Origin of the sequence: Vibrio nomapromontoriensis, from assembly GCF_050337205.1 — a bacterium.
GTDB lineage: Bacteria > Pseudomonadota > Gammaproteobacteria > Enterobacterales > Vibrionaceae > Vibrio > Vibrio nomapromontoriensis.
On sequence record NZ_JAKJSS010000020.1, the window covers coordinates 1 to 88161 of the forward strand.

At 44.7% G+C, this 88161-nt stretch carries 70 protein-coding genes, 1 tRNA gene, 3 pseudogenes and 1 riboswitch; of the genes and pseudogenes, 50 read left to right on the top strand and 24 right to left on the bottom strand.

Going from position 1 to position 88161, the window contains the following annotated elements:
• The 3 genes from L4D05_RS21565 to hisIE form a co-directional block, all read left to right on the top strand.
• Positions 1 to 243: IS3 family transposase (locus L4D05_RS21565; RefSeq protein ID WP_428795251.1), on the top strand; the 243-nt coding region annotated here is incomplete at its 5' end.
• Between the two features lie 324 nt (positions 244 to 567).
• Positions 568 to 1341: an imidazole glycerol phosphate synthase subunit HisF gene (gene hisF / locus L4D05_RS21570; protein ID WP_428795252.1), complete on the top strand. Its 774-nt coding sequence runs from the start codon at positions 568 to 570 to the stop codon at positions 1339 to 1341.
• Positions 1338 to 1964: a bifunctional phosphoribosyl-AMP cyclohydrolase/phosphoribosyl-ATP diphosphatase HisIE gene (hisIE, locus tag L4D05_RS21575; RefSeq protein WP_428795253.1), complete on the top strand. Its 627-nt coding sequence runs from the start codon at positions 1338 to 1340 to the stop codon at positions 1962 to 1964. Before hisF ends, hisIE begins: the two co-directional genes overlap by 4 nt.
• 217 nt (positions 1965 to 2181) lie before the next feature.
• Here the strand turns inward: hisIE and cspD are convergent, their stop codons facing one another.
• Positions 2182 to 2403 (bottom strand): cold shock domain-containing protein CspD, encoded by a 222-nt coding sequence (cspD, locus tag L4D05_RS21580; protein ID WP_428753666.1) that lies wholly within the window; start codon positions 2401 to 2403, stop codon positions 2182 to 2184.
• A 536-nt stretch (positions 2404 to 2939) separates the two neighbouring features.
• On the opposite strand from cspD, the gene clpS reads away from it, so the two are divergent.
• From clpS to L4D05_RS21595, 3 genes are all read left to right on the top strand, one after another.
• Positions 2940 to 3260, top strand: a complete 321-nt coding sequence (gene clpS / locus L4D05_RS21585) for an ATP-dependent Clp protease adapter ClpS (protein WP_265675054.1) — start codon at positions 2940 to 2942, stop codon at positions 3258 to 3260.
• Positions 3261 to 3301: 41 nt separating this feature from the next.
• Positions 3302 to 5578 carry an ATP-dependent Clp protease ATP-binding subunit ClpA gene (clpA, locus tag L4D05_RS21590; protein ID WP_428753667.1) on the top strand — a complete coding sequence of 759 codons (2277 nt, stop codon included), beginning with the start codon at positions 3302 to 3304 and terminating at the stop codon, positions 5576 to 5578.
• Positions 5579 to 5726: 148 nt separating this feature from the next.
• The gene (locus tag L4D05_RS21595) at positions 5727 to 6803 is read left to right on the top strand and encodes a serine hydrolase domain-containing protein (protein ID WP_428795254.1); all 1077 of its coding nucleotides are present in this window, start codon (positions 5727 to 5729) and stop codon (positions 6801 to 6803) included.
• A gap of 116 nt (positions 6804 to 6919) precedes the next feature.
• Here L4D05_RS21595 and infA read toward each other — a convergent pair whose 3' ends face one another.
• The 3 genes from infA to aat all read right to left on the bottom strand — a co-directional run bounded on the left by infA (position 6920) and on the right by aat (position 8643).
• On the bottom strand, positions 6920 to 7138 hold the full coding sequence (infA, locus tag L4D05_RS21600) for a translation initiation factor IF-1 (protein WP_005600159.1): 219 nt from the start codon (positions 7136 to 7138) through the stop codon (positions 6920 to 6922).
• A gap of 81 nt (positions 7139 to 7219) precedes the next feature.
• Positions 7220 to 7918 (bottom strand): arginyltransferase, encoded by a 699-nt coding sequence (locus tag L4D05_RS21605; RefSeq protein WP_428753670.1) that lies wholly within the window; start codon positions 7916 to 7918, stop codon positions 7220 to 7222.
• Positions 7915 to 8643 (bottom strand): leucyl/phenylalanyl-tRNA--protein transferase, encoded by a 729-nt coding sequence (gene aat, locus L4D05_RS21610; protein ID WP_428795255.1) that lies wholly within the window; start codon positions 8641 to 8643, stop codon positions 7915 to 7917. Before aat ends, L4D05_RS21605 begins: the two co-directional genes overlap by 4 nt.
• A 223-nt stretch (positions 8644 to 8866) precedes the next feature.
• Between aat and aroA the strand changes: the two genes are divergently transcribed.
• Positions 8867 to 10147 (top strand): 3-phosphoshikimate 1-carboxyvinyltransferase, encoded by a 1281-nt coding sequence (gene aroA / locus L4D05_RS21615; protein ID WP_428795256.1) that lies wholly within the window; start codon positions 8867 to 8869, stop codon positions 10145 to 10147.
• A gap of 77 nt (positions 10148 to 10224) precedes the next feature.
• On the opposite strand, the gene L4D05_RS21620 is transcribed toward aroA, so the two are convergent.
• A complete protein-coding gene (locus L4D05_RS21620; protein ID WP_428753674.1) occupies positions 10225 to 10470 on the bottom strand; it encodes a YciN family protein in 246 nt (81 codons plus the stop codon).
• A 333-nt stretch (positions 10471 to 10803) separates the two neighbouring features.
• On the opposite strand from L4D05_RS21620, the gene topA reads away from it, so the two are divergent.
• The 4 genes from topA (at position 10804) to L4D05_RS21640 (ending at position 17607) form a co-directional block, all read left to right on the top strand.
• The gene (gene topA, locus L4D05_RS21625; protein WP_428795257.1) at positions 10804 to 13431 is read left to right on the top strand and encodes a type I DNA topoisomerase; all 2628 of its coding nucleotides are present in this window, start codon (positions 10804 to 10806) and stop codon (positions 13429 to 13431) included.
• Between the two features lie 478 nt (positions 13432 to 13909).
• Positions 13910 to 15178: a glucose-1-phosphate adenylyltransferase gene (glgC, locus tag L4D05_RS21630; protein ID WP_428795286.1), complete on the top strand. Its 1269-nt coding sequence runs from the start codon at positions 13910 to 13912 to the stop codon at positions 15176 to 15178.
• A 1-nt stretch (position 15179) separates the two neighbouring features.
• Complete coding sequence (gene glgA / locus L4D05_RS21635; protein ID WP_428795258.1) at positions 15180 to 16637, top strand: glycogen synthase GlgA; 1458 nt, start codon at positions 15180 to 15182, stop codon at positions 16635 to 16637.
• Positions 16638 to 16812: 175 nt separating this feature from the next.
• Positions 16813 to 17607, top strand: coding sequence for an alpha/beta fold hydrolase (locus L4D05_RS21640; RefSeq protein ID WP_265675061.1), 795 nt, complete (start codon positions 16813 to 16815; stop codon positions 17605 to 17607).
• A gap of 26 nt (positions 17608 to 17633) precedes the next feature.
• On the opposite strand, the gene L4D05_RS21645 is transcribed toward L4D05_RS21640, so the two are convergent.
• The 5 genes from L4D05_RS21645 to torD all read right to left on the bottom strand — a co-directional run bounded on the left by L4D05_RS21645 (position 17634) and on the right by torD (position 21701).
• Positions 17634 to 17954, bottom strand: coding sequence for a putative signal transducing protein (locus L4D05_RS21645; RefSeq protein ID WP_428753680.1), 321 nt, complete (start codon positions 17952 to 17954; stop codon positions 17634 to 17636).
• Positions 17951 to 18637: a TVP38/TMEM64 family protein gene (locus tag L4D05_RS21650; RefSeq protein WP_428795259.1), complete on the bottom strand. Its 687-nt coding sequence runs from the start codon at positions 18635 to 18637 to the stop codon at positions 17951 to 17953. Before L4D05_RS21650 ends, L4D05_RS21645 begins: the two co-directional genes overlap by 4 nt.
• Positions 18638 to 18755: 118 nt before the next feature.
• Positions 18756 to 19346, bottom strand: a complete 591-nt coding sequence (locus L4D05_RS21655; protein WP_428795260.1) for a TfoX/Sxy family DNA transformation protein — start codon at positions 19344 to 19346, stop codon at positions 18756 to 18758.
• A gap of 110 nt (positions 19347 to 19456) precedes the next feature.
• Positions 19457 to 19540, bottom strand: a riboswitch (cyclic di-GMP riboswitch).
• 175 nt (positions 19541 to 19715) lie between these two features.
• Positions 19716 to 20723 carry an HTH-type transcriptional repressor PurR gene (gene purR / locus L4D05_RS21660; RefSeq protein ID WP_428753685.1) on the bottom strand — a complete coding sequence of 336 codons (1008 nt, stop codon included), beginning with the start codon at positions 20721 to 20723 and terminating at the stop codon, positions 19716 to 19718.
• 330 nt (positions 20724 to 21053) lie between these two features.
• Positions 21054 to 21701, bottom strand: coding sequence for a molecular chaperone TorD (torD, locus tag L4D05_RS21665; RefSeq protein ID WP_428753686.1), 648 nt, complete (start codon positions 21699 to 21701; stop codon positions 21054 to 21056).
• Between the two features lie 302 nt (positions 21702 to 22003).
• Here torD and torR point away from each other — a divergent pair, with 302 nt between their 5' ends.
• Positions 22004 to 22714 (top strand): two-component system response regulator TorR, encoded by a 711-nt coding sequence (gene torR, locus L4D05_RS21670; RefSeq protein ID WP_428753687.1) that lies wholly within the window; start codon positions 22004 to 22006, stop codon positions 22712 to 22714.
• A 326-nt stretch (positions 22715 to 23040) separates the two neighbouring features.
• Positions 23041 to 25629, top strand: coding sequence for an Ig-like domain-containing protein (locus tag L4D05_RS21675; protein ID WP_428795261.1), 2589 nt, complete (start codon positions 23041 to 23043; stop codon positions 25627 to 25629).
• A gap of 64 nt (positions 25630 to 25693) precedes the next feature.
• Here the strand turns inward: L4D05_RS21675 and elyC are convergent, their stop codons facing one another.
• Positions 25694 to 26584, bottom strand: coding sequence for an envelope biogenesis factor ElyC (elyC, locus tag L4D05_RS21680; RefSeq protein ID WP_428795262.1), 891 nt, complete (start codon positions 26582 to 26584; stop codon positions 25694 to 25696).
• Between the two features lie 114 nt (positions 26585 to 26698).
• Between elyC and cmoM the strand changes: the two genes are divergently transcribed.
• The 4 genes from cmoM to mukB are packed head-to-tail and all read left to right on the top strand — an operon-like array spanning position 26699 to position 34002.
• Complete coding sequence (cmoM, locus tag L4D05_RS21685; protein WP_428753692.1) at positions 26699 to 27493, top strand: tRNA uridine 5-oxyacetic acid(34) methyltransferase CmoM; 795 nt, start codon at positions 26699 to 26701, stop codon at positions 27491 to 27493.
• Entirely contained in the window at positions 27493 to 28830 is a 1338-nt protein-coding gene (gene mukF / locus L4D05_RS21690) for a chromosome partition protein MukF (RefSeq protein ID WP_428753694.1), read from the top strand. The genes cmoM and mukF overlap by 1 nt, the downstream gene beginning before the upstream one ends.
• A complete protein-coding gene (mukE, locus tag L4D05_RS21695; protein ID WP_428753695.1) occupies positions 28811 to 29557 on the top strand; it encodes a chromosome partition protein MukE in 747 nt (248 codons plus the stop codon). The genes mukF and mukE overlap by 20 nt, the downstream gene beginning before the upstream one ends.
• Complete coding sequence (gene mukB, locus L4D05_RS21700; protein WP_428795263.1) at positions 29554 to 34002, top strand: chromosome partition protein MukB; 4449 nt, start codon at positions 29554 to 29556, stop codon at positions 34000 to 34002. Before mukE ends, mukB begins: the two co-directional genes overlap by 4 nt.
• A gap of 145 nt (positions 34003 to 34147) precedes the next feature.
• On the opposite strand, the gene L4D05_RS21705 is transcribed toward mukB, so the two are convergent.
• The 9 genes from L4D05_RS21705 to L4D05_RS21745 form a co-directional block, all read right to left on the bottom strand.
• Positions 34148 to 34633 (bottom strand): VOC family protein, encoded by a 486-nt coding sequence (locus tag L4D05_RS21705; RefSeq protein WP_428753698.1) that lies wholly within the window; start codon positions 34631 to 34633, stop codon positions 34148 to 34150.
• A gap of 247 nt (positions 34634 to 34880) precedes the next feature.
• Entirely contained in the window at positions 34881 to 38027 is a 3147-nt protein-coding gene (locus L4D05_RS21710) for an efflux RND transporter permease subunit (RefSeq protein WP_428795264.1), read from the bottom strand.
• A 5-nt stretch (positions 38028 to 38032) separates the two neighbouring features.
• A complete protein-coding gene (locus L4D05_RS21715; protein WP_428795265.1) occupies positions 38033 to 39151 on the bottom strand; it encodes an efflux RND transporter periplasmic adaptor subunit in 1119 nt (372 codons plus the stop codon).
• 589 nt (positions 39152 to 39740) lie between these two features.
• Entirely contained in the window at positions 39741 to 40712 is a 972-nt protein-coding gene (locus L4D05_RS21720) for an alpha-L-glutamate ligase-like protein (protein WP_265675077.1), read from the bottom strand.
• A gap of 3 nt (positions 40713 to 40715) precedes the next feature.
• Positions 40716 to 42221 (bottom strand): inactive transglutaminase family protein, encoded by a 1506-nt coding sequence (locus tag L4D05_RS21725; protein ID WP_428795266.1) that lies wholly within the window; start codon positions 42219 to 42221, stop codon positions 40716 to 40718.
• 54 nt (positions 42222 to 42275) lie between these two features.
• Positions 42276 to 43010, bottom strand: a complete 735-nt coding sequence (locus L4D05_RS21730) for an ATP-dependent zinc protease family protein (RefSeq protein WP_428753706.1) — start codon at positions 43008 to 43010, stop codon at positions 42276 to 42278.
• A 149-nt stretch (positions 43011 to 43159) separates the two neighbouring features.
• Positions 43160 to 44137 (bottom strand): tRNA 5-methoxyuridine(34)/uridine 5-oxyacetic acid(34) synthase CmoB, encoded by a 978-nt coding sequence (gene cmoB, locus L4D05_RS21735; protein ID WP_428795267.1) that lies wholly within the window; start codon positions 44135 to 44137, stop codon positions 43160 to 43162.
• Between the two features lie 20 nt (positions 44138 to 44157).
• The gene (gene cmoA / locus L4D05_RS21740) at positions 44158 to 44886 is read right to left on the bottom strand and encodes a carboxy-S-adenosyl-L-methionine synthase CmoA (RefSeq protein WP_428795268.1); all 729 of its coding nucleotides are present in this window, start codon (positions 44884 to 44886) and stop codon (positions 44158 to 44160) included.
• A 144-nt stretch (positions 44887 to 45030) separates the two neighbouring features.
• Entirely contained in the window at positions 45031 to 45951 is a 921-nt protein-coding gene (locus tag L4D05_RS21745; protein ID WP_428795269.1) for a DUF72 domain-containing protein, read from the bottom strand.
• 222 nt (positions 45952 to 46173) lie between these two features.
• On the opposite strand from L4D05_RS21745, the gene aspS reads away from it, so the two are divergent.
• From aspS to L4D05_RS21840, 19 genes and pseudogenes are all read left to right on the top strand, one after another.
• A complete protein-coding gene (gene aspS, locus L4D05_RS21750) occupies positions 46174 to 47949 on the top strand; it encodes an aspartate--tRNA ligase (RefSeq protein ID WP_428753709.1) in 1776 nt (591 codons plus the stop codon).
• Positions 47950 to 48145: 196 nt separating this feature from the next.
• Positions 48146 to 48889 (top strand): YebC/PmpR family DNA-binding transcriptional regulator, encoded by a 744-nt coding sequence (locus L4D05_RS21755; RefSeq protein WP_428753711.1) that lies wholly within the window; start codon positions 48146 to 48148, stop codon positions 48887 to 48889.
• 3 nt (positions 48890 to 48892) lie between these two features.
• Positions 48893 to 49414: a crossover junction endodeoxyribonuclease RuvC gene (ruvC, locus tag L4D05_RS21760; RefSeq protein ID WP_250617064.1), complete on the top strand. Its 522-nt coding sequence runs from the start codon at positions 48893 to 48895 to the stop codon at positions 49412 to 49414.
• Positions 49415 to 49544: 130 nt separating this feature from the next.
• Positions 49545 to 50987, top strand: a complete 1443-nt coding sequence (locus L4D05_RS21765; protein ID WP_428753713.1) for a methyl-accepting chemotaxis protein — start codon at positions 49545 to 49547, stop codon at positions 50985 to 50987.
• Positions 50988 to 51097: 110 nt separating this feature from the next.
• On the top strand, positions 51098 to 51718 hold the full coding sequence (gene ruvA, locus L4D05_RS21770) for a Holliday junction branch migration protein RuvA (RefSeq protein WP_265675085.1): 621 nt from the start codon (positions 51098 to 51100) through the stop codon (positions 51716 to 51718).
• 30 nt (positions 51719 to 51748) lie between these two features.
• Positions 51749 to 52756, top strand: a complete 1008-nt coding sequence (gene ruvB / locus L4D05_RS21775; protein ID WP_428753715.1) for a Holliday junction branch migration DNA helicase RuvB — start codon at positions 51749 to 51751, stop codon at positions 52754 to 52756.
• A gap of 519 nt (positions 52757 to 53275) precedes the next feature.
• Complete coding sequence (cydA, locus tag L4D05_RS21780) at positions 53276 to 54862, top strand: cytochrome ubiquinol oxidase subunit I (RefSeq protein ID WP_428753717.1); 1587 nt, start codon at positions 53276 to 53278, stop codon at positions 54860 to 54862.
• 15 nt (positions 54863 to 54877) lie between these two features.
• Positions 54878 to 56014: a cytochrome d ubiquinol oxidase subunit II gene (gene cydB, locus L4D05_RS21785; RefSeq protein ID WP_428753718.1), complete on the top strand. Its 1137-nt coding sequence runs from the start codon at positions 54878 to 54880 to the stop codon at positions 56012 to 56014.
• A gap of 12 nt (positions 56015 to 56026) precedes the next feature.
• Positions 56027 to 56125, top strand: a pseudogene (gene cydX, locus L4D05_RS21790) (cytochrome bd-I oxidase subunit CydX); the annotation flags it as partial.
• A gap of 52 nt (positions 56126 to 56177) precedes the next feature.
• Positions 56178 to 56480, top strand: coding sequence for a cyd operon protein YbgE (gene ybgE / locus L4D05_RS21795; RefSeq protein WP_428795270.1), 303 nt, complete (start codon positions 56178 to 56180; stop codon positions 56478 to 56480).
• Between the two features lie 277 nt (positions 56481 to 56757).
• Entirely contained in the window at positions 56758 to 57174 is a 417-nt protein-coding gene (gene ybgC / locus L4D05_RS21800) for a tol-pal system-associated acyl-CoA thioesterase (protein ID WP_428753720.1), read from the top strand.
• A complete protein-coding gene (gene tolQ / locus L4D05_RS21805) occupies positions 57164 to 57850 on the top strand; it encodes a protein TolQ (RefSeq protein ID WP_428753721.1) in 687 nt (228 codons plus the stop codon). The genes ybgC and tolQ overlap by 11 nt, the downstream gene beginning before the upstream one ends.
• Positions 57850 to 58293 carry a protein TolR gene (gene tolR / locus L4D05_RS21810; RefSeq protein ID WP_250617072.1) on the top strand — a complete coding sequence of 148 codons (444 nt, stop codon included), beginning with the start codon at positions 57850 to 57852 and terminating at the stop codon, positions 58291 to 58293. The genes tolQ and tolR overlap by 1 nt, the downstream gene beginning before the upstream one ends.
• A gap of 13 nt (positions 58294 to 58306) precedes the next feature.
• Complete coding sequence (tolA, locus tag L4D05_RS21815) at positions 58307 to 59332, top strand: cell envelope integrity protein TolA (protein ID WP_428753723.1); 1026 nt, start codon at positions 58307 to 58309, stop codon at positions 59330 to 59332.
• A gap of 36 nt (positions 59333 to 59368) precedes the next feature.
• Positions 59369 to 60697 (top strand): Tol-Pal system beta propeller repeat protein TolB, encoded by a 1329-nt coding sequence (tolB, locus tag L4D05_RS21820; RefSeq protein ID WP_428795287.1) that lies wholly within the window; start codon positions 59369 to 59371, stop codon positions 60695 to 60697.
• A 30-nt stretch (positions 60698 to 60727) separates the two neighbouring features.
• The gene (gene pal, locus L4D05_RS21825; RefSeq protein ID WP_265675093.1) at positions 60728 to 61249 is read left to right on the top strand and encodes a peptidoglycan-associated lipoprotein Pal; all 522 of its coding nucleotides are present in this window, start codon (positions 60728 to 60730) and stop codon (positions 61247 to 61249) included.
• Between the two features lie 29 nt (positions 61250 to 61278).
• On the top strand, positions 61279 to 62064 hold the full coding sequence (ybgF, locus tag L4D05_RS21830) for a tol-pal system protein YbgF (RefSeq protein ID WP_428795271.1): 786 nt from the start codon (positions 61279 to 61281) through the stop codon (positions 62062 to 62064).
• A gap of 251 nt (positions 62065 to 62315) precedes the next feature.
• On the top strand, positions 62316 to 63377 hold the full coding sequence (nadA, locus tag L4D05_RS21835; RefSeq protein ID WP_428753727.1) for a quinolinate synthase NadA: 1062 nt from the start codon (positions 62316 to 62318) through the stop codon (positions 63375 to 63377).
• 101 nt (positions 63378 to 63478) lie between these two features.
• Entirely contained in the window at positions 63479 to 64525 is a 1047-nt protein-coding gene (locus tag L4D05_RS21840; RefSeq protein WP_428795272.1) for a potassium channel family protein, read from the top strand.
• Here L4D05_RS21840 and L4D05_RS21845 read toward each other — a convergent pair.
• Entirely contained in the window at positions 64522 to 66693 is a 2172-nt protein-coding gene (locus L4D05_RS21845; protein WP_428795273.1) for an EAL domain-containing protein, read from the bottom strand. The two genes, L4D05_RS21840 and L4D05_RS21845, sit on opposite strands and share 4 nt — an antisense overlap.
• A 375-nt stretch (positions 66694 to 67068) precedes the next feature.
• On the opposite strand from L4D05_RS21845, the gene L4D05_RS21850 reads away from it, so the two are divergent.
• On the top strand, positions 67069 to 68370 hold the full coding sequence (locus L4D05_RS21850) for a BamA/TamA family outer membrane protein (RefSeq protein ID WP_428795274.1): 1302 nt from the start codon (positions 67069 to 67071) through the stop codon (positions 68368 to 68370).
• A 263-nt stretch (positions 68371 to 68633) separates the two neighbouring features.
• On the top strand, positions 68634 to 69578 hold the full coding sequence (locus L4D05_RS21855) for a hypothetical protein (protein ID WP_428795275.1): 945 nt from the start codon (positions 68634 to 68636) through the stop codon (positions 69576 to 69578).
• 109 nt (positions 69579 to 69687) lie between these two features.
• Here the strand turns inward: L4D05_RS21855 and L4D05_RS21860 are convergent, their stop codons facing one another.
• Positions 69688 to 70257, bottom strand: coding sequence for a UPF0149 family protein (locus L4D05_RS21860; RefSeq protein WP_428795276.1), 570 nt, complete (start codon positions 70255 to 70257; stop codon positions 69688 to 69690).
• Between the two features lie 155 nt (positions 70258 to 70412).
• On the opposite strand from L4D05_RS21860, the gene L4D05_RS21865 reads away from it, so the two are divergent.
• Complete coding sequence (locus L4D05_RS21865) at positions 70413 to 72620, top strand: hybrid sensor histidine kinase/response regulator (RefSeq protein WP_428795277.1); 2208 nt, start codon at positions 70413 to 70415, stop codon at positions 72618 to 72620.
• A gap of 375 nt (positions 72621 to 72995) precedes the next feature.
• On the opposite strand, the gene L4D05_RS21870 is transcribed toward L4D05_RS21865, so the two are convergent.
• On the bottom strand, positions 72996 to 73886 hold the full coding sequence (locus L4D05_RS21870) for a helix-turn-helix domain-containing protein (protein ID WP_428795278.1): 891 nt from the start codon (positions 73884 to 73886) through the stop codon (positions 72996 to 72998).
• Between the two features lie 301 nt (positions 73887 to 74187).
• On the opposite strand from L4D05_RS21870, the gene L4D05_RS21875 reads away from it, so the two are divergent.
• The 11 genes and pseudogenes from L4D05_RS21875 to L4D05_RS21925 all read left to right on the top strand — a co-directional run bounded on the left by L4D05_RS21875 (position 74188) and on the right by L4D05_RS21925 (position 87429).
• A complete protein-coding gene (locus L4D05_RS21875) occupies positions 74188 to 76233 on the top strand; it encodes an ABC transporter substrate-binding protein (RefSeq protein WP_428795279.1) in 2046 nt (681 codons plus the stop codon).
• A gap of 21 nt (positions 76234 to 76254) precedes the next feature.
• Entirely contained in the window at positions 76255 to 77253 is a 999-nt protein-coding gene (locus tag L4D05_RS21880; protein ID WP_428795280.1) for an ABC transporter permease, read from the top strand.
• A gap of 8 nt (positions 77254 to 77261) precedes the next feature.
• Entirely contained in the window at positions 77262 to 78341 is a 1080-nt protein-coding gene (locus tag L4D05_RS21885; RefSeq protein ID WP_428795281.1) for an ABC transporter permease, read from the top strand.
• 8 nt (positions 78342 to 78349) lie between these two features.
• Positions 78350 to 79972 carry an ABC transporter ATP-binding protein gene (locus L4D05_RS21890; protein ID WP_428795282.1) on the top strand — a complete coding sequence of 541 codons (1623 nt, stop codon included), beginning with the start codon at positions 78350 to 78352 and terminating at the stop codon, positions 79970 to 79972.
• Positions 79973 to 79988: 16 nt separating this feature from the next.
• Positions 79989 to 81338, top strand: a complete 1350-nt coding sequence (locus tag L4D05_RS21895) for an alpha-glucosidase/alpha-galactosidase (protein WP_428795283.1) — start codon at positions 79989 to 79991, stop codon at positions 81336 to 81338.
• 81 nt (positions 81339 to 81419) lie between these two features.
• Positions 81420 to 83204 (top strand): glycoside hydrolase family 5 protein, encoded by a 1785-nt coding sequence (locus L4D05_RS21900; RefSeq protein ID WP_428795284.1) that lies wholly within the window; start codon positions 81420 to 81422, stop codon positions 83202 to 83204.
• Between the two features lie 917 nt (positions 83205 to 84121).
• Positions 84122 to 84571 (top strand): L-alanine exporter AlaE, encoded by a 450-nt coding sequence (locus tag L4D05_RS21905; protein ID WP_265675100.1) that lies wholly within the window; start codon positions 84122 to 84124, stop codon positions 84569 to 84571.
• A 139-nt stretch (positions 84572 to 84710) separates the two neighbouring features.
• Positions 84711 to 84798 (top strand) — tRNA-Ser (locus L4D05_RS21910).
• Positions 84799 to 84963: 165 nt separating this feature from the next.
• Positions 84964 to 85209, top strand: a complete 246-nt coding sequence (locus L4D05_RS21915) for a hypothetical protein (protein WP_265676915.1) — start codon at positions 84964 to 84966, stop codon at positions 85207 to 85209.
• Complete coding sequence (locus tag L4D05_RS21920; protein ID WP_428795285.1) at positions 85206 to 85637, top strand: hypothetical protein; 432 nt, start codon at positions 85206 to 85208, stop codon at positions 85635 to 85637. The genes L4D05_RS21915 and L4D05_RS21920 overlap by 4 nt, the downstream gene beginning before the upstream one ends.
• An 88-nt stretch (positions 85638 to 85725) precedes the next feature.
• Positions 85726 to 87429: pseudogene (locus L4D05_RS21925) on the top strand (class I SAM-dependent methyltransferase).
• A gap of 184 nt (positions 87430 to 87613) precedes the next feature.
• Here the strand turns inward: L4D05_RS21925 and L4D05_RS21930 are convergent.
• Positions 87614 to 88161: pseudogene (locus L4D05_RS21930) on the bottom strand (diaminopimelate decarboxylase family protein); the annotation flags it as partial.

An 88161-nucleotide genomic window follows, 5' to 3' on the forward strand; every position in this document is an offset into this window, starting at 1 on the left:
AAGGTAGCGGAGAGTGGTTTAACGCAAAGCATGTCGAGAAAAGGTAACTGCTTGGATAATGCTGTTGCTGAAAACTTTTTTGCTTTGCTCAAAACCGAGATGTATCACAACCAAAGCTTTGAAGATGCTCTGATAGAGCAAATCAAAGAGTACATCGAGTACTACAATACCAAGCGTATAAAAGTGAAACTGAAAGGCCTGACTCCGATAGAATATCGAACTCAGGCCTTAAAAGCCGCTTAACAGAAATGTCCAACTTTACGGGGTCACTTCAATTATGAGGCTTTTCTGTTTTGTTGTGAAAGAGCAAACTCGGTGGTATTACGATTAGTATCCGTTGTTCCCGACTTGTTGATTCCAATAGGTCATCTTTTCAATGAAATGTAAAAAAGGTTGTTATATAGTGTTTCGATGTAGGATTGAGTGACACAGCTGTGGTGGAAGGATACACCCGCATTAGAGCGAGCTCTAGTCGGTGTGAAGCGACGGTGTTAAATCACATGAAGGTGAAGTTTTGAAGGTTAGAAAGGGAATAACAACTCCGTTTTATGCCGTAGGGAGTAAGTGGTGCTAGCAAAAAGAATAATTCCTTGTTTGGATGTCCGAGATGGTCAGGTGGTAAAGGGCGTTCAGTTCCGTAACCATGAAGTCATAGGCGATATTGTTCCTCTGGCAGCGCGGTACGCTGAAGAGGGCGCTGATGAGTTGGTTTTTTATGATATTACGGCGTCAAGCGATGGTCGTGTTGTTGATAAAAGCTGGGTAGCTCGGGTCGCAGAAGTGATTGATATTCCGTTTTGCGTCGCGGGCGGTATTAAGTCAGCAGAAGATGCGGCGCGTATTTTGGAGTTTGGGGCGGATAAAGTATCAATTAACTCCCCTGCGCTAGCAAATCCAGAGCTGATTACTGAACTCGCCGATAAGTTCGGTGTGCAGTGTATTGTTGTGGGTATTGATTCGTATTTTGATAAAGAGACCGGGAAATATCAGGTCTACCAGTTTACGGGTGACGAGTCTCGCATTAAAGCAACTCAGTGGGAAACACGTGATTGGGTGCAAGAAGTTCAGAAACGTGGTGCCGGTGAAATTGTTCTCAATATGATGAACCAAGACGGGGTTCGTAGCGGCTATGATATTACGCAACTCAATATGGTCCGTGAAGTATGTAAGGTGCCATTAATCGCTTCGGGCGGTGCGGGTGCAATGGAGCACTTTGCTGAAGTTTACAAGCAAACTAACGTGGATGGTGCGCTTGCCGCTTCCGTTTTCCACAAACAAATAATTAATATTGGTGAGCTAAAACAGTATTTAGCTGGCCAAGGTGTGGAGATCCGATTATGAGCGAAACAACAGCCACGCTAAACGAGCGTATTGACTGGGAAAAAATCGATGGAATGCTGCCTGCGATTGTACAGGACTTCCAATCGAGTCAGGTATTGATGATGGGTTACATGAACCCAGAGGCACTAGACAAAACGCTACAAACGCAACAGGTGACTTTTTTCTCGCGCACTAAGTCTCGTCTTTGGACGAAAGGTGAAACATCGGGTAACGTATTGCAGCTTAAATCGATAGCATTAGACTGTGACAATGACACCCTATTGGTGAAGGTTGACCCTATTGGCCCCACCTGTCACACGGGAACCACAACCTGTTTCGATGCTGATCAGCAAGAAGAGTCACAAATGGTGTGGCTTCATCAGCTTGAGCAATTGCTCGCTGCTCGAAAACATGCCGATCCGGACTCATCTTATACCGCAAGCTTGTATGCTAGTGGCACCAAACGCATTTCGCAGAAAGTTGGCGAAGAAGGCGTTGAAGTCGCGCTTGCGGCAACGTCGGGTGACAAAGCGGAGTTAGTTTGTGAGTCTGCTGATCTGATCTATCACCTTATGGTTTTGCTTCAAGACCAAGGCTTATCGATGAATGATGTTATTAATAAGTTGAAAGAACGACATAAGTAGCAGGTGTGATGTTTTTCAATTAGCAGTGATAGGCGTGTGATTATTACTTACTAGCACTAGCTCACTAAAAAAGCCCTCGTAAGAGGGCTTTTTTAGTGAGCTGTTTTACGCCTTGCACTGCTCCATCCTCATGGAAGAACAACAGCAACTAAGCATCGTATATAAGGGGAGTGGTGAGTATGTGTCTTCGATAAATATTGTTGGCGCGTGCGGTGCGCTACTTTGCTATGTCACCGTCCACTGGAGTAACGGAGCTGGCGTGATAGCCCTTAGGGCCTTCTTCTACTTCGTAGGTGACTTGTTGTCCTGCTTTAAGGGTTCGGTACCCGTCCATGTGAATCGTTGAATAGTGTGCAAATATATCGTTGTCGCCGCCTTCTGGACAAATAAATCCAAATCCCTTGGCATTGTTAAACCATTTTACTGTACCTGTAGCCATGCTATACATCCCTCATGCATTTTACTGAAGTCGTTCGAAGACACGGTTCACCACTTCACCGTCGACGCTTCTTTGTATGTGACCTCAATTCTTTCTCATCCACAAATCTTGCTCTAGGCGGTTATAAAACAATGTAAGCCTTTTCCTATGAGCGAAGTCGAGGCGAGATAAACTTGTTAAATTTTAGTCACTAATTAACCACTTTAGTCAATCATTAAACTTAGTCAATAAGAATGTCGCATAAATAACCACATATTCTAAACATATGCGCTTTGGTTTTAACAATCTCGCAAACTGGCGCTTCTGTTTGGATTCTGATGCTGTATTCTTAGTAGAGGAGGAAATGTTTTTGCTACTTGGCTCATATGTGACACACACTAATAGCATTGTTTTGTTTGCAGCGATACAATTGGTGCATTAGTCTCTAATATAGAGATGCTTTTCGAGTGTAAGCATAAAACGCCTTAGCGACATTGGGTAATTTTGGGTTTATACAGTCTTTTGAATATTAACGAAAACTCTCAAACATTCTGGCCATGAGTAAAAATTTTGAATGGGTGACTCCAGACTCAGACTTACTGGAGAAAGAAAAAACTAAGGTTAAGCCACCGGGTATGTACCATGTTGTATTAAACAATGATGATTACACGCCGATGGACTTTGTTGTAGAAATCTTGGAACGCTTTTTTTCACTCAACGAAGATAAAGCGACACAGGTGATGTTACAGGTACATTATGACGGGAAAGCCGTATGTGGAACGTATACATCTGAAGTCGCCGAAACGAAAGTTGCTCAAGTGACCATGTATTCAAGGGAAAATGAACATCCACTTTTGTGTACCATGGAAAAAGCCTAATTTTCGAATGAATGGCAACTGTCATTCCTTAGGAGGTACTTATGCTTAACAAAGAATTAGAATCGAGTCTCAACGGCGCATTTGCTCGTGCCCGTGATAAAAGACATGAATTCATGACCGTAGAGCATCTCCTTTTAGCTTTGTTGGAAAATGACTCGGCTAAAGAGGCTTTAACGGCTTGCAGCGCAAATCTTGATACCTTGCGTGAAGAGCTTGACGCATTCATTGACCAAACAACGCCACTCATCCCTGACAACGACGATACTCGTGAAACCCAACCAACGTTGAGTTTCCAGAGGGTATTGCAGCGCGCAGTCTTTCACGTACAGTCTTCTGGACGTAGTGAAGTGACTGGGGCTAATGTTTTAGTCGCCATATTTAGTGAGCAAGAATCTCATGCCGCCTATCTATTGAAGAAAAATGATATTAGCCGCCTAGATATCGTTAACTTCATTTCTCATGGTATTACTAAAAATTCTGGCGCTTCAGACAGTGAACCATCAAGCGGTTCACTAGGTGGTGGAAGTGAGCCTGTTGAAGACGCAAATGGCGAAGATCGCCTAGAAAATTTTGCGACTAATTTGAATCAAGTTGCCAAAGACGGCAACATCGATCCTCTTATTGGTCGTGATAAAGAGCTAGAACGTACCGTTCAAGTACTTTGCCGTCGTCGTAAGAACAACCCATTACTTGTGGGTGAGGCCGGAGTAGGTAAAACCGCTATTGCAGAAGGCCTCGCATGGCGCATTGTTGAAGGTCTTGTGCCGGATGTCATTGAAAACTGTGTGATTTATTCGCTTGATATCGGTTCATTACTGGCAGGTACAAAATATCGTGGTGACTTTGAAAAGCGTTTTAAAGCCATTTTGAAACAGCTTGAAAAAGAAGACGACGCCATTCTCTTTATCGATGAAATTCATACTATCATTGGTGCTGGCGCTGCATCGGGTGGTCAAGTTGACGCGGCGAACCTGATTAAGCCGTTGCTGAGCAGCGGTAAATTGCGCTGTATTGGATCGACAACATACCAAGAGTACAGCAATATTTTTGATAAAGAACGTGCCTTGTCGCGTCGTTTCCAAAAAATTGATGTGGTTGAACCTTCGTTAGATGATACAACCAAAATCCTTATCGGATTGAAGCCTAAGTATGAGGCGCACCACGAAGTTCGTTATACAAACAAGGCGCTTCGTGCGGCTGTAGAGCTTTCGGCGAAATACATTAACGAACGTCACTTACCAGATAAAGCTATTGATGTTATTGATGAGGCTGGTGCCCGTAGCAGACTTGTCCCTGCGAGCCGCCGTAAGAAAACGGTTGGCGTTGCTGATATTGAGTCTATGGTTGCCAAAATGGCGCGTATTCCGGAAAAATCCGTGTCATCGTCAGACAAAGATATACTGCAAAATCTTGATGAAAAAATGAAGATGCTGGTATTTGGTCAAGATAAAGCCATCGATGTGTTGTCAGAAGCCATTAAGATGACGCGTGCTGGATTGGGGAACGATGAACGACCGGTTGGTTCTTTCTTGTTTGCTGGTCCAACAGGGGTCGGTAAAACAGAAGTCACGGTGCAATTGTCTAAACTTCTGGGCATTGAATTACTTAGATTTGACATGTCAGAATACGGCGAGCGCCATTCTGTGAGTCGTCTAATTGGTGCGCCACCGGGTTACGTCGGCTATGACCAAGGCGGACTATTGACGGATGCAGTGATTAAGCACCCACACTCAGTGGTTTTACTTGATGAGATTGAAAAAGCCCACCCAGATATCTTTAATTTGCTATTGCAGGTTATGGATAACGGTACGCTGACGGATAACAACGGTCGTAAAGCCGATTTCCGTAATGTGATCTTGGTCATGACTAGTAACGCTGGTGTCTCTGAAACTGAGAAAAAATCCATTGGTTTGATACAGCAAGATCACAAACCAGATGCGATGGGCGCAATCAAGCGTGTCTTTACACCTGAATTCCGAAATCGTCTTGATGGAATCATTTGGTTCAATAGTTTAGATGATACGGTTATTCACCAAGTAGTAGACAAGTTTATTGTTGAACTTCAGGCACAGCTTGATTCCCGTGGCGTATCGTTAGAAGTCTCCGCTGAGGCTCGTGATTGGCTTGCGCTGAAAGGTTACGACAAGACAATGGGCGCACGTCCAATGGGCCGTGTTGTTCAAGACAAGCTGAAGAAACCGCTAGCAAATGAATTGCTCTTTGGTTCACTGGTTGATGGTGGCACGGTTAAGGTTGGCTTGAAAGATGACGACCTAACGTTCGAGTATATTGGCTCTAAGGAAGAAGTGCTTCATTAGCCATAAGGTACTGATTCTTCCTGATATAGGATGAAACGGTGACGATAAAGCGTGCGATTTCTCGCACGCTTTTTTATTGCCTATAGATAGCGGTTAGTGATCATTTAAAGTGGCCTAATGGAGATAACCTTACCTGTTGAGCCTTAAGATGTACAAATTATACTGTAACCTTCATTTCCTCATTAAGTTCACACTCATTGTTCTATTGTGTTTTGCTAGTACTGGCTGTCAAGAATCACCAGTATTGGTTAAGTCTGGAGCTGACCACTTTCAGCCCATTATTGAGCGCGTAGAGCAGGGTAAAGCATCAAATATCCATAGTTTACTAGCTTGGCAAAACGGACAACTTTTGTTGGAACTCTATCGTCAAGGTGGCGGTCTTGACGGTAACTATCAGACTTCTCGTTTACCCATCGGGCCAGATGAGCTGCATAATATTCATTCGGTGACCAAGTCATTTGTCGCGACATTAATTTTTATCGCCATTGATGAAGGGAAAATTTCTAGCTTAGAGGCTCAGATATTTGATTTCTTCCCTGAATACAAAGGGGGAGATAGAAAGCAAAAAGAGAAAATACGCCTTCGCGACGTACTAAATATGTCGACGGGCTATGCGTTAGATGAGCTAAGCGTACCTTATAGTGATGGGGTCGCAAATGTATTTTCAAGGCATTACCACGCTAAAGACGTGTACCAGCAGTTTGTCGAGACTGAAGTAGCATTTGAACCGGGTACGCGTTTCTCATACAGCGGGCTATCGACGATAGGGCTATCTAAAGTGATTGAGCGAGCCTATGGCAAGCCGTTCACTCAGGTCATGAAAGAGAAGCTATTTGAGCCGCTATCTATTACCAATTACCAATGGTTGGCGCACTTTGGTAGCGGAGAAGCTGGAGCAGATTGGGGGCTACGACTTACTTCTAGGGATATGGGGAAGTTTGGTTTAATGTGGCTCGATGGGGGTGTTTACGGTGGGCGTCAAATAGTCGCGAAGCATTGGTTAGGACAGTTGAAAACGAGCCGTTTTAGTGGCTACAAAATGGGTTATGGATTGCACTTTTGGCAAGTGCCGTCTGCTGATGCAGTCATGGCCGTGGGTTATGGTGAGCAATATATTGCAATAATACCGAGCAAAAAAGCGGTAGTAGTGACAACAGCAGGAAATTATAAGCTAACTTTTCAGCCAGTATTAGGGCTTATTCAGCAGCTAGTGGGTGAGCTATAATGTAAGTGACTTATAATGTGGATGAAATGTTTGTATTAATGTCACTATTGGCGAGAAAATAGCCACAAAAAACGGAGCCTAAGCTCCGTTTTTTTGTGTTCTGTTAAACGTAGAGATTAACGAGCACGGAAGACGATGCGACCTTTAGATAGGTCGTATGGAGTCATCTCTACAGTTACTTTGTCACCAGTAAGGATACGGATGTAGTTTTTACGCATCTTACCAGAGATGTGGGCTGTAACTACGTGACCGTTTTCTAGTTCAACACGGAACATTGTGTTTGGTAGAGTATCAAGAACAGTGCCTTGTAGCTCAATTACGTCTTCTTTAGCCATTGAATCCTCTTTCGAAATGTGGCGCTTTTAACGGTCTGCATTGTGCCGTTAAAATCTTTATAAGTAAAGTTGTCGCGTATTCTACCCTTGCCACCGCTGATTTACTAGCCTTTGATGACGTTGGAAGCGTGTTTTATAGTTCATGGCGGAGCATTGGTCGATTTGATAGCCTAAATATAGCCACTGTTTGTTGTAAAGTTGGCAGTATTGCACTTGAAAAAGCACGGCGAGCGTTCCCAGAGATAGTGGTACGTCTGGGTCAAAAAAAGTGTAAAACGCACTGGCGCTATTTTCCAAAATGTCTGTAATTGCAATACCAACGAGCGTCTCTCCTTCATAAATATGGAGAAAGTGCATAGTCATCCAGCCACATTTAGCAAAATCAAAGAACTGCTCTTTTTTAGGAGGATACATACTGCCACTGGTATGACGTGCGTTGATATACTTAGCGTAGAGTTCAAACCACCCTTCATCGAGTTCGGTTTTTATGGTCCAGGAAAGGTGCGTAGATTTGGATAGAAGGCGCTTTTGGCTGCGACTGGCTTCAAATTCGGGAATCGCGACTCTTAATGCTTGGCATGACTGGCAATGGTCGCATTGTGGTTTATAAATAACGTCGCCGCTACGGCGAAACCCGTTAGCAAGTAGCATCTCAAAGTGCTCTTCATCATGGCAGTACTTTTCTAAGACGATGGCCACACGCTCTTCTTGTTCTTTGATGTAGCTGCATGGTTGGTTTGTGGTTAAACCAATCCGAATTTGTTGTGAGGCCATGTTCATTCGTTGTTCACCTTGGGTAGAGTTACCGTAATATCCTGTTGTGTGTAACAATCCTTAAGCATGGACGCTTCTCTACGTTGATGCAAACTATCGATAAATACCTCGCGGGTTAATTCTATCGCGCCTAGTGATTCCAAGTGTGGGTTCATGACCTGACAATCGATAAGTGTCCCACCGTGTTTGACAAAGTGCTGGCAAAAATACCATAACGCGACTTTTGAAGCGTTGGGTTGCAGCGAAAACATGGACTCACCACAAAATACCGTTCCAACAGACAGCCCATACAGTCCCCCAACTAAGGTATCGTCTTGCCATACTTCGACAGATTGGCAGTGTCCTTGTTCGGCCAAAGCAATGTAGGCATCGCACATATCTTGATTTAGCCAGGTTTCTTGAGCGGGTCGGGTACTAGAGCAATATTTGATGACTTGCTCTGTCGCCATGTTGATCGTCACACGATATTGCATTTTTTTTTGGTATTTTCTCAAACTACGCGAAGGCTTGAAGAGATCAGGAATGAAGACCGCTCTAGGGGCGGGGCTCCACCACAGTAGCGGCTCATTAGGACCAAACCAAGGAAAGACCCCATGATGGTAACCGTTCAAGATCCTTTCGGGGTTAAGATCGCCACCAAAAGCGAGCAACCCATTAGGATCCTCCAATGCCTCGAAAGGAGAGGGAAAATCAAAATCAGTGTTACTGAGTTCAGGTAAATAAATAGTCATGATAATTAGCTTAGCCGTTCATGAAGTAATTATACGCTATTTAGGCGTGAATATACCGATTGAATCAGTACTAGCTAGCTAGTACTGATTGCGTAAAAGGTAGACAAAAGTCGCGGATAAAAGCTGGTGTTTGATGCGTAATTTGGTTAGGCTGCTTTTACGAAGAATAGTAATGGTATTCGTTGTAGGACAGTGGATGCCAGTAAAGGATTAGATTCAATTAATGGAAAGCTTAACACTCCAACCCATCAAAAAAGTCTCCGGAACGGTTAACCTTCCAGGTTCTAAAAGTGTCTCAAATCGCGCGTTACTTTTAGCGGCTTTGGCGGAAGGGACGACAACACTGACCAACCTTCTTGATAGTGACGATATTAAACATATGCTTAACGCCTTAACCGCGCTAGGTGTAAGCTATGAACTGTCAGAAAACAAAAAACAGTGCGTTGTGCAAGGACTGGGTCGCCCTTTTTCGGTTGACCAAATGACAGAGCTATTCTTGGGTAATGCGGGAACAGCAATGCGCCCGTTGGCGGCAGCACTATGCCTCGGCCAAGGTACCTATGTGCTAACTGGTGAGCCAAGAATGAAAGAGCGTCCGATTGGGCATCTTGTCGATGCATTAGCACAAGCAGGCGCAAAAGTGGAATATCTTGAAAATGATAATTATCCACCACTCAAAATATACGGCACAGGCCTAAAAGGTGGAAAAGTTACCATCGACGGGTCTATCTCAAGCCAGTTTTTGACTGCGTTTTTAATGTCCGCCCCTTTTGCTGAATCTGACGTGACCATTGAGATTGTTGGTGATTTGGTGTCAAAACCTTATATTGATATTACTCTTCACATCATGAAGCAGTTTGGTGTAGTTGTTGAAAACTCAAACTATCAGAGCTTTGTGATTCGTAGTGGGCAGCAATATCGCTCACCGGGTCAATTCTTAGTTGAGGGAGATGCCTCATCTGCTTCATATTTCCTTGCCGCTGCCGCGATTAAGGGCGGAGAAATCAAGGTCACGGGAATTGGCAAGGATAGTATTCAAGGTGACATACATTTTGCTGATGCGTTAGAGAAAATGGGCGCAGAAATTGAATGGGGCGAGGATTATATCACGTGCCGAAAAGGCCAATTGGTTGGCATTGATATGGACTATAATCATATTCCAGATGCTGCGATGACCATTGCGACAACCGCATTATTTGCGACGGGAAAAACCGTGATACGTAATGTTTATAACTGGCGCGTCAAAGAAACCGATCGTCTAGCGGCCATGGCAACAGAGCTTAAAAAAGTAGGCGCAAGAGTAGAAGAAGGTGAAGACTATATTATTGTTGAGCCTGTCTCTCAATTAACCCACGCTGCGATTGATACTTATGATGATCACAGAATGGCAATGTGTTTCTCACTTGTTGCGCTGAGCGATACTCCAGTGACCATTAATGATCCCAAATGTACGTCAAAAACATTCCCTGATTATTTTGACAAACTGGCAGAACTAAGCCAATAGTAGGTTGATGAAGTAATAAAGCGCCCAGCAAAAGGGCGCTTTATTTTTTCCGTGTTAACGACGGCCTGTGTTAATGATTACTTTAAAGTAAATTCTTTAGAAAGATGATGGGCAAGGTACTTAAACATGTTAAATACAGCCGTAGTATTGGCAGTGGGTAGGCCTTGTTCGTCGAGAAAATAATTTCCTTTAAAAACGAGCACTTCCTCTTTTTCATCTACACTGTCTGCACGCATACCCTCTAAATAGTCGTCATGCTCTTGAATTATTTGGTTTGCAATTAGCAATAAATCAAACTCGGAAATACGTTGTTTTTCTGACATATAAACGCTCTCAATCATTAGGCAATTTCCGATAGTGTATGGACGCGCTGCGGGTTTGCAAGTGCTAAGTTGTTGCCTACAATGGCGGATGTTTTGTGATAAGAAACAAATTTTGATTATCAAAGCTAGGCACAATAAGGGTTTGACGTTTACTATGGCGCCTTCGTTTCAATGGGTAGACGAAGTGAGATCGGACATTTGTCGAGCGATTAGAATGTAATTGCAAAAAACAGGTTGATCTTCTTTTGTTCTCGCTCAATAGTAAAAAGAAGCATAAATTTCGAACATCGTGCGATTAACACTCGCAATGTGATATAGGACGTTAGTGTCATTATGGGAAAGTCACTGGTTATAGTGGAGTCACCCGCTAAGGCTAAAACCATCAACAAATACCTGGGTAAAGACTTCGTCGTGAAGTCGAGTGTGGGTCACGTACGTGATTTACCAACTGCAGGTCAAAGTACTGGTAAAAAAGCAGCGGCAGTCTCGACCAAAGGTTTAAGTGTTGAAGAAAAAGCACGAATTAAAAAAGCAAAAGACCAAAAAGCACTGATTAAAAAGATGGGCATCGACCCATACAGCGACTGGGATGCTAATTATCAGATCCTACCTGGAAAAGAAAAGGTCGTTGCAGAACTACAGAAATTAGCGAAAGACGCCGATTACGTCTACCTCGCAACCGATTTGGACCGCGAGGGAGAGGCTATCGCATGGCACCTTCGTGAGATCATCGGTGGCGATGAAGAGCGATATAAACGAGTCGTCTTTAACGAGATTACTAAAAATGCTATCCAGCAGGCCTTTGAGGCACCTGGAGAGCTGAACATGGATGGTGTTAATGCACAACAGGCGCGTCGCTTCCTCGACCGTGTTGTTGGCTTTATGGTATCGCCATTACTGTGGAAGAAAGTCGCACGTGGCTTGTCTGCAGGCCGTGTACAGTCGGTTGCGGTTAAGTTATTGGTAGAAAGAGAGCGTGAAATCAACGCGTTTATCCCAGAAGAGTTCTGGGACATTCATGCCGATACTAAAACCGTCAATAAAACAGATTTCAGATTGCTTGTTGCTCAAAAGGGCGGTAAGGCATTCAAACCAACTAATGAAACAGAAGCAAGCTCAGCTACAGCGGTTTTAGCCAACGCCACGTATGAAGTGTGCAAGCGTGAAGACAGACCGACGCAGAGCAAGCCATCGGCGCCTTATATCACATCAACATTGCAACAAGCTGCGAGTACTCGCCTTGGTTACGGTGTTAAAAAGACCATGATGTTAGCGCAGCGTCTTTATGAAGGCGGCTACATTACCTATATGCGTACCGATTCTACGAACTTAAGCTCGGAAGCGGTAGAGACGGTTCGAAGCTATATCGATAGTGAGTTTGGCGGTGAGTATTTGCCAGAGAACCCATTGCGTTACGGTAGCAAAGAGGGTGCACAAGAAGCGCACGAAGCGATTCGACCTTCTGACGTTACGGTTAAAGTTGATGACTTACAGGGCATGGAAGCCGATGCTCATAAACTGTATTCATTGATTTGGAATCAATTTGTTGCGTGTCAAATGATGCCAGCTAAATACGATTCAACAACGGTGAGTGTCAAAGCTGATGACTTCACGCTAAAAGCGAAAGGGCGTATTCTTAAGTTTGATGGTTGGACTCGTGTTCAACGTCCTATGGGTAAAAACGAAGATGCGATTCTGCCTGCGGTACAAGTTGGCGACAAACTGGATTTAGTGGCACTGGATCCCAAGCAGCACTTCACTAAACCGCCAGCACGTTTTACAGAAGCGGCACTGGTTAAGGAACTTGAGAAGAAGGGTATCGGTCGACCATCGACGTATGCTTCTATTATTTCGACAATCCAAGACCGTGGCTACGTAAAAGTAGAACAGCGTCGTTTCTATGCTGAGAAAATGGGCGAGATCGTTACTGACCGTCTCAATTACAGCTTTGACGACCTAATGAACTATGACTTTACCGCTCGTATGGAGCAAAAGCTCGATCAAATCGCGGAAGGTGAAACGAACTGGAAAGGGGTGCTTAACGACTTCTTCAACGAATTTACAACGGATCTTGAAAAAGCCGAACTCGATGAAGAAACCGGAGGCATGAAGCCTAATCATATCGTTGAGACGAATATCGAATGTCCGACCTGTTCTCGAACGATGGGTATTCGTACCGCATCAACGGGTGTGTTCTTAGGCTGTTCAGGTTATGCATTACCACCGAAAGAGCGCTGTAAAACCACCATTAACCTTGGTGATGAAGAAGGCATTATCAACGTCTTAGAAGAGGATGTTGAAACGGCTGCGCTACGTGCTAAAAAACGCTGTCCTATTTGTGAAACGGCAATGGACGCGTATCTAATCGACGATAAGCGCAAACTTCACGTATGTGGTAATAACCCGAACTGTGAAGGCTATGTTGTAGAGCACGGCGAGTTTAAAGTTAAAGGCTACGACGGCCCAACGGTTGAATGTGATAAGTGTAGCGCTGAAATGGTACTGAAGAATGGCCGTTTTGGTAAGTACATGGGTTGTACTAACGAGGAATGTAAAAATACTCGTAAGATTCTTAAAAATGGTGAAATTGCACCGCCTAAAGAAGACCCGGTTCACTTCCCTGAACTGCCTTGCGAAAATTCAGACGCTTACTTTGTCCTTCGTGATGGCGCATCAGGTCTGTTTATGGCAGCAAGTAACTTCCCTAAGTCGCGCGAAACTCGCGCACCATTGGTGAGTGAACTTGCTAAATATAAAGAGCGAATTTCACCTAAGTTCCATTACTTAGCTGATGCACCCGTAGAAGACCCAGATGGTCGTCCGACGGTGGTTCGCTTTAGCCGTAAAACCAAAGAAAACTATGTTCGTTCAGAAGTAGAAGGTAAACCTTCTGGTTGGACAGGTTTGTTTGTCGATGGTAAATGGGAAATTACCGATAAGCGTAAAAAGCCTAAGAAATAATTCCTACTTTTCCTATTAAAAACAGCACCTATTGGGTGCTGTTTTTTTTGTCTCGTAAATGTGCAATTACGATAATGGTCATGTTTTTATACGTATGTAACGCAACTATGTAAAAAGTGTTAACGCGCTTGAGATCACAATTGGTTGGTGTGTGAGTAGGCAAAATGTTAATGCGGTGTGTGCTTTATGTGCTTTTTACTAGTTAAATTGTGACATACGCCACGAGTTGCAATGCAATACCGAACAATGGACTATATTGCGATCTTACTAGTTGTAATCTTTTTTCAACACGATAATTTAGATGAAAACCATACGAAGACTATGGTCGAAAAGTGCGCAGTTCGTAGGGCTAGTAGAGCACGAATGAATTATTTATAAACAATGATTAAATTTATATACGATATTCAACGTTTGATTGTCTGATGCCAACATCGACATCGACATCGTCATCCGTTAATAATGATGTCAGGCCCCCCTCATAAATGACAAGCCTGATAATAATGACAAAGCTGTAAAAACGGAGAATATAATGGCTGGTGTATTAGGAATGATTCTTGCTGGTGGCGAAGGATCTCGCCTTCGTCCTTTAACTGAGTCTCGCAGCAAGCCTGCAGTGCCTTTTGGCGGAAGTTATCGTCTTATCGATTTCGCCCTCAACAATTTTATTAATGCAGACTTAATGCGTGTCTATGTACTGACACAGTTTAAATCTCAATCACTGTATCAACACATGAGAAAGGGCTGGAACCTTACCGGCATTACCGACCGATTTATTGACCCTATCCCAGCGCAAATGCGTGATGGTAAGCGTTGGTATGAAGGCACAGCGGATGCTATTTATCAAAATGTTCGCTTCATTGAGTTAGCAAACCCTGAGCACGTCTGTATTTTTGGTTCTGACCATATTTACAAAATGGACATTCGCCAGATGTTGGACTTCCACAAACGCGTTGAAGCCAAATTGACGGTATCTGCTTTGCGCATGCCATTAGCTGAAGCTTCAGAGTTTGGTGTAATTGAAGTGGATGAAAACGGTAAAATGATTGGCTTTGAAGAGAAGCCACAAAATCCTAAATCGATCCCAGGTCACCCCGATATGGCACTTGTATCAATGGGTAACTACATTTTTGAAGCTGAGAGCCTATACCATGAGCTACGTGTTGATGCGGAAAATGACGCATCAAGCCATGACTTTGGTAAAGATATCATCCCTAAAATGTTCCCGGAAGGGGACGTGTATGTCTACGACTTTTCAACCAACAAAATCACAGGTGAAAAAGACACCACGTATTGGCGTGATGTGGGTACGATTGATTCTTATTGGGCAGCACACATGGACTTGCTACAAGAAGACGCTCAGTTTTCGTTGTACAACCGCACATGGCCTCTACACACGTACTATCCACCTCTACCACCGGCGACGTTTGTGGATGCCGAGCATCAAAAAATTAAAATTACAGACAGCCTAGTTGCTGGTGGCAGTTACGTTCGCGGCTCATCCATTTACCGCTCGGTCCTAGGTTTCAGAAGTAATATTGCTGCTGGTTCTATTGTCAGCGAATCTGTTATCCTAGGTGACGTCAAAATTGGCGCGGGCTGTACTATCAAGCGCACAATTATTGATAAAAATGTAGAAATTGCCCCTGGAACAGTGATTGGTGAAGATTTAGAGTTGGACGCGAAGCGTTTTCATGTTTCTCCAGGTGGCGTAGTAGTCATCAAAAAAGGGACAAAAGTTGGATTCTAAAATGAGAAACATAGATGTATGGTTTCCAGTTTCAGAAGCTCAAGGACTTGTAAAAAGTGGAGGCTTGGCAGATGTTGCCAAGGCTCTGCCTAAAGCATTGCAAGAGCTCGGGAAATCGGTAGCGATTACATTACCTGGCTACCAAACCTTACCGAATAAACACGATTACGAGTGTGTTCTTGCCACAGAGCTAGAACATTGGCCGCATACGGCATATCAAGTAAAAAAAACCGAGCTTGATGGTGTGGATGTTTACGTTATCGAGTGTGATAAATACTTCGACCGACCTGAACTGTATGCTGAGCACAACCGCGCTTATGCTGACAACGGCGAGCGATTTGGTTTTTTTGCTGCTGCTAGCTTAGATGTATTACCGAAACTTGGTATCAAACCTGCCGTTGTTCATGCGAACGATTGGCATACCAGTTTAGTGCCATTTTTGCTTAAAACTCGCTACGGTGATGATGAGCGTTTTCGTGACGTAAAATCTGTCCTAACGGTACACAACGCTATCTTTAAGGGTATTTTTTCTTATAGTCAGCTTGAAATCATTCCAGAACTGAACTTGTCTGGGATGGAGTTCTTACAGTACGGCGAAGGTTGGGTGAGCATGTTGCGAGCGGGTATCGCTTTTGCTGACAAGATCAATGCGGTCAGTCCGAACTATGCCGCGGAGTTGGTAACGCCGTTAGGCTCGCATGGATTAGTAGATGACTTTGTGCACCGCGCGAAAGATCTACATGGTATCGTTAACGGTTGTGATTACTCTGAGTGGGATCCACGAAACGACGAATTCTTGCCTGAGCGTTATGAAGCTAAGCTTTCTAGTATGTTACAAGGAAAGTTAGCCTCAAAAAGGTTGCTGCAGCAAGAACTCAACTTACCTCAAGTTGACACGCCAATGGTCGGGATGGTTTGTCGTTTGACCCACCAGAAAGGCTTTCATTACATTCTGCCAATTTTAGAGAAGTTTCTTAAAAATGATGTGCAGATGGTCATTATCGGAACGGGTGAATCTCAAATTGCTGCTCATCTGCGTGATATCGCATTAGCGCATCCAGATAAACTGGCATTTGTTGAGGCCTACAGCAACCGTTTTGCTCACTTGGTAGAAGCGGGCTCAGAGTTCTTTTTGATGCCATCAGAGTTCGAAGCTTGTGGTCTTAACCAACTGTACAGCATGGCTTATGGAACGCTACCGATTATTCGTAAAGTGGGTGGACTAAAAGACACGGTTATTGATTTTGATGATAACCCGTCAGAAGCCACAGGGTTTGGTTTCGATGAACCTTGCCACGATGCGTTGCTGATTACTCTGCAAAGGGCGCTGTTGTTCTATTTGCAGCAACCAGAAGAGATGCATAAGATGCAGCTTCGTGCAATGGGGCGTGATTTTAGTTGGCTTGAGTCTGCAAAGGATTACAGTAAAATGTATGATATTGCGTTGAATCAAGGCTAATTATTAGCATTGCTTAAATGTAAAAGGCGACGTTATGTCGCCTTTTTTAATGATAAAAATCGATGATAAGTTAACACTTAGAAATGATTTTGAATGAAAAAGTGCGGACTTTTTACCTGCATTTACAAGAATTGTGGTAACGTAACGCACACTGATATCACCCTCTTAAGAGCCTATGTCTGAGAATCTACTTTTTCATAAAACGTATCCGCATCCCACCAGTAAAGAGTGGGTCGTGTTTGTGCATGGCGCAGGGGGAAGCTCGTCCATTTGGTTTAAACAAATTCGAGCTTACAAAGAACATTTCAACTTACTATTTGTCGACTTACGTGGTCATGGTAAATCGAATCAATTGATCAAAGGGATCATGGCAAGCGGTTATACGTTTAAAAGCGTAACGGTTGATATACTAAAAGTACTCGATCATCTCAAAATCCAATCTGCGCATTTTGTCGGTATGTCCCTGGGTACAATTATTGTTCGCAATATCGCGGAGTTATCGGCCCATCGAGTTCGTTCTATGGTGTTAGGAGGCGCTGTAACGCGTTTTAACACACGTTCTCAGTTATTGGTCAATATAGGCAACTGGAGCAAGCACATCATCCCATATATGTGGTTATATCGCTTGTTTGCTTATATCGTGATGCCACAACGTGGTCAAAAAGAGTCCCGTCACTTGTTTGTCCGTGAAGCGAAAAAATTATGCCAGAAGGAATTTAAACGCTGGTATACCTTAACCACGGAAGTGAACCCACTACATCGTTACTTTAAAGACAAGGAACTGCCAATCCCTACGCTCTACCTTATGGGGGATAAAGACTATATGTTTATCCACCCTGTTAAAGAGATGGTGGCAGAACATAAATCGAGCCGCTTATTAGAAATCGCGGATTGTGGGCATGTTTGTAACGTTGAAAAGCCAGACGAGTTTAATAAGCACTCCATTGCCTTTATTCAATCGGTCAGTTAATAATCCACCGTGCTAGGTGCTAGGTGCTAGGTGCTAGGTGCTAGGTGCTGGCAATTCCAACAAGACCCGAACTGAGCTTCGTTAAGTTCATGACAATGTTGGCAAGTCCAATCTCCCCCAGTGCTTTGATTGGCTTGCAGTTGCCATGTATCAATGATGGCTTTAGCTTTAGGCTCTTGGGATAGATCCATCAACCAAATAAAAGGCAGTGAACTTTCGTCAAGCGGAACTTCCCCCCTTAATCCAAAGACCCCTTCACCTCTTACTTCACATTGAATTCCTTCAGCATTAAGCTGTTGTTGGATAATATGCGTTTCTGTCGGGTTGTTACCTACATAAATTTTCATTTAGTCTCTACCTGAGGCGTTTTGTTCAATTTTGCCATGACCCATTTAGCAAGAAGTGGAAACAGTCCTAGTAGAGCAAACGAAGCAAGAACAGTAGGCGAGACTATGCCAGACAAACTATCAATATTCGCAAGTTGTGTACCTGCGTTCAAATACACTGCGGTGCCTGGTAGCATGCCAAGTTGGCTGACGAAGTAGTATTTTGAGACACGAATAGGCGTTAAACCCATGAGTAGGTTGATTAAGAAGAACGGAAAGACAGGAATGAGTCGCAAAGAAAAAAGGTAGAAAGCCCCATCTTTTTCGACACCATCATTAATTGTAGTGAGCTTTGCACCAAACTGACGCTGAACCCAGTCTCGCAGTAGAAACCGGCTACTAAGGAAGGCTAGGGTAGCACCAATGGTACTCGCAAAGGAGACCAGTAAAAGGCTGGTCCAAAATCCAAATAATGCAGCGCCTAATAGCGTCACAACTGCAGCGCCAGGAACTGAAAATGCTGTAATTGCTATGTAGAGAAAGAAATAGGTGAGTGCAGCCGTGACAAAATTGGCGTCAATGTAACTGGCGAGCTCAGCTTGTTGTACTTTGGCGTTTTCTAATGTTAAATACTGACCGAATTGCGACCCCAAGAATAGGATAAGAGCAACGAAGCCCAACCCTAACAGTAACTTTTTACTCATGACTTACTCCATGTAGACAATGCATCTTTAAGTATAAGACAGGAGCAGGGTAAATTTACTTTCAAAGACTTATAAAAAAAATCAGCCTTAAGCTGATTTTTTTATAAGTATATCAATACTAGTTGATGTGGTTAGCGAGTTCATCTCGTTTCGCTTGTGGGATAACGGACCAATGTGTACCGTTAATCGCCCCTTCTAATGCCCATAGTAACTCTAGGCCGACACTGGATGAATGTGTTTTCTGAATCGCTTTGAATGCTTCTACAGAGCCATGCTCTTGTAATGAGTTAACTGACTCGATGCCCGCTTTTTTAAGCATACGCTCTGTGGCAAGGCGAAGATTCGGCAGATCTTTTAATCGGTTAGGTTTAGTATCGGATTGTTTTACTTTTTCGTCTTTGGCAAAATCCAAGGCTGCGCGAGCGTATGACAATATAACGTCAGTGTCGTCCCAACAATCTTCTGGAAGTGCAAAGTATTTAGTAACAACAGGGAATCCACGTTTTTTATACACGTAAGGCGTATAGCCTAATTGCTTAAAAGACGCGACTGTTTTGGGGTTAGTTCGGATATGTAATTTGTTGTTCACTGCTAATGCAAACATTGTTTCGTCAACAAAGATCCCAAATCCACCGAACATGGAGCGAGATTTTACTTTTCCTAGTTGAGCGAACAATTGCATTGAATTTTTTAATACTGGATTGTCCATGCTTATCTTTTCTCGGTGTTATTGATTGTGTCACCAAAATCAGGTCCGAGAGTATAGCAAACAGGTGTCAGTTTCTTGTTAGGTCAATAACAGGATTTGACACCTTTGCCATCGGTAACCCCGCTACCTACCAAATGTGGTTTAGGCCGGAGGCTTTGCGTCCCACCTTTTCAGATGGTTTGCCCTGTGCGTGACTCAAATAGCATAAAGAAAAAAACCATTAATATGCATGGGTTATTAGTTGAAGTGTGATATTGCTTCAAAAATTAGAGGGGTATTTGTGCTTGTGAAGTAGCACAAAGTAACAATACAGATTGAAATTTATTGGAAGAAGATCAAAAAAAAGCGCTCAATAGAGCGCCTTTGTCATTATTTTGTCATGTCTTTGACAGAGCTTCGTTCAATTATCTCTGGGTGCATCTCGAATATGCGTTTGTCATGACCTTTATCTTTGATTCGTTCGAGTAGAATCTCAAATGCATTCTTACCAACACGACGTTTTGGTTGGTGAACGGTGGTCAATGGTGGTGAAAAGTACTCAGCCAGCTCGATATTGTCGTAGCCGATTACAGATATATCACCAGGGACGTTTAATCCAAGCTGTTGTAAGCGACTCATTAGGCCTAACGCCATGGTATCGTTAAAACAAAAAACGGCGCTTGGTCGGTCTTCCATAGCGGCAATGCGATTGGCGGCGATGACGGCAGTATCGCATTCGAAGTTACCTTCAAAAATACGGTCTTCTTTCATCGTTAAGCCTGCTTCTGTTAAAGCGCGTTGATAACCGACAATGCGTTCTTGGCAAACAGCTTTTTCTAAATGACCACTTAAGCAGGCGATGTCTGTATGCCCTTTCTCAATAAGGTATTTTGTCGCTAAGTAGCCACCTTCTTCCGAGTTATCGATGATCTTGTCTGCTTGCGAACTTTCTGGGCCCCAGTCCATAATGACTTTAGGGATATCAGAGTGACGGTCAAGCATCGTGAGAAGCTCTTCAGTTAGGTCTGAGCACATGACTAAAATGCCATCAACACGCTTCTCTGCCAACATGCGAATGTAGTCGCGTTGCTTTTCATACACGCCACCTGTATTACACAGTATCAAGGTATAACCTTGTCGATAGCAATAACTCTCAACACCGTCAATCACCTCAGAGAAAAACAGGTTAGTGGATTGAGTCACCAGCATACCAATGGTCTTCGTAGAGTTGCACTTTAAGCTTCTTGCGACAGCACTTGGCGCGTAATTGAGCTCTTCGACTGCAGCATTAACTTTTTCTTGTGTGGCCTCGGCAACAAAACGCGTTTTGTTGATGACGTGAGATACGGTGGTAGTAGAAACGCCAGCTAGGCGGGCGACGTCTTTAATTGTTGCCATAGCTTTATCCTGTTAGTAACGGCTTTTGTGTTTTTAATTGCATAAAAGCCGTTGCGATCATGAAGCATTATTTATGAAAAATAAGCGCTTTGTTGTAACGAATGCGTACCGGACACAAATACACTTTGTGAAATGGCGGTTTCCAATCAGTACATTTAAGTGGAAACCACATCGTACTAAAGCCTGGCTTTCGCATTTTAAACGGCGAATTGTAGTCTTAGTGGCAGACCCTAGCAATGTCTGAACCGACAATTTTGTCTATAAAAGCCAAATTTATATTTGGCTTACTGATTATTGTCGCGTTAGGGACTGGGCGCTTAACTACTTTACCTACTCTACGCGTAAGTATGTAAGGTCAAGCTGACAGAATGCAACGAGTAGTTGTGCAACAGCTGCATAAAAACCGAATTCATCAAATTCTTTACATCGACGATCAAATTGAGGTAACCACGTCATGAGGTGTTGTTCAATAAAGTCAGCTTGTTCAAGTAAAGCGTTATTGATGTGCGCATCAGATTCCAGTTCATTGGAACGAATGATGAGGTTGCCAAGAAAGTCTAACTCAATCGCTAAGTGATCTGCCGGCTCATTTAGGTTATCTGACACGCCAATATTGTGCTGTTTGAGGAGCGCCGCCATATCGTGTGCTGGGGTGTCATTTAGTAAGCCTGACTTGCCTATATACATTGATGCGTATGGGAGTGCGCCATGCTTATCGGTTTTCAAGAACAAATCGCAAAAGTCAGCAGAGAGCTCCAGTTGAGCATCTTCGCGTGTTTGTAAACGATTGAGTGCGTCGATAAAATTGGCGATAGAAGCGCTTAATGACGCATTCTCCCCCAACCCAGCGAGGAAAGCGCGGATTTCAACACTGTGATACTTCTCTAGCTCTTCTTTTGTTAGTTCTTTGGCAAATAAGCTGGATAGCCACCAATAAATTTCTGCACGTTGTTCGTTAAATGCTTTGATTTCTTGCATTTTATCTTCTCCAAAAGTCTTACTATCATTTTAGCCAATAAAAATGAACAGCAGTAAGGCAATTAGTGAAAAAATATAGGAATTTGTGAAGATAAATGAATGTGATGATGGAGAGTTCGAATGAACGAGGTGCCATTTAGTTATTAAGCTATTTAGTATGGTTGCATATGTTGAGGAGGAATAGTTCTTGTCTTGAATCAAAAAAAACACGACTTTCGACAAATTGCCTTAATGTCGGCTAGAATTGTGACTAATTATGAATAGAATGGCCTTGGTCATAACAAATTTAAGAAACGGTGCATATGAGTTATCACGTATTAGTAGTTGAAGATGATGTCGTTACACGTAGCAAATTGTCTGGTTACTTTGAGAGTGAAGGCTATTTGGTGAGCGAAGCAGAAAGTGGTGAAGAGATGCGCCAAGTACTGCAATCATCCAGTGTCGATCTTGTTATGCTCGATATTAATTTGCCAGGTGAAGATGGGCTCATGCTAACTCGAGAGCTACGCAGCCAATCTGACATAGGCATTATATTGGTGACCGGACGTACCGATAGTATTGACAAGATTGTTGGTTTGGAGATGGGGGCAGATGACTACGTCACTAAACCGTTCGAGTTAAGAGAGTTATTGGTACGCGTTAAAAACTTACTGTGGCGAATTTCTCAAGCAAGAAAGCCACCTCAAGAGCCGCAAAGTGCAGAGAGTGAACATGTTGTCCATTTTGGTGAGTGGTTGTTTGATAAGCAGCGACGCTCTTTAACCTGTAATGGCGAGCCAGTAAAACTGACAAAAGCAGAATATGAACTCTTGGTTGCCTTGTCTACGTACCCCAATCAGGTGTTAAGCCGAGAGCGCATCCTTAATATGATCAGTCATCGTGTTGATGCCCCTAATGATCGCACCATTGATGTGTTGATTCGCCGTATGCGTACGAAAATGGAAATGGATCCAAAGAATCCGCAGATTTTCATTACCGTTCACGGTGAAGGTTATATGTTCGCTGGTGATTAGACGCTGCAGCTGATTAAGCGCTACAGATGCGCTGACTTATCAAGTATTCCTTATGTAGGCCCGGACGTTGTATTTCGTCCGGGCTTTTTAATGCGAGTAATCTAGATAAATGATGAAATTGATATGCAACACAAGTATTACTTTTGTTAAGTGACTCGTAATCAGGTTCTGGAATGCCTACAGATTCATTTACTCGCTCGTGAGTGCGCTAGCTTGAATAGGCTGTTATGAAAAATTTAGTCGCCCAGGTTGGGTATTAAAAGAGAAAAACTAACGATTAACAGCGATTTATCATAGTTAAGTTCATTTAATACAAGGACAAGTAAATGGATAGGACGAACCCGATAGCCCAAAATAAATTACTGTCTCCAAAGGCAGCGTTGAATCACTACACTGCAACTTCATTATCGCTACTTGTTTTATTTTCGCCCACCGCATTTGCTTATCAGTGTGACAACTTACCGGTATGGAATGCAGAGACAGCGTATAACGGCGGTGCTGAGGTAAAATTCCAATCGAATGCTTATCAAGCGAACTGGTGGAGCCAAAATGCAAAGCCAAGCGAAAAATCGGGTAGCTTCCAAGAATGGACACTGCTCGGGGCGTGTGACGCGAGTGGAGGAAACCAATTACCGACGCTATCAATTCTTTCCCCTGTAGAAGGTGCCAATATAGCGTCTGGTAATACGATTACGTTTCAGGCCGATGCAAGCGATGTTGATGATGCGATTGCCACTGTCGCTTTTGTTATCAATGGCCAAGATGTAGCAACAGTCACGTCACCGCCTTATAGCGTAGATTGGCTTGCCACGGTGGGCAGCTACACCCTTGACGTTATTGCCACGGATGAGCGCGGTGCACAAACCACGCAGTCGAGATTGTTTTCAGTATCGGTGACAGAGAATCAACCGCCATCCATCACCTTATCGGCAGACTCGCTATCAGTGTCGGTTGATCAGCCAGTGACACTCTCAGCGGCCGCAGATGATGTTGATGGTAGCGTAACCAGTGTTCGTTATGTCGTGGATGGCGTTACGCTCAGCACATTAACCACACCACCATGGACAACGACTTGGACGCCGGCGGCTGTGGGTCAGTTTGCGATACAAGCTATTGCTACTGATGATGGAGGGCTCAGTACTCAGTCACAACTTATTGATATTAATGTTTCGAGTGCTGCATCTGGCGGGCAATGTACGACACTGCCGAGTTATGTGGCGGGCAGTCAATACTCGAGCAATGAGAAAGTCAAAAATATTGATGAAGTTTTCCAGTGTAAAGTAGCAGGTTGGTGCTCATCTAGCTCTGCATGGGCGTATGAACCTGGAGTAGGTCAGTATTGGCAGGATGCGTGGGATAGTTTAGGCAGTTGCGGAGCATCTCCCGTCGTCAGTATCTTGTCACCGTCGGCTGGACAAACGGTATTGCTTGGTAGTGATGTCACGATTGAAGCGGATGCAACAGATAGCGACGGTACGGTGGTCTCTGTAGAGGCCAGTGTGGATGGCACGTCGTTAGGTGCGCTGACGCAAGCACCTTATACCTGGTTGTGGAATGTGAACACGTTGACGTCAGCGACAATCAGCATTGTTGCAACGGATGATCAGCAGCGTGAAACTCAGGCTTCAACAACCGTTAATGTTACCGACCAAGTGCTAACCAGCGAAATCATACAACCTACGTCTGGTAGCATTGTCCCGTTAGATAAACCTGTATATGTGGCGGTGTCGGCTCAATCCCTGCAAAGTGATATTGCTAAAGCCGAGCTCTATGTCAACGGACAGTTAGTGGCAACAGATAGCGCAGCACCTTATGAGTTTTCATGGCAGCCAGCAGCAATTGGAGGCTATCAGTTAACGGCATCGGTATCCGATACTCAAGGTAATCAGGTGGTATCGAATAGTGTCTCAGTTGAAGCAAAATCCATCGTGTTGCCTAAGCACAAACTGATAGGCTATTGGCATAACTTTGTTAATGGCTCAGGTTGTCCAATGCCATTGAGTGAAATGTCAAAAGACTGGGACATTATCGATATTGCCTTTGCTGATAACGATCGTAACAGTAATGGCACCGTACATTTTAACCTTTATAACGGTGATATCCATTCAAGCTGTCTACCGATTGATCCGTTGCAATTTAAGCAAGATATCGCATCACTTCAATCAGAGGGCAAAGTCTTCGTATTGTCTCTTGGCGGTGCAGAAGGCACCATCACTTTGAATACTGCTGCTGACGAAGCTGCTTTTGTCAGTAGTTTAACGGCGATTATTCAAGAATGGGGTTTTGATGGTTTAGATATCGATCTAGAAAGTGGTTCTAATCTCGTGCACGGAAGTCAAATTCAAGCTCGACTACCAACGGCATTACGACAAATTCAACAAAATATGGGCCGAGACATGTATCTCACTATGGCGCCGGAGCATCCTTATGTACAAGGGGGAATGGTCGCATATTCAGGTATATGGGGCGCGTATATCCCGGTCATCGATCAGGTAAGGGATATGCTGAATTTACTCCACGTTCAACTGTATAACAACGGTGGCCTTGCCAACCCTTACACAACGGGAGCGGCGGCAGAAGGTTCGGTCGATATGATGGTCGCTGCGTCAAAAATGCTTACTGAAGGGTTTGAACTCGCGGATGGGTCGATGTTCCAGCCGTTAAGGGATGACCAAGTGGCAATAGGACTGCCATCGGGTCCTAGTTCAGCGAACTCAGGGCAAGCGCCTATCGCCAATATTGAAGCCGCGCTTGATTGTATGGTTTTACTGCAGCGATGTGGTAGCGTCCAGCCCACTCAGCTATCGCCTAACTTTGGTGGGGTAATGACGTGGTCTATCAACTGGGATCAACATGATGGCTTCAATTTCTCCGCTCCGGTGAAAGCCAAGCTTAACCAGTTAAATAATAGATAAAAGCTCTCGAAAACAAAAAGACCTCATCGTTATGATGAGGTCTTTTTTTATCTTACGCCGTCGCTTATTTACCGTTGGCTTGTTCGGTTTTAGGCGCACTATCTACTTCAGAGTGAGTCTCGTCTTCGGTAGCAAGCGCATCGTCTACAGCATCAGATTCTAAGACGGTGGGATCGGCAGATGGTGTACCTTCGTTTGCTGCCCAATCACGAAGACGCTGCCACGTTAGCCCCATCGTCTCATGCCAATAGCGTTCTGTTTGCTCAAGATATTGCGCTTTTGGCGTGTATTTTTGCCACGCTTGCTCAATATTTTTTTGCGCCAAAAAGTTAGTCGGGGCAGGATAGGGAATTAAGCCTGCAGATTCAAATTCATACATAGCACGTTGCATGTGACTGGCTGACGTAACAAGAACCATTTTTCTATTTTTAACAAATGACGTTGCCTGTCTTGCCTCTTCCCAGGTGTCTTTAGCTGTTTCTAGTAAAATAATGTCGGGTTTAGAGACGCCTAGCGCCAATGCGACCTTTGCCATCATACGAGCTTGACTCACGTCAGTGCCACCGTTGTAGCCAGACAAGATCAGTTTAGCACCCGGATACATGCGCATCACGCGAATGCCTTCACTAAGGCGTACTAAAGCGGTTCGGCTAAGCTCTGAAGTTGGCGGGAGATCGCTGTCGACCACGTGACCACTGCCCAGCACCATGACATAGTCAATAGTCTCGTTCACGGGTAAGAAAGGTTTATACTGGCGCTCTAATGGCATCAGTAAGCGACTAGACAGAGGCTGGAAGGCGATGAGAAAAATCCCACACAGTGATACAAGAATAACCATGCATCCGATTCTGCGTCTAGCAGTAAACATAATAAGTGCCAGCCCTAAAAAACCGAGTATCAGCATAGCTGGTAAAGGCATTAACAGGGATGACACGATTTTTTTCAGCTCAAACATAAACTAATAGTCCGAAAAAACACCACTTAACGCTAAAAAAGAGGCTTGCCCCTTTATTCCTGTCACTTATATGACAGAATAGCAGTCCGATTGGCTATCTTAACTCAATAAACCGTGATGCAAGACCGTAATTTCGACGATATCGCCCACAAATTTGCAAAAAATATTTACGGCTCAGAGAAGGGTGAAATCCGGCAAACTATTGTTTGGGAAGACTTAACCCAGGCACTCGCCGTACTGGATGATACTAGAAAAACATTAGAAATATTAGATGCAGGTGGCGGATTGGGGCAAGTTTCCCAAAGGATCGCAGCAAGAGGACATAACGTCACACTTTGTGACCTCTCTTCAGAGATGCTAAAGCTGGCGAAATCTGATGTTGAAAAAAAGGGACTACTTTCGCAATATCGCTGGATCCATAGCGCGATTCAACACGTCGATGACCATTTGTCACAGCCTGTTGATTTGGCGTTGTTCCATGCTGTGATGGAATGGTTAGCGGACCCTAAATCAGCATTAGAAACCGTGCTAAGGCAAATCAAGCCGGGTGGCATCGCATCGATTATGTTTTATAACCATCATGGGTTGGTGTTTAAGAATGTCATTTGTGGCAATATTCCGCATGTACTTAATGGAATGCCGCATCGTAAAAGATTCAAGCTTCAGCCCCAACAGGGACTCAAGCCAGAAGAGGTGTATCAGTGGATCGAAGAGGCCGGGTTTGAGATACAAGGCAAATCTGGCATTCGTTCATTCAGTGATTACATCGGTAATATGCAATATATGGGAGACTACACAGCTGAAGAGGTTCTAAAATTGGAACAACAGCTGTGCCGCCAAGAGCCCTATCTCTCAATGGGTCGATACATTCACGTATGGGCACAAAAAAAAGAAGAACAGGAAAGATAATGAGTGAGAACACTCTGCCTGCTGGAGAGCAACCTATCGACGAACTTGTCGGATGGGTGAAACAGCATGACTTTTCATTAAACCTGTCAACAGAACGGTTGGCATTTCTCATTTCTATTGCAGTTCTGAGTAATGAAAGATTTGATGAAGAGCTGGGCGAAGGCGAATTGCACGACGCATTCAAGATCGTAACCCAGCAATTTGATGAAACAGGAGACGCTTCCGCGTTTCGAGCCAACAATGCGATCAACGAACTGGTAAAACAGAAGCTCATGAGCCGATTTACCAGTGAAGTGACCGATGGTGCGAGTATTTATCGCTTAAGCCCATTGGCGATTGGCATTACGGATTACTACGTTAGGCACCGTGAGTTTTCAAAACTGCGCTTATCGATTCAGTTGTCTATGGTTGCTGACGAAATGGCGAAAGCGATTGTTGCGGCTAGAGACGGCGGAACAGTTGGACATTGGCGTAAGAACGTCTTTGGCGTACTCAAATATTCGGTGGGTGAGATCTTCGATCAGATCGATCTTAACCAACGTGTAATGGACGAGCAGCAACAGCTGGTGAAGCAACAGATTGCCGAGCTACTCAACAAAGATTGGCGCGAAGCCATCAACAACTGTGAGTCCTTACTATCAGAAACGTCTGCGAACTTACGCGAGCTACAAGATACCTTGCAAGCCGCCGGTGATGAATTACAGACTCAGATCCTCGATATACAAGAAATTGTTTATGGTGATGATGAGCTTGAATTTGTTGGTGAGGCGTTATTTGGACTGCAGATGAAGCTAGATCGCATCATCAGTTGGGGTCAGCAAGCCATCGATCTCTGGATTGGTTATGATCGCCATGTTCATAAATTCATACGTACCGCCATTGATATGGACCAAAACCGCGCCTTTAGCCAAAGGCTGCGCCAGTCGGTCACAGACTACTTTGATGCACCTTGGTACTTAACTCATGCCGATGCTGAGAAGTTATCCGACTTACGTGATGACGCATTAGTACTGCGTAACGAAGAAGTCACGGGTGCTGTGCCACTGGACGTAGAGTATGAAGAGTTCGAGCAAGTCAATGATGAGCTTGCCGAGCGCATTGCAGACATGCTTAAAGCGCATAAAGAGCGTGGTGCAGCGATCGATTTAGGCCAAGTCTTACGCGACTATCTAGCCTCGCATCCTCAGACACATCATTTTGATTTAGCAAGAATTGTTGTCGACCAAGCGGTGAGAATGGGCTATTCCCAATCTGACTACTCAGCCATCCAACCCGATTGGCAAGCGATTAACGATTTTGGCGCAAAGGTACAAGCAAATGTCATCGACAAATATTGACGAATACATGCCAGAAAAGCTGGCAAAAGCAATTACAAACCCGCTGTTTCCAGCGCTGGATAGTGCACTTCGTGCTGGCCGCCACATCTCTTCTGAAGATTTGGATAACCATGCGCTACTTTGTGATTATGAAGTGGAACTGGCGTCATTTTATCAACGCTATAACACTGAGTTGGTTAAGGCTGCGGAAGGTTTCTTTTACCTGCGACCACGTTCAACCACGTTAATTGGACGTAGCGTACTATCTGAGCTTGATATGTTAGTGGGTAAGGTGCTGTGTTTTCTCTACCTTAGCCCAGAGCGCTTGGCGCATGAAGGTATTTTTACTAATCAAGAACTCTACGAAGAGCTGCTGTCTTTAGCGGATGAATCTAAGCTGATGCGTTTGGTGACTAACCGAGCGACAGGCTCTGATCTGGATAAAGAAAAACTGTTTGATAAGGTAAAAACGTCACTGCGTAGACTACGTCGTTTAGGTATGACTATCTCTATTGGAGATACCGGTAAATTTCGTATCAGCGAATCGGTATTCCGCTTTGGTGCGGACGTAAGACTTGGCGATGATATGCGCGACGCACAACTGCGTTTGATACGAGATGGTGAAGCGGTGGTTGCTCATGTTAAAGAACCAGAACAACAAAGCTTAATTCCAACTGAAGAAACTTCAACAGAAGAACGGCCAACAAGCGCTGAAATAGAGCAAGGACAAGACGAGGCAGACGTATGATTGAAAGAGGTAAGTATCAATCAATGACCATGATCAACTGGAACGGCTTCTTTGCGCGTACCTTTGATATCGATGGTCTGGTAACCACCTTGTCTGGCGGTAATGGTGCCGGTAAATCCACGGCAATGGCGTCATTCATCACAGCACTGATCCCCGATCAGAGCTTACTGCACTTTAGAAACACCACGGAAGCGGGCAGCTCACAAGCGTCACGTGATAAAGGGCTTTACGGTAAACTGCAGCCGGGTACCTGTTACTCAGCGCTTGACGTCGTTAACTCTCGCAACCAACGCATTTTGTTTGTGGTTAAATTGCAGCAAGTTGCGGGGCGTGACAAGAAAGTCGACATTAAGCCTTTCATTATTCAAGGCTTACCGAGCCATGTTAAACCGACGGATGTTTTGATCGAAAACGTATCAGACAATCACGCTCGTGTTCGTCAGATCAATGAAGTAAAAGATGTCATTGGCGACATGGAAGGGGTGCAGTTTAAAGCCTTTAGTTCGATTGTTGAATACCATTCACAGATGTTTGAGTTTGGCGTACTACCGAAGAAACTTCGTAATAACAGCGATCGTTCTAAATTCTACCGTTTGATAGAAGCATCATTATACGGTGGTATTTCAAGTGCCATTACCCGTTCGCTACGTGACTACTTACTGCCGCAAAATGGTGGGGTGAAAAAAGCCTTCCAAGATATGGAATCGGCGCTGCGTGAAAACCGCATGACGTTAGAAGCGATCAAAACCACCCAAGCGGATCGTGATCTGTTCAAGCACTTGATCACCGAGTCAACCAATTACGTTGCCGCGGATTACATGCGCCATGCCAACGAAAGACGCAATAAGCTAGAACAGACTTTGGCGTTGCGTGGAGAGCTGTTTGGTTCTCGTCAGAGCCTAATATCACAAAATGATCTGCTTAATAATGTTCAACAATCACTGGCTATGCTGGTGGAAAGTGAAGCGGGTCTAGAGCAAGATCATCAAGCGGCGCAAGATCACTTGCAGTTGGTACAAAATGCCCTTCGCCAACAAGAAAAAATCGCCCGTTATCAAGAAGACCTAGAAGAGCTAAATGAGCGTCTAGAAGAACAGGTCATGGTGGTTGAAGAAGCGCAAGAGCGTAAATTCATCGCCGAAGAGCAGGCATCTCAATCTGAAGAAGAAGTGGATAGCCTCAAAACACAACTGGCCGATTATCAACAGGCGTTGGATGTACAACAAACGCGGACGCTTCAGTATCAACAAGCGGTGCAAGCATTAGAGAAAGCGCGTCAGTTGGTAGGCAGCAACGATCTGGATGAAGGTAACGCAGCAACACAACTTAACCGCCTTAAAACGGAAGAAGCGACAAGCACGACTAAGTTGCTGGAGCTTAAACACCGAGTAGACATGTCTTCGGCGGCGGCAAAACAATTTGAACTTGCGCTATCACTAGTGAAAAAAGTGGTCGGCGATGTGAGTCGTGACCAGGCATCTAGTGTGGCGAAAGAGCTGGTTAATAATGCCCAGGCATACCAGCAAGTACTGAAAGATGAAACTCAGTTGCGCGCTCAGTTTCGTGACGTAGAAAAGTCACTGGAGCGACAAGAGCAAGCGCAACAACTTCGCACTGACATCGAGCAACAGGGTATCCAAATCAGTACTGAAATGGATATTGAACTGGAAGCGGAAAGTCAGCGTGAGCGCGTGCTTGAAACTGAGCTTAAGTTAGAAACGCTAAAAGAGCAGCAGCGTGACGTTAAACAACAGGCGCAAGGTCACAATGCTGACATCGCCCGATTGGAAGCTCATGCACCACAATGGATTCGTTCATTTAACGCCTTAGAAGCATTGCGTGAGCAATCGGCACTTGAGCTGGTGGACCGTGCGGATGTGATTGCCTCAATGCAACATATCAATGAATCTGAACGCCAAACCGCGGCGACGAGAGATACGCTCGCGATTAAGCGTGATGAGCTAGAACGAGAAATTGAGCGCCTAGCATCGCCTGGCGGCTCTAATGATCCTCGCTTAAAAGGGTTAGCGGATACATTGGGCGGCGTATTGTTGTCTGAAATTTACGATGACATCACCCTAGATGATGCGCCTTACTTTAGCGCAATGTATGGTCCGGCTCGTCATGCGATCGTGGTTTCGAACCTCGACGGTATTAAAGAGAAACTGGTTGAGCTTGATGACTGCCCTGAAGATTTATACATCATTGAAGGCGATATTGATGCGTTTGATGACAGTACCTTTGATGCCGATGAGCTAGGCGGCGCAGTATGCGTTCAACTGAACGAACGTCAGTTGCGTTACTCTCGCTTCCCAACCATTCCATTGTTCGGTCGTGCCGCTCGTGAACAGCGTTTAGAGCTACTTCGAGACCAAAAAGAAGATACCGTTGAACAGCACGCGAAAGCGGCGTTTGATGCACAAAAACTGCAACGTTTGTATCAAGCATTTAATGGCTTTGTTGCAGAACACATGCAGTTGGCATTTGACGCGGATCCTGAGCAAGCTATTGCTCAATCTCGAGAGCAGTTAAGTGTTTGTAATCGTCAACTGAATGACTTCAAACAACAAGAGCAGCACGTTGCCTCACAGTTTAAGCAAGCAAAGCAGACGGTGGTTTTATTAGATCGCCTGATGATGTCGGCGAACATTTTGTTTGATGAGACTCTGACGGAGCGATTCGACGCATTACGTACGCGCATCGAAGAGTTAAATACTGCTAAGCAGTTTATTTCAGCGCACGGTCAAACTGTGACGCAATTAATTAATGTTGCAAATGCGCTAGAGAGCGATCCAGAGCAATTTGAAGCGCTGGAAAGTGAATATCAATCGCTGGATAGCGCTTTACAGTCGCTAAAAGGACAAATCTTTGCTGTGGCTGATTTAGCCGAGCGTCGTCCGCACTTTGCTTATGCCGATTCAGTCGAAATGCTGAGTAAAAGCAGTGAGCTGAGTGAGCAATTAAAGACTAAGTTGGTTCAAGCTGAAGATGCTCGTCGTCGCTTACGTGATGGCTTGAAACAAGCTCAAGAGCAATCAAACCAGTACAACCAAGTTATGGCATCGCTTAAGAGTTCATATCAAGCGAAATTAGAGACGGTTCAAGAGTTTAAGATTGAACTGCAAGACTACGGTGTTGTTGCCGATGAAACCGCCTTTGAACGTGCTGAAAAACGCCGTGATGAGCTGCATTTAGCATTGCAAACGTCTCGTACTCGTAAGAGCGAATACGAGAAAACCATCACCGCCACAGAGCTGGAGATGAAGGGGCTAGCTAAGCGTCTGAAGAAAGCTCAAAAAGAGTACGTTGAATTGCGTACTTATGTGGTGGCTGCAAAAGCTGGTTGGTGTAGTGTTCTTCGTTTAGCAAAAGAAAATGACGTAGAGCGTCGATTACATCGTCGTGAGCTGGCGTATTTAAGCGCCAATGAGCTGCGTTCAATGTCGGATAAATCATTAGGGGCGCTGCGTTTAGCTGTCGCGGATAATGAGAACCTTCGTGATGCACTACGCTTATCGGAAGACAATGCTAAGCCTGAGCGTAAAGTACTGTTCTATATTGCCGTATACCAACACCTTCGTGAGCGCATTCGCCAAGATATTATTCGTACCGATGATCCGGTTGAAGCAATCGAAGAAATGGAAGTAGAGCTGGCACGTTTAACCGAAGAACTGACGCAGCGTGAAAATCGCCTTGCATTAAGCTCTGAATCGGTTTCAAGCATCATTAAGAAGACCATTCAACGTGAGCAGAACCGAATTCGTATGCTTAACCAAGGTCTATCTAATATCCACTTTGGACAGGTGAAAGGCGTACGTCTTAACGTTAAGGTTCGTGAAAGCCATGAGCAGCTTCTTGAGGCGCTGACTCGAGAGCATTCCGATCTCTTTGAAACCATGCGCTATACCTTCTCTGAAGCGATGGCGAAGTTGTTCCAGCGTGTTAACCCACACATTGATATGGGGCAACGCTCGCCACAGGTTCTTGGTGAAGAGCTACTCGACTACCGTAACTACTTAGAGTTAAGTGTTGAAGTAAACCGTGGCTCCGATGGTTGGCTACAAGCCGAATCTGGTGCGCTATCCACAGGTGAAGCGATCGGTACTGGTCAATCCATCTTATTGATGGTGGTTCAGAGCTGGGAAGAGGAATCAAGACGACTACGTAGCAAAGATATTATTCCATGTCGTCTACTGTTCTTGGATGAAGCGGCGCGTTTGGATGCGAAGTCCATTGCGACTTTATTCGAGCTATGTGATCGTCAAGGAATGCAGTTATTAATTGCCGCGCCAGAAAACATCAGCCCAGAAAAAGGCACCACGTATAAGCTTGTACGTAAAGTGTTTAAAGACCACGAGCATGTACACGTCGTTGGTCTACGAGGTTTTGGTGAGACGAAGCAAGCAGAACAGATAAAAGAGCTTGAAGAACAGATCTTAGACTAAGATCTAATCGGATAGAAATAGAAAGAGGCGTGACACGGTAAGTGTCACGCCTCTTTTGTTTCCTATGAGTCAAACTTTAGCTATAGCCAAATGGATAACTATAATTATATGAAAGCTATAATTCTATGAAAACTCAGCCGAAATGCTACTCGTAGTCAGACGCGTACGTCTCTTCGTAGGTATGTGAATAGAGCTCAAACAAGTTGCCAAACGGGTCTTCTAGGTAGACCATTTTGGCTTGTTTGCTGTCGTCTTCTGGGTGGTAGCGCATAATGTCCATACGTACTTTCCCGCCAAATTGTTCAGTGCGTTCAATTACGCCTTGGAAGTCGTCCGTTTGAAGACAAAAATGGAAAATGCCGATGCGAGTAAAGTCGACTTCGTGACGCGCTTGACGCTCTTTCATCTCAAATAGTTCAACACCAATCCCATCGGATGTGACTAAGTGGGCGATATTGAACCCTTTAAAGCCTTCACCAAATACTGCGATACACATTCTACCAATCGCCGTTTCGCGTTCTTCTTCAACCTTAGTATTGCCCATAACAATGTTTAGACCTAGCGCTTTAGTATAAAACTCAACCGCTGTATCCATATCGCCTACCATAATTCCGACGTGATTCATTTTCATAGTTTGCTCCAAATTTGTATTCGTTGCTTGTTTCGATGAGGGGGAGTATAGGTGGTGAGGCTGATTATATGAAATTATCATAAATTATTTATATGATAATATTTTGTTATATTTAAGTTTGACTTCGAGTGATGTGCTGGTAATGACGGCGATGAGAATAAGGGAGAGGTGAGAGGGAGTGAAAGGCAAAAATAGAGAGTGAGTGGTGACTCACTCTCTATTTTGAAATGGCTAGTATAGCGACGTTTTAGGACTCGTGGGCGGAGTGGCCAGCAATAGGGCGTGCCACTTTGCCGTGGCGCTCCCTTAGGCGTTGTAGCATCACCCAGATAACCGGCACGATTAAACAACCCAGTACGGTTGCGGCGAGCATGCCACCAAAGGTACTGTAACCTACTGCGCGTCGGGCACCGTCGCCAGCACCTGTGGCAATGACTAACGGAATGACACCTAGGATAAAGGAGAAGGCGGTCATTAAGACGGCTCTAAAGCGCAATTTTGTTGCCGCGATTGCAGCGTCGACAATTGACAGCCCTTTGGCTTCACGTAACTCTTTGGCAAATTCGACAATGAGTATGGCATTACGACTTGCCATTCCGACCATCAATACCAAGCCCACTTGCGTATAGATATTAATATCGCCATCCATTAGCCAAGTGTGGAGCAGGGCGCCGAAAATAGCGGTTGGGACACACATAATAATCGCCAGTGGTGTAACCCAAGATTCGTACTGCGCCACAAGGAACAAAAAGGTAAACAACATAGCCATGGCGAACATAATCGGTGCGGCATTGCCTGCTTTTTGCTCTTGGTAGGTTAACCCTGACCAATCGTATTTGTAGCCTGCAGGTAAGCTTTCATCGGCGATTTTTGCCATGGCTGCGACCGCTTCTCCTGAGCTGTATCCCGGAGCTGCGACACCATTGATCATCAGTGAGCTATATAGGTTAAAGCGCTCAACGGCTTCTGGACCTAATGTGTTATTCACGGTGATCAGTGAGCTAAGAGGCACCATCTTTCCATCGAGTGAGCGTACGTAAAAACTTGAAATGTCGCTGCTGTTGGCGCGGCTTTCTGCTTCTGACTGCAAAAATACTTTATAGTTTCGACCAAACTCTGTGAAGTCGTTAACGTAAAGCCCGCCAAGGTAGGTTTGCAGCGTCATGTAGACTGACTCGAGGCTCACATTGGTGGCTTTGATTTTGTCTCTATTGAGCTTCACTTCTATCTGTGGTGTGTTGGCGCGAAACATGGTGTAAGCCAAGTCAATCGCTGGGTGCGCCATCGCTTGTTGCATCAAATTGTCGCCAACTTGCGCGAGAGATTGCGACGAGCGTCCCATGGTATCTTCAAGACGCATCTCAAACCCAGAGTTCATTCCTAAGGCGGGTATGGCGGGAGAGAAAAAGCTTATGATTTCAGCATGTTTAATTGAATCAAGTTTGCTCTGAACGCGATCCATGATCGCTTTCATGTGAAGGGTCGCGTCTTTACGCTGTTGCCAATGGTCGAGATTAACAATCATCATCGCAGAGTTAGAGGCTGCGGCATTGCCGAGCAAACTAAATCCAGGTGCAGAGACGACGCTAGATACCCCGTCTTCTGATAACACGATGTCAATCGCATCGCGGGTGATCTGCTCCGTGCGAGCAAGTGAAGCCGCTTGCGGCAATTCAACGTTAATGAAAAAGCTGCCGGAATCTTCATCTGGCAAGAAGCCACTTGGCATTTGATAACCCATCATTACGATCGCTGCAATCATCACACCAAAACACACCATGCTTAGTGCCAAGCGTCTGATCATCACTGAAACCGTTACACCAAGTCCTGTTGTGGCCTTTTCTAATCCTCGGTTGAACGCTTGCAACCATTTACCGGGCTTAGGGCCGCCGGGGCGCATTAAAATTGCGGCAAGGGCTGGCGTAAGGGTTAAGGCATTGATGGTTGAAATTGCGATGGATACTGACAGCGTAATACCAAATTGCTGATATAGCTGACCTGTCAGTCCAGGCATCATGGTGACGGGACCAAAAACCGCAAACAGCACTAAGGCAGAGGCAAGAATAGGAGCGGTTACTTCTCGCATGGCTTTTAGTGTGGCATCCATTGGTGAAAGATGCTCTTCTGCCATTAAACGCTCAACGTTCTCAACCACAATAATTGCCGCATCGACAACCGCGCCGATCGACAATACGAGACCAAGCAATGTCAGCATGTTCATCGACATCCCCATCACTTGCATAGCGGCAAAAGTGGCGATGACAGAGACAGGGATCGCAATCACCGGAATGATGGTGGTGCGCCAATCTTGAAGGAAAACGTACGTTACTGCTGTTACGAGCAAAACGGCAATAACGAGGGTTTCAAACACCTCAGCGATAGAGACTTTAACGAACTCGGTCTGGTTGTATGGAATTGAGTAGTCAATACCTTGCGGAAAGCGCGACTTGAGCTCTTCCATTTTGTCATAAATACCAGAGGATATATCCAACGCGTTGGCGCCAGGGGCTTGGTAAATAGCAAGTAACGCAGCATCTGATTGGTCATACATCGCTTTGACGATGTACTGTTGAGAACCTAGCTCCACCTTGCCCACGTCCGAAATGCGAACTAATTTGCCTTGCTTGTCAGATTTAATCACGATGTCGTCAAACTGCTCGGCGTTACTTAACCGTCCTTCAGTCCGCACCACCATTTGAAACGGTGAAGATTGCTCAGCGTAGGGCGCAGCACCCACCATACCAGCAGGGCGGATGACATTCTGCTCGCCAATGGCGGCAGCCACATCTTCAGGCACAATGCCAAGGCTTGCCATTTTGAGCGGGTCAAGCCAAATACGCATCGCGTATTCCATGTCGCCGATATTACGTACCTTTGAAACGCCAGCCACCCGTGCGAGCTCGTCTTTAATGTTCATGTTGGCGTAGTTGTTGAGAAATAGCCCGTCTTGGCTTTGATCTGGCGAGTGCACCAAAACGGCCATCATAATGTTAGACGCGGTCTTTTCAACTTTGACACCTGAACGTTTCACTTCTTCAGGTAATTTCGCCATTGCGCGGTTGACTCGGTTTTGTACTAATATTTGCGCCTTGTCAGCATCAAAGCCGACTTCAAAGGCCACTGTTAGCAAGTAGTTGCCGTCGCCAGCTGATTTAGATTTCATGTAAATCATGCCTTCGACACCGTTGACCTCTTTCTCTATTTCGGTTGCAACGGTATCACGTAACACTTCGGCATTTGCACCGGTAAATTCAGTGGTTACTTCAATCTCAGGTGGCGCCACGTTGGGGTATTGTTCGACAGGAGCATTAAGTAGCGCAACCAGACCGATGATGGTCATCAAGATACTCAGTACGATGGAAAACTTGGGACGACGGATAAAAAATTCAACCATTTGAGTTATCCTTCTTCCGTCATAGCTGTATCCACGATGGTTCCCGGTTTGACCTTTTGTAGCCCATCAACAACGATATGCTCACCCTGCGTTAGACCTGACTCAACCAAAAAGACATCGCTTAATTGCTGATACCACTTAAAGTATTTTTTTTGCACGGTGGCGTTGGCATCGACAGCATAGACAAAGTGGCCGCCTTGATCATATTGAACGGCTTTCGTTGGTACCGATAATGAAGCGATGGAGTCATCCACCACTTCAACGGTGACATATTGTCCCGGTAGTAAAAGGAGCTGGGGGTTAGGGAAGTTTAGACGAACGGTGATGGTACCAGTCTCTACGTCGACGCGATTATCAACAAAACCCACTTGGCCAGCGTGAGGGTAGCGAATACCGTTAGCTAATTTTAGATTGACATCAAAGTCGCTGGCATGGCTTTGATTCAAGATCATGGCTTTTTGAAACTCGGCTAAACCAGAGGTTTCATTGACCGAAATATTGACCCAAGTGGTGTCGAGTTTGACCACGGTAGTTAGCGGTTGTCCTTCAGGTGTGACGATGTCACCTAAGCTGTATTCAGAGTTACTCACGCGGCCCTTAATTGGGCTAGTGATTTTTGTCCAGTCGAGCTCGAGCTGGGCTTTATCAAATTCAGAATTCGCAATTTCATGACTTGCCACTGCGGTGGTGTGCTCAAGTTGAATTTCTTCGAATTCTAGTGGGCTTAATGAACCATCATCATGCAGCTTAGCCGCTCTTTTCAGGGTACGCTTGGCTTGGGCGAGTTGTGCCTGAGTTTTTGCTCGCTCGGCTTTAGCGGCGTTTAATCTAACCTGAAATGGCTGTGGATCGAGCTCATACAATAGCTCGCCTTTTTCTACATCCGCGCCTTCAGACACGGCTTTGTGAATAAGACGTCCGGAGACGAGTGGCCGAATCTGCACATCTTCAGGGGCGCGAGTTCGACCTACGTATTCAGTAACAGGAAAAATATCACTTTGTGATACGGCGATCGTATTAACGCTGACAGGGGAAATGGAAGCGGTAGTTGTGTTGTCAGTATCACAGCCAAAGAGAAGAGCTAACGAAAGTGTTAAGGCTGTATATAGAACGGATTTGGTCATTTAAGTCTCCAAGCCACAAAATCCAAAGAGTAGTTAAAGCAATCGCGATCACTTCATATATGTAGGCCTAATAATGTTGGGGTCGTGATTAACGACGAGTTGCGAGCGCGTTAATACTCAGGTGCTAGCACTCAGGTACTAACAATCAGGGTCAGTAAAGGTTGGGTACTCATTATTAGGCGCGGCAAATATAAAGGGCGGGGAGTCGAAGGCGCAGTGAAATAATACAAATATAAATTTACCTATAGATCAGGCTTTTAGTGTGGTGTTAAGGGTTTGCTTGCATGGTATGAGGGTTGTTAACATGCTAAGTGATTGTTTTTATGGGCTGCTGCTGGGTGGTTGGATAGGCTATGGATAGCTTGTTATTGGTAGGTTGAATGCTAAATGGTTTGGTATTTTTGATGTGTTTGTGGTAAGTGATTGATATTAATTGATTTATTTATTGTGTGACTTTTTAATAAATCTAGAGGGAACAAAATAGAAAAGTGAGAACTAGCGCAAATATGATGTGATGTAATCGGCTTGCCAGTACTTTTATCAAAAAAACGGTGGGCATAAACCCACCGTTTTTATTCTGTTTTACAGGCTACTCGTTATGGTGGCCAAACATTTTTGCCGCATACTCAACACGTTCTTCCGGTGTTGGGTAGTCAAACGGGTTTGGTGTCCCAAGTGATTCAATATGCTGTAGGCGAGGGAGTAAACCACATCCGTTAGCAATCTGAATGGCTAAGCCAGGACGTGCGTTAAGCTCGAGTACCATCGGACCTTCTTCACGGTCAAGAACCATGTCGGTACCCATGTAACCAAGCGTTGTCATTTCATACGCACTAGAGGCAAGAGTCAGCAAACGCTTCCAGTGAGGCACCACCAATGTTGCCAGTTCTTTACCGGTATCAGGATGCAATGTCACGGGTTGGTCATATTGCACCGCACGAACCGCTTTACCGGTTGCGATGTCAATGCCTACACCTACCGCGCCTTGGTGCAGGTTGGCTTTACCGTCAGACATTGAGGTAGAGAGTCGCATCATGGCCATAACGGGGTAGCCTTGGAATACAATGATTCGTACATCAGGCACACCCTCATAACTGAAGCCGTCAAAACAGTCATCAAATTTGATAAGGTTTTCAACCACGGCTACGTCGTTCTTGCCACCAAGAGAGAACAAACCAGCAAGAGCGTTACTGATGTGGCGCTCTACATCGACTTCGTTAATCGTTGCACCAGAGGGTTTAGTGTAAACACCATCTTTGTGCTCAGTGACGACCAATATGCCTTTACCACCACTACCTTGAGCGGGCTTAATCACAAAGCCAGGCCAGTCTTTCACCATCTTGTGAACTTTTTTAACTTCAGCTTGGCTACGAATGACGCCGATAAGGGCAGGCGTTGTTGCGCCTGCTTTTTCAGCGATAATCTTCGTTTGCAGCTTGTCATCAACCAGCGGATACTTAGAGCGATCATTGTACTTACTAATGTAGCTATGATTGCGCTTGTTCATTCCCATAATGCCACGTTCGCGTAGCTTGAACGGACTGGTAATCTTATTCAACATAGATTAGTCCTCCGTCAGAGGTTTGAATCGACGTAGCTCTGTTAGACGGTAACCAGTGTAAGTACCGACTAAAAGAATGGTGCCAAGGATAACCAGTTGCAGCCCGATAAAGTTGAACGTGAGATGCTGAACGTATGGATTGGTCATCGCAACATAAACCATCACTGCCGTTAGCAGAGAGCCGCCACCTTGTAGCACAACCTCTTTAACACCTTCTTCTTCCCACAAAATAGACATACGCTCGATGGTCCAAGAAAGGATAATCATAGGGAAGAAGGTAATGGAAAGCCCTTCGGTAAGGCCGATTTTAAAGGCGACTACAGTAAAGACGGAGATAATCAATATAACGGTGATGATCACCGCTGATATTCGGGCAACGAGCAGCAAGTTAAGTTTGGACAGGTAGCTTCGAATCACCAAGCCAGTACCAACAATAAGCAAGAAACCGACAATACCCGTGACCAGTTGTGTTTGTACAAACGCCACCGCAATCAATACCGGCATAAAGGTGCCTGATGTTTTCAAGCCAACCAAGACTCGCAACAAAACCACGATAAGCGCACCAATCGGGATAAGCATGATGGTCTTAAACATCGCTTGCTCTTCCAGCGGTAGGCTGTGAATCGAGAAGTTAAGTAGGTTGTCAGAATCGACCTTACTGTCGGTGGCTTCTTGAGCACTGACTTCTTGAGCAATCATCGTAAAGTGTACTTTACTGTCTTTGCCGCCAACGACATCGAGTAATGAAACGTTAGATTCATCCCAGACTAGAAGGTTTTTCTTTTTCTCGCCTTCATTGGCTTCTGGTGCGAAAATTTGCCACTTAGCGCCATCCCAGACTTGAATCATTTGTTGGATAGACTGTCTACGGCGACCATCTTCCAGTTCAATGACACCAACGACTTTGCTTGGAATCTCAGCATACGCTAACAGTTTTGCCGCTGCTTGAGTTTTGTTCATCGTATTAAGGATGAGCGCAGAGTTTTGACTATCAACGTCGTTGAGGGTTTTGATGAGCTCACGGGTAAACGTGATATTGTCTGATGAACGGCTGGTCGCTCTTTCAATAAGAGCGGTTGCGGCCGCTTCTTCAGGCCCATCAAACGTTGGGACAACAATGTCACCTGATGGAGGTTCTGAGTTCGCGACGGCTTGGTCATCGACAAGGAATTGAGTTTTGTAGTAGATAGTTTGCGGTCCATGAGCTTCACGAATAGACCATTCTGCTCGTCGACCTGCGTCTGTTTCAACGTAAGAGATGCCGTAGCCCGGAGAAGAGGCTGACTCACTAATGAGTGTAAAGCCTTCTTGCGTGTATGGCGCAGCTAAAGAGACTTTAGCGGGTTGGCCGGTCGCGTTAAATTCGACTCGGGATTCAATGTCCCAAACTTGACGAGCTTCGCCTGGGGTCCAAGGTACACCGTAGGTTTCATGTCGAAGGACACTAAGCGCGATACCTATTGCAATCAGTACACCAACTGATAGAAAAAATGGAATACGTGAAGTCATAAACAACCTTATTATTGTAATTTACTTTCCCTGAGAGTGTTATTCAAAAGAGATTCATTCGTTAGAAGAAAGTATATATTGCTGACTAACGTCAACTAAAGCAATATCTTTGATGAATTCTCTTCCTAGTAATATAGGGTGGGTCATTTGCGAGCGATCTGCCAGTGTAAATTGCGCTTTTTCATGGATATTTCCAACACGGATCCACAATTCGATGACCGCGCGACGCTCCGCCTTTTCATTTGTTGATTGGCGAATTTTCACATAGCGAATAACGGGTGCTTCAATCCAACGTTTATCTTGTTTCTTCGCTTTGTCATCGAGTAGATGGAATTTTACCCACTGTTTGCCATCACGCTCAAATACTTGAATGTCGATAGCATTAAGAGACGAGGTGACTGCGCCTGTATCAACGCGAGCATCGAATCGGCGATTTAAAATATCAAGATCGACTTTTTCAACCGAACCTAATACGACAGGCTTTGATGGGCTAAGGTTGCGAGTTGGGGCGGTTTGTTTTTTCGGCTCTGCCAATTTTTCTACGGCTGAGTCTTGGTTGTTTTGCAGCGTATCAATGCGTTTAGTTAGTGCAATAATTTCAGATTCAAGGCTATCAATATAGTCGCTTTGATTACTTAGTTGCAGATCCAAATTCGTAAGGCGATTATCAAGGTGTTGTTCGGAGTTCTTGATCGCATTTAAGGTACTTTGGTGAAGTTCTTGGTGGTTTACAGAAGCGCAGCCAGCGAGAAGAGTGATGGCGACAAGCGGTACCAAGCGTTTGTACATCTTAAATCCTAAACAGTTGTGGTAAATTGGAATGAATTGAGGCGGATTTTAACGCATCGAATAGGGAGTGCGATACTCCCTATTGTCAGAGCTGCGTCAGACTTATAAGCCTTTGGTAAATATCATAAGAAATGAGAAGCCAAGTGAATTTAGTTGCTTGGATTGTCAGCGACGAGGATCGCTCTTCTTGGTGCTGGGTAGCCTTCAATCGTCTTTGTTGGATCGTTGGGGTCCAGATAATCAGGTAAAGAGTTATGTGTCATCCACTCGGTAGTGCGTTGTTCGCCGACTGACGTCACGTTCTCATCCACAATGCGTACATTCTCAAAGCCTACTTTTTCTAACCAAACTTTTAGCGCAGGCGCAGATGGGAAGAAGTAAACGTTGCGCATTTGTGCATAGCGGTCAAACGGTACAAGTACGGCGTTTTCATCGCCATCAATCACCAGAGTCTCTAGAATTAATTCGCCACCGGGAACCAACTGGTTTTTGAGTTGGATCAGGTGGTCAAGTGGAGAGCGACGGTGGTAGAGCACACCCATGCTAAATACGGTATCAAAGGCTTCAAGCTCTGGTAGTTGCTCAATTCCTAGCGGCAATAAGTGCGCTCGCTGGTCATCGCCCATAAGCTTACGAATGGCTTCAAATTGGACCAAAAACAGGTGCGATGGATCGATACCCACACAAAGGCGTGCACCTTCTCCCAGCATGCGCCACATATGGTAGCCATTACCACAGCCAACATCCAAAACGGAGCGGTCTTTGAGCGGTGTTATATGCGGTAACACACGATCCCATTTCCAATCTGAACGCCACTCAGTGTCAATGTGGATATCATGGACAGTATAAGGACCTTTGCGCCAAGGGTGGAATGTACGAAGTAGGCTTTCTAGCTTCTTCATTTCACCTATTGGCAGTGCATCTGAATTGGAAAGTGTGACGCTAGTTTTTAGGTCAATGTTATCCGGAGTACCCGCTTGGATTTTCGCCAAAGCTCGTAGCCAGCGGTCGAAATCGCCATGCTGTGCATTTTGCCAGTCCGTCAATTGTTGAGGGAGCACCGTTAGCCAAGGTTGTAAACGCGTGTCTTGGGCAATGAGTTGATAAAAATTTGCAAAGTTAAACATGTGACTCTCGATATATTGACTTATTTGATGGCGAACATAGAACCAAAATTGAAACACTGGAACCAGACTTCAGAGCTACTAAAACCAATGTCATTGAAGCGTTGCTTATGCGTGGCGATAGAATCTGGGCGCATCACGTTTTCAATAGCACTTCGCTTTTGGCTGATTTCAAGTTCGCTATAACCGTTCGCTCGTTTGAAATCATGGTGAAGGTCGATTAATAACTCATGCGCGGTGTCATCTTCGAAGATGTACTTTTCTGACAAAATCAGAATGCCACCCGGGCGCAAGCCAGCGTAAATCTTTTCTAGCAGGGTTTGTCTGTCTTCTGGCGATAAAAACTGCAAGGTAAAGTTGAGTACAACAACCGATGCGTTGTTAATCTCAATATTACGGATATCGGCTTCAATGACATCGACGGGGGTATCAGACCGATAGGCGTTAATGTGTAACTTACAGCGCTCAACCATTGCAGAAGAGTTGTCGACGGCAATAATTTTGCAGCCTTCTTGCTGGATATGGCGACGCATAGACAGGGTAGCGGCGCCAAGAGAACAGCCAAGGTCGTAGACAACAGAATGAGGTTTGGCAAAACGCTCCGCCAGCATGCCTATAGCGGAAATGATATTGCTGTAGCCCGGTACGGAACGTTGAATCATGTCTGGGAAGACTTCAGCCACCCTTTCATCAAACGTAAAGTCGCCGATTTTCGCGATAGGGGCAGAGAATATCGTATCTTTGTTTTCCATGTCGTCTCTCTCATTCTGTAGACGTAATAAAAAGGCGCGCATTTTACGCTATTCAAGTGTACTTGTCATTATATGAAGCCATTCTTTATTCACCGTTGCTACAGGCGATGTCAGCCGGTAGCTCTTATCGATAAAAGGTCATTGCTAGTACTTAAACATCGTAATCTGATGTTCATCGGCGCTAGGGGGAAAGGATGCTAAAGAGGGCAGAGATATCGGTTGATTGATACCAGATACTTGATTGATACCAGGTACTTGCCCTACATGCCGTTGTAACTGCGTATATAATTGCAGCGCCAATTCTGGTGCGTACTGATTATCGGGAGTGTGAATCATGAGATAGGGCTGTTTGCCTTGGGCAATCCATTCTGGCAGCTTGTTCAGCCAGGGTTTGAAAAATGGATTGTTTGCTTCAAGCTCTGGATGACCAATAAACCGAATCATGGGGTGTTGCCCCGTAGAAATGGCATGAACTGGCACTTTGGGCTTATTACTGTGAGCGTCTATCACCGCTGGTGAGTCGGGTTTAGCGGCAAATACCGGGCGGCTATCCATGATGATTCGATCAATGCCATGTTCAAGTAGCCATTGGTTAAGCGCTTTCTCATGCGGGCCTTTTTGAAAAAAGGCAGGGTGGCGAACCTCCACGCCTAACGGCATATCGTTAGGGAAATGCTGGCAAAATGATTGCAGGGCCGGGAGATCGTTAGGGCCAAAGCGGCGTGGGAGCTGAATGGTTAGCATGCCCAGCTTTTCTCTTAGTGGTGACATCGTGGTTAAAAAATCATGGAGTAGCGCTTGGCAATGTCTTAGCTGTTGCTCGTGGGTAATGGATTTTGGCAGTTTAAACGTAAAGCGAAAGTGATCTGGTGTCGCTTTATCCCAATTATTAACCGTGTTGTCGCTTGGGGTAGCGTAGAATGTCGTGTTACCTTCTACGGTATGGAATACCGACGCATAGCGCTCAAGCCTTTGGCTTGATTTCGTGCCAGAGCCATAAAACGAATGAAGCCAATCATTATGTGACCACATTGTCAGGCCCAACCGTAAACTTAGCTCACTCATATTACCTTCTACTACGCTTTTGTTGATATTTTGTCCGTTTAACTAATTACAGTAAGTCTGACGGCAATTAAACACAATAAAACTGTCAAATTAGGTCGATTTTAGACGATTTTCCGAGTATAAATGAACCTTTAATTTTGTATGTGGGTATTGTGGTTGTTTCCATTGCCGCTTCTCGTACAATTTGATTTTAATTAATAATTGGAAATTGGGAAATTCATTATGCGTAGCCATTACTGTGGTCACCTGAACAAGTCCCTTGCAGGACAAACTGTAGATTTGTGCGGCTGGGTTAATCGTCGCCGTGATTTAGGCGGTCTTATCTTTATTGATATGCGAGATCGTGAAGGTATCGTTCAGGTAGTTGTCGATCCAGATATGGCGGATGTGTTCGAATTGGCAAGCCAACTTCGTAACGAATTCTGCATCAAGCTAACGGGCGAAGTTCGCGTTCGTCCAGACAGCCAAGTGAATAAAGACATGGCAACGGGTGAAGTTGAAATTTTGGCGTCTGGCCTAGAAATCATCAACCGTTCTGACGTGCTACCTCTTGATTTCAACCAAACGAATACAGAAGAACAGCGTCTTAAGTACCGTTATATCGATCTTCGTCGCCCAGAGATGAGTGACCGTATTAAGTTACGTGCTAAGGCATCAAGCTTTGTTCGTCGTTTCCTAGATGAAAATGGCTTCCTTGATATTGAAACACCAGTACTGACCAAAGCGACGCCAGAAGGTGCACGTGATTACCTAGTACCAAGCCGTGTTCATAAAGGGTCATTCTACGCATTACCGCAATCACCACAGTTGTTCAAACAGCTGCTGATGATGTCTGGTTTTGACCGTTACTACCAAATCGTTAAGTGTTTCCGTGATGAAGACTTGCGTGCTGACCGTCAACCTGAATTTACTCAAATCGATATCGAAACCTCATTCATGTCGGCTGAGCAAGTTCGTGAGACAACAGAAAAAATGGTTCGCGATATGTGGCAAGAGCTGCTTAACGTTGACCTAGGTGATTTCCCTATCATGCCGTTCTCTGAAGCGATTCGTCGTTTTGGTTCAGATAAGCCTGATTTGCGTAACCCGCTTGAACTTGTTGATATTGCAGACCTAGTAAAAGATGTTGAATTTAAAGTCTTCTCTGGTCCAGCAAATGACGAAAAAGGCCGTGTTGCGGTTATCCGTGTACCAGGTGGCGCATCACTGACTCGTAAGCTAATTGATGGTTACGGTGAGTTTGTTGGCATCTACGGCGCGAAAGGTCTAGCTTGGATGAAAGTGAACGATCGTGCTGCAGGCGCAGAAGGTGTTCAATCACCAGTGGCTAAATTCCTAAGCGAAGATGTAATCAACGGTATTCTAGAGCGCACTGGCGCAGAATCTGGTGACATCATCTTGTTTGGCGCGGACAAAGCAAACATTGTGGCAGAAGCCATGGGTGCACTACGTCTTAAGCTTGGTAAAGATCTAGAGCTCACCGACAACGCAGCGTGGAAACCACTTTGGGTTATCGATTTCCCAATGTTTGAAGAAGATGATGAAGGTAACCTGCACGCGATGCACCACCCATTCACATCGCCTCTAGGCATGACAGCGGAAGAGCTAAAAGCAAATCCAGCAGCGGCAAATTCTAATGCTTACGACATGGTTATCAATGGCTACGAAGTGGGTGGCGGTTCTGTGCGTATTCACAACGCAGACATGCAGTCAGCGGTATTTGGTATTCTAGGTATTGACGAAGTTGAGCAACGTGAGAAATTTGGTTTCTTACTTGACGCTCTGAAGTACGGTACACCACCGCATGCCGGTCTTGCATTCGGTCTAGACCGTCTAGTGATGCTGCTATGTGGCACAGAAAACATCCGTGATGTGATTGCTTTCCCTAAAACAACCGCAGCGGCGTGTCTATTAACGGACGCACCTAGCCTTGCTAACCCTGCATCGTTAGACGAACTTGCGATTGCAGTGAAAGCAGCAAAGAAAGACGCAGAATAGAAAAGTTCTAGCGACGCTGGCGAATACATATAGCCAGCGTGACAGACTTTTGATGACAGTGAATAAAAAATCCCGCTAAGGCGGGATTTTTTTTATTTAATTTAGGTATAGTGAAATAAAGTAAAGGTGTGTACGACGCGTTTCGCGTTTATCCTATTGAATAGAAACCAAATAAATAGAACTCAAAGGATTCCTCATGGCAGGTCATAGTAAATGGGCAAACATACGTCATCGTAAAGCCGCGCAAGATTCTAAGCGTGGCAAAATTTTCACCAAATTGATCCGAGAAATCGTAGTCGCAGCGAAAGAAGGCGGAGCCGAACCTGAGAATAACCCTCGCTTGAGAGCAGCAATCGATAAAGCGCTGTCTAACAACATGACGCGAGATACGGTAAATCGAGCCGTCAGCCGAGGAGCGGGTGGTGAAGGTGATGAAAACATGGAAACCGTCATCTACGAAGGTTATGGTCCTGCGGGAACCGCGGTGATGGTGGAGTGTATGACTGATAATCGCAACCGAACGGTTTCCGGTGTCCGACATGCGTTTTCAAAATCAGGTGGCAATTTAGGCACAGATGGCAGCGTTAGTTATTTGTTTGAGAAGAAGGGCGTAATTTCATACTCACCAGGGCTGGATGAAGATGAAGTGATGGAGGTCGCACTTGAAAGTGGTGCTGACGACATTGAAACTCATGACGATGGTGCGATTGATGTCTATACCACGCCAGCGGAGTTTGGCCAGGTTAAAGACGCACTAGATTCGGCAGGCTTAACTTCTGTGAATGCTGAAGTGACGCTGGTTCCGTCAACAAAAGCGGAACTGGATATTGATTCTGCGCCCAAATTGTTGCGTTTAATCGACGTATTAGAAGATCTTGACGATGTGCAAGAAGTGTATCACAACGGTGATATTTCAGATGAAGTAGCGGCAGCATTGTAGTTTATGTCAATTATTCTTGGTATCGACCCCGGCTCACGCATTACGGGTTATGGGGTTATTCGGCAACAGGGCCGACACTTGTATTATCTTGGTAGTGGCTGCATTCGAATGTCCGAAAAAGAGCTGCCCGGACGCTTAAAACAAATTTACGCAGGGGTGAGTGAAATTATCACTCAGTTCCAACCGGATGTTTTTGCCATTGAGCAGGTGTTCATGTCGAAGAACGCCGACTCAGCACTTAAGCTTGGGCAGGCTAGAGGTAGCGCGATTGTTGCCGCGGTTAACCACGATTTGCCCGTGCATGAATATGCGGCGCGACTTATTAAGCAAGCGGTAACCGGTTCGGGTGGTGCGGATAAGGTGCAAGTCCAGCATATGGTGATGAGTATGTTAAAACTGGCAGCGAAACCTCAAGCAGATGCGGCGGACGCGTTGGGTGTGGCGATTTGTCATGCCAACACCAACAAAACACTGATTGCATTAGCGGGTAAAGCCACAGGAGCGAAACGAGGACGTTATCGCTAGACGTTGGGGATATTAATAAACTTAACGATAGCTAGCCCACAGTTTCGCTTCAAATCAGAAAAAGCCATTGTTAAATTATTGTTAACTTCTATAATTGGTCCGATGAGTTAAGTCAAAGGACCAAATAACAATGAAAAACAACGTCATATGGCACTACTTTATTTTAGATTCTGATCGCCTACCTCATATTCAACTCAGAAAAGCAGAGATAACTGCTGTATTTGCCATCGTTGCGCTGGTTGTTGGCTTATACAGTGCGATTAAATGGCACGGCAATGGTCATGCGGCGTTGTTTGCCACCTCTGTGGTATTAATTTTCCTTGAATGTCTGTCGTTAGCACTGCTGCGCTGGACTCACGGCATTACCATAGCGCTGAATGTCGGTTTTCTCGGTATGACCAGCCATGCGCTCAACATCATTTATCAAAGTGGTGGCATCGTTGATTCCACTCAAGCATTTTGGGCGCCGTTACTCATTGTCGCATTTTATCTATCAGCATCGCGCATCATGGCATTAACGTGGAGTGTGGGGATTGTACTCATCGCTTGTACGTTAACGTATCTGCATACCAGTGGTTATGTCTTCCCACAAATAGCGCTCTCTACCAGTAAGCAAAACATTGAAATCTGGTCTGGAATGATTTTGCCACTACTGGTGATTTGCTTTGCACAAAGTTTTACCTCTAAGCAGAAAGAAAGTGCCATTGCTCGTGCAGAAAAAGCCTTACAAGAGAGCGAGGCACAAGGAGAGATAGCCACTCAAGGTCAAGCGAAATTAGATGCCACCTTCGTCGTTGTTAATGAAAGTGTCGAGGAACTCGATGGCGTGATACACCACGTCAACACGCAATCGTCCCAGCTTAAAGATAACGTACAGTCACTCGGGCTAAACAGTGCCTCGCAAGCAAGCGCGGCAGAAGAAATGAGCCAACAGTTAGAGCAACTCTCAGCCTTTACTCAAGATTCGGTGGTGTTCATGTCGCAAGTCATGCAACAAACCGAAGCGATAAAATCGCAAGCAGAAAGCAGCAGCGAAATGCTCAACGCATCAACGCAAGCGATCACCAATATAGACAACAGCAACCAAAAAGTGGTGTCGGTGATGGAGCTTATTACTACCGTGGCGGATCAAACCAATCTACTTGCGTTAAACGCCGCCATTGAAGCTGCGCGAGCTGGGGAGCATGGTCGTGGGTTTGCCGTGGTTGCAGAACAAGTTAGGGAACTGTCTTCGAAAACCAGTAACTCGGTAGAAGAAATCCGCGCGCTAATTGGTGATAGTCAGCGTGAGATTAATTCTGGTCAGCAGACTATCCAAACGACAGTGACGGAACTCAGTCAAATGATCCAGCAGGTACAAGTGATCTCAACGGAAATTAGCGATCTAAGTCAATTAGTCAGTCAGCAGAATCAGGCCATTGGCGAACTGGATCAAGCCAGTAGTGAAGTCGCTCATTCGGTGGCGGACAGCAAGTCGGTTGCCGATGATATTCAAATTATTACCGAACAGCTTAATCAGCAGATTAATGAAGGAACCGAGTTGTCAGAGCGGTTACGTACAGTACTCGCTTAAACAGCAAAAACGTCACGATTGGTTCATCTGTTCCCTTCCAAAATAACTGGATACCCATCCAGTTATTCTATATCCTAAGTCCTATTACAAATAGCATGAGAAATTAAACTGTGATAGGACGATTACGCGGAATTCTAGTAGAAAAGCAGCCACCTGAGCTATTGATAGAAGTCGGGGGCGTGGGCTATGAAATTCAAATGCCAATGAGCTGTTTTTACGAATTACCAGAAGTCGGCGAAGAAGCCATCATTTATACTCACTTTGTTGTTCGTGAAGATGCGCAGTTGTTATACGGTTTTAATTCTGTCAGCGAAAGAGCCCTTTTTAGAGAAGTGATTAAAGCCAATGGCGTGGGTCCTAAGCTTGGTTTAGGTATTCTGTCTGGCATGTCTGCGAGCCAGTTTGTTTCTTGTGTTGAACGTGAAGACATTTCTACGTTAGTGAAGCTTCCTGGTGTCGGTAAAAAAACCGCAGAACGCTTGGTGGTTGAAATGAAGGACCGCCTGAAAGGGTGGGGCGCAGGGGATCTGTTTACGCCTGCAACCGATGCCGCGCCAATGGATGGTATGGAGTCGTTGCGCTCAGCAAACAGTGCAGAAGATGAAGCGGTTGGCGCTTTGCTTGCTCTGGGCTACAAGTCAGCGCAAGCGACAAAAGTTGTCTCGCAAGTGGCGAAACCAGGAATGAGCAGTGAAGCGCTTATTCGTGATGCATTGCGCTCAATGGTGTAAGCTTAGTAGCGATTCAATAGAGATAAAAATATGATTGAAGCCGATCGCCTTATAGCCCCAGAAAACCCCGTTTTTAAAGACGAGGATGTCATTGATAGGGCAATTAGACCCAAAAAGTTAGCCGACTACGAAGGTCAGCAGCATGTTAGTGACCAAATGGAGATCTTCATTAAAGCAGCGCAGCTGCGAAATGAACCGCTGGATCATTTATTGATCTTTGGTCCACCGGGTTTGGGTAAAACCACGCTTGCGAATATCGTCGCCAATGAGATGGACGTTAATATTCGCACCACGTCTGGCCCTGTGTTAGAAAAAGCCGGTGACTTGGCGGCGCTGTTGACCAACCTTGAAGAAAATGATGTGTTGTTTATTGATGAAATACATCGATTAAGTCCAATGGTTGAAGAAATCTTGTATCCAGCGATGGAAGACTACCAGTTAGACATTATGATTGGTGAAGGTCCTGCGGCGCGTTCGATTAAGATTGATCTCCCACCTTTTACCCTCATTGGCGCGACGACCCGCGCAGGCTCATTAACGTCACCGTTACGTGACCGTTTTGGCATTGTGCAGCGTCTCGAGTACTACAAAATTGCCGATTTACAGCGCATCGTACAACGAAGTGCCGCGTGCCTTAACTTATCAATGGAACCTGAAGGGGCGCTAGAAATCGCGCGTCGTGCACGTGGTACGCCTCGTATTGCTAACAGGTTGCTTCGCCGAGTACGAGACTACGCCGAAGTAAAAGGTGATGGGCACATTTGTTCGGATATTGCTGATAAAGCCCTTAACATGCTGGATGTCGATCACCAAGGCTTCGACTATATGGACCGTAAGTTGCTGCTGGCCATTATGGAGAAGTTCTCTGGGGGCCCGGTTGGCTTAGACAACCTTGCCGCGGCGATTGGTGAAGAAAAAGACACCATCGAAGATGTCATCGAACCCTATCTAATACAGCAAGGTTACTTGCAGCGAACTCCTCGCGGAAGAATTGCTTCTGATCGAGCCTATTTGCACTTCGGTGTCGATAAATCCTGATTATTGATTAGCGAAATAACCGACAATATTAAAAAGTTATTTTTTAATATTGTCGGTATGCATTGGCATGCGGTTGGTATAGTGCGTATGCTAATTCTTGCGCTGTCACTGATGAATATGTATTTACGTCATCAATGTGTTTCACTATAATCCCTTACCGCTAAAGGGTTATTTCTTTTTCTCCTCTCGTTATTTCCGTTTTTTCACTGCTCCCCAAAATCGTTACAAATATCAGCTAAAATTGATCTGCATCATTGTGAGTAAAGATCGTACAATCTTCTTATTGCCTTTATTGATGTAAATCAAAGCATGTTAGTAAATAAATCTTTTGAAACTGAATTAATTTAGCAGTAATATTAGCGTCAGCTATATTAGCGCAAGCTTAACAAATAAATAACCAATCGGTACATATTCGCAACAAGGATGATGCTAAGTCTCAACAAGTTTAATGTAAATTAAACAGTCGTCCTTGTCGCTTAATATAGAACGTGTCTTTCAGCCGACACAAAAGGAGTTACCATGATAGATGTAGTGGAGCTGTCGCGATTGCAATTTGCACTCACGGCGATGTATCACTTCTTATTCGTTCCATTGACACTCGGTATGGCGTTTCTTCTCGCTATAATGGAGTCTCTTTATGTAATGACCGACAAGCAAATCTACAAGGACATGACAAAGTTCTGGGGTAAGCTATTCGGTATTAACTTTGCACTTGGTGTTGCCACTGGCTTAACCATGGAGTTCCAATTTGGAACAAACTGGTCGTACTATTCTCACTATGTGGGGGATATCTTCGGTGCGCCACTTGCCATAGAAGCATTGGTTGCCTTTTTCCTAGAGTCCACTTTTGTCGGTCTTTTCTTCTTTGGCTGGGATAGGCTATCTAAACGTCAGCACTTAGCGGTAACATGGCTAGTTGCGCTAGGTTCAAACTTTTCTGCATTGTGGATTCTGGTCGCTAACGGCTGGATGCAACACCCTGTTGGTGCAGAATTTAACTTCGAAACCATGCGTATGGAAATGGTCAGCTTCGCGGAAGTGGTTCTTAACCCAGTTGCGCAAGTGAAGTTTGTTCATACCGTTGCATCGGGTTATACCGCAGGCGCAATGTTCGTTCTTGGTATCAGTTCATACTACATGCTAAAAGGCCGCGACATGGCGTTCGCTCGTCGTTCTTTTGCTATTGCTGCCTCTTTTGGTATGGCGTCAATCTTGTCTGTAATCGTACTGGGTGATGAATCTGGCTACGAGCTTGGCGATGTTCAAAAAGTGAAGTTGGCTGCAATTGAAGCTGAATGGCACACGGAACCAGCTCCAGCGGCATTCACTCTCTTTGGTTTTCCTAACCAAGAAGAAATGCACACTGACTTTGCCATCAAAATTCCTTACGTGATGGGCATTATTGCTACTCGTTCTATTGATACGGAAGTAACAGGCCTACGTGATCTACGTGAAGAGCACGTTGACCGTATCCGTACGGGTATGTACGCCTACGACCTACTTGAAAAACTTCGTGCCGGTGATCGCTCTGACGAAAACCTAGCAGCATTTGATGAAGTGAAACAAGATCTAGGTTATGGCTTATTGCTTAAGCGCTATACCGACAATGTTGTTGATGCAACTGAAGATCAAATTCAAGCGGCTGCGGATGACTCAATCCCAACGGTTTGGCCACTATTCTGGTCGTTCCGTATCATGGTAGCGTGTGGCTTTATCATGCTATTCATCTTCGGTGCTGCGTTTGTTCAAACTTGCCGTCAAAAAATCAACCAAAAGCCATGGCTTCTTAAAGCGGCGCTATTTGGTATGCCACTGCCTTGGATTGCAATTGAAGCCGGTTGGTTTGTTGCAGAATACGGTCGTCAACCATGGGCGGTGGGTGAAATACTGCCAACTCATGTTGCCGCTTCCGCGTTAACCATGAGCCAACTATGGACATCATTGTTTGCCATTATCGCGCTCTACACAGTGTTCCTAATTGCCGAAGTTTATCTGATGGTGAAATTCGCTCGTAAAGGACCAAGTAGCTTAAAGACGGGTCGTTACCACTTCGAACAGAATGAAAATTCGGTTGAAGATAAAGTTAGCCGTCAAGTAGAAGCGTAAGCAGGGAGAAAAAGAATGTTTGATTACGAAATCTTACGATTTATCTGGTGGGTATTAATTGGCGTGTTATTTGCTGGTTTTGCTATCACCGATGGTTTCGACATGGGTGTGGGCGCCCTAGTACCTGTGATCGGTAAAACGGATACACAGCGTCGCGTCATGATTAACTCAATTGCACCACACTGGGACGGTAACCAAGTTTGGTTAATTACCGCTGGTGGTGCTCTGTTTGCCGCTTGGCCTCTTGTTTACGCAACGTCATTTTCAGGTTTTTACTTGGCAATGATCCTAACGCTAGCGGCGTTATGGTTGCGTCCCTTGGGCCTTGATTACCGTTCTAAAATTGAAGATCCACGCTGGCGTAACACTTGGGACATCGCGATCTCAATTAGTGGCTTCGTTCCACCGCTTATCTTCGGTGTAGCATTTGGTAACTTACTGCAAGGGGTGCCTTTCCAACTTAACGACTTCATGATGTCGACTTACCATGGTTCGTTCTTTGGATTACTCAACCCATTTGCGCTGCTTTGTGGCTTGGTCAGTGTGTTTATGATCATTTTGCAAGGCTCAACATGGTTGCAAATGAAAACCACAGGCGATGTTCACATGCGAGCACGCAATGTTGCTCAAATGATGGGCCTACTGGTTGTAGCAGCGTTTGTTGCAGCAGGTTTCTGGATTCAAACTCTGGAAGGTTACGTTATTGTTAGCGCGATCGATACCGCTGCCGCGTCTAACCCTCTTAATAAAGAAGTGATCCGTGAAGCGGGCGCTTGGATGAACAACTTCGAAACTTACCCTCTGCTTTGGATTGCTCCAGCGTTGGGTGTTGTGATGCCACTGCTTGCGGTACTCGCGTCGCGTTTTGAAAAATGTGCATTGGCGTTTGTTTCATCGAGCCTAGCGAACGGCGGTATCATTTTTACCGCAGGTTTTGCCATGTTCCCGTTTGTTATGCCAAGCAGCCTAAACCCAAACCATAGCCTGACTATGTGGGATTCAACATCAAGTGAATTGACGTTGAACCTAATGACTGGCGTTGCGTTTGTTATGGTGCCAGTAATTCTGAGCTACACCGCTTGGACTTACTACAAAATGTTTGGTCGTCTTGATGACAAGTTCATCGAAGATAACAAAAACTCACTTTACTAAGGAGCACATAGAATGTGGTATTTTGCTTGGATTTTAGGTGTTCTTTTAGCGTGTGCTTTTGGCATCATCAACGCATTGTGGTTAGAACACCGCGAAATGATGGATGAAGATGAAGCTGTCGACCAAAATGGTAAACAGATAAAGAAAGATACGGACAAAGACAGTGAGTAATCTCAACGAGCAGTTTACGAATGCACATAAGTGGCTAGATAAAACCTGGTTAAAGGCCATTGCATTGCTAATGGGATTTGCACATGTTGGGCTATTTATGTGGCGGCCGGATGCCTATGCAGAACAAATTGGTGGCTTCACGCCACTCCTTGGGCTGGCTTTTGTCCTGTCCTTATGTTCGAGCATGGTCTACGGAGTAGGGTTTAAGCCAAGGCTTTGGGTCTGGCAAATTCTATTTAGCCCTTACATCTCGTTAACTGTGCTGAGTTACTTAACGGTAATGTACGTCTTATAAAGATAAAGCCCGAGCTAATGCTCGGGCTTTTGCGTAAATGGAAGCTCGCTTAAGTAGGTAATGGATGTTTTCCCCTTGCGGTACTTTCGAATAGGGCAGTTTTATTTTATAAACGCAAGTGAAACGACAAATCTACTCACAACTTCTTCAGTTAAGTGTAAATTTTCGCACTTTATTCAAAAATTATTGTCAGCAGTAATAACAAACCTATCTTCTTACGTTATATTAAGGCACTTGCGCTATAGTAGGGCGTTGTTGTTTCTAGGAAATTATTAGTTTGATTGACTTACCCTCTTATTTTGAGTTCCCGGTCACCGTGTATTACGAAGATACCGATGCCGGGGGCGTAGTTTACCATTCCAATTACCTTAAGTTTTTTGAGCGCGCTCGGACAGAGCTGCTCCGCAGCGTTGGAGTAAGCCAACATGTGTTGTTAGCTGAGCATACCGGCTTTGTCGTACGACATATGGATATCGACTTTGTCCAGGGGGCTCGATTGGATGCCCACCTAACGGTAAAAACCGCCGTTTCAGAATTTAAGCGTGCTTCATTAACCTTTCAACAAGAAATAGTCGACGCGGAAGGTGTGACATTCGCGAAAGCACTGGTTAAAGTAGCATGTATTGATAATGTAAAAATGAAGCCGAAGGCCATACCTTCGTCAATCTTATTGGAGTTAAAACGTGAACGCTGAAATTTCGTTTTTGGACCTTTTTCTACAAGCAAGTTTGCTTGTTAAACTCGTCATGCTGATTTTGCTTGGTATGTCAGTCGTATCATGGGCAATGATCATTAAGCGTAGTAAAGTGTTGACTCAAGCCACCAAAGATTCAGATACCTTTGAAGACCGCTTTTGGTCTGGCGCTGATCTGTCAGTTATTTACCAAGATGTAAAGAAGCGCAAAGATGAACTCTCCGGTACGGAAGAGATTTTCTATAGCGGTTTTACTGAATTCTTACGTTTACGAAAATCGAATGCCGATTCTCCAGCATTTATCATGGAAGGGACAGGGCGTTCTATGCGCGTTGCCGTTGCTCGTGAAGTGGATGATCTGGAAGTGAACCTGCCATTCTTAGCAACGGTGGGCTCAATCAGCCCATATATTGGCTTGTTCGGTACGGTATGGGGCATTATGCATGCCTTTATCGCGTTAGGTGAAGTAAAGCAAGCGACGCTAGCTATGGTCGCCCCGGGTATTGCCGAAGCCTTGATTGCAACGGCGATGGGTCTATTTGCCGCGATTCCAGCAGTAATGGCGTATAACCGACTAAGCACGAAAGTGGGCAAACTAGAGCATAACTACGCCACATTCTCTGAAGAGTTTCACTCTATCCTGCACCGCCAAGCAATGGCCGGTAAGGAACAGTAATGGCAGGCTATCAACCTAAAAAGAGAAAACTGACCGCAGAGATAAACGTAGTGCCATACATCGATGTGATGTTGGTGTTATTGATCATCTTTATGGTGACGTCACCTTTTGTTACGCAAGGGGTTGATGTCGAGCTACCTAAAACGTCAACCGCGAAGCCTGCTTCGGATTTAGCTGGAGATACAGAATCCAGCTTTATCATCGTTGAAGTCGATCGCGATGGGAATTTTGGACTAAGTGTGAACAACGAAGATGTTCAACGCGGGTTAAGCCTTCAAGACATTATAGTCAGAGTACGCGCCGAGCTTTCCATTAACCCTAACTCACCTGTAGCTGTGGGCGGTGATGCCGCAACACCCTATGCAGAAGTGGTTTTATTATTAGATGAATTGAGTCAGGCAGGGATACCAAAAGTTGGCCTACTGACCGATATCAGGGAATAGTCATCGCAGCAGTATGAAGAAGAATAATAAAAAGCAAGCCGCGCGCTACGGAAAGCCAATTACCATTTCTTTATTGGCGCACGTGGTATTGATTGTGGCTTTGCTCTGGGGCACGGATTTCACTATGAAAGAGGCTGAACCAACGGGTATGGTTCAGGCTGTTGTCATCGATCCTGCTCGCGTTCGCCAACAAGCGCAGGAAATTAGAAAACAGCGCGAAACTGCGGCGAAAAAAGAGCAAGATCGATTGGACAAACTGCGCCGAGAGAGTGAGCAATTAGAACGAAACCGTAAAGCGGAAGAAGAACGAATTCGTAAGCTTAAAGTGCAGCAAGCCAAAGAGGCTCAGGCAACACGAGAAGCAGAAAAACGTGCGAAACGCGAAAAAGAACGCGCGGCAAAAGCGGAAGCGGAAAGAAAAACTCAGGAAGCCGCAGTACGTAAAGCTGAACAAGAACGCTTAGCGAAAGAGGCGGCGATTGTAAAGGCTGAGCAAGAGCGCCTTGAACGTGAGAAAGCTGCTAAAGCAGCGCAAGAAAAAGCGCGTCTTGAAAAAGAAGCGGCTGAAAAGGCCGAGCGCCAGCGCATAGAGAAAGAACAAGCCGCGAAAGCAGCAGCAGAGAAAGCGCGTAAAGAGCAAGAACGTTTAAAGCAGCTTGAGCGTGAAAGACAAGAGCAAGAAGCGGCGATGAACGATATCTTTGCCGGGTTGGAAAGTGAGTCGGAGCAAAACACTTCGGCTCGTTCCAAGCATGTCGCGTCTGAATTGCAGAGAATGGGTGCTATTTATACCCAGTTGATTCAACAAAAACTGTTGTTAGAGGACAGTTTTCGGGGAAAGCAATGTCGAGTTAACTTACGGCTAATTCCAGCCGGCAATGGCGCGATTGCTGGTGAGGTAAAAGTGCTCGATGGAGATAGTCGTTTGTGCGCAGCAACGAGACGAGCCATTACACAAGTGGGTACTTTCCCGCTAGCGAAAGAAGCCGACGTAAACGCGAAATTAAAAAACATCAATTTGACTGTAGTTCCAGAGTAAAAGGAAGAGCTTGTGATTAAGCGAATATTAATAGGAATGGCATTTTTGTTTAGCGTTACGACGCAAACCGCGAATGCCGCTTTAGAACTGGTCATTACTGATGGTATTGATTCAGCACGCCCAATCGCCATTGTGCCATTTAAATGGACGGGTGAAGGTAAGTTGCCACAAGATGTCTCTGCGGTCATATCTTCAGACTTGCAGCGCAGTGGTAAATTTAGCCCAGTCGCCACCAGCAAAATGCCACAAACACCCTACGATGCTGCGGATATCGACTTCGAATCATGGACACCAATTGGCGTCGATTCATTGCTGACAGGCACCATCACTAAGAAAGCTGATGGCAACTACGAAATCAGCTACCAGCTGGTGGATGTGGTACGCGGTCAGTTGACAGGTGGTCAATCAAAAGCGCTCAGCGATGATGGCCAGTTGGTATTGTCTAACGACCATGTGCTTTTTAAGAAGAAAGCGACCGTTCCAGCGAATCGTCTTCGTGAATACGCGCACCGAATTTCTGATTTGGTGTATGAAGAGCTGACGGGTGAACGCGGTGCATTTTTAACTCGCATCGCCTATGTGGTCGTGAACGATAAAGATCAGTATCCGTACCAAATGCGTATCGCCGACTACGATGGCTACAACGAAAAGCTTGTACTTCGTTCAAAGCAACCGCTTATGTCTCCAGCGTGGTCACCGGATGGAAAGCGTCTTGCTTACGTGAGCTTCCAAAACGGTCAAGCTGAAATCTTCATCATGAATATCTACACCGGTAAACGTGAAAAGATTACGTCATTCCCTCGTCACAATGGTGCGCCAAGATTCTCTCCTGATGGTAAATCACTAGCGCTTACCTTGTCGAAAACAGGGCAACTGCATGTATATACGCTGAATCTTGAAACAAGGAAATTACGCCAAATAACTAGTGGTCGGTCAAATAATACAGAGCCGTACTGGAAACCAGGTGGAAATTCCCTTATTTTTACGTCGGATAGGGGTGGTAACCCTCAGATTTATGAAGTAAATTTGTCTGACGGCAAAACAAAACGAATCACATGGCAGGGTAGTCAGAACCTTGGTGGGCAGATCACCCCCGATGGTCGTTACCTAGTGATGGTTAATCGTTCTAACTCTGGATTTAATCTTGCAAAACAAGATTTAGAAACAGGATCGGTACAAATCCTCACGAAAACACTGCTGGATGAGTCACCAAGCATCGCACCCAATGGTGGCATGGTGATATATAGCTCTATCTATAACAAGACTAACGTTCTTTCAATGGTTTCTATTGATGGACGATTTAAAGCTAGACTACCGGCAACAAACGGGCGTGTTCGAGCGCCTGCATGGTCCCCGTTTTTGTAGCAACTAAAATTTTAGGTTAAGGAAAAAACAATGCAATTAAACAAAGTTTTTAAGGGTTTGCTAATCGCACTACCAGTACTTGCTATGACAGCATGTAGTTCAAGTGACGACGCAGCATCTTCAACTGGCGCGGAAACAACGAATCAACAACAAGAAACAACTGTTGTGACTCCTATTGATCAAAACGCACAACTTTCTGAGCAAGAAATGAAAGAAAAAGCGTTACGTGAAAACCAAACTATCTACTTTGCGTTTGATAACTCAACAATCGCAGGTGATTACGAAGATATGCTTGCAGCACACGCCGCATACCTAAGCAAAGACGCAGCACTTAAAGTGACTATTGAAGGCCACGCTGATGAGCGCGGTACTCCAGAGTACAACATCGCACTGGGCGAGCGTCGTGCACAAGCTGTTGCTAAATACATCCAAGCACTGGGTGTTCAAGCGGATCAAATCTCTATCGTTAGCTACGGCGAAGAGAAACCATTAGTTCTAGGTCAGTCTGACGACGCTTACGCGAAAAACCGTCGTGCTGTTCTAGTTTACTAATTTAAACGGCCACAGAGGTATTCACCTTTATGACAAGTAACATTAAGCGAGCAGTTACGCTTACGTTACTAGCCGGCGCAGCGAGCTCAGTGCTCGCTGCGAAAGCACCGGTTACCGACTTGAGCACTGCAACATCATCATCAGCGACGGTTGCGTCTGTTGCATCAGCACACGCGGCAACCAACGAAACTGATATTCAACGTTTGGAGCGTTTGCTTCAAAACCGAAATCGAGTGCAAGCGCAAATGCAGCAGCAACTCGATGAAATGACACAAGAAATTTCCACACTTCGCGGTGAATTGGAACGCAACAGCTACAACATGGACCAAATGGTTCAGCGTCAGCGAGAGTTGTTTATCGAAATTGATAAACTTCGTTCCCAAGCCAGCACCGCCGCGGCTGTGCCTGCCGCTAAGGCCGCAGAATCAACGGGTAAATTTAGTACTAATGTTGATGAGCAAACCGCTTACCAAAATGCGGTTGATCTGATTTTGAAAAAACGCGACTACGCGGGCGCTATTGCCGCTTTCAAACAGTTCCAAAAAGACTTTCCCGAGTCTACGTTTGCACCTAATACTCATTACTGGCTAGGTCAGTTGTATTTTGCCAAGCGTCAAGACAGCGAAGCCGAAGCAAGCTTTAAAGCGGTACTGGCGTTTAAAGACTCCAACAAGCGTGCAGACGCCTTGGTGAAGTTGGGAGATTTAGCCAAGCGCGGCAACAATGCCACACAAGCTAAACAATACTACCAACAAGTCGTGGATGAATATCCCGCTAGCTCTTCAGCTAAAGTCGCCAAGTCTAACTTAAAATAGGCATCGCCTACGTTAGTGCCTCTAAGTTAATAGGTACCAATAAGTTAATGGCTGCCACTAAGCCAATAGGTGCTGTGACGAAATAAAAAAGAGAGTTCAACGGAGCTCTCTTTTTACATCTATCTTAGAAATGCGTTGAACGCTTTGTGAACTATCGAAGCCACCACTGATATTCCCGCCATAACTTTGTTCTCTGGCGCATATCCGTGTACAATACCCGGATTATTTGCAAGTAGCATAGAGCACCCGCTATGAGCCACATCTTAGACTCAATTGATACAATCTACCCATTCCCTCCAAAGCCTGTTGTATTGACGGACGAGGAGAAAGCACAGCATATTGCAACAATTAAAGCTTTGTTGCAGGAAAAGGATGCTGTCCTTATTGCCCACTACTATACCGATCCTGAAATCCAAGCATTAGCGGAAGAAACCGGCGGATTTGTGGGTGACTCTCTAGAAATGGCCAAGTTTGGCAACCGCCATTCAGCCTCTACGCTGATTATTGCTGGCGTTCGTTTTATGGGCGAATCTGCAAAAATTCTCACCCCAGAAAAACGCATTCTAATGCCGACCTTAGAAGCGGAATGTTCATTAGATTTAGGTTGTCCTGAAGACAAGTTTTCTGCGTTTTGTGACGCGCACCCAGACCATACGGTTGTGGTTTATGCCAATACCTCCGCTGCGGTAAAAGCTCGCGCAGATTGGGTTGTGACATCCAGTATTGCTTTGGAAATTGTTGAGCACCTAGACGCTGAAGACAAGCCAATCATTTGGGGACCAGACCGTCACCTAGGCTCTTACATCGCCAACCAAACCGGTGCGGATATGCTGTTGTGGCAAGGTGAGTGTATTGTTCACGATGAATTCTCGGCAAAAGCGCTAAAAGACATGAAGTCGGTTTACCCAGAAGCGGCAATTTTGGTGCACCCAGAATCACCAGCAAGCGTGGTTGAACTTGCGGATTGTGTAGGTTCTACCAGTCAGTTAATTAAAGCGGCGAAAGCGCTACCAAATAAGCAACTGATCGTCGCGACCGATAAAGGCATTTTCTTTAAGATGCAACAATTGGTGCCAGAGAAAGAGCTGATTGAAGCACCAACGGCGGGCGCTGGCGCCACGTGTCGTAGTTGTGCACATTGCCCTTGGATGGCAATGAATGGCTTAAAAGCGATTGAAAGTGCATTAACCGAAGGCGGCGAAGAGCACGAAATCTTTGTTGATGAAGCCGTTCGCGTGAAATCACTGATCCCGCTTAACCGCATGCTTGATTTTGCAGAGCAGTTGCAATTGCAGGTGAAAGGCAACGCGTAGCTGTCTTGTGATGGGTAACGTGCATATATGAAAAAACCAGCCTATTGGCTGGTTTTTTCATATATGCTTATAACCATGTGGTGATGCAAATAAGGAATGTTGTGGTTATCTGGTTACAGCTTAGAAAGTGGTTACACTCCCACCTGTTTGAACTCAAATTAAGAAGCCTTGCTACCATACTTTGCGTGTATGTTGGGCTATCTTGGCTAGGGCTTTGGCTCAGTGGTGAAACGGATCTAACGTCACCCATTTCTCAGTTTGTTTATTTTATGATTGTCACGGCTTCAACCGTGGGATACGGCGATCTTTCTCCCGGTACGGAAGCAGGGCGGTGGGTGACGGTACTGTTTATTATCCCTGGGGGCTTGAGTTTATTTGCGGCCTTGCTCGGCAGACTTGCCACACTCGGGCTAGATTATTGGCGTTCAGGACAACTTGGCAAAAGGACAGTAAAAGTGGACCAACACATATTAATTTTGGGCTGGAACGGCCAACGCACCATGCATTTGATTCGAATGCTTCAACACGAAGAAACCGGACGCAGGCCCATTGTGTTGTGCAGCCGTTCTGACATAGAAAACCCATTGCCGGGAGAAATTGACTTTGTAAAAGTGAATAGCTATACGGATGGGCGTGAAATGGAGCGAACCAATATAGAGCAGGCAAGCTGCATTTTGATTGATAACCCAGAAGATGACATCACGCTGTCTGCGGCGTTGTATTGCGCCAACCGAAATCCGACGGCGCACCTTTTAGTGTATTTTAAAGATGAAGCGTTAAGCGAGCTATTAAGGCAGCATTGCCCTAACTCCGAGTGCATTCCTGCCGTTGGAGCCGAAATGTTGGCAAAAGCCGCGGTTGACCCGGGCTCGAGTGCATTGCATCAAGAGCTGCTCAGTTCGACCCGTGGCATGACACAATATTCCACCCGCTATCCACAAACCGCCTCTGAAACGACGGTTGAAATGGTCTTTCATTGGATGAAGCGAGACTATCAAGCCACATTAATCGCCATAGATGATAGCGATGGTATTGCGTTAAACCCTGATTTAACCTCGCCAATTCATGCTGGTTGCAAACTCTTCTATATTGCCGACGAACGTATTGATGACTTTTCGTGGCAAGCGCTTCAGTCGTTCAGGCCTTAACGACCACAGATTTCAGTTAAGAAGTTTGCTAACGGTCTTGGCTTAGCCACCCCATAGCCTTGAGCATACGTGATATTGAGCGCTTCCAAAATATCGATATGCTGGGGGCTTTCGACGAACTCGGCAACGGTTTCAAGCCCTAGCTCTTTTGCAACCACGCTGATTGAGCTAACAATTAGCCGATCACTTTCACTGTTTGGTAAATCTACGACAAACTCGCCATCTATTTTAAGAATATCCAAAGGTAGTCTGCGTAAGTAAGAAAAGCTAGCGTAACCAGTACCAAAATCGTCTAACGCAATCTTCGCGCCGGCTTTTCTTAGTGTGCTAATGGTCTCAATCGCTTGCTGCTCATTTTGCAGTGCCGCCGACTCAGTGATTTCGAAGCAGATTTTGTCCAATGGAATGTAAAACTTGTCTGCCATTGCGATAAGGTCTTTCGCCAACGAAGCGTTATTTAAGGATTTAGCCGTTAGGTTAATGGCGCACTTTTCAATTTCTTCCCAGTTGTCGACGCTGTCATTGAGCATTTTAAAAGTGTTGCATACTACCCATTTATCAAGGCGTGTTTCCAAACCAAATTGGCCGATAAGTGGGAAGAATTCGGCTGGAGTTAGTACATTACCATCGCTATGCTTAACTCGGACAAGGACTTCAAAGCAGTGTTGTTGTGAACTTTTCTCAGCAAGGTTGAGGTAGGGCTGACAATAGAGCTCAAACTGGTTTTCTTTGAATACCTTTTGAATATAACTTAGCTTATCCACGCGTCCTTCTAGTAAAGGGATATCTAACCAATTCAGACGAATATCCACCAAAGATGGCTGATCACATAGGTGAGAGACCAGATCTTTGATGTTCATATCTTTAGTGACTCTAATACAATGCAGCGTTGGATCGACAAGGCTAATCGATGTGCCATTCCAATAAAACTGAAAGTTATCTAAATGATCAGATAGATTGTGAAGGTTACGATCGGTTCCGTCGCTGTATGTACTAAAGCCTAAAATGCCTAAAGAAAACGGTGGTCTATAGCAGTGACCTACGTCATGAGCATTCTTTAAGTGCTTATGTAACTGTTGAATGAGTTTCGCTTTACCTTCATGACCAATGTCACCAATTTTAGAAAGGGTAGGTGTGATGTCAAGGTAGATGAGCAACGCCCCTTCTTTGTCTGCAATATCCTCTTGTAATTGAGTAATATTTAGTAACCCAGTGTACGGGTCGAGACGCTCCGAGCGGATTTGCTTTTGCATTATCTCGTGATTGCGTAACACAGAGGTGGCCAGTAGATAACTCAACATAATGATGATAAGCATGATGAGCAAGAAACCATAAAAGTTACTATCAAGCACTAATAGCGTGTTCACTCTGTCGATGTTGATGAAAAGAACCACTAATGAAGTAAACGTGCCGATAGCAAGGGGGACCAATAGTCCGTGTTTGCCAATGCCGGATGCAATAATGATAAAAGCAGCGAGGCAAATAAATGTCAGCTCAATATTATTGGTAAAAGTAATGCCAAGTAGCACTGGGATCAGGCTGAACGCAAACCACAACTTAAAACTCACATCACTTCGTGTAGATAGGCGGATTTCTCTGTCGAGTCGTAGGTAATTGTTATTTGACTTCATGCTAATAAGTGCAGCCAATAGCATGAGTGCTGGTGCTAAAGTGAGCAATGTAATTGAATTGCCCAGCATGGAATACGCCATGAAGCCGGCTGAAATATGCTCTTTTTCGGTAAAGTAGCTGATTGCCAGTGATTTCGTCGCATTGAGTACAGGAAATAGCATCCCAAACAGAGAGAAATAAGTGAACAGCAAAGATGATTTCAAGCCATGGCGGTTTCTTTTTCTGTACTGGTTATAAATACTAGATACCAGATAGGGAACTGAAGGGATGGAGATAGCAAAAATTAATGCGGTTGATAGATCTCGTCCGCTGTACAGATAGTAGCTAACCAATGCAGCAAATATGGCGGGAGCGGCCTTCCAACCATATCTCAAAAAACACACTACCATCGTGGCAGTGACAAATGAGATGACGTGATAGCTTTCAAATTCAATGGCGAAAAATGATGAACAGAAATAGCTGACTAGGATAGCGGAGAAAACCTTCAACGAAGACGACAAGGACTTTGCTAGTAACTTGCGAGTTGAATGCCCCATGATACGCTCCAGAAGATACAGTTATGCTTGTATGAAAGATTGGTATTCTATAATAAATACCAATCATTTAGTTAGCCATTGGGTGATTTAATCCTTCAACACCCTATATTTTAATCAACTGACAATAGGGTGTTTGCAATAGGAGATGGGACAGCGTTTATTTGTCCGGTTTTTATTGTCACTCTATTCATCATTAGCTAGATTTCCGGTTTCTCAGCTATCCAGACAGAGCCTGAGTAGTAACGTGTAATGATAGTCACTACCAATATAAAAACCCAAAATATAACTTGATACAAATACCCATTCTGTTTATTATGCGCCCGTTTTTAATAATGAATGAACATTCATTCATTCGCTTCTGGAATCATTAAATCTATGCGCGTACTTTCTTCGATTGTTTCTGTTACTTTGCTTACTGGCGCAGTTTCTGCTCAGGCAGATGAGACAATTGCCATTCCTTCTTATGCACAACTGGCTATCGATAAAGCGTCGATGGAGTTTGAACCGGATCTCGCAATCGCTGAGAAAACCGTTGAATCTTATGATCAAGCCGTGGATCGCCTAAAGGACGAGCCAGACAGTGACCGCTATGACGACACCATCACCGATTTAAAATACGGCAAAAAACATTATCAAGAAATTAATGGCATGCCGATGTTTAGCTTTTTAGGTGGCCCGGCTTATACACCGGAGCAAGGTCTGCTGGTGGCTGCAGGGGGCTTGTACTCCTTCAAAACCACTCGCGAGCAAGAGCAGCTACAGCGCTCGAGTGTGTCGATGTTTGTGATTGGTAACTATGTTGATTCAGAAGTCGGCTACGGACTGCGCGCCAGACACTCTTTATTTTGGAACAACAACGATATCCAATTTCAAGGTGCATGGAATGCGGGCACACAAAGTAAACACTATTGGGGTGTTGGCTACGATGCCGCGCAAGATTTTGAATTTGGTGACGTCACCCAGTACAAAGCAACCGTGACCAATTATGAAGGTACATTAACGTTTCGCGTGCATGATAACTGGTTCGCAGGCCCTGCACTGAGGGTCAACTACTTTAAGCCAACAACAGAACCTGGCTCGGCGCTGTTAGATGAAAACTTCGAGCAATTTAAAGACAAGCCATTTACTTGGGGGCTTGGTGCCACCTTACAATATGACAGTCGCGATGTGGCGGTGAATGCATGGGATGGTTCGTTCTTCCGTACCGAAGCTCTCAGCTATACGCAAGCGTTGGGTAGCCAGGCTGACTATCAGAAGTTAGATGTTGAATTCCGTCACTTCTATAGTGTTGAAGAGGGCCGCGTAATCGCATTGCTAAGCCAATACAAACAAGCGTTTGGTGATGTCCCTTATTATGATATGCCGGAACTTGGCGGTGCTAGCTCTATGCGAGGCTACTATCAAGGCCAGTATCGAGACCGTGTGACGGCAGAAGTTACCGCTGAGTATCGCCACACCTTCCGTCGCAGTGGCGGTGGCTTGTCTGCTCATGGTATGACGCTGTGGAGTGGTGTAGGTGCGGTGGGTAATTCTGCGGAAGACTTAGCCGGGCACGCCATTCTATCTTACGGCGCAGGTTATCGTTACGAGCTGCAACCTAGAATGAACATCCGACTCGACTTAGGCATGGGTAAGCATGGCGCAGCGTTTTACTTTAATTTTACTGAAGCGTTTTAATTGCACAGAAGCGTTTTAACTATACGGATGCGCTCTAACGATGCGGATGCGTTTAAACTTAACAGATGCGCTTAAACCGCTCACAAGTCATGCCTAATGAGTTGTTAGGCATGACATAGGCACTTGCTCGCTTTTTCGATTAAGTGCCTCCGTTATTTACCTGCCTCACTTATATATAACGTTGCTGATCAAGCACTTTGTTAAGTGGGGAGCTTATGGCTTCTTGCTACCAATATTTAACCCCTAACACTGGAACACCTATTTTGATTAGATTACTAACCATTATGATAGTGCTTTGTGCTCATACCGTATTAAATACCGTTAATGCTGCAGGCAGTGAGTTAATAGAACAAGTCGAAAGAGAAAAAAGCCAAGCGCACTGGAGCGGCTTACCGATTTGGGGGGAACAAGTTCGTGAAATGGGATATGAGTTACCTATTCCTGTTGGTTTTGGCGTTTACATGAACTCGCAGGATGTGGAATACATCGCGACCGATGACTTTAAAATTGACGCGACAGGTGGCGTGCTGGGCGGCTTTGGTAAGCCTGCTCACTACGTGGTGCCGGCTGATGATGTTGCTATCAAAGGAACCGATAAGAGCGTTCAATTGCGAGCCGATGCTTGGGTATTTCCATTTCTAAACATATATGGCTTAGCGGGTTATACAGAAGGTAATAAAGAGATCAGTGCTGACCTATCGAATGCGACTCGCAATGGCAAACCATTTGGTGTGCCCGCGACCATTCCAATTAATATTGAATATCAAGCCTACAACCTTGGTATTGGTGCAGTCATTGCCACACAAATCGACGTAATTGAAGGCATCAATCCTATTATTATCACCGCTGCGGGTGCCGTGACAAACGCTTGGACCACCACCACCGACAGTACTATTTTGACTAAAATTGGGTCGTTGCGAGTAGGGCAGCGTTACGATGTGCCTTATGGCAAGTTGGCATTGCTATTGGGCTATCAGTATCAAAGTATCGAACAAAACGTCACGGGTCGCTTAACCAATTTACAAGTGGGAGGGATTAACCTCGCGGATGAATTGCAGTTCGACGTAGATTTAAAAAGCAAAGAAACCTCCAACATGTCACTGGCGGCAGTGTATGATTTTGGCTATGAAAAAGAATGGAATTTAATGGCGGAATATAGCTTTCTCAATTGGAATCAGCTGATTGTGGCAGTAGGGTATCGATTTTAGATTTTAGATTTTAGATTCTAGAGTGTGGCTTCTAGGGCGTAGATTGTCGTAAATAGAATAAGCGCGTTGTATTACGCGCTTATTTTTGATTAAAGCCATGGTAGTTTGATTATTGCTGCTCAGCTAACACCGCGCCTTTTTGCGTAATACCACACAGCATGACAGGCATTGCATTAAAGATCTCTTCGAACTGCTCTAGCCCTTCAATACCTTGCGCTTGCAGCGTAGTAATGGAGGTTTCAGGATCAAACAGCATGCTCAGTGACAATAAAACACCACCTAATAACGCATTGTCTTCACTGTTTTCCGGCATTAAGGTTTCCCAGTCATCACGCGCTAACTGCCAACCTTGTAATACCCCTTCACAGAAATCTTTTGTCTGCTGAGTAACAATTTCTTCGTCGTCTAACTGGCAGCCTTCTGGCCAAATCCACTCGCCATCAAGTAGCGCTGGACGGTAAGTATTCCACAACTCAATCACCGCATGCGCGTAGCTTTCTAGCTGCTCGCCAGAGGTGAACGGTGCTACTTCTTCACCGCCCCATAAGAACGGCAACCACTCTTCTGGAGGTAAGGTGTGAGGAGCAGAGGCCATGGATGCAACGAAACCTTGAGTTTGCGCTTCGTTCAAAAGTTTTCCATCGAGCTCAGGAAGGGAAAGTATGTCTTTTAATGCCAAAATGATTTACCGTTAAGATGTAAATGATAGCTAATAGTAACAAGCTATCGGCTGATAAAGCTATAGATCAGTATCGTGATTGTCATTTTATTCGGCCATAAAAAATGACGGCATACATTGGTTGCCCCTCAAGACAAAGGACTGTTTCGCTCATTATGTTGATCCGAAAATCTTTGAAGAAGAAAAGCATCGTCGCATTAACGATTTACCTTGCGATTTTTATTGCGGTTTTTGGCAGTATTACCTACTGGGTGGTGGAGTCGCCAGTGCGGCAAAAGCTGCAAGAAAATCTCGATATTAAAAATGAATTTCTGGCCTCCGAGATGTCAGCGCCTTTGCATAGCTCGGTTGGGGTACTCAAAAGTGTGGTAGGGCTAGGGCAAGCGATTCAGGACAGGCAAGCACTTGACGCTGCGCTTCGACAGATTTTCAAACTTAACGACGGCATTGTGGTGAGTGGCGGCCTGTGGCCTGAACCTTTTTCTATTCGCGCTGATGAGCGCTTCTCCAGTTTGTTTTATAATCGCACTGCCAACGGTGATGTAGACAAAATCGATCTTTGGAATAACCCACAAGCAGAGGGCTATCACACAGAGCCATGGTACACATCGGTATTCGATAAGCCAGTGAATACCGTCGCGTGGTCTGAAGTGTACATCGACCCTTATACCCATGTTCAAATGATTACCGCCTCTTCTCCTTATTATATTGATGGCGTGTTTGCTGGTGTGGCGACGGTGGATTTGTCACTCAATAATCTCATTCGTTTTGTAAAACGCAAAGCTAAAGACCAAGATCTCGGTATTGTCGTGCGTGATGCGAACCACCAAGTCATTACCGAATATAATTTTCGGGTGAGCCAAGATATCTACACCAGTAAGCGCAGCTTTGGCGATTTCAATTGGCATTTGGAAGTGGTGAATTCGCGACATCTGGTTGCGGACCAAGTGTTTGACATCGTAATGGGCGTTGAACGAGGCATCATTCCTTTGCTGCTAATCTGTGTGATGCTGGGCTACTACTTAATTAACCAGTATTTGATCAAACCCATCGCCATTATTGCCAAAAAAGCCGATGCGTCGCGTCAGGGGGGCAGCATTGACATGCGATATGACAGCCCAGATGAAATTCGCTACCTGATCGATTCCTTTAACCAAAAAACCGTTTATCTAGAACAAGAACGCATTAAGGCGCAGGCCTCAACCAAAGCCAAAACCGCATTTCTTGCCACGCTATCCCATGAGATTCGCACGCCAATGAATGGCGTACTCGGCACGGCTCAGTTGTTACTCAAGTCAGACTTAACCATTGAGCAGCGCAAGCACTTAAAAACGCTCTACGGTTCCGGTGAGCATATGATGGCGCTGTTGAATGAAATCCTCGATTACTCAAAAATAGAGCAGGGCCACTTAGAGCTTGAAAAAAGCCCGTTTCCGCTTAGCTCCATCATTGGCAGTATTCACAGTGTCTACCACACCTTGTGTAATGAAAAGGGACTGACCTTTAACGTCTACTCTGATGTGGATGAAGCTCGTTGGTATGAAGGTGACAAAGCCCGTTTAAGGCAGGTGCTGTTTAATCTGCTTAACAACGCCGTTAAATTCACCTCGGAAGGGCAGGTAGACGTACACTTTAGTGAAGTGACTAAAGACGACAAGAATCAACTCAACATTCGGGTAACAGATAGTGGTATTGGCATTTCATCTCACGCTCAATCGCGAATATTCAAGCCTTTTGAACAAGCGGAATCCAGTACAACACGCCGATTTGGCGGCACTGGCTTAGGGCTGGCAATTGTAAAAGAAATCGTGGACGGTATGGATGGTAATATCGTTCTCACCAGCCAAGAGGGGCAGGGAACACAATTTGATATTACCTTGCAGCTGGATTGCTGCGAGCCACAAGCTTCGGCCATTCATGTTGAAAGAAAGCTCGATTACCGCGGGTTGAATGTGTTGATAGTGGAAGACAACCGCACCAATACCATCATTATCGAGACTTTCATGCGCAGAAAAGGCTTTACCACCCATAGCGTAGAGAACGGAGAGCTGGCACTGTCGGCCATTACCGAACGCCAGTATGATTTAGTGTTAATGGATAACCACATGCCAGTAATGGATGGTGTGGCCTCTATTTCTGAGATCCGTCATATGGATGGCCCAGAAAAAGACATACTCATCTTTGGCTGTACCGCAGACGTCTTTAAAGAAACCCGAGAGCGCATGTTAGCGGCAGGCGCAGACTTTATCGTGGCAAAACCTATCGACGAGCGCGTATTAGATGATGCGCTGTATCAGTACGCTGGTAAGCTGTTTCAGTATCAAGGTGTCGAGTACTCACAAACGACGCAGCATAATAAATAAACGTAATGCAAGGTAGCAAGGCTAACCCTTGGGTATTACGCGACTTGTAGAGTTTCTTGTTCTAAAATGACCAAGTCTAGTTCTTGAATCTAACGAGTTTTTAATTATTGGCGTTTAGTTTGTCGATTAATTTCAAGTTCGGAATGCAAACTAACAAATAGATATTCTAATTAATAGTGTGAATTACTAGCCTTTCACGCTGGGTTAGTCTGGTTATGCTTGTATTTGTTAGGTAATTACTCTGTACGATATAAGTGGCCACCATAAAGCTCCTTTTTGTTTTCGCGACGCAGCAGATGACGGGCTTTCTATAGCTGTATTTTTCGTTAACGGTTGGCGCGTCAACAGATTATTTCAATGGCATTCACTTATGGGCTAATATTTCATCTCAATGCCTGTGCAATAACGCTTTCTATACTCTAAAGGTTTATCACCTACATTGGATTGGAAGGTAGAGTAAAAAGCGCTAGCTGAACGAAACCCTGATTCGATACTGATTTGACTCACCGAGAGTTGGGACTGAATTAACAATACTTGAGCGCGGTGAATACGCATTTTGGTAAGATATTTTTTTATAGTAATGTCTAACATGCTTTGAAAGATACTCATTGCATACTTTGGGTTTAGTTTGACGGCATCAGCGACTTCCTCGACGGTAATAGGAGTGTGGTAGTTAACTGATATATAGGTGATCATTTGGTGAACGTATTTAGCGGTGTTAGCACTAATGTTACGGTCGGGTCTACCCACTTCAAAGTGATCCGTTACAATTAATTGAGCATGAAGTGCAACTCTACGTAAAAAAAGTCCTATTTCCTCTCGGACGATGTCTTTCATAGCTAAATTGTTATTGTTGTAATGTTTATACCAGCGGTGACACTCTGCTAATTCGACTAAACCTTCAGTATGGGTTTTGGCGATATCCCCATCTAGTAGCCGTGCTACGAAGCAATTATGTAGTTGCCAGTTATAAATAATATGAACTGGAATAGAGATAATTGTCATGAGTGCATCGGATGTTACTTCTGACATTCTGTGTGGAACGGTTGCCCAAAATGCGACAACTGTTCCGGCAGATAAGTGTTTACTATGTCCTGAAATTTCATACTTTACATTCCCCTGGTGAATGATATTTACCTCTATATGCTCATGCCAATGATATTCCTTCATGATGACCGGGGCTCGCAACTCGCACATGATACCTGTCGCTTTTGGAGTATAATATTCCATAGGAAATCTAATATTATTAGTAGGTTGTGAATTCATAGTACTTCCCTTTACTGTTTGAAAACGAGCGTGTATGCGCCGTTGTCATTAAACTGGCAGAAATCCGAATCACACTAAGTCAGTGATAAAACACGATAACACACAAGATTAAATTCAATTTATCGCCTAATTATTCCTGAATGGTTAGATAGTGTGAGAATACAGTAAAGTTCAATTTTTAGTCAATTTACATTCTGATTTTTGTCTCGTAAGGTGAAGTTATCCTGTTTGTAGTCAGAGTAATTATGACTAGTAGCAAGCGAATACCTCACATATAAAATAACAAACGAGCGTGAACTTCATGAATATAAAACTCTTATTTCCTACAATTTTTTTTCCCTCTTTATTGAGTATTTCGGTCGCTAATGCATTGCCCGAAGGAGCAAGTCGTTTACCAGAAGCGCCGATAATACCCAATAGACTGGAAATTAGGCAGTTTACACCACAGCAATTGATGCAAGTAAAGGCGTTAGACGGTTATTCGGAGCCCGGATGGGTGACCGAGAAATACGTTAATAAAGGGTTACTTCCACCAGTCCAAGCCCGTCTGCCCGATAAGCCGATTGTTATGATGAGCGAATCGATGCCAGACGGTATAGGTGAGTATGGAGGGGTGTTTCGTCACGCCATAGGCGGTCGCCCCCAAGGTTGGAATTGGACCGCGGCACAAAGCCAAGGTTGGGGGGGGATTAACTATACCATGCAGCAATGCTTGACTAGTACCGGACCTATGTATCAATTGAAAGGTGAAAATGCTGAGGTGTTACCAAATTTAGCGACTAGCTGGCAATGGTCTGAAGATAAAATGAGCCTTACCATGAATTTGCTCAAAGGTGCGAAATGGTCAGATGGTCATCCCTTCACTTCTGAAGACATACGATTTTATTGGGAAGACACTGTGCTTGAAAAACGCATCCCGTCTTTTTCAGGTGCAGATGCAATTGGTGTTGGTGCAAAACTAGAACTCCTGGATGACTATACCATTCGTTGGCATTTTCAGCAGCCGAATCAAAACCAAGCATTGTACAACATGTCGTTTATGACCTTTTGTCCTGGTCCTGCTCATATTCTAAAAGCATATCATCCGAAATACACACCGGATAAAACGTTTGACGACTTTAACAAAGCACTTCCAGCAAATGAGTTGCCAGCTGTCACAATGGGGCCTTGGGTACCGACTGAGACCAAAACGGATGAAATAATAGTCATGCGCCGCAATCCATATTACTGGAAAGTGGATGAAAAAGGTCAGCAACTCCCATACATGGATGAGATGCACTTTAATTTGGGAACTTGGGAGGGTCGAACAGTTCAAACTTTGGCTGGTACTGCTGACTTTGCCAATATGGAAAACCCACCAATATATTTGGAAACGTTGCGTAAATTGTCGGGAAAAGATGCAAAAGCAACAGCAATGTTTGGCCCGAGAAACTTGAGCTACGCCATTCAACTAAATCAAAACCCGCTCTTGTCTGCAAAAGATGATCGTCAAAAAGCGATTCGTGGACTTAACCGCCAATTGAAGTTTAGAAAAGCAATAAGCCATGCTGTTGACCGGAAATCAATTGGACAGGCGTTGGTGAAGGGACCGTTTACCGCTGAATATGCTGGAGGCTTCCACCCTGAAACGTCTTATTTTGATGCTGACAGTGTAGCGTACTTTGGCTATAACCAAGAACTCGCTAAACAATACCTATCCGAGCTTGGTTTAAAAGATACCGATGACAACGGCATTTTGAACTTCACTCAAGGTCCAGCGAAAGGGCAGGACTTGGAAGTTGTTATTAGCACGGGGCCAACAGGTTCTGATACCGTCATGTTGGAAAATCTAACATCGATGTTAGGTGAAGTCGGGATTAAGGTGATACCTCGTCCACTTGAGAATGTTCAGTTCGATGCAGAGCGAGACCAAGGAGCATTTGATTGGCGGATACAACGTGGTGAGAAAGAACTGGTGATTCCGTTCCAGCGTGTGGAATGGGTAGCTCCAGTAGCCGCCACTGGTCCAATATGGCATCGAGGGACATCAAACGCCCCACAACAGTTACAACCATTCGAAAAGCAATTAGCAAAATTGGCATTGGCGTTTTCTAGTGAACAGGACAAAGTGAAACAGAAATTGCTAATTTCTTCGTTTAATCAACTCTTTACCGAAAATGTTTATCACGTAGGCCTTATTGCTTATCCAGGAGCATTATTAGTCAATACGCGGCTTAAGAATATCCCCAACGCCCCTATTTTAGCTTACCAATGGGCGGAAGATGCTGTAATGCGTGAGCGAGTGTGGGTAACAAAATCCGACCAAATCGCAGAATTACAGCCAGAGTACTTGCCAAGTGTCGATTAAGAGGTTGTCGGAGATATAAACATGCTGGGATTTATGGTTAGACGCATGCTAGGAACTGGTGTACTGCTGATTATATTAAGTATTATCACCTTCAGTATTATTCAATTACCAAGCGGTGATTACGGCGATTTGGTAAAAAATCAAGCGATTAGTTTGGGGGGGGCTTCCCCCGCCCAAGCGGAGTTGTTAGCGGAGCAAGCTAGACAACGATTTGGTCTAAATGATTCACTTACTGTTCAGTATTTCCGGTGGGTGAGTAATATGGTTTTCCATTTTGATTTTGGACATTCGTTTGCTTACAACAAGCCAGTTCTGGAGGTGATAGAAGACAGACTGCCACGCACGTTAGCTATAGCGTTGTTTTGTCACGTTGGTGCCACATTATTGGGCGTTGGTGCTGGTATCTATGCAGCTCGACATCAAAACCAATTAGGGGATCGTGTAGCAACACTATTTTCATTTATTGCAATGACAGTCCCACGCTTTGTTATGGCGATTATTTTGGTTTATTTAATGGTATTTGTATGGGATATCGGCTCTGTTGGCGCGATGAATTCGCCTAAATATGTGCTTGAGCCAATGTCTTTGGCTAAATTGTGGGACACACTAACCCATATATGGCCAGTTATTTTGATAGCGGCTTTTGGTGGTATGGCATTTAACTTGAGAATAATGCGGGGTAATTTATTGGACGTACTTAAACTCCAATATGTTGAAACGGCACGAGCAAAAGGGCTAACTGAAAATCGTGTGATATATAAGCACGCCGTCCCCAATGCGTTGCACAGTTTAATTTCTTATCAGGGAATAGCCTTACCTTATATGATAACAGGGGAAATGGAAGCAGCGATGGTGCTTGGTATTCCAACTGTTGGGCCATTAATTATCAGTGCAATGGCAGAGCAAGATATTTACGTAATCGGGACAATTATGTTGCTTATTGCAAGTTTATTAGTAATAGGAAACTTAATTTCTGATCTGCTATTAGTGGTGCTTGACCCGAGAATTAGATTGTCGTAGGAGCAAATATGCAGAGTTCACAGAATTACTCTAGCCTTGTTTGGCTTAGATTCACTAGAAACAAGACCGCATTATTTAGTCTGGTTTTGATTGTTGCGTTAATAATGACTGCGATATTCGCACCTTTTTTTTCTTCAAATGATCCGCTTAAACGTTTTGGGAGCGCTATTTATGAGGCTCCATCAAAACTACATTGGATCGATGAGCAAGGGCAGTTTCATTGGCGACCATTTATATATGAGAGAACATCAGAACTAGACCAAGAAACCTTTTTACCAATTGTCATGGAAGACACATCGAAGCCTATTTTTATCGAGTTTTTTGTTGAAAGTTGGGAGTACACATTGTTTGGAGTAACAACGAAATATCACTTTGTTGGGTTAGAAAATGATTCGCCTCTCTTCTTGCTAGGCACTGATAATTTAGGGCGTGATTTATTAGCACGTAGTTTGCATGGTAGCCGGATCACTTTACTGTTTTCATTTTTGGTCGTTGCTATGGTTGTGGTCGTAGGCACTTTGGTTGGTATGTTATCCGGCTACTTCGGGGGTACATTCGACTTGTTGGTTCAGCGTATCGCTGAGCTAGCTTTAGCATTTCCTGCGGTGCCACTTTATTTAGCCCTCATCGCAATACTGCCACCAACGGCCAATGCCACAGTGGTATTTGTTATGTTAATCGTCATTTTGTCCTGTTTACAGTGGGCGTTTATTGCTCGTCAAGTACGAGCACAAGTGTTGTCACTTAGAAGCCTAGATTATATTCGAGCCGCTAAGGCTGTAGGAGCTAAAGATATGAGAATAGTGCTTCGTCATATTTTACCTAATATCACCAGTAATGTTGTGGTGCTTGCAACGATGATGTTTCCTACTGTTGTATTAACAGAAAGCTTTTTTAGTTTTCTCTCTGTAGGTATCAAGCCTCCAATGATCAGTTGGGGATCGTTACTTAATGCCGCGGGTCAATATCAAACCATTGGCTCATACCCTTGGTTACTCGCGCCTGTCGGATTTATTTTGGTTGCAGTGTTGGGTTTTAACGCACTTGGTGATGGCTTGCGTGATGCTGTTGACCCATATTCATCTTAGGAGTAGTTATGAAAAACTCTGTGTTAGCTGAAGTACGTGATTTGAATGTTAGTTTTAATACTCTTGATGGTCACGTGAATGCTCTCAAGCAAGTTAGCTATCAAATTAGGCGGGGCCAAATGGTTGCATTGGTCGGAGAGAGTGGCAGTGGTAAATCGGTTTCTGCACGTAGCTTTATGGGACTAATGGCGGATAATGCCATTGTTAGTCATGATAGTTCTGTCCGGTTTGAGGAAAAGCAGGTCAACGGAATGCATCCTAAACAATTACGTAAATTGCGAGGTAATGACATTTCAATGATCTTCCAAGAGCCAATGATGTCATTGAATCCACTTTACACACTCGGAGAGCAGATTTGTGAGGCACTTATGGTGCATCAACGTCTGACCAAACAACAAGCTAAAACTAGAACGATTGAACTTTTTGAACTTGTCCAAATACCGCAACCTCACGAGCGTTTTAGTCAGTATCCACATCAACTTTCGGGTGGGCAACGACAACGAGTCATGATTGCAATGGCACTTGCCAACGACCCTAAACTACTGATTGCCGATGAACCGACAACGGCATTAGATGTAACTGTTCAAGCAAAAATACTGCACCTAATTAAAGCGCTACAGCGTGATAATCAAATGAGTGTATTGCTCATTACTCATGATCTAACAATTGTGCGTCAGTTTGCAGATTATATTTATGTTATGAAAGAGGGGGAGGTAGTTGAACACAATATGACGGAGAACATATTTGCCTCGCCAAAGCATCCTTATACAAAAATGTTAATTGAATCGGAGCCTAAAGGCCGGCATACGACATTAGATACTGATGCTGAAGAAATTCTTTGTGCTGAAAATATGCATGTTGAATTTGAATTGGGTAAGCGTTCTTTTTTCTCACGCAAGCCCCATAAAAACTTATGTGCAGTGAATAATATTTCCCTATCTATTAAGAGAGGTGAAACATTAGGTATTGTTGGCGAAAGTGGATCTGGGAAAACCACATTGGCGATGGCGATCTTCCAGTTGTTATACGAAGGGCAGCATAGCGGTAACGTGACCTGGCAAGGGCAGCGTATTGATGAGCTAAGTGGTGGTGAATTGAGACTTCTACGCCGCCAAATGCAGGTTGTGTTTCAAGACCCATTTGCTTCATTGAACCCAAGATTAAGTGTTGAGCAAATTCTGAGTGAAGGATTGATAGTTAATGGCTTGTATCAAACAGGCAGTCAACGCAGAGCTAAGTGTGAACAAGCATTGGACGATGCCGGGCTGCCAAAAGACATTTTAAATCGCTATCCTCATGAATTTTCCGGAGGTCAGAGGCAGCGAATCGCAATTGCTCGCGCCCTTGTACTTGACCCTAAAATTATATTGCTCGACGAACCAACGTCCGCATTGGACTTAACTATTCAAAATAAAATAGTAACTTTATTAAAGGAGCTACAACGTAAACGAAATATATCATATTTGTTTATTAGCCACGATTTACGAGTGGTAAAAGCTTTGTGCCATAGAGTATTGGTAATGCGTCATGGTGAGGAAATAGAACAAGGTCCAACCGACTTAGTATTAGAAAAATCTGATCATGAGTACACCCAAACACTTCTTAAGGCAGCCTTTGAGATAGCTGCATAATTTAAGGAAATAAAAAATGAAACAACCTAAAATATGCGTGATTGGCGCAGGTAGTACTGTGTTTGTTAAAAACATTCTTGGCGATACATTACACTTAGCGGAATTTAAACACTGTCATATTGCACTACATGATATCGATGCATTAAGGCTAGATGAATCGACGCTTGTTGTGACTAAACTTGCTCATAGTTTAGGGGCAGAACCTACGGTTACTTCTACTTTAGATCGTAAATTGGCCCTGAAAGGCGCAGACTTTGTTATTTGTATGTTCCAAGTCGGTGGATACGAACCGGCAACAGTAATTGATTTTGAGATTCCTAAAGCCTTTGGGCTAAGGCAAACCATTGCTGACACGCTAGGCATTGGTGGCATTATGCGCGCTCTCCGAACCATACCGGTATTCATAGATATCGCCGCTGATATGCGTTCACTTTGCCCTAAAGCTACCATGCTTAATTATGTAAATCCAATGGCGATGATCTCTTGGGCTATGTCAGAAATGGCACCAGATATCAACTACGTTGGGTTGTGTCATTCAGTGCAAGGGACTGCGGCAGAATTGGCATATGATTTGAATTTAGATGCAAATAAACTTCGCTACACTGCTGCTGGCATAAATCATGTGGCATTTATGCTCAATCTCGAGATTCAGGACGAGAATGGAGAATGGCAGGACGTCTACCCAATACTTCGTGAAGCATACCATACAGGAAAAGTACCTAAACCCAACTTACATAACCCTAGGTGTGAGAATAAAGTGCGCTATGAAATGATGATGCGCTTGGGGTATTTCGTTACCGAATCCTCAGAACACTTTGCGGAGTACACGCCTTGGTTTATTAAAGAAGGGCGTCAGGATCTCATTGAAAAATATAAGATACCTTTAGATGAATACCCTCAGCGTTGTGTTGAGCAAATCGCCTCATGGAAAAATGAAATACAAAGCTACGTACAAGCAGAACGTATAATGGTTGAACAAAGTCATGAGTATGCGAGTAAGATTCTGAACTCGCTATGGACAGGAGAGCCATCAGTTATATATGGCAATGTTGCAAATAATGGTTTGATTGATAATTTGCCGCAAGGGTGTGCAGTAGAAGTTCCATGTCTAATTGATGCCAATGGTGTCCAACCAGTAAAAATAGGGCGACTTCCTGAACAACTAGCCGCAGTAATGCGAACAAATATTAATGTTCAATCATTAGTTATCGAGTCTTTGAAGAAAAAAAGACGCGACCATATTTATCATGCTGCGATGCTTGACCCTCACACTGGCGCCGTGCTGGACCTAGAGCAAATCTGGCAGCTATGCAATGAGTTAATATCGGCACACCAAAACGTAATGCCAGATTATTTGAAGGATTAAGAATATCTGTAAGCGAATGGAGTGCATGCGTTAATTGGCATCATTCCATTTATGTTCAACTAACTAAAGGAATGACCAAATATGATTGTCCAATACATAATTCGAATTGCCGTTTTAGTTATTGTGATTGTTGTGCAGCCCATATCTGTTTATGCGGCTCAGCAGGAAGGAAGTTCTCTTTCTTGCTCGACGTTTCCGTTGTCTACGCAAGGACGGTACATTGTTAATAATTGTAATGAGCGTTTTAAATTAAAATCTGTTAACTGGTTTGGCGCGAGCGACGAAGGGAATATTCCAGGCGGGCTGCGGTTTAAACACCGGGATACAATTGTTAGCTTACTTAAGGAGAAAGGGTTCAATTCAGTTAGATTGCCTTTTTCTAACGAGATGCTAAGAGTCAACGACCCAGTAGCAAATTGGCAAGTGAGCGCTAATCCTGACTTGGTAGGGCTCAAGCCTATTGAAGTATTTGATGCAGTAGTCAAGTCGCTTACTGACCAAAATATTGCGGTAATTTTAAATAATCACACGACATATTCTGAGTGGTGCTGCGGCCTAGACTCCAATGGCTTATGGTATAGCGGTGAATACACTACAGATCGCTGGGTGGCAGATTGGGTCTTTCTCACTGGTAGGTATAAGGATAATAAAGCTGTAGTCGGTGCCGATTTACGAAATGAAGTTCGTACCGCAAATACACTGCATAATCCTAACTGGGGGGGAGGCGACATGAATGATTGGCGATGGACAGCCGAGCGTGCCGGGAATGCTGTACTTGCAGAGAATCCGGATATGTTGATTATTGTAGAGGGGATTAATTGGCAAGGAGCGACTCCAGCTCTTGGGGGCTGGCGACCAGTTATTGAAGGCGCTAAAACGAATCCTGTGAACTTAAAGCGACCTAATAAGCTTATCTATGCGGCTCATAACTATGCGTATACAGGCCCCAGACATATGGGGGCTGATAGTGTCTGGTATGGCAATGGACCTAAGTATCAAGATCTCACTCTAGAAGAATTGCGCCAAACGATAGATAAAGAGTTTGCTTTTGTTTCAGAGCTAGAGCGAATTTATACTGCGCCTATTTGGTTAAGTGAATTTGGTGCCAATTTTGATCCGTCGAAAGCCTCGGATTTGGAGAAAAAGTGGCTGGAAAACATCGTTGATCTGTTAATAGAGAAGGATTACAGCTTCGCATGGTGGCCATTAAATGCGACTCGAGTTCAGCAGGTCATTAAACTGGATGATTATGCGTTACTAACCGAAGATTGGGGGCAGTTTAGAAACGACTGGCGTTTTGAACATATTGATCGATTGCTCACTCATGAGGGTAAGCAGGGTATTGTCGGCAGTTATGCAGAGTGGCGTTTAGTGAATTTTGAAGGTCACGATAACAATCAATCACAAACTATCTCAGATTGGGACAATGGTGCCAATAAGGGAACGTGTGTTGATGGTATGCGCGTCATAGGTGTAGCACAGTGGGACCGAATACTCTGTTCTGATATGAGTTATGGTAATTTGTGGCCGGATAACCCTCATACAGTTACCGTTACATCAGAGACTAGACCTAGAGGCTATGATTGGGCTTGGGGCACGACTAAGTACGAATGTCCCAAAGGCTACTATGTTGCGGGTGTTTCTAGCCGAAGCTGGGGAACCAGTGGTGTTCTATGTGCAGAATCGAAGAATCCTCTCGGAGAACAATGCAAAACCCTTTGGTTCGATTGGGGAGATAATCGCTTAAGTCAAAAAGGAGCGGATTGGGCACCAGGCGTTTACAAGTCTCAAGCGGCAGATAATCAGTATATAGCAGGTGTAGCTCAAGGTAATGGGCATGCCAAAGCTATTTTAGTTTGTGAGTAATATAGTATTGGCGGGCTCATGATAAAAAATTTAGATCTAAATGTCCCTTTGGTTTGGTATCTCGATTCGTGTGCATACGCGATCATTGATCTTACTTTGGACGACAGATGATTTAAAATCATAAAGCTCCAAATTTTAAAGCCGTCCCGCAGGTCACTGGAAAGCAGTAAAACCTGATGGTGTTTTAACCTCCGAGAAGCTTAATCGGAGGTTTTTTTGTTCGGCAAATCGTCTTTTTATCTAGGCTCACTACGCATTATTACCATAGTTACAGTCTAAGGGCGGTATCAGCACTGCGGCAGCCTCCGAGGTTTATCTATTGCAGATAATAAGTAAGTATCGCAGACGTCTTTTAAAGAAAACCGTGAGCGCGTATTAGATGATGCGCTGTATCAGTACGCTGGTAAGCTATTTCAATACCAGAGTACAACCCACTCATCAGCTTCCTGATCTCAAACCTCCCAGCCGCCAGCCTTAAACTAAACATTATCCGCTAGAGGGCGAACCTCTAGCGGTGCTCCTAGGCTTATATATGAGCTTGCTATTCCTTTCTCTTTTTATAGACAACGCTTCATAAACATAAATTACGTGCTGCTAGCAGCTGATGACGAGATAACACACAAATATCATACGGGATGCAAAGCCCTTTCTGGTATTTAAGTTACCAAATCATTGTGCCAACCGCCTGATTGTAGGTTGAAAATTGCCTGTATGTAGTAAAATTACGTAATCTAGTGCTTTAATCTGACTAACCCTTAGTTATTGGTGATTTATTTACCATTTAACTTAAAATACGGAATGTAAAACTGATAATTTGGTGGTTTAATAGCGTGAATTGCTAGTCTACTGTTTATGTCTAGTTTATTGGTTTGGTTGTACCTAAATTTATTAGGTAATTATTCTGTAGGAAAGAAGCGGTGAAACCTAAAGCTCCATTTTGTCTTCGCAACGCAGCAGCAGATACGTTTGCTATGGTTGTATTTTGTTTTGTGTCGGGCATGCTTATTGAAGTACTTGTGTCGGGTATGACGTTTGAACAATCGCTAGCATCGCGTTTACTGTCTATCCCCGTTAATATTGCCATCGCCATGCCATACGGCCTGTTTCGCGATTGGGCATTAAAGCAAGGTGCGAAAGTATCGAATTCAGGCTTTATGAAAGCCACCGCTGACCTTATCGCTTACGTGGCATTCCAATCGCCAGTGTACGCCGCTATTTTGTTGACAGTTGGCGCATCCACCGAGCAAATCATTACCGCGGTATCGAGTAATGCTTTGGTGTCTTGTGGAATGGGCGTACTGTACGGTTACTTCTTAGATTACTGCCGACGTTGGTTCCGCGTGCCGGGTTACTACCACGGCGCGTAATCGCCGAACATTTGATCGAATTAAACAGAAAGTAGGCAAACAATTAAAAAAGAGCGCTTTTTTCCAAGTTTAGGGTTGACCAAGGCACGGATAATCATTAAATTAGCGCTCGTTGGCCAGCAAGGCTGACAAACAAAACGGTGAGTTGTCCGAGTGGCTGAAGGAGCACGCCTGGAAAGTGTGTGTACGGCAACGTACCGAGAGTTCGAATCTCTCACTCACCGCCACATTCTTAAAAAGAGACGCCTTTGGGCGTCTTTTTTTATGCCTGTAAGAAAATTCTGTTTATTTACATCCAGTAACCATCTGTAGCATCTCATCATTTGCGCTGTCGCGGCCAGTATAGTTAAATCCGTCCGCAGTGAGTTTTAATGAATGAGTAAGGGTAGCCTGTGAACAATTTTAAGTGGAATGCATTTGGTGTGTTAACTCGAGTAGAGAAAACAGACGCTATGGTGTTTATTGAAAATAGTGCAGGGAACGTGCGTAAAATGAGCGTGAAACGCTATAAAGACAGCGCCGATGTTGTGTATGAAAAAGCACAAAACCTAGTAGGGCAGAGCGTAACCATACGAACCAGCCAAAACACCAACAATTGGAGTGTCGATGAGTGGTTTAGTGAGATTGCGCCACTATGACTGAACTAGAAACATTACTCTTAGGCACTATCGCGATCCTATGTATGCTATTTGGCTACCTCGCACACCAGCAAAATAAGCGCATCGCAATGCTGGAAAGCGCCCTAAACGAGTCATTAAAGCAAACCTCTTCCGCGGCCATCCAAACCCAGTATCCGACGCCACCGCTCGTTTGCACTAGACAAACCCTGTTTGAGGCATGCATCGATGTAGTGACCCAACATGAACCCGATGATTTTGCGTACTCAGTAAAAAAGGTGTTTCCAGAGCATTTTCAATTTCGCTTCGCGGTATACGGCACTATGGTTGATGACTTGAGTTACTTCCTAGAGGTCAACACCGCCAATAGGTTGGTACTGCTTAGCATGAATGGGCAGAGTGTGAGTACGTTTGCGAGTGTTGAGGAGTTTAAGGAGTGGTTGCGGTAGTGGGGGATAGGTGTTGTTAATGTTAGACACATTCGCATTCAGTCTAATTTCAAGTTACTCTGTCAAAAGACAACCTAATGGCATTCATATGACAGCAACCTCTTCTTTCTACAGCAAAAACGCGCAGCTTTTGTCTGAGCAATACAACGCATTGAACTTCGATAAAGTACATGGTGCTTGGAAGTCGCATTGGCCTTTAGCGGGTGATGTTGTGCTGGATGTAGGAGCGGGATCTGGGCGAGATGCAAAGTGGATGTTAGCGCAGGGAGCAGAGGTGTTTGCGCTTGAACCATGCAAAGAGCTACTTGAGTTAGGCAAAGCGTTTACTGGCCCTGAGGTTACTTGGATAGAGGATGAATTACCAAGTTTAAATTAAATACAGAACCTTGGAATTCGATTTGATGTCATTTTGGTAAGCGCCGTATGGATGCATATCGCGCCAAGTGCACGGAGTCGCGCGTTCCGAAAGTTGTCGAATTTACTCGCGCCCAATGGAAAGCTCGTTATTAGCTTACGTCATGGTGATTTTAATGATGGACGAGTGGGCTATCCTGTATCGGTAAATGAGCTAGAACAGTTTGCGCAGGACACCGCGTTGTTAGCCCGACAGGTTCAAGACTCAGAAGACTCAATGCTGCGCGATAATGTAAGCTGGCAGACCGTGGTGTTCTCTTTGCCTGATGATGGCTCGGGTGATCTAAATAAAGTGCGCCACATTATCGTTAATGACAACAAGAGTGCCACCTACAAGCTTGGCCTACTGAGAGTGTTATTGAGGATCGCTGATGCCCATCCGGGCTGTGTAATAGATAAAACAGAAGGTGACATTGAGATTCCGCTTGGATTGGTGGCACTGTACTGGATTAAAGCGTACAAGCGGTTGTTAGATCACGGAAACCTACAGCAAAACAATAATAGTAGTAAGGGACTCGGATTTGTAACGGACGACGGTTGGCAGCTTATCAAGCATATTTCAGCGGATGATTTGGCGGTAGGCAGTTGGTTCACCGGGGCGGAAGCAATCGCTATCCAGAAAACCATTCAAGCGACAATCAAAACAATGAAAGAAGGGCCCATAAAGCATATTTATACAGGTGCGGGAACAAACCGAGTCTATGAGTTTTCTACGTTGCCCGCTCGCAAGCGACGGAAAAACAGCGACAGTGTTTATCTAGATACGGATTTCTTCAGCAGTTTTGGTACTTTTGTATTGAACCAAAGTTTGTGGGAGTGTTTTCGTCTCTATAACTCTTGGATAGAGCCATTAGTGGTCAACCAGTGGGTGAGGCTGATGCAACGCTTTGAGCTTAACCAAGCCAATAATGTTTCGCTACAAACATATCATGATTGTTTGGTTTGGCTTGAGAAAGACCATGATACTTCCGAAGTACGCAAGCGCGTGAAACAACTGCAAAGTGATGGGCAATACAATACGAGTGTCTGGAGTACGCGAAAATTGAACCAAACGTTTCATGTGGACCATTGCTTACCATTCACCTATTGGCCGAACAATGATATGTGGAACCTCTTGCCTACCACAAAAAGTGAAAACTTGGAGAAAAGCGATAGGTTGCCGAGTAAAACGCGCTTAGGAGAGTCTAAGTCTCGCATTGTGTCTTGGTGGGGCCTTGCGTGGGGTTCTCAAGAGCGTCATAAACAGCGTTTTTTTACTGAGGCATCGCTGTCCTTACCCAATATTCCACCTCAATGCAGTGACTTTGAAGAAGTGTTTGAAGCGATGGGGCTGCAGATTCGTGGTGTCAAAAGTCGATTATTAATTAACGAGTGGTAGACACGGTTCACGTGAATTAATTCTAATTAACGATAATACGCTTCAACCCTGCGTGCTATTGTCGGAGTATGTATTAGCGTGAAGTTAACTCGCAGTAGTACTAATCACTAAACGCAAAAAGCGCCCAATGGGCGCTTTTTATCATAAGCTCAGTACGTCGTGTTAGTACTGCTCGCTAAGTGACTTACTTAGCAGACTTTGCCGATTTAGCTTTCGTAGACTTTGCCGCTTTAGTATAGCTAGGCGTTTTTGCTACTTTGCGCTTAGATGGCGCTTTTTTCGCAGCTGGCTTAGCCATTTTCTTTTCAATCTCAGCTTTTGCTTTTACAAAACGCTCTGGAAGGATTTGAGTTGCAAATACGTCTTCTACTGTTTCAGCACGTTTGATTAGCTCAGCTTCGCCATCTTTAACCAGTACCGTTGCAGGGCGTGGTAGCGAGTTGAATTGGCTTGCTTGAGACTCTGCGTAGTGACCCACATCCATGATAGCAAGTACGTCATTTGGTACTAGCTTAGGCATGCGTGCGCCGCTTTCCCAGATGGATGGGATGCAGATAGGGCCCGCGATTTCAGTGGTTCTATCAACAAGCGGTTGTGTCATCTTGTTCGCCGGAAGCACTGGGTTTTTAGACTCTTGAGACTCAACTAGCGTTGCTAGGTAAGTAGACGCGTCCACCATGGTGTAGGTGTAGTCCATCTCTTGGTCATCTTTCACTACGTAAACAGAAGTCA

Bases quoted from the DNA above. Each gene is read 5' to 3' on its own strand.
- hisIE (WP_428795253.1), top strand. From the start codon at position 1,338: ATGAGCGAAACAACAGCCACGCTAAACGAGCGTATTGACTGGGAAAAA.
- L4D05_RS21730 (WP_428753706.1), bottom strand. From the start codon at position 43,010: ATGTACAAACGCTTGGTACCGCTTGTCGCCATCACTCTTCTCGCTGGC.
- L4D05_RS21675 (WP_428795261.1), top strand. From the start codon at position 23,041: ATGGATAGGACGAACCCGATAGCCCAAAATAAATTACTGTCTCCAAAG.
- L4D05_RS21875 (WP_428795279.1), top strand. From the start codon at position 74,188: ATGAATATAAAACTCTTATTTCCTACAATTTTTTTTCCCTCTTTATTG.
- L4D05_RS21710 (WP_428795264.1), bottom strand. From the start codon at position 38,027: ATGGTTGAATTTTTTATCCGTCGTCCCAAGTTTTCCATCGTACTGAGT.
- L4D05_RS21890 (WP_428795282.1), top strand. From the start codon at position 78,350: ATGAAAAACTCTGTGTTAGCTGAAGTACGTGATTTGAATGTTAGTTTT.
- topA (WP_428795257.1), top strand. From the start codon at position 10,804: ATGGGAAAGTCACTGGTTATAGTGGAGTCACCCGCTAAGGCTAAAACC.
- tolA (WP_428753723.1), top strand. From the start codon at position 58,307: ATGAAGAAGAATAATAAAAAGCAAGCCGCGCGCTACGGAAAGCCAATT.
- mukB (WP_428795263.1), top strand. From the start codon at position 29,554: ATGATTGAAAGAGGTAAGTATCAATCAATGACCATGATCAACTGGAAC.
- L4D05_RS21605 (WP_428753670.1), bottom strand. From the start codon at position 7,918: ATGAACATGGCCTCACAACAAATTCGGATTGGTTTAACCACAAACCAA.
- clpA (WP_428753667.1), top strand. From the start codon at position 3,302: ATGCTTAACAAAGAATTAGAATCGAGTCTCAACGGCGCATTTGCTCGT.
- L4D05_RS21850 (WP_428795274.1), top strand. From the start codon at position 67,069: ATGCGCGTACTTTCTTCGATTGTTTCTGTTACTTTGCTTACTGGCGCA.
- L4D05_RS21920 (WP_428795285.1), top strand. From the start codon at position 85,206: ATGACTGAACTAGAAACATTACTCTTAGGCACTATCGCGATCCTATGT.
- torD (WP_428753686.1), bottom strand. From the start codon at position 21,701: ATGCAAGAAATCAAAGCATTTAACGAACAACGTGCAGAAATTTATTGG.
- L4D05_RS21620 (WP_428753674.1), bottom strand. From the start codon at position 10,470: ATGTCAGAAAAACAACGTATTTCCGAGTTTGATTTATTGCTAATTGCA.
- L4D05_RS21715 (WP_428795265.1), bottom strand. From the start codon at position 39,151: ATGACCAAATCCGTTCTATATACAGCCTTAACACTTTCGTTAGCTCTT.
- elyC (WP_428795262.1), bottom strand. From the start codon at position 26,584: ATGTTTGAGCTGAAAAAAATCGTGTCATCCCTGTTAATGCCTTTACCA.
- L4D05_RS21870 (WP_428795278.1), bottom strand. From the start codon at position 73,886: ATGAATTCACAACCTACTAATAATATTAGATTTCCTATGGAATATTAT.
- cspD (WP_428753666.1), bottom strand. From the start codon at position 2,403: ATGGCTACAGGTACAGTAAAATGGTTTAACAATGCCAAGGGATTTGGA.
- cydB (WP_428753718.1), top strand. From the start codon at position 54,878: ATGTTTGATTACGAAATCTTACGATTTATCTGGTGGGTATTAATTGGC.
- infA (WP_005600159.1), bottom strand. From the start codon at position 7,138: ATGGCTAAAGAAGACGTAATTGAGCTACAAGGCACTGTTCTTGATACT.
- L4D05_RS21645 (WP_428753680.1), bottom strand. From the start codon at position 17,954: ATGAAAATTTATGTAGGTAACAACCCGACAGAAACGCATATTATCCAA.
- tolB (WP_428795287.1), top strand. From the start codon at position 59,369: ATGGCATTTTTGTTTAGCGTTACGACGCAAACCGCGAATGCCGCTTTA.
- tolR (WP_250617072.1), top strand. From the start codon at position 57,850: ATGGCAGGCTATCAACCTAAAAAGAGAAAACTGACCGCAGAGATAAAC.
- pal (WP_265675093.1), top strand. From the start codon at position 60,728: ATGCAATTAAACAAAGTTTTTAAGGGTTTGCTAATCGCACTACCAGTA.
- L4D05_RS21650 (WP_428795259.1), bottom strand. From the start codon at position 18,637: ATGAGTAAAAAGTTACTGTTAGGGTTGGGCTTCGTTGCTCTTATCCTA.
- L4D05_RS21865 (WP_428795277.1), top strand. From the start codon at position 70,413: ATGTTGATCCGAAAATCTTTGAAGAAGAAAAGCATCGTCGCATTAACG.
- L4D05_RS21655 (WP_428795260.1), bottom strand. From the start codon at position 19,346: ATGGACAATCCAGTATTAAAAAATTCAATGCAATTGTTCGCTCAACTA.
- aspS (WP_428753709.1), top strand. From the start codon at position 46,174: ATGCGTAGCCATTACTGTGGTCACCTGAACAAGTCCCTTGCAGGACAA.
- L4D05_RS21845 (WP_428795273.1), bottom strand. From the start codon at position 66,693: ATGGGGCATTCAACTCGCAAGTTACTAGCAAAGTCCTTGTCGTCTTCG.
- cmoB (WP_428795267.1), bottom strand. From the start codon at position 44,137: ATGTTTAACTTTGCAAATTTTTATCAACTCATTGCCCAAGACACGCGT.
- purR (WP_428753685.1), bottom strand. From the start codon at position 20,723: ATGGCAACAATTAAAGACGTCGCCCGCCTAGCTGGCGTTTCTACTACC.
- mukE (WP_428753695.1), top strand. From the start codon at position 28,811: ATGTCATCGACAAATATTGACGAATACATGCCAGAAAAGCTGGCAAAA.
- L4D05_RS21595 (WP_428795254.1), top strand. From the start codon at position 5,727: ATGTACAAATTATACTGTAACCTTCATTTCCTCATTAAGTTCACACTC.
- cmoA (WP_428795268.1), bottom strand. From the start codon at position 44,886: ATGGAAAACAAAGATACGATATTCTCTGCCCCTATCGCGAAAATCGGC.
- ruvB (WP_428753715.1), top strand. From the start codon at position 51,749: ATGATTGAAGCCGATCGCCTTATAGCCCCAGAAAACCCCGTTTTTAAA.
- torR (WP_428753687.1), top strand. From the start codon at position 22,004: ATGAGTTATCACGTATTAGTAGTTGAAGATGATGTCGTTACACGTAGC.
- mukF (WP_428753694.1), top strand. From the start codon at position 27,493: ATGAGTGAGAACACTCTGCCTGCTGGAGAGCAACCTATCGACGAACTT.
- L4D05_RS21765 (WP_428753713.1), top strand. From the start codon at position 49,545: ATGAAAAACAACGTCATATGGCACTACTTTATTTTAGATTCTGATCGC.
- L4D05_RS21640 (WP_265675061.1), top strand. From the start codon at position 16,813: ATGTCTGAGAATCTACTTTTTCATAAAACGTATCCGCATCCCACCAGT.
- L4D05_RS21725 (WP_428795266.1), bottom strand. From the start codon at position 42,221: ATGACTTCACGTATTCCATTTTTTCTATCAGTTGGTGTACTGATTGCA.
- L4D05_RS21705 (WP_428753698.1), bottom strand. From the start codon at position 34,633: ATGAAAATGAATCACGTCGGAATTATGGTAGGCGATATGGATACAGCG.
- nadA (WP_428753727.1), top strand. From the start codon at position 62,316: ATGAGCCACATCTTAGACTCAATTGATACAATCTACCCATTCCCTCCA.
- clpS (WP_265675054.1), top strand. From the start codon at position 2,940: ATGAGTAAAAATTTTGAATGGGTGACTCCAGACTCAGACTTACTGGAG.
- ybgF (WP_428795271.1), top strand. From the start codon at position 61,279: ATGACAAGTAACATTAAGCGAGCAGTTACGCTTACGTTACTAGCCGGC.
- L4D05_RS21885 (WP_428795281.1), top strand. From the start codon at position 77,262: ATGCAGAGTTCACAGAATTACTCTAGCCTTGTTTGGCTTAGATTCACT.
- cydA (WP_428753717.1), top strand. From the start codon at position 53,276: ATGATAGATGTAGTGGAGCTGTCGCGATTGCAATTTGCACTCACGGCG.
- ruvC (WP_250617064.1), top strand. From the start codon at position 48,893: ATGTCAATTATTCTTGGTATCGACCCCGGCTCACGCATTACGGGTTAT.
- aat (WP_428795255.1), bottom strand. From the start codon at position 8,643: ATGACTATTTATTTACCTGAACTCAGTAACACTGATTTTGATTTTCCC.
- L4D05_RS21880 (WP_428795280.1), top strand. From the start codon at position 76,255: ATGCTGGGATTTATGGTTAGACGCATGCTAGGAACTGGTGTACTGCTG.
- L4D05_RS21745 (WP_428795269.1), bottom strand. From the start codon at position 45,951: ATGAGTGAGCTAAGTTTACGGTTGGGCCTGACAATGTGGTCACATAAT.
- aroA (WP_428795256.1), top strand. From the start codon at position 8,867: ATGGAAAGCTTAACACTCCAACCCATCAAAAAAGTCTCCGGAACGGTT.
- L4D05_RS21755 (WP_428753711.1), top strand. From the start codon at position 48,146: ATGGCAGGTCATAGTAAATGGGCAAACATACGTCATCGTAAAGCCGCG.
- L4D05_RS21900 (WP_428795284.1), top strand. From the start codon at position 81,420: ATGATTGTCCAATACATAATTCGAATTGCCGTTTTAGTTATTGTGATT.
- glgA (WP_428795258.1), top strand. From the start codon at position 15,180: ATGAGAAACATAGATGTATGGTTTCCAGTTTCAGAAGCTCAAGGACTT.
- L4D05_RS21895 (WP_428795283.1), top strand. From the start codon at position 79,989: ATGAAACAACCTAAAATATGCGTGATTGGCGCAGGTAGTACTGTGTTT.
- L4D05_RS21720 (WP_265675077.1), bottom strand. From the start codon at position 40,712: ATGTTGAATAAGATTACCAGTCCGTTCAAGCTACGCGAACGTGGCATT.